The organism is Cobetia sp. 3AK (genome assembly GCF_029846335.1).
Classification (GTDB): Bacteria; Pseudomonadota; Gammaproteobacteria; order Pseudomonadales; family Halomonadaceae; genus Cobetia; species Cobetia marina.
The window spans coordinates 1-115,343 of the sequence record NZ_JARWKR010000009.1 but is presented as its reverse complement, the minus strand read 5'-3'; the positions used below and the strand labels follow the sequence as shown (position 1 = coordinate 115,343).

At 59.4% G+C, this 115,343-nt stretch carries 81 protein-coding genes and 1 pseudogene (1 of these 82 running past the window's edge); 44 read left to right on the top strand and 38 right to left on the bottom strand.

The features are described 5' to 3' along the window. Positions 1–772 carry the 3' portion of a hypothetical protein gene (locus QD228_RS13550; protein ID WP_279875864.1) on the top strand. The gene continues 326 nt to the left of window position 1, outside the view, so 772 of the gene's 1,098 nt are visible here — the last part of the coding sequence; its start codon lies off the left edge, out of view; it ends in the stop codon at positions 770–772. Positions 773–1,361: 589 nt separating this feature from the next. Continuing rightward, positions 1,362–2,258 (top strand): LysR family transcriptional regulator, encoded by an 897-nt coding sequence (locus tag QD228_RS13545; RefSeq protein ID WP_279875863.1) that lies wholly within the window; start codon positions 1,362–1,364, stop codon positions 2,256–2,258. 1 nt (position 2,259) lies between these two features. Here the strand turns inward: QD228_RS13545 and QD228_RS13540 are convergent, their stop codons facing one another. Continuing rightward, positions 2,260–3,765 (bottom strand): AbgT family transporter, encoded by a 1,506-nt coding sequence (locus QD228_RS13540; RefSeq protein WP_279875862.1) that lies wholly within the window; start codon positions 3,763–3,765, stop codon positions 2,260–2,262. Between the two features lie 37 nt (positions 3,766–3,802). Then, positions 3,803–4,957 (bottom strand): amidohydrolase, encoded by a 1,155-nt coding sequence (locus QD228_RS13535; RefSeq protein WP_279875861.1) that lies wholly within the window; start codon positions 4,955–4,957, stop codon positions 3,803–3,805. A 425-nt stretch (positions 4,958–5,382) separates the two neighbouring features. Between QD228_RS13535 and QD228_RS13530 the strand changes: the two genes are divergently transcribed. The 5 genes and pseudogenes from QD228_RS13530 to QD228_RS13510 all read left to right on the top strand — a co-directional run bounded on the left by QD228_RS13530 (position 5,383) and on the right by QD228_RS13510 (position 15,126). Beyond that, positions 5,383–6,159, top strand: a complete 777-nt coding sequence (locus tag QD228_RS13530; RefSeq protein WP_200019436.1) for a type IV toxin-antitoxin system AbiEi family antitoxin domain-containing protein — start codon at positions 5,383–5,385, stop codon at positions 6,157–6,159. Continuing rightward, on the top strand, positions 6,149–7,069 hold the full coding sequence (locus QD228_RS13525) for a nucleotidyl transferase AbiEii/AbiGii toxin family protein (RefSeq protein WP_279875860.1): 921 nt from the start codon (positions 6,149–6,151) through the stop codon (positions 7,067–7,069). Before QD228_RS13530 ends, QD228_RS13525 begins: the two co-directional genes overlap by 11 nt. Before the next feature lie 665 nt (positions 7,070–7,734). Continuing rightward, positions 7,735–12,531, top strand: coding sequence for a DUF3320 domain-containing protein (locus QD228_RS13520; RefSeq protein ID WP_279875859.1), 4,797 nt, complete (start codon positions 7,735–7,737; stop codon positions 12,529–12,531). A gap of 706 nt (positions 12,532–13,237) precedes the next feature. After that, positions 13,238–13,780: a hypothetical protein gene (locus tag QD228_RS13515; RefSeq protein ID WP_279875858.1), complete on the top strand. Its 543-nt coding sequence runs from the start codon at positions 13,238–13,240 to the stop codon at positions 13,778–13,780. A gap of 353 nt (positions 13,781–14,133) precedes the next feature. Beyond that, positions 14,134–15,126 (top strand): annotated as a pseudogene (locus QD228_RS13510) (IS481 family transposase). A 76-nt stretch (positions 15,127–15,202) separates the two neighbouring features. Here QD228_RS13510 and QD228_RS13505 read toward each other — a convergent pair. From QD228_RS13505 to QD228_RS13495, 3 genes are all read right to left on the bottom strand, one after another. Continuing rightward, the gene (locus tag QD228_RS13505) at positions 15,203–15,901 is read right to left on the bottom strand and encodes a flavin reductase family protein (RefSeq protein ID WP_279875857.1); all 699 of its coding nucleotides are present in this window, start codon (positions 15,899–15,901) and stop codon (positions 15,203–15,205) included. A 113-nt stretch (positions 15,902–16,014) separates the two neighbouring features. Further along, complete coding sequence (locus QD228_RS13500) at positions 16,015–17,049, bottom strand: methionine synthase (RefSeq protein WP_279875856.1); 1,035 nt, start codon at positions 17,047–17,049, stop codon at positions 16,015–16,017. A gap of 95 nt (positions 17,050–17,144) precedes the next feature. Beyond that, the gene (locus QD228_RS13495) at positions 17,145–18,134 is read right to left on the bottom strand and encodes a DUF1852 domain-containing protein (RefSeq protein WP_279875855.1); all 990 of its coding nucleotides are present in this window, start codon (positions 18,132–18,134) and stop codon (positions 17,145–17,147) included. A 738-nt stretch (positions 18,135–18,872) separates the two neighbouring features. Here QD228_RS13495 and QD228_RS13490 point away from each other — a divergent pair. Further along, positions 18,873–19,940, top strand: coding sequence for a hypothetical protein (locus QD228_RS13490; RefSeq protein WP_279875854.1), 1,068 nt, complete (start codon positions 18,873–18,875; stop codon positions 19,938–19,940). 59 nt (positions 19,941–19,999) lie between these two features. Next, a complete protein-coding gene (locus QD228_RS13485; RefSeq protein ID WP_279875853.1) occupies positions 20,000–21,628 on the top strand; it encodes a hypothetical protein in 1,629 nt (542 codons plus the stop codon). Between the two features lie 395 nt (positions 21,629–22,023). Here QD228_RS13485 and QD228_RS13480 read toward each other — a convergent pair whose 3' ends face one another. Together QD228_RS13480 and QD228_RS13475 are read right to left on the bottom strand one after the other, a co-directional pair. Next, positions 22,024–22,146: a putative oxygenase MesX gene (locus QD228_RS13480; RefSeq protein WP_216061527.1), complete on the bottom strand. Its 123-nt coding sequence runs from the start codon at positions 22,144–22,146 to the stop codon at positions 22,024–22,026. A gap of 343 nt (positions 22,147–22,489) precedes the next feature. After that, complete coding sequence (locus QD228_RS13475; protein ID WP_279875852.1) at positions 22,490–24,529, bottom strand: sigma-54-dependent Fis family transcriptional regulator; 2,040 nt, start codon at positions 24,527–24,529, stop codon at positions 22,490–22,492. A gap of 427 nt (positions 24,530–24,956) precedes the next feature. On the opposite strand from QD228_RS13475, the gene QD228_RS13470 reads away from it, so the two are divergent. Further along, positions 24,957–26,753, top strand: a complete 1,797-nt coding sequence (locus QD228_RS13470) for an NAD(P)/FAD-dependent oxidoreductase (protein ID WP_279875851.1) — start codon at positions 24,957–24,959, stop codon at positions 26,751–26,753. 84 nt (positions 26,754–26,837) lie between these two features. Further along, complete coding sequence (locus tag QD228_RS13465; RefSeq protein ID WP_279875850.1) at positions 26,838–27,614, top strand: SDR family NAD(P)-dependent oxidoreductase; 777 nt, start codon at positions 26,838–26,840, stop codon at positions 27,612–27,614. A 184-nt stretch (positions 27,615–27,798) separates the two neighbouring features. Here QD228_RS13465 and QD228_RS13460 read toward each other — a convergent pair whose 3' ends face one another. Then, positions 27,799–28,272 carry an META domain-containing protein gene (locus QD228_RS13460; RefSeq protein ID WP_279875849.1) on the bottom strand — a complete coding sequence of 158 codons (474 nt, stop codon included), beginning with the start codon at positions 28,270–28,272 and terminating at the stop codon, positions 27,799–27,801. 261 nt (positions 28,273–28,533) lie between these two features. Here QD228_RS13460 and QD228_RS13455 point away from each other — a divergent pair, with 261 nt between their 5' ends. From QD228_RS13455 to QD228_RS13445, 3 genes are all read left to right on the top strand, one after another. Beyond that, on the top strand, positions 28,534–29,217 hold the full coding sequence (locus tag QD228_RS13455; protein WP_144727856.1) for an RraA family protein: 684 nt from the start codon (positions 28,534–28,536) through the stop codon (positions 29,215–29,217). After that, complete coding sequence (locus tag QD228_RS13450) at positions 29,214–30,419, top strand: pyridoxal phosphate-dependent aminotransferase (protein ID WP_279875848.1); 1,206 nt, start codon at positions 29,214–29,216, stop codon at positions 30,417–30,419. Before QD228_RS13455 ends, QD228_RS13450 begins: the two co-directional genes overlap by 4 nt. 61 nt (positions 30,420–30,480) lie before the next feature. Beyond that, positions 30,481–31,761 carry a dicarboxylate/amino acid:cation symporter gene (locus QD228_RS13445; protein WP_279875847.1) on the top strand — a complete coding sequence of 427 codons (1,281 nt, stop codon included), beginning with the start codon at positions 30,481–30,483 and terminating at the stop codon, positions 31,759–31,761. Between the two features lie 183 nt (positions 31,762–31,944). On the opposite strand, the gene QD228_RS13440 is transcribed toward QD228_RS13445, so the two are convergent. Then, positions 31,945–32,862, bottom strand: coding sequence for a LysR family transcriptional regulator (locus QD228_RS13440; protein ID WP_084208955.1), 918 nt, complete (start codon positions 32,860–32,862; stop codon positions 31,945–31,947). A 410-nt stretch (positions 32,863–33,272) separates the two neighbouring features. Between QD228_RS13440 and QD228_RS13435 the strand changes: the two genes are divergently transcribed. From QD228_RS13435 to QD228_RS13415, 5 genes are all read left to right on the top strand, one after another. Next, on the top strand, positions 33,273–34,268 hold the full coding sequence (locus QD228_RS13435; protein ID WP_279875846.1) for an ion transporter: 996 nt from the start codon (positions 33,273–33,275) through the stop codon (positions 34,266–34,268). Between the two features lie 144 nt (positions 34,269–34,412). Beyond that, complete coding sequence (egtB, locus tag QD228_RS13430; protein WP_279875845.1) at positions 34,413–35,732, top strand: ergothioneine biosynthesis protein EgtB; 1,320 nt, start codon at positions 34,413–34,415, stop codon at positions 35,730–35,732. Positions 35,733–35,823: 91 nt separating this feature from the next. Continuing rightward, on the top strand, positions 35,824–36,165 hold the full coding sequence (locus QD228_RS13425; protein ID WP_279875844.1) for a DUF427 domain-containing protein: 342 nt from the start codon (positions 35,824–35,826) through the stop codon (positions 36,163–36,165). 111 nt (positions 36,166–36,276) lie between these two features. Continuing rightward, positions 36,277–36,816: a DUF4823 domain-containing protein gene (locus tag QD228_RS13420; RefSeq protein ID WP_279875843.1), complete on the top strand. Its 540-nt coding sequence runs from the start codon at positions 36,277–36,279 to the stop codon at positions 36,814–36,816. Positions 36,817–37,062: 246 nt separating this feature from the next. Then, on the top strand, positions 37,063–37,797 hold the full coding sequence (locus QD228_RS13415; RefSeq protein WP_279875842.1) for an NERD domain-containing protein: 735 nt from the start codon (positions 37,063–37,065) through the stop codon (positions 37,795–37,797). A gap of 341 nt (positions 37,798–38,138) precedes the next feature. Here the strand turns inward: QD228_RS13415 and QD228_RS13410 are convergent, their stop codons facing one another. The 4 genes from QD228_RS13410 to QD228_RS13395 form a co-directional block, all read right to left on the bottom strand. Then, a complete protein-coding gene (locus tag QD228_RS13410) occupies positions 38,139–38,498 on the bottom strand; it encodes a hypothetical protein (protein WP_084208949.1) in 360 nt (119 codons plus the stop codon). A gap of 45 nt (positions 38,499–38,543) precedes the next feature. Next, positions 38,544–47,132: a glucoamylase family protein gene (locus QD228_RS13405; RefSeq protein ID WP_279875841.1), complete on the bottom strand. Its 8,589-nt coding sequence runs from the start codon at positions 47,130–47,132 to the stop codon at positions 38,544–38,546. Between the two features lie 174 nt (positions 47,133–47,306). Continuing rightward, the gene (locus QD228_RS13400) at positions 47,307–48,065 is read right to left on the bottom strand and encodes a Crp/Fnr family transcriptional regulator (RefSeq protein WP_279875840.1); all 759 of its coding nucleotides are present in this window, start codon (positions 48,063–48,065) and stop codon (positions 47,307–47,309) included. 170 nt (positions 48,066–48,235) lie between these two features. After that, positions 48,236–49,234, bottom strand: coding sequence for a helix-turn-helix domain-containing protein (locus QD228_RS13395; protein ID WP_279875839.1), 999 nt, complete (start codon positions 49,232–49,234; stop codon positions 48,236–48,238). Positions 49,235–49,525: 291 nt separating this feature from the next. Between QD228_RS13395 and QD228_RS13390 the strand changes: the two genes are divergently transcribed. Both QD228_RS13390 and QD228_RS13385 read left to right on the top strand, forming a co-directional pair. Continuing rightward, positions 49,526–50,599, top strand: a complete 1,074-nt coding sequence (locus QD228_RS13390; protein ID WP_279875838.1) for a phosphotransferase — start codon at positions 49,526–49,528, stop codon at positions 50,597–50,599. Next, positions 50,599–51,933, top strand: coding sequence for an aspartate aminotransferase family protein (locus tag QD228_RS13385; RefSeq protein ID WP_153635487.1), 1,335 nt, complete (start codon positions 50,599–50,601; stop codon positions 51,931–51,933). The genes QD228_RS13390 and QD228_RS13385 overlap by 1 nt, the downstream gene beginning before the upstream one ends. Positions 51,934–52,333: 400 nt before the next feature. Here QD228_RS13385 and QD228_RS13380 read toward each other — a convergent pair whose 3' ends face one another. After that, entirely contained in the window at positions 52,334–54,361 is a 2,028-nt protein-coding gene (locus QD228_RS13380) for a TonB-dependent receptor (protein ID WP_279875837.1), read from the bottom strand. Between the two features lie 359 nt (positions 54,362–54,720). Between QD228_RS13380 and QD228_RS13375 the strand changes: the two genes are divergently transcribed. Then, positions 54,721–55,599 (top strand): ABC transporter substrate-binding protein, encoded by an 879-nt coding sequence (locus QD228_RS13375; RefSeq protein WP_279875836.1) that lies wholly within the window; start codon positions 54,721–54,723, stop codon positions 55,597–55,599. Between the two features lie 105 nt (positions 55,600–55,704). Here the strand turns inward: QD228_RS13375 and QD228_RS13370 are convergent, their stop codons facing one another. The 7 genes from QD228_RS13370 to QD228_RS13340 form a co-directional block, all read right to left on the bottom strand. Next, on the bottom strand, positions 55,705–56,697 hold the full coding sequence (locus QD228_RS13370; RefSeq protein ID WP_279875835.1) for a nucleoid-associated protein: 993 nt from the start codon (positions 56,695–56,697) through the stop codon (positions 55,705–55,707). 80 nt (positions 56,698–56,777) lie between these two features. After that, positions 56,778–57,833 (bottom strand): LacI family DNA-binding transcriptional regulator, encoded by a 1,056-nt coding sequence (locus tag QD228_RS13365; protein ID WP_279875834.1) that lies wholly within the window; start codon positions 57,831–57,833, stop codon positions 56,778–56,780. A gap of 306 nt (positions 57,834–58,139) precedes the next feature. Continuing rightward, entirely contained in the window at positions 58,140–59,246 is a 1,107-nt protein-coding gene (gene ugpC / locus QD228_RS13360) for a sn-glycerol-3-phosphate ABC transporter ATP-binding protein UgpC (protein ID WP_279875833.1), read from the bottom strand. A gap of 45 nt (positions 59,247–59,291) precedes the next feature. After that, a complete protein-coding gene (locus tag QD228_RS13355) occupies positions 59,292–60,932 on the bottom strand; it encodes an alpha glucosidase (protein ID WP_279875890.1) in 1,641 nt (546 codons plus the stop codon). Positions 60,933–60,958: 26 nt separating this feature from the next. Continuing rightward, the gene (locus QD228_RS13350; protein ID WP_084208934.1) at positions 60,959–61,801 is read right to left on the bottom strand and encodes a carbohydrate ABC transporter permease; all 843 of its coding nucleotides are present in this window, start codon (positions 61,799–61,801) and stop codon (positions 60,959–60,961) included. A gap of 11 nt (positions 61,802–61,812) precedes the next feature. Beyond that, the gene (locus tag QD228_RS13345; protein WP_176493092.1) at positions 61,813–62,787 is read right to left on the bottom strand and encodes a sugar ABC transporter permease; all 975 of its coding nucleotides are present in this window, start codon (positions 62,785–62,787) and stop codon (positions 61,813–61,815) included. A 15-nt stretch (positions 62,788–62,802) separates the two neighbouring features. Continuing rightward, positions 62,803–64,071, bottom strand: a complete 1,269-nt coding sequence (locus tag QD228_RS13340; protein WP_084208932.1) for an ABC transporter substrate-binding protein — start codon at positions 64,069–64,071, stop codon at positions 62,803–62,805. 373 nt (positions 64,072–64,444) lie between these two features. On the opposite strand from QD228_RS13340, the gene QD228_RS13335 reads away from it, so the two are divergent. The 13 genes from QD228_RS13335 (at position 64,445) to QD228_RS13275 (ending at position 81,495) form a co-directional block, all read left to right on the top strand. Then, the gene (locus QD228_RS13335; protein WP_255303009.1) at positions 64,445–65,986 is read left to right on the top strand and encodes a carbohydrate porin; all 1,542 of its coding nucleotides are present in this window, start codon (positions 64,445–64,447) and stop codon (positions 65,984–65,986) included. 639 nt (positions 65,987–66,625) lie between these two features. Next, a complete protein-coding gene (locus QD228_RS13330; protein ID WP_054555838.1) occupies positions 66,626–66,820 on the top strand; it encodes a CsbD family protein in 195 nt (64 codons plus the stop codon). Positions 66,821–67,496: 676 nt separating this feature from the next. Beyond that, positions 67,497–68,528 (top strand): LacI family DNA-binding transcriptional regulator, encoded by a 1,032-nt coding sequence (locus tag QD228_RS13325; protein WP_084208930.1) that lies wholly within the window; start codon positions 67,497–67,499, stop codon positions 68,526–68,528. A gap of 337 nt (positions 68,529–68,865) precedes the next feature. Continuing rightward, on the top strand, positions 68,866–70,092 hold the full coding sequence (locus QD228_RS13320; protein WP_279875832.1) for a Gfo/Idh/MocA family oxidoreductase: 1,227 nt from the start codon (positions 68,866–68,868) through the stop codon (positions 70,090–70,092). Between the two features lie 130 nt (positions 70,093–70,222). Next, on the top strand, positions 70,223–71,950 hold the full coding sequence (gene araD, locus QD228_RS13315; RefSeq protein WP_279875831.1) for an L-arabinonate dehydratase: 1,728 nt from the start codon (positions 70,223–70,225) through the stop codon (positions 71,948–71,950). Positions 71,951–72,057: 107 nt separating this feature from the next. Further along, positions 72,058–73,014: an SMP-30/gluconolactonase/LRE family protein gene (locus tag QD228_RS13310; protein ID WP_279875830.1), complete on the top strand. Its 957-nt coding sequence runs from the start codon at positions 72,058–72,060 to the stop codon at positions 73,012–73,014. A 48-nt stretch (positions 73,015–73,062) separates the two neighbouring features. Next, the gene (locus tag QD228_RS13305; RefSeq protein ID WP_279875829.1) at positions 73,063–73,845 is read left to right on the top strand and encodes an aldolase/citrate lyase family protein; all 783 of its coding nucleotides are present in this window, start codon (positions 73,063–73,065) and stop codon (positions 73,843–73,845) included. Positions 73,846–73,900: 55 nt separating this feature from the next. Next, positions 73,901–74,665 (top strand): SDR family oxidoreductase, encoded by a 765-nt coding sequence (locus tag QD228_RS13300; protein ID WP_084208925.1) that lies wholly within the window; start codon positions 73,901–73,903, stop codon positions 74,663–74,665. 352 nt (positions 74,666–75,017) lie between these two features. Then, complete coding sequence (gene iolD, locus QD228_RS13295; RefSeq protein WP_279875828.1) at positions 75,018–76,868, top strand: 3D-(3,5/4)-trihydroxycyclohexane-1,2-dione acylhydrolase (decyclizing); 1,851 nt, start codon at positions 75,018–75,020, stop codon at positions 76,866–76,868. Positions 76,869–77,024: 156 nt separating this feature from the next. Beyond that, positions 77,025–78,227, top strand: coding sequence for a Gfo/Idh/MocA family oxidoreductase (locus QD228_RS13290; protein ID WP_279875827.1), 1,203 nt, complete (start codon positions 77,025–77,027; stop codon positions 78,225–78,227). Positions 78,228–78,319: 92 nt separating this feature from the next. Continuing rightward, on the top strand, positions 78,320–79,276 hold the full coding sequence (locus tag QD228_RS13285) for a TIM barrel protein (protein WP_279875826.1): 957 nt from the start codon (positions 78,320–78,322) through the stop codon (positions 79,274–79,276). A 164-nt stretch (positions 79,277–79,440) separates the two neighbouring features. Continuing rightward, on the top strand, positions 79,441–80,940 hold the full coding sequence (locus QD228_RS13280; RefSeq protein WP_084208921.1) for a sugar porter family MFS transporter: 1,500 nt from the start codon (positions 79,441–79,443) through the stop codon (positions 80,938–80,940). 159 nt (positions 80,941–81,099) lie between these two features. Beyond that, positions 81,100–81,495: a VOC family protein gene (locus QD228_RS13275; protein WP_279875825.1), complete on the top strand. Its 396-nt coding sequence runs from the start codon at positions 81,100–81,102 to the stop codon at positions 81,493–81,495. Between the two features lie 226 nt (positions 81,496–81,721). Here the strand turns inward: QD228_RS13275 and QD228_RS13270 are convergent, their stop codons facing one another. The 9 genes from QD228_RS13270 to QD228_RS13230 all read right to left on the bottom strand — a co-directional run bounded on the left by QD228_RS13270 (position 81,722) and on the right by QD228_RS13230 (position 93,939). Then, positions 81,722–83,176: a sugar porter family MFS transporter gene (locus tag QD228_RS13270; protein ID WP_176493103.1), complete on the bottom strand. Its 1,455-nt coding sequence runs from the start codon at positions 83,174–83,176 to the stop codon at positions 81,722–81,724. A 148-nt stretch (positions 83,177–83,324) separates the two neighbouring features. After that, on the bottom strand, positions 83,325–84,167 hold the full coding sequence (locus QD228_RS13265; RefSeq protein WP_279875824.1) for a sugar phosphate isomerase/epimerase: 843 nt from the start codon (positions 84,165–84,167) through the stop codon (positions 83,325–83,327). 100 nt (positions 84,168–84,267) lie between these two features. Further along, positions 84,268–85,770, bottom strand: coding sequence for a CoA-acylating methylmalonate-semialdehyde dehydrogenase (locus QD228_RS13260; RefSeq protein ID WP_279875823.1), 1,503 nt, complete (start codon positions 85,768–85,770; stop codon positions 84,268–84,270). 55 nt (positions 85,771–85,825) lie between these two features. Beyond that, on the bottom strand, positions 85,826–86,728 hold the full coding sequence (gene iolE, locus QD228_RS13255; RefSeq protein WP_279875822.1) for a myo-inosose-2 dehydratase: 903 nt from the start codon (positions 86,726–86,728) through the stop codon (positions 85,826–85,828). Between the two features lie 128 nt (positions 86,729–86,856). After that, positions 86,857–88,734: a 3D-(3,5/4)-trihydroxycyclohexane-1,2-dione acylhydrolase (decyclizing) gene (iolD, locus tag QD228_RS13250; protein WP_279875821.1), complete on the bottom strand. Its 1,878-nt coding sequence runs from the start codon at positions 88,732–88,734 to the stop codon at positions 86,857–86,859. After that, positions 88,731–90,722, bottom strand: coding sequence for a 5-dehydro-2-deoxygluconokinase (gene iolC / locus QD228_RS13245; protein ID WP_176502606.1), 1,992 nt, complete (start codon positions 90,720–90,722; stop codon positions 88,731–88,733). Before iolC ends, iolD (QD228_RS13250) begins: the two co-directional genes overlap by 4 nt. Positions 90,723–90,840: 118 nt before the next feature. Next, positions 90,841–91,623: an ATP-binding cassette domain-containing protein gene (locus tag QD228_RS13240; protein ID WP_084209753.1), complete on the bottom strand. Its 783-nt coding sequence runs from the start codon at positions 91,621–91,623 to the stop codon at positions 90,841–90,843. A 110-nt stretch (positions 91,624–91,733) separates the two neighbouring features. Then, on the bottom strand, positions 91,734–92,852 hold the full coding sequence (locus tag QD228_RS13235; RefSeq protein WP_176426449.1) for an ABC transporter permease: 1,119 nt from the start codon (positions 92,850–92,852) through the stop codon (positions 91,734–91,736). A 73-nt stretch (positions 92,853–92,925) separates the two neighbouring features. Further along, positions 92,926–93,939: a sugar ABC transporter substrate-binding protein gene (locus QD228_RS13230; RefSeq protein WP_279875820.1), complete on the bottom strand. Its 1,014-nt coding sequence runs from the start codon at positions 93,937–93,939 to the stop codon at positions 92,926–92,928. 360 nt (positions 93,940–94,299) lie between these two features. Between QD228_RS13230 and QD228_RS13225 the strand changes: the two genes are divergently transcribed. From QD228_RS13225 to iolB, 3 genes are all read left to right on the top strand, one after another. Further along, positions 94,300–95,220, top strand: coding sequence for a MurR/RpiR family transcriptional regulator (locus QD228_RS13225; protein WP_216061566.1), 921 nt, complete (start codon positions 94,300–94,302; stop codon positions 95,218–95,220). A gap of 107 nt (positions 95,221–95,327) precedes the next feature. Next, positions 95,328–96,323: an inositol 2-dehydrogenase gene (gene iolG, locus QD228_RS13220; RefSeq protein ID WP_088743391.1), complete on the top strand. Its 996-nt coding sequence runs from the start codon at positions 95,328–95,330 to the stop codon at positions 96,321–96,323. 35 nt (positions 96,324–96,358) lie between these two features. After that, positions 96,359–97,162, top strand: coding sequence for a 5-deoxy-glucuronate isomerase (gene iolB / locus QD228_RS13215; protein WP_279875819.1), 804 nt, complete (start codon positions 96,359–96,361; stop codon positions 97,160–97,162). Between the two features lie 101 nt (positions 97,163–97,263). Here the strand turns inward: iolB and QD228_RS13210 are convergent, their stop codons facing one another. From QD228_RS13210 to QD228_RS13200, 3 genes are all read right to left on the bottom strand, one after another. Next, positions 97,264–98,886: a BCCT family transporter gene (locus QD228_RS13210; protein WP_279875818.1), complete on the bottom strand. Its 1,623-nt coding sequence runs from the start codon at positions 98,884–98,886 to the stop codon at positions 97,264–97,266. A 313-nt stretch (positions 98,887–99,199) separates the two neighbouring features. After that, positions 99,200–100,810: a BCCT family transporter gene (locus QD228_RS13205; RefSeq protein WP_279875817.1), complete on the bottom strand. Its 1,611-nt coding sequence runs from the start codon at positions 100,808–100,810 to the stop codon at positions 99,200–99,202. A 210-nt stretch (positions 100,811–101,020) separates the two neighbouring features. Next, complete coding sequence (locus QD228_RS13200; protein WP_279875816.1) at positions 101,021–101,902, bottom strand: LysR substrate-binding domain-containing protein; 882 nt, start codon at positions 101,900–101,902, stop codon at positions 101,021–101,023. Positions 101,903–102,034: 132 nt separating this feature from the next. Between QD228_RS13200 and QD228_RS13195 the strand changes: the two genes are divergently transcribed. The 5 genes from QD228_RS13195 to QD228_RS13175 all read left to right on the top strand — a co-directional run bounded on the left by QD228_RS13195 (position 102,035) and on the right by QD228_RS13175 (position 108,296). Next, entirely contained in the window at positions 102,035–102,940 is a 906-nt protein-coding gene (locus QD228_RS13195; protein ID WP_347882134.1) for a phytanoyl-CoA dioxygenase family protein, read from the top strand. 86 nt (positions 102,941–103,026) lie between these two features. After that, positions 103,027–104,283 carry a Xaa-Pro peptidase family protein gene (locus QD228_RS13190; protein WP_279875815.1) on the top strand — a complete coding sequence of 419 codons (1,257 nt, stop codon included), beginning with the start codon at positions 103,027–103,029 and terminating at the stop codon, positions 104,281–104,283. A 267-nt stretch (positions 104,284–104,550) separates the two neighbouring features. Further along, entirely contained in the window at positions 104,551–105,465 is a 915-nt protein-coding gene (locus tag QD228_RS13185; RefSeq protein ID WP_279875814.1) for a LysR substrate-binding domain-containing protein, read from the top strand. Between the two features lie 329 nt (positions 105,466–105,794). Next, positions 105,795–106,754, top strand: coding sequence for an NAD(P)-dependent oxidoreductase (locus QD228_RS13180; protein ID WP_279875813.1), 960 nt, complete (start codon positions 105,795–105,797; stop codon positions 106,752–106,754). Between the two features lie 108 nt (positions 106,755–106,862). Then, positions 106,863–108,296 (top strand): aldehyde dehydrogenase family protein, encoded by a 1,434-nt coding sequence (locus QD228_RS13175; protein ID WP_279875812.1) that lies wholly within the window; start codon positions 106,863–106,865, stop codon positions 108,294–108,296. 265 nt (positions 108,297–108,561) lie between these two features. Here the strand turns inward: QD228_RS13175 and QD228_RS13170 are convergent, their stop codons facing one another. The 5 genes from QD228_RS13170 to QD228_RS13150 form a co-directional block, all read right to left on the bottom strand. Further along, positions 108,562–109,320 carry an IclR family transcriptional regulator gene (locus QD228_RS13170; RefSeq protein WP_279875811.1) on the bottom strand — a complete coding sequence of 253 codons (759 nt, stop codon included), beginning with the start codon at positions 109,318–109,320 and terminating at the stop codon, positions 108,562–108,564. Positions 109,321–109,500: 180 nt separating this feature from the next. After that, the gene (locus QD228_RS13165) at positions 109,501–111,129 is read right to left on the bottom strand and encodes a GMC family oxidoreductase N-terminal domain-containing protein (protein ID WP_279875810.1); all 1,629 of its coding nucleotides are present in this window, start codon (positions 111,127–111,129) and stop codon (positions 109,501–109,503) included. 5 nt (positions 111,130–111,134) lie between these two features. After that, positions 111,135–112,370 (bottom strand): mandelate racemase/muconate lactonizing enzyme family protein, encoded by a 1,236-nt coding sequence (locus QD228_RS13160; protein WP_279875809.1) that lies wholly within the window; start codon positions 112,368–112,370, stop codon positions 111,135–111,137. A 173-nt stretch (positions 112,371–112,543) separates the two neighbouring features. Continuing rightward, a complete protein-coding gene (gene aldA, locus QD228_RS13155) occupies positions 112,544–113,968 on the bottom strand; it encodes an aldehyde dehydrogenase (RefSeq protein ID WP_136938011.1) in 1,425 nt (474 codons plus the stop codon). An 86-nt stretch (positions 113,969–114,054) separates the two neighbouring features. Next, positions 114,055–114,195 (bottom strand): hypothetical protein, encoded by a 141-nt coding sequence (locus QD228_RS13150; RefSeq protein WP_176502593.1) that lies wholly within the window; start codon positions 114,193–114,195, stop codon positions 114,055–114,057. Positions 114,196–114,496: 301 nt separating this feature from the next. Between QD228_RS13150 and tssI the strand changes: the two genes are divergently transcribed. Next, positions 114,497–115,343 (top strand): type VI secretion system tip protein TssI/VgrG (gene tssI, locus QD228_RS13145; RefSeq protein WP_279875808.1); only part of this gene is annotated, 847 nt, incomplete at its 3' end.

Here is a 115,343-nt window from a genome sequence, read left to right as displayed (position 1 = left end):
TCAAGACTTATGGTCTGGAGTCACCACTGGAGAATCTGTCGGAATGGCGGGATTGAGTGCTGCCCTCGTCAGTGATATGACCTCCATTGGAGATGTGCGAGATTTTGCTAGCGAAATAAAACGTTGGCCAGATCAAGATAACATAGTGCTGGCGTTATCTGGTACAGGACTTCTGTTGACGGGTGCTACAGTCATGAGTGCAGGTGCTGCAGCACCCATGAAGACAGGTATTTCTATAGTTAAATTAGCCAAAAAGACTGGAAGAATTAGTAAAGGACTGTCTGTTCAAATCAAAAATCTGAGTAAAGAGATTGTCGATAAAAAAATACTAGGCGAAATGGCGAACAAATTCAAAAATATAAGATTTTCTCAGCTTGTTAGTGCTAATTATTGGGATGATCTGACTGTTACTGCAAGTAAGCTAATTTCAATTAATAAGGCCAAACAGGTTTTAGGTATTGGAGGTAGCGTAAATAATATAAAGTCGACAGCTGGTTTTAAAGGTGCACTAGATGCTTTAAGTCGAGCTGATAGTATTAAAGACATAAAGCGGTTGGAGTATTTGTCGGGTAAGCTTAAAAGTGCATTCCGTGGTGCTTTAATGATACTGCCTGATATCGCCAAGAGTGTCTATCGAGTCTCCATGTTTTTAATAGAGATGATTGCTTTGTTGATTTCAATTATCACGGCTTTAATTTATGTTGCATGGGTAGTCGTTAAGATGTGCAAAAGTATCTTTAAGGGTAGGATAAGTGATATAGGTAGTGTTTGAAAGTTTAGGGAAATACTGCATAAATCCTAGCGTTGGTGCCTGGTCGTCACCACGGGGTGGAATCAGGCGATACCGCTACCGCCTAATGGAGCCAGCCGATCAAGCAGCTCTCATTCCCAAAGGATTGTGTCCACATCAGCGGCGGATCCATCGATATGCTGTAGAACGACTGGCGTGCCTTGAGTTAGTGGGGGGCGATAAGGGTAAGCCGCAGGAAAGCAGCTGCAGAACGGGACTGCGCGCTTGGGTGACAAGGGGGCAAGTAATGAAAAATGGCTGTCGTGAAATCCTCACGACAGCCATTTTTGTTTGCGCTGGCGCCAGTCGCTGTCACCTTGGATGGAGGGCTTATTAACATCCACTTCCTCGTCTGATTGACGACTGTGGCCTTCGAAGAGGCAGGTAATTGCGCAGGACCATGCACGAAGATGTGAAATGAGCGGAAAAGCACGCGAACAGCCATGCGCTCCGACATGAGAAGGCTTTCCGCTTGTTAACATATTCCGAGGATAGTCTGTAAGACAAGATGGCTCTCGGTCCCGGGGAAGTCATCAAATATGACGATGAAGTCTCGGAGGCGTAGTGGTATATGGATAGCTTGGATAAGCGTGCGCTTTACCTGCAAGAGGTCAGCAGTTGTGGTGGGGTTCGGGCGGCTGCGGAGCATCTGGAGGTGAATCCTTCTGTCGTGACGCGACAGATCCGGAGTCTGGAGAATGAGCTGGGTGTGGCGCTACTCGAGAGAAATGGTCGCCACGTATCGCCAACGGAGGCGGGGAGGTTAGTGCTGGAGAGTTATCTCGCACAGCGACAACTCAATTCCGAGCTTCGCGATACGCTGTCCCGCTGGAAGAACCTGCAGACGGGGCAGGTCATTGTCTCTGTCGGTGATGGTTTCGTGGACAGCTTCATCAAGTCGGTGCTGAGAACCGTCGCAAAGCGTTATCCGGATGTGATGATCGATATGCGGACCGGCATCTATGTGCCGCGCGAACCTCATGAGATGGTCTTGCATGATGAGGTGGATATCGCGGTGACTTACGGCCCGGTGGTAGACCCACGTCTGGTAGTGCATTCCTTTGCCCGCGGGCCTCTATGTGCTCTCGTGGCGAGGGACCATCCCTTGGCAGATCATGAAAGCGTCTCCGTGGCCGAGTTGGCGCGTCACAAGTTGATCTTTTTGCCGGAGGTTTCGGGGTCGCAGCGTCTGGTCAATGACATCTTCCGTACAGCGGGTCAGGTCGCGACACCTTCCTATCGCTGCAATCTGCACTCCATTTCTCGCCGGATGGCTTGTGCGGGTATCGGTGTCGCCTTCATGACGGCAGCCGCTGCACATGAAGAGGTCTCGGCGGGCCTCCTGTCTGCCATCCCCATCGAGCATCCTTTGGCAGAGGCGACCCAAGGCAATCTGGTACGCAGAGTCGGCAGACGGCTGACGCCGGCTGCCGACTATCTATGGAAGGTGATGATGGGGATGCACTGACTCAGCTCGCCATCATGTAGACCCCCGGCCCGATGGCCCAGCCCAGAGAGAGCCATAACATCAGGAAGGCCGACCAGGCGATCAGGAAGCCAAGCGCCAGCGGCAGCATGGTGGCCACGAGGGTGCCGAGACCCATTTCCGGTTGATAGCGCTGCATGTAGACCAACGCCACCGAGAAGTAGGGGCTCATCGGCGAGATGATGTTGGTACTGGAATCCCCGATACGGAACATCGCCTGCACGAAGGCAGGGTCGAAATCGATCATCATCAGCATGGGCACGAAGACCGGTGCCATCAGCGCCCATTGCGCGGAGCCGCTTGTCATGAAGATGTTGAGCACTGCCGTCATCACGATGAAGGCACCGACCAGTGGGAGGCCGGTAAAGCCTGTGCTCTGCAGGATATCGGAGCCTTCAATGGCAATGAACTGACCCAGCTCGGACCACTTGAAGTAAGCGATGAACTGCGAGATCGCGAAGAACAGCACCAGTGTCGGGGCCAGCTCGCTGGCAGATTCCGCCATCTTCTGTGGGACATCGCGACTGCTGGTGATCTTGCCGACAGTCGCGCCATAAACCAGGCCAATCAGTACGAAGTACAGGAACATCAGCGGCACGAGGGACTTGAGGAACGGAGAGGGGATCAAGCCGCCATCGGCATTGCGCAGCGGGGAAGCCTCAGGCAGTACCGCGATCATTACAAGCGCGATATAGGCAAGAGTGGCCAGACCAACACGCTTGATACCGAGCCATTCTTCTGCCTTCAGTTCAGGCTTTTCGCCCTGTGCCGTGAAGTCCTTGCCCATGGGCAGGACGCGCTGCAGACGCGGCTCCACCACCTTGTCGATGATGAGAGTCCCGACGATGGCCAGCACGAACACCGAACAGGCGACGAAGTAGTAGTTGTCGACAGGGGAAATGTAAGCCTCGGGGTCCACTAGCCTGGCAGCATCCGTGGTGATGCCGGAGAACAGTGCGTCCCCCACGGTCACGAAAAGACTGGCATCGTAGCCGGCGCCGGCAGCTGCATAGGCTGCCGCAGCGCCAGCGATGGGGTGACGGCCCACAGAGTGGTACACCATTGCCGCCAGTGGGATGAGGATCAGGTAGTTGGCATCCGAGGCGATACTACCGCAGATACCCGCCATGAAGACACAGAACGTCAGCAGGACCGGAGGCGCTTTCGCGACGCTGACCTGCATGAGCGTGGACATGAGGCCGACCTTGTCAGCCAGTCCTATCCCGAACATGACGACCAGGATGAGCCCCAAGGGCGGGAAGTTGATGAAGTTGCTGACCACGCTGGTCAACATGAACTCCAGACCCTCAGGTGATACCAGGCTACGCACATGTACTACGGCATCGCTTTGCGGATTGACGGCAGACACACCGAGTAGGTCCAGCACCGCCGAGGCGACGATGATCAACCCTGCCAGAATTGTGAATAGAATGAAGGGGTGAGGGAGCTTGTTCCCTGTACGTTCGATGGATGCGAGAACGGCTTGCATTGTTGTTGTCCTTGTTATGTTGATCTGACCGACTTGTTCAATCGCGTGCCAGCAAGTCCTTGGCCAACGACAGGAAGACACCGCCCGCGACCGGCAGGATGGCGTCATTGAAGTCGTAATGCTCGTTGTGCAGGTAGGCACTGTCGCCGTTGCCGACGAAGAAGAAGCACCCGGGGATTTCCATGAGGTAGAAGGCGAAGTCCTCAGCGCCCATGGTGGGCATGTAATCCAGCTTCTTGATGTCATCACTGACCTGGTGATGACGAGCGATCTCGAGAACCTTGTCAGACCATTCGGCGTCATTGAGGAGAGGCGGGATCTCGAGCTCATGTGTCATTCGGTAGCTGGCGCCATGCGCGCTGCACACGCCCGAAATGACCTGCTCAAGCTGGCCGGCCAGAGCATCACGTGACGAAGTGCGGTCACTGCGGATGTTGATCAGAATCTCGGCTTCGCCGGGGATGATGTTGGCCGCATCACCGGCATGGAAGGCGGCTATCGTGATCACGCCCGCTTCCAGCGGCGATTTGTGACGTGCGACCAGTCCCTGTAGTTGCTGAATGATCGAGGTGCCCACGTAGATCGCATCCACTGCCAGGTGCGGCATGGCGGCATGTCCGGTTTTCCCTTCGACTGTGACGCGGAAGGTGTCGTTACCCCCCATGGCAGGGCCAGGTTTTACGAATACCTGACCGGCTGGGAAGTTCGGACGATTGTGGTAACCGAATATCGCGGAGACTTTCGGATTCTCCAGCACACCTTCTTCGATCATCCGTGCTGCGCCGTTGCCGCCTTCCTCCGCCGGCTGGAAGATCAGTTTCAAATGCCCGGACAGGGTGCCGTGCTGCTCCATGATGGCTTCAGCCGCCAAGAGGAGTGTGGCGGTATGGCCATCATGTCCGCAGGCATGCATCAGCCCACGCTTGGTGGAACAGTGCGAAAAGGTGTTGGCCTCATCAATTGGCAGCGCATCCATGTCGGCGCGAAAGGCGATCACGGGCCCAGGACGACCAGTGTCCAGCTCTGCCAGAACCCCCGTTTCTGCGATCCCTTTGGTGACCTGGTAGCCCAGCTCGCGCAGTCTCTCGGCGACCACCTTTGCAGTCTGCGTCTCCTCGAACTTCAGCTCGGGGTGCTGATGGAAGTGGTGCCTGAGCGATCTGGCCGTCTCTAACTGACTGTTGGTAAACATTGATTGTCCTTGTTCTAGTTTAGGAACTGCTTGACTACGCTAGAACAAGGCGGGAGCACGGAGGGAGACCAGAGAGCGTCGTGTTTGTTGACCTGAGTGCAACGAATATCAGAGGACGCTCATTTTCTTGTCTCTGAATTTGCCGGTGTAGCGGGCAAGGGTGATTGCCCGTGATGCATTCTGTCTCGCACAGCTCGGCCCCTAGTGGGGTCTGCAAAAAGCAGCTGATCGACACGTGCAAGAAGCGCTGCTTCCATAGCCTATTCAAGAGGTCGGGCAGCCATGTCTACGGAGGACCGGGTCCCACCCATTCGTGGTTTAAACTTTATGCTAAAAGCGGCCTTAAATGATGATTCTAATCTTGAAGGTGAACCGATATAGTTTATTATTTGTCTGATGAACGGAATTTAAGGTCGCTTTTCTGAGTGAAAATAAACCAGTTGCTACAGAAGATCCCGCGTGGCGCTGTCGTGACGACCGCTTGGCTGGCGTCACACGGCGTCACCTCGGATCAGGCGCGCAAGCTGGCCAACAGTGGCTGGCTGCAACGCGTGGGGCACGGCGCATACTGCCAAGCGGGGGAGCCTCTTACTTGGGAGAGCGCTGTTTTCGCCCTGCAGGCGATCGACGGCTTGGGAATGCCAACATTTTGGCTGGGTGGCCAAACGGCCCTGGCACTGCATGGCTTTGCCCACTATCTACCCATGGGGGAGCGTATAACGCATCTGTATGGTAAGGAGGCTATTCGGCTGCCTCGATGGTTGAGAGACACCGAGTGGGCAGGGCCGTTGGTGCTCCACTCTGAAAAGGGTCTGCCAGCGCAGCTTCCCGGCAGTTTCACGGACTACGCACCGGATGGCAGGGCTTTCAGCTTGCAGGTATCGACCCCCGAGCGAGCCGTCCTGGAGTGGATTGCCGTGACATCGAATGAACTGCTGTTCAGCAGTGAACTGGTGGACACCTTTAGCGGGCTTAACACGCTGCGTCCACGTCGGCTGCAGGCATTGTTGGAGGGATGCCGTTCGGTGAGAACCAAGCGTGCCTTCTTGGTGTTGGCTCGCCACGCCGGACATGCTTGGTACGGTCGCCTAGAACCTCGTCGACTGGACCTCGGTAAAGGCAAGCGCCAACTCTGCCGAGGCGGCAAGCTGGACAGGGAATATCACGTGACGGTGCCGGAGGTATTCCTGCATGCCGATTGAAGCTCGCTACCACGAACAGGTACGGCTGTTGGTCTCGCTGTTGCCTTTCCTCAATGACGAGCCGTGTTTCGCTCTGAAAGGCGGCACGGCCATCAACCTTTTCGTGCAGGCATTACCCCGGCTATCGGTCGATATCGACCTGGCATACTTGCCGCTGGAGCCCCGTGACGAGGCTCTTCGACGCTGTCGCGAGGCGCTACAGCGACTGACAGAAAATTTCAGAGACCGACTGCCAGGCGTGCGAGCTGAGCTTCAGGATAATCGCCGGGACGAGCTGAGAATTCTGGTGCGCCGGGGGCGTAACCAAGTGAAGGTGGAGGTATCGCCGGTGTTGCGTGGCACTCTGCACCCGCCCCAGGAGCGCGATGTCGTGGAAGCCGTGGAGGATGAGTACGGATTCGCGGCTGTGCAGGTGGTGTCACTACCGGACCTGTATGGAGGCAAGATCTGCGCCGCGCTGGATCGCCAGCACCCCCGGGACCTTTTCGATGTGAAGTTGCTGCTGAACCAAGGCGGTCTGGATCGTAGTGTATTCGAAGGCTTTCTGATCTATCTGCTGGGGCACCCTAGGCCCTTGAGCGAATTGATCAACCCGAGGTTGAAGCCGTTGGGTGACGTCTACCGAGAGGAGTTTGTCGGGATGGCCAGGGTTGATCTTCCATTGCATGAGCTGGAGAGCGCCCGCGATGAGCTGCTATCACAGCTTGGGCACCTGATGACGGATGATGACGTTCATTTCCTGCTGTCTTTCAAGCAGGGGGCGCCAGACTGGACATTGCTACCACTGATGGGCGTCGACCGACTGCCTGCTGTGCGTTGGAAGCTCGCTAATATCCAGAAGATGGGGGCTGACAAGCATCGTCAGTCTCTGGCGCTCTTGGAACAGGCGCTGGTCCGTATTCGGAGCTAATGCCCAATAGCTCTGCGACCTACCACCTTATGTAGACTTCTCCTTATCTCCTTTAAGCGCTAGGCTGTTCCGGATAATTATGCTAAACGCAGGGTAATACATGGCAAATAGCAGGGGAGCTCGGGTCAGTGGGTGGCCTCCTAAACCATGACTGCCGGCAGCTAGGAGTATCTGAGCTGGTTGGACTTGTCTCGTTATCGCCTCATCAAGCTGGAGAAAGAGCATCTGCTCAAGGTGCTGGCTGTGGAGGCTACGGCCCTACTTCGATTATCGGTAGTTGTTCTGACTAGTCCCGCGCCCCTGAGAAATAGCGCTGTCTAAGATAAATGACGACATGCTGCACTTCTTGAATGGTATCAAGCGTAATAAAATCGAGGATGGTGAAGATCTGCTATTACGACTGGGCTCGAATCATGCACGGCCTTCTCTTATAGCAAGTCGGAGACGTGGTCATGAATCTCAGAAGTGATCGTGGGGAGCTCTCGATGCCGCCCCTAGAAGACGAAATGATTGGCGGGGTTCGCGCTGCTGATCCTGAAGCTGTTGGCGGGGTAAGGGCGCTCTTCGACTCGCAGTACCAAGGCAATAATCGGTGACTGGGTCGGCCTCCCACGATAATAAACTACGAATTTTCAAATACGTGATCCACGCAGGGAACGCGCCACATGGATAAGTCATCACTTGCGCAAAAGCTCGAGCTCGCTCGTCACGAACTCCTCGACATGGGGCTGCGCGGGAATCCGCTTCTGCATGTGCCCAGCAATAAGCGTTTCCTCGACGTCGTGGATGAGCGGTCGACCGAAGTCGCCAACATCTTGGTCGAGGAAAAGAAAGCCATGCGCTTCTTGCCTCTTCCAGAGATATACGAGAAGGACGAGTCCGACTCGGGCGACGAGCAGGGCGAGGCGCAAGATGAAGAACAGGAGCCTCTTCTGCCCCTGGAGGAGTATCTCGAGCGGGAGCATGGCGAAGAGCGCTTCAGCGACCTCTACCTGCAGACGCGCCTTCCAGCCCGCGAACTGGATACGCGCCTGATCAAGCTGGAAAACGAAGCCCATACTCTGCTTCAGGAGCAGGGCATCGAGGTACTGTACCTGGCATTGGGGTTCTTAGAGTGGTATGAGGACGAGAATGCCCGCACATCGCGTCATGCCCCCCTGATCCTGCTGCCGGTGGAGCTCCAGCGAGAGTCGGCACGTGCCGGCTTCACTCTTTCATTTACCAATGCTGAAATGGGCGGCAACCTGGCCTTGGCCGCCAGGCTGAAGCAGGACTTCCGCCTCACGCTTCCCGAGTTCGATGAAGAAACGTCTCTGATAGACTACTTCGGACAGGTCCAGCAGATGATCGTCGATCGCCCCCGGTGGAAGATACATGTCGATCAGATTCGGCTGGGCCTGTTCTCGTTCGGCAAGTTCCAGATGTACACCGATCTTGACCCGGAAAATTGGCCAGAGTCGCATGAGTTGCTGGACCATCCTCAACTAGAGAAACTCTTCGAGACTGGCTATCGCGAGGATGCCGAGCGTCTCGAATCGTCGGCTGGGCATGATTTGCTGAAGACACCTGAGGCACTTCATCTGGTCAAGGATGCTGACTCCAGCCAACTAGAGGCCATCTTGGCGGTGATGGAGGGGGCCAGCCTGGTAATACAGGGCCCCCCGGGGACTGGCAAGTCCCAGACCATTAGTAATCTCATCGGGGAGGCACTGGCTCGCGGCCAGAAGGTGCTGTTCGTTGCCCAGAAGATGGCGGCCCTGGAAGTCGTCAAATCACGTCTAGATCAGTGTCATCTTGGCGATGCCGTGCTCGAGCTGCACAGCCACAAGAGCAACAAGAAGGTTGTCTTCGATTCCCTGCGCCAGGTATTCGATAACGGGCGTCCCAAGGTGCCGGACAGGACGCACGAGTATCAACGTCTCGGCGAGGTGCGCGAGTCGCTGGATGGCTATGTTGAACAGCTCCGAGCACCCATACTCGCTTCGCAGACCGACTATGTGACGGCTTTAGGGCGCATGCTGTCGCTGCAAAGCGATGACCGCCTGCAAGCTCTGTCGCGAATCGACTTCCAGCATTTGAGCGACTGGGGGCCCCAGGAACTCTCGCGAGGGCAGCGTGCCATGGAGGCCATGGGCGACTATCTGGCCGAGTACGGGCCGCCCTCAGAGAACCCCTACTGCCACTCGCAGCGTCATGCTTTATCCCCCGGCGAAGAGCGGGAGCTTTGCAAGTTGGTTCAGCGGGCCGCCGATCAGCTGACGGAACTAACCGACAATGCCGTCGCATTGGCACAGGCCATGCAGTTGCCGATTCCGCAGAACTTCGGCGACATCGCTATCCTTCAGCGTGCCGGAAAAAGGGCGCTCAACGCGCCGCACTTAGCCGGTGTGAAGGTCAATACCGAGGAATGGCAGGCCCGTCGTGACGAGGTAAAGCAGGCCATCACAGCCGGCCAGGCCCTATCGCGCACCCGCGACGGCATGCAGACACGCTTCATTGAGGCAGTGTATGACGCCGATCTGCTGCCGATTCGCACTGGTCTCGCCGGTAGGGCGGATAAGTGGTGGCGCATTTTCTCAGGCGAGTACCGTCGGGCCGCCGCCGCCCTGAAAGGCTATGCCCGTGGCCAGCTGGATGGATCGCCGGTGGAATGGCTGAGCTGGGTGGACGAGTTGCTGGAAGCCCAGCAGCACCGGAAGACGCTGGAGCGCCTGTCGCCCACCTGCCAGACCCTATTTGGGGCACAGTGGCAGGGGGAAGAGAGCGACTGGTCGGTGTTGGCCCAGCTCGCCGAGTGGATCGTCGACCTGTATGAGGCGATCGGCAAGGGCGAGCTGCCGGCTGGCCTGGCGGCCTTCTTGGACGGCAATCCGGACCTTCGGGAACATACCAACCAAGTGGAGGCGCTTCTGACACAGTCGGAGCGCGTCCAAGGGCTACTTAGAGAGCTCTGCCACCAGATCCAGTGGCAGGATGAGGTGTCACAGGTGACTCTAGGGGCCTGGCACCAATGCCTTTCCGGCTGGCGAGACAGCGCCCAACTGTATGCAGTGGTGCGCTTCAATCAGCTCGGCGAAGACCTCGAGGCGGCAGGCCTTGGTCACTTGACGGCGACTTTGGCCAGCTGGTCTCACGCACCTCGCGCCCTGAGCGCATGGCTGGAACTAAGCTATTTCGGGGGCCTGGTAGATCATGCCTATGTTGAGCGTTCTTGCTTGGCACGTTTTGATCGGCTGACCCATGAGCGCTTAATCCAAGAGTTCAGTCAGCTGGATGAGGCCAGCTTCCGATATGCCCAAGAGACCTTAGTCGAGCGCCTCCACTCCAATCTCCCCTCCAAGCATGCTCCGGGCGAAATGGAGATCCTGCGCCGGGAATTCACCAAGAAGCGGCGCCACCTGCCTATTCGCAAGTTGCTGCGTGAGGCGGGGGCGGTGATTCAGCAGGCCAAGCCTGTGTTCATGATGAGCCCCATGTCAGTAGCGGGCTATCTCGCTCAGGGAGGCCTCGACTTCGACCTGGTGATCTTCGACGAGGCGAGTCAGATCCCGGCACCTGAGGCCTTGGGTGCGATTCTTCGGGGACGCCAGGTCGTCGTGGTCGGTGACAGCAAGCAGATGCCTCCCACTAACTTCTTCGGGCAATCCGTCGAGCTCAGCGATGAAGAGGCCGACGAGAGTGCCACGGCCGATGTGGAGAGTATCCTTGGCATGATGAAGGCTCGCGGCATGCCGGAACGCATGCTGCGCTGGCACTACCGTAGTCGCCATCATTCCCTTATTGCCGTCTCGAACGATCAGTTTTACGACAATCAGCTGCTGATCTTCCCGAGTCCCGGTGTCCATCCCGAGGCCAGAGGGCTGCGTTTCCATCACCTGCCCGAGACCCACTACGACCGTGGTGGCTCGCGGACCAACGCGGGTGAGGCCCGTGCTGTGGCCGAGGCGGTGATCCGGCACGCGCAAGACTCCCCCCAGTTATCGCTTGGGGTGGTAGCTTTCAGCACTGCCCAGCGAGAAGCCATTCTGCTGGAGGTGGAGCGTCTGCGCCGAGAGCACGAAGAGCTCGAGGGCTTCTTCCGTCATCACGACGGCGGTGATGAGTTCTTCATCAAGAATCTGGAAAACGTTCAGGGCGACGAGCGCGACGTGATCTTTATCAGCGTTGGGTATGGGCGCACGTCGGCAGGCCGGCTCGGACAGAACTTTGGCCCGATCAACAAGACTGGCGGTGAACGGCGCCTGAACGTGCTGATTTCTCGCGCGCGTTTGGCCATGGACGTCTTCGCCAATTTCCAGGCCAATGAGTTGAAGGTTACGGAGTCATCGCCGTTCGGGGTCCGTGCATTGCATGTCTTCCTCAAGTATGCCGAGACGGGAGAGTTACCGACCCACGAGATAACAGACAGGGAACCGGACTCGCCCTTCGAGTGGGAGGTGATGCGCGCCATTCAGGACCTTGGCTATGAGGTCCAGCCGCAGGTTGGCAGCCAGGGGTTCTTCATCGATCTGGCCGTTCGCGATCCAGAGGCTCCCGGCCGCTTCCTGCTGGCCGTGGAGTGCGACGGCGCCAGCTATCACAGCAGTGCTATTGCGCGTGACCGGGATCGTTTGCGTCAGTCTGTACTGGAAGGACTGGGCTGGCGCTTCCATCGCATCTGGAGCACCGAGTGGTTCCGTAATGCTGCCGCTGAGACTGAGCGCTTGAAGGAGGCCTTGGAGGCGGCCAGTCGGTACCAGAAGGACCTGGAAGCCCAGACAAGAGCGGCGTCGGAGGGCATCACTCTGAAGCGGGAGAACGAGCCTCAGGATAAAGAGGCCTCTGAGGAAAACGTTGGCAGCGGCATAGCGCGTGAAAACGTTGCAGAACCCTCGGTGGGCATACCGGCTTACGCCCCGGTCGACGCCTCTAGAATTGGTTTGTCTGCCACTGATAGCCAGTTCGATGAGATCCATGCGGATCGTTTGCAGAGAGCCATTCTGGCCGTGGTTGAGGGCGAGGGGCCGATCCACAGAAAAATGCTGCTGATTAGGCTGACCGATTCTACGGGGGTGCAGCGTGCAGGGGCTCGGATTCAGCGGCGCGTAGATACCGAATGCCGATCTATGGTGAAGAAGGGCTTACTGAATCAGGATGGAGATATTTTTGATGTCGTTAGCCGCGTCGCTCTGGCCCTGCGGGACTGGAGCGTTCTGCCAGCGAGCCAGCGCAAGTTCGATTTGGTGCCAGAGGTAGAGCTTGAGAATGCCATTCTGCAGACGATTCGCGATGGCGTCTCGGTCGGGCCAGAGGACGCCATGAGCGCGGCTATCAACCAGCTGGGCTTCAAGCGTCTGACTGGGCCGATTCGGCAGCGTCTCGAGGCGCTTATCAGTAGGTTGATGAATGAGGAGAAGGTGCTGGAACGTAACGGGCGGCTGCAATTGGTTCTAGTGGCTGTGACTAACAACCTAGATTCATAGAATAAGTGCAGCACTTTGAATCACTCGGTAGAAGCAAAAGGGCCAGCGCCGGTACCCTCTCTGCTTTACCGACCAAAGTGAAGCAGAGCATGAGCTACCAACAGCTGACCCAGACCCAACGATACCAGATTCATGCACGTCGTGACGTAGGATTGAGTCGATGACAGATCGCTAAAGCCCTTGGCGTTCATAACAGTACCGTCAGTCGCGAGTTGCGCTGAAACGCGATCGATAGCAACTACCATCCCGCGCGGGCCCAGTCATGTAGCGATCATCGACGCCGTACTGCCAAGAAGCGGACCAAGCGCTTACCCAGTATGATCGCCGCCATTGCTGGCCGCCTGCGTGAGGAATGGAGCCCAGAGCAGATCAGCCGTTTTATCGCGCCCTTGCCCGGCATTCTTATTATACTCATGATGCTTACTACGTTTTTTCGGTTGGAGCAGTGCTTGCCTTGTTTTTAGCAGGACAGTTGTGGTGATAACTGGACGATAAGGTATATGCATAAGGGGATGATATTTCGAGATATGGATAGATACTCTGGTCTCATACATATCTGACTAACCGGCAGTATTGAGGTAAGGTGCTGAATTTAAAGTTTTATTTCCTGCTGTTGACATTCTGGAGTTAAATGATTTACGCTTTGTATTTCATTAGAGGTTGTTAATAAACTGCAAGTATAGAGTTCGAGAAAAGAGAGGTTTATATGAGTGATAAAAAAGATGCTAAACCTTTTGGGTTTTCTTCAGGAACATTGCTTGAAGATATTGATTGCGATTTTAAGGAGCTTGCTAATTGTATCTATACAACATCTACTCCCCCCAATAAGCATGGGAAGTTCGAGGAATATATATTTAAGGTTGCACCTGTATCTGGATTGTATTGGGTTAAGGCTTTAGGGAAAACTATTTCTACTGACTCCACCGGTTTTTTGCTACAGCAAGAGTTAGATAGCATGCAGGCTAGGCTCAATAAAGTCTACGGGAATTCAGAAAGTATTTCGTTTTCTACTCATGGTACAATTTGGAATGAGCCGCAAGATTTTATGATGGGGCTATTGAGTAACGAAATTTTTTATGCGGCTAGTTGGAATACAGAGAATTGTAACCTTCCAAGTAATCTTAAGTCTATTTATCTAGGTTTATCTGCTATTGATAGAGATAGTGGCTATATGGTCTTAGAGTATAGCTTCACTAATGAAGACGATGCGGAAGAAGAAGTTCAAAATAGTGAAGATGGTATTTTGTGATTTCATCATCAAATGTGATTGATTTTCTAATGTATGCCTTGTTATTTTTAATAAACGAATGATGTTTTGCAAAGATTTATCGCACCGCTACGATCATGCTTGAAGCTGATGATGCTTATTGGTTGATAATGATCGTGGCGGTTTTTAATATTGGTTTATGATTTCTTGATTGCTGCTTCTGAATGCAATATTTATCTAAAAGGATAAGGTATTGCATTCAGAATCTGCGGTGAGAAGTTATTGAGTTTTCTAGTTTCCTATTTGTAGGGTCTCGGATGTTCAATTGACTAGAATAAGCTATTCTTTGCTTGCTGCCAGAGGGCTTCTTCGTCAGTTCGTTCAGGAGCATCGAGATGGACATCAAGCTTCATAAGCAAGCGACTACCACACCCAAGGTCCGTGCTGAGATCTAGGCCGCTCCTGCCCACATCCCGGACACGGTATTGGCGGAGCGATTTGGCGTGAGTGATATGACCATCCGCCGGTGGCGGCATCGAGACGACGTCTATGATCGTCCTCACACGCGTCATGACCTCCTGGCCACCCTCAACAGGGAGCAGGAAGAAGTGCTCATCGCCGCCAGAACGTTCCTTCGTCTGGGGCTGGATGATCTCCTCGTGGTGGCTCGTGAGTTTCTTCATCCGACCCTTTCCCGCGCAGCCTTGCACCGGATGTTGAAAAGACGGCAGGTGCCGACACTTGCCGAGCTGGCACGCCAGGACCAAGAGGACAACAAGCAGGCTCCCAAGGCATTTCGGGACTACGAGCCAGGCTACCTGCATATCGACATCAAGTACCTGCCACAGATGCCCGATGAGACCCAGCGGCGGTACCTGTTCGTGGCCATCGACCGCGCCACGCGCTGGGTCTATCTTGAGGTGCGCTCCAGCCAGTCAGCGAAAGACGCAGAGGGGTTCTTCCATCGCGTTATCGACAAGGCAGCGTTCAAGGTTCAGAAGGTGCTGACAGACAATGGAAAGTGCTTCACCGATCGTTTCACGTCGGGCGGTGAACGTAAGCCGACAGGAAGCCATCTTTTCGACAAGGCCTGTGCACAGCATCATGTCGAACACCGGCTCATCCGTCCGGGTCACCCCCAAACCAACGGGATGGTCGAGCGCTTCAATGGCCGTATCAGCGATGTGCTGACGACTCGACGCTACGAATCGAGAGAGGATCTGGAGCAGACACTCAAGCGTTACTGTTGGCTCTACAATCACTGCATCCAGCAGAAAGCATTACATCATCAGACGCCGATATCAGCTATGAAAGATTGGCAAAAAAGGCGGCCCGAGCTTTTCCACAAGCGGGTAATCAATCAGACGAGACCCGACACCTATTCTTAGGAGAAAGCTACTATTCTGGGCTATCGAATGATGTCCTGAGCACAGTGCTTTTTGCTTCATTGATCACTATGGTGCATCATTCAGCTACAGCCAAATCCCCATACTTTCCCTTGAAATAGAGCAGCGGCCGCGCGGCCGTAGCAACATCCAGATTCAGCCCCTTCACTTCTCCGATTACGATCAGGTGATCACCTGCGGGGTGCTCAGCGTGAATCTTGCAGTCGAGCCAGTGCAGGCTGTCATTGATCACCGGGTTGCCGAGAGGGGAAAGCTGCCAGTCGATACCTTGCCATTTGTCTGCGCCGCGCATGGCGAACTGGTTGGAGACGTGGCTTTGCTCGCTGGAGAGGATGTTGACGGCGAAGCGCTCTGCCTGGCGAATCTTCGGGTAGCTGAACGAGCTTGCCTTGACGCTGAAGGAGATCAGCGGCGGATTCATCGAGACGCTGTAGAACGACTGGCAGGTGAAGCCGATCGGTTCGTCGTCGACCTGGGTGGTGATGATGGTGATGCCGGAGGCGAAGTGGCCGAGGGCTTCACGGAAACTGGCGGGGTCGATGGTGATGTCAGCTTTGGTGTCGGTATCGGAGAGTGACATGGCAAGTCCTGGAAGATTGGGGAGATGGTAATTGTCAGCCGTGGGGGAAGGGCTGCAGCGATAGCGCGGGACTGGGTGATTGAGTGACAAGGATGTGAGTGATGAAAAAATGGCCGTCGTGAATTCTTCACGATGGCCATTTTTGTTTGCGGCGGTATCAGCCGCAGCTGCTTCCACTCTCGAGCACTATCGTCGGGCCAACTCGGTTCGGGACTAGCCTGGCGCTATCTGATCAGTGCTGTGTCTTGCCCCGCGCTGTACTTTGGCCAGTTCAGAGTTTCGCCAAGCGATCAGCGCTGCGCTTCGAGTTCCTTGCGTACGATGGCGGCGCCGGCGCTTAGTGCCTGCAGCTTGCCGCGGGCGACTTCACGGGAGAGCGGAGCCATGCCGCAGTTGGTGCAGGGGTAGAGCTTGTCGGCATCCACGAATTGCAGCGCCTTGCGCAGGGTCTCGGCGACCTCTTCCGGCGTCTCGATGGTGTTGTTGGCGACATCGATGGCACCAACCATTACCTTCTTGCCACGGATCAGCTCGATCAGCTCCATCGGCACGTGGGAGTTGTGGCATTCCAGCGAGACGATATCGATGTTGGATTGCTGAAGCTTCGGGAAGGCCTCTTCGTACTGACGCCACTCGGAGCCCAGGGTGTTCTTCCAGTCAGTGTTGGCCTTGATGCCGTAGCCGTAACAGATATGGATGGCGGTCTCGCACTTGAGGCCTTCGATCGCACGCTCCAGCGTGGCGATACCCCATTCATTGACTTCATCGAAGAACACGTTGAAGGCCGGTTCATCGAACTGGATGATGTCGACGCCTGCTGCTTCGAGCTCCCTGGCTTCCTCGTTGAGGATCTTGGCGAATTCCCAGGCCAGCTTCTCGCGGCTCTTGTAATGGCCATCGAAGAGGGTGTCGACCATGGTCATCGGGCCAGGCAGTGCCCACTTGATCGGCTGATCGGTCTGCGAGCGCAGGAACTTGGCATCTTCGACGAACACCGGCTTCTGACGAGAGACCGGGCCGACTACGGACGGCACGCTGGCTTCGTAGCGATCTCGGATCTTGACGGTTTCGCGCTTCTCGAAATCCACACCATTCAGGTGTTCGATGAAGGTGGTGACGAAGTGCTGACGCGATTGCTCGCCATCGCTGACGATGTCGATCCCTGCGTGTTGCTGCTCCTGCAGGGAGACGCGCAGGGCATCCTGCTTGCCCGCGATCAGTGCCTCACCCTCGAGCTTCCAGGGGGACCACAGGACCTCTGGTTCGGCGAGCCAGGAGGGTTTCGGCAGGCTGCCAGCGGTGGAGGTCGGGAGTAATCTCGTCATGATGAATAACCTTGTCCTTGGAATGGTTCAGATAGCGAATGTCGTTCGTCGATCAGCGCGCTGTTTGCGGATCAGTGAGCTGACCGATGATGAATTTATTGGTTGGCGGACCAGTTGGTGGACCACTGCTCGAGCAGGTTCTGGTAAGGCTTGATGAAGCTTTCTTCCACGAACTTGCCCTGCTCGATGGCGAGCTGACTGCGCTCTTCGCGGTCGTACACGATGCGCGTCAGTGAGTGGTCCTGCTGCTTCAGGCTCGCCTGATAGGATTTGCCGGCCACGGAATTGGCGTTGTAGACCTCAGGACGATAGATCTTCTGGAAGGTGTCCATGGTGCTGATGGTGCTGATCAGTTCCAGATTGCTGTAATCGTTGAGCAGGTCGCCGGTGTGGTAGAAGGCCAGCGGCGCAACGCTGCCCGGCGGCATGAAGTAGCGCACCTTCAGGCCCATCTTGCTGAAGTACGCATCGGTCAGAGAATCATCATCCTGGCGATATTCCACCCCGAGGATCGGGTGCACGTTCTCGGTCTGCTGGTAGGTCTTGGTGGTGGAGACGCTGATGCAGATGACCGGCGGCTTCTTGAAGCATTCCTTGTAGGCAGCAGAACCCACGAAGGCCTGGAACAGGTTGCCGTGCAGTACGCCGAACTGTTCCGGAACGCTGAAGGATTCCTTGCCCTTGTTGTGCTCCAGCAGGCGCACGCTGAAGTCATAATCGCGCACGTAGGACGAGAAGTTGTTGCCGGTCACGCCGTCAATGCGCTGATTCGTCTGGTGATCGACGATGGTGGTCTGCAGGATCTCGATGATCGGCAGGGCATTGTCGGAACGCGCGGCATCGAGATTCAGCTCGACGGAGATGATGTCCAGCTCGACGGAGTAACGATCGCCCTTGGGGTTGTCCCAGTTGGCCAGCGCATTGAATCGGTTGTTGATCATGTTCAGCGTGCTGCGCAGGTTCTGCTGACGGCTCTCACCACGCGCCAGATTGGCGAAGTTGGTGGTCAGACGGGTGTTTTCCGCCGGCGTGTAGTTCTCATCGAAGCGCAGACTCTTGATGCTGAAACCGAATTCGTTGCTCATGGTCGTTCACCCTGATCCTGAGAGAGATAATTCACTGTGTCGTCGACATCTTCCCGTGATCTTTCAGGCGTCTCGTGAGCGGGTTGCTCTCTGTGAGAATGCATCCATGCCGGGAGAGGCACGCTGCTCGCCATCACGTTCCGTGTGAAGGCTCTGGCGGCGGTGAAGTGCAGCGCCATGGGAAGTCTTCATCAACGATCTGATGCAGGTGAGTATCCATTCAAGAGCTCCATGAGACAAACTGGATTTTTTAATGTTCAAGTTGAGTAAAATTCATGATGAGGGCGGGCGTCATTTCGGGCGCTGTGAAAACAGGCGAATCGCGCGGGGAGGGGGGGGGGGCTCAGTACGTGCGTAACGTGAGCCGCAGAGAAGCTAAAGCGTCGCACACCGGAGTGATAATGTACGTCGTACGTCCTGCAAAGATGCTGTACGGCGAAGGGCGCCAAGCTGTGACACGGATTGTCGTATCAGTAATTCAAGCTAATTATTACGGCAAGAAATGGAGTGAGCGCCTGTATTATGGAAACATGCCTCAAGAATCATTGCTCTCGGTCGATATGTGTGGGGTAACACCTAGCTCACGGTAGCTCGCTGGGATATCTGATGTGATCCACTTGCTATATTGGCCATCATCCATATAACCCAAAGTCGTATTACAATTTAGGCAAGAAACTTCCATAGCTGATCAATAAGGACATTGTTATGCCACTTCCCTTAATCCTTGCTGGAGCAGCCTTGGCTAGCGCCGCCTACGGCGCGAAGAAAGGCTATGATGGTTATCAGAGCCATTCGGAAGCCGATGAGATCGTTAAGAGTGCTAAGCAGCGCTATGACGAAAAACGAGAAGTTTTTAACGAGGTGGAGAAGACGACAACGGGAGTACTCGAAGCGCTGGGAAAAAAAGAGCTGGGGATTGGTAAGCGTCTCGGCGAGTTCAAGGTTTTGGCTGACAAGCTTCAGCAGCAGTTGAATGAGGGACGAAATAAAAAGTTGGAAATTAATATTCCCAAGCATAAGCTCCATGAAATTGAGGAATATAGCTACACAGCTGTTGGCGTGCTGGGGACGGTCGCAGGAGCCAGCACTGCCGGTGTTGCTGCAGGGTTTGCAGTCTACGGTGGCGTCATGGCCCTGGGCGCAGCGTCAACGGGCACTGCGATCTCGTCTTTGGCAGGGGTTGCAGCCACTAATGCAACCTTGGCGGCCATTGGTGGTGGCTCTTTGGCGACTGGTGGCATGGGCATGGCCGGTGGAACGGCAATTCTTGGGGCCGCAGTAGCTGGTCCTGTATTGGCGATTGCAGGCTGGGCTTATAATAGTCATGGTAAAGAAGCTCTCAAGAATGCTCGCCAGGCCGACGAGGAAGCCAATGAATCCATCCAAAAGCTGGAGCGTGCCATTGAGCATCTTTGTCAGACTATTACTTATGTGCGTAAGATCAAAAATACACTAACATCACTTGATGATAAGTTTACTTTGTATTTTGATCAGCTTAAGGAAATTGACGGCCATCTGCAGTATGTTAAGAGTCATGACCTCGGTGTGGCACAAGAAATAAGCAAGATGAATGAAGAGATCATGCGTACCATTGAAAATGGCTATGCATTGGCAGCTATTATGGTTGATCTTATCACTACTCCGATATTTAAAGTTAAGACTGTAGATGGTGGAGTACTTCTGGATGAGAAAGGTGTGCCTGTTATGGAGGCAGATGAAGAGGGCTCTATGATACTCAATCATAGTGAATTGGATAATCAGCTTGAAGAAGCGACATCCAGTGTGGAAGGCATCAAGGAAGCTTGATGTCGCCAGTGGGGAGTGAAAGCTCCCCACTATCACCTTTTCTTTTCATGAGTCTCTCTATGCACACTTTAGCGCAGGATTTCAATTGGGTCACAGAACTCGAAAAAACCGTCGTTAATAGTTTGGCAACTAGTTTCGGTTTGGACTTTCTTCTGTTTGAGGATAAGATAGGCGGAAACGTCGACACCGTTCATAACGCTCGCCAAGGGATTTGGGCTACGGATGGCGAAAAGAAACGTTACGAGCAGCGAGGTGAATACGACTCACACCCTTATCATACGCACGAAAATTATATAAATACCGGTAAGCAAGATAAGCTACTCCATCGAGAAGGCGGTCTGCATGACCCCTACCGAAAAACTATCATGGGAGTGGATCATGAACGCCATCTTGACCATGTGATTAGTGCCAACGAAATCCATAATGACGCTGGGCGTGTCCTTGCTGAGCTCGATGGCGTGGAGCTAGCGAATCAAGATAGCAACCTTCAATCTACTCAAGGAACGATCAACAGGTCAAAGAATGCTACATCAATCGACGCCTATCTAGATAAGCTGCCCGGAACAATCAGTACCCATGAATCCACCTTAGCCAGGGACCGCCAGAAGCTTGAAAACCATCTGCGTGACACACCGCAGCAGCAGCACGAAGCGCGTACGCTGGAAGATAAGATTCGGAAAACCGAGGATAAAATCCAGCAGCTTAAATCCGTCGATCCCGATAGTATGCGGGAACGAGATGCCGAAGCCCGAAAACCCTACGAACAGCAGATCAATCGCTCTTATTACACTAGCAGCAAGTTCGTAAAGCAGACCGCTAAGGCATCGGGTATGGCGGGGGTGAAGATGGGCACCCGCCAAATGTTGGGGTTGATCATGGCTGAGGTCTGGTTCGAACTGCGCGAGCAAATTCCAGCCTTGGTAGAGAAGAATAGAGAAAACTTTGATTTTTCATCATTCATCGACAGTATCAACAAGACACTGAAAGGTATCTGGATACGAGTAAAGGCACGCTTCAATGACTTTCTTACGGCCTTCAAGGATGGCGTCTTCGGCGGCGTATTTGCCAGCCTCACAACCACGCTCTTCAATGTGTTTGCTACAACGCAGCGCATGGCAGTAAAAATCATCCGAGAGGTCTGGGGTCAGTTTGTAAAGGCCATAAAGTTGCTGATTTTTAACCCCGACCAGTTAGGCTTTGTTGATCTGTGTAAGGCTGTCGTCTCCGTGCTGTCCGTTGGGGCTGCTACGGTGGTGGGATCTGTGGCCTATACCCAACTATTGCCGATCTGTAATTTTCCGCTGGGTGCCGAGCTGGCGGCTTTCTGTAGCGCGCTGGTAACTGGCGTCGTCACTTTGGGGCTGAGCTACTTCATGCTCCATAGCGGCATAGCAAAAAAAATCTGGGCGTTTGTTGAGTCGATCACGCCGCATGCCGACATGATCGCGAAATTCCAGTCCATCAACGCTGAGCTGGATCAGTATCTTATAGAGCTGGGCAAGCTCGAGTTTAATCTTGATGCAGATGAGCTGGAAGACTTCTCGCAACAGTTAGTAGCTTGTAACAATGAACTTCAGAGGGGTTCGCTCTTACAAGACGAAGTTGATAAGAGAGGTATAGAATTGCCCTACGAGATGGGGAACTCTGAGAGCACGCGGAAATGGTTGGCATCATGCATCAAGGGATAAGCACGTTTCCATGCACCCAATGTGGCCTTTGTTGTCAGCATGTTAATTTGGCGAACGAGACTAAGCCCCTTGATCGGGGAGATGGTACTTGCAAGCATTACAATGATGCTGATAAGAGATGTAACATTTACGCCGATCGACCTGATATTTGCCGGATCGATCGGCAGTATGAGTTGCATTATACTGATCAATATAGTTGGGATGAGTTTGTAGATATTAACTTGGAAATATGTAGTATCTTATGGGAAGTATCTGAAAAAAGTTAATCATTAAGTCGGTGCTGTCTAAGGGGGGAGCACCGGCGTATGTCGTGGTTTTCGTTCAGATGTATTCCCTTTCAGCAAAGATCTGGCATCCCCCGCGACCCACCATGATGTAATCAATGACTCGAAACTCTACTGACGGCTCTCACCACGCGCCAGGTTGGCGAAGTTGGTGGTCAGGCGGGTGCTTTCCTGCGGCGTGGAGTTCTCATCGAAGTGCAGACTCTTGATGCTGAAACCGAATTCATTGCTCATAGCGTTCACCCTGATCCTGAGAAAGAAAATTGACTGTGTCGTCGATATCTTCTCGTGATCTTTCAGGCGTCTCGTGAGCGGGTTGCTCTCTGTGAGAATGCATCCATGATGTGAGAGGCACGCTGAGCGGGGATAGGCGGGCTCAGCACGTGCGTAACGTGAGCCGCAGAGACGTTGACGTGAGGAGTGGGTAAGAGGGTTAAGGGGGGAAAGAATGGAAAACACACGCTGGCCCGAACTTCCGTTCGGGCCAGCGTGTGTGGCAGGCACCTGACGCTTCAGAGCACGACATCCTCATGCACTCTTCATGCTCTTCACACTCGGCCATGAAGATGCAGCTGGTTCATGAGGCGAGCGGCTGATGATTGGGTGCCACCAGGCCATGGCGGCGCATGCGGCGGTAGATAGTGGGCCGCGAGACGCCGAGTTGGCGGGCGACCTGGCTGACGTTCCAATCCGTGTGGCGCAACAGCTCGAGCAATTCGCCTGCCTCTGTCCCAGCCTCCGCAGACGCGAACGCTGGAGAGGTAGTGCTCGAGGAAGCGCTGGATGCAATGGGGGAGGCAGCGGCAAGCGGACTGGCAGCCCCGCGAGTGCTGCCGGTGTGGGTCTGGCAGACCTCCGGCAGGTCATGCAGGGTGATTTCATCTCCCTCCGCGGTGGCCATCGCGAAGGCAATTGCATTGCGCAGTTGGCGTATGTTGCCCGGCCAGTGATGACTCAGCAGCGCACTGATGGCATCGGCGCGCAGGTGGAGTGACTGGTCGCGTTCGGCTTGTAGCTCCGCATGCAGCTGGCGAATGAGGTAGTGACGGTCGGCACGCTCACGCAGCGCAGGCAGCAGGAGTTCGGCGCCGTTGAGTCGGTAGTAGAGGTCTTCGCGGAATTGCCCGCTGGCGATCAGCTCCGTGACATCACGATGCGTGGCAGTGATGACGCGAATATCCACCTTGATGGGCGTCTCGGCCCCCAGTGGCGACACCTCCCGTTCGGCGAGTACGCGCAGTAGGCGCGACTGGAGCGGCAGCGGCATATCGCCGATCTCATCCAGGAACAGCGTGCCGCCGTCGGCTTGTTGGATCAGGCCGCGCATGCCCTTGGGCCTTCCTCCCGTGAACGCGCCCGGCAGATAGCCGAAGAGTTCACTTTCAATCAGCGATTCCGGGATGGCGGCGCAGTTCACCGCCACGAAGGGCGCCTTGGCGCGTGGCCCGCTGTCATGCAGCGCCCGCGCCAACACTTCCTTGCCAGTGCCCGTCTCACCACGAATCAGGATGCTCACATTCTCATGGCGCATGCGCCGCGCCAGCTTGAGCAGCCGGTGCATGGAAGGGTCATCTCCCGCGAGTTGGTCCAGCTCGGGCACCGGGTCATCCTGCTGACTGACGGTGGGGAGGGCCCGCACCGGATAGCCGCGTGGCTCGATCAGGGTCACGAAGACGATGGCGTCATCCGCCCGCAGACGGAAGGCGCGAATCTGATCCAAGCTGGCGTGCGGAATGCTCAGCAGCTCATTGAGCTCCCCATCAAACAGCTGCGTGACCGCGGGCAGGGTAGAGACCGTCCACGGTGGCCAGCGCGCCAGATGTGCATCGATCAGGCGTCGGCCTTCGTGATTGGCGGCGACCACCTTGCCATCTTCCTGAATGGCAAACAGGCCACGACCATTCAGGTGCACGAATTCCCGCGCCGTGTCGAAGCGCAGAATCAGGCAATCCCGATAGCGATGCAGAAAGTAGGCATCTTCGATCATGCGGGCATGCAGGGTGACCAGGGAGAGGGCAAAGGTCTGGCTTTCCTGCGGGCGTGGCGACTTCAGCGCCGAGATGTCGAGGGCGGCGATTACACGGCCCTGGGGATCGGTGATGGGGGCCGCCGTACAGGTCAGGTCGATGTGGGTAGCATCGAAGTGCTCACGCTGGTGGCAGGTGACGGCTGCGCCATCGTGCAGACAGGTGCCCGCCGCCGAGGTGCCGGCATAGCGCTCGTTCCAATCCGAGCCGAGATAGAGACCCGCGCGCCGCAGCTCACTCAATTGATCACGTTGACCCCGAAAATCTACCGCGATGCCACGTTGATCGGTGAGGATCAGCGCATAGCCATGTTCTGCGATCTGGCTATAGAGCCGCTCGACACCGGCACGCGCCACATGCAGTAGCTCATCCGCCGATTCCTGATGATCACGCAGCGCCTGCTGGGTAAGAACGCGGACCGGGCGAGGGCGGCTGGGGTCGAGCTGGTACTCCTCCAGACAGCGCTGCCACGAGCGACGGATGACATCGCGCTGAGTCTCGGGGAAGACGTCGCGGCCTTCGCCCAGTTGCATCAGGGTCTGGATATGCTGCCGCTTGTCGGACGGCATCGTTTCGAGTTGACGGATCATGGCTGCCTCGGCGCTGGCCGTCTCGAGACGGCTCTTTTGATTGTGGCTATGGCGCTTGTGAAAGTGGCGATGGCTCTTTTGATATTGGCGATGGCAATCGCGCTTGTCACGGCAGCGTCTATAGCAAAAGCGGCGTGTGCTCCTTCAAGCGTATGCGGTGTGGCGGGAGCGTCAATTACCCTGTCCTGCATCCTTGGTCGGGGCGTTACAGGTGTAACGCGACGTGTCAGGCGTACGGCGTACAGTTGTCACGAGGAAGGTGAAATGCCCCGCGAGACGAGGAGGGTGATGGTGCGGTAGTGGCGAATATTTGTCATTGATGACAAGTGGTTACGAGCTTTGTCAGTCGTGCATGACGAAGCTGGCATGCTTGATGCCTTGGATGGAAGGCGTGACTACAACATCCAACAACACGCGGAGAGACGCCATGACCGCACGCACGCCAACTCAGATCGCTCAGCAATGGCTCGATGATTTCGAGTCCTCCCTGACTCAGCGCGATATCGCCCGGGTTCTCTCGTTGTTTGGCGAGGAATGCTTCTGGCGCGATTTGATCGCCTTCACCTGGAATATCAAGACCTCAGAGGGCAAGGACGAGATCCAGTCGATGCTCGCGGCGACCCTCGAGCATGTCGCTCCCTCTCGCTGGCAACTGGATGGCGAGGCCAGTGAGGCCGGCGGCATCGTCGAAGCCTGGTTCACCTTCGAGACCGCCGATGCACGCGGCAAGGGCTTGTTGCGGCTGAAGGAAGGGCGCTGCTGGACGCTGTTGACCGCCATGCGCGAACTCAAGGAATTCCCCGAACCGCTGGGCATGCAGCGCCCCAAGGGCGCCGAGCATGGTGCCAACAAGCAACGTGAGACCTGGCTTGAGTCGCGTCAGCGCGAAGAGGCCGAGCTGGGCTACGAGCGCCAGCCGTATTGCGTGATCATCGGTGGCGGTCAGGGCGGTATCGGGCTGGCTGCAAGGCTCAGACAGATGGATGTGCCGACCATCGTGATCGACAAGAATCCGCGTGCGGGCGATGCCTGGCGCAATCGCTACAAGTCCCTGTGTCTGCATGATCCGGTGTGGTACGACCACATGCCTTACATTCCCTTCCCGGCAAACTGGCCGGTGTTCGCGCCCAAGGACAAGGTCGCGGACTGGCTGGAGATGTATACCAAGATCATGGAGCTCAATTACTGGAACTCCACGGCCTGTGAGAGTGCTCAGTTCGATGAGGCGAGCGGCGAGTGGGTGGTCGAGGTGGTGCGCGACGGCAAGCCCGTGACCTTGCGGCCCAAGCAGCTGGTACTGGCCACGGGCATGTCGGGCATGCCCAATGTGCCGCACTTCCCGGGGGCCGAGACCTTCGAAGGTGAGCAGCAGCACTCCAGTCAGCACCCGGGGCCGGATGCCTATCGTGGCAAGAAGGTGGTCGTGGTGGGCGCCAACAATTCCGCTCACGATATCTGCGCCGCGCTGTGGGAGCACGATGCAGATGTGACCATGCTGCAGCGCTCCTCCACGCATGTGGTGAAGTCCAACTCGCTGATGGAAGAGGCGCTGGGGCCGCTCTATTCCGAGCAGGCGGTGCAAAACGGCATCGATCACCACAAGGCGGACCTGATCTTTGCCTCGATCCCCTACCGGATACTGCCTGACTTCCAGCGCCCGATCTTCGAGGCGATCCGCAAGCGCGATGCCGTCTACTACCGTCGGCTGGAGGCGGCAGGCTTCCTGCTCGATTTCGGCGATGACGACTCGGGCCTGTTCCTGAAATACCTGCGTCGCGGCTCCGGCTACTACATCGATGTGGGCGCCTGTGATCTGGTCGCCAATGGTGACATCAAGTTGCGCAGTGGCGTCGGCATCGAGCGCATCAATCCGCGCTCGGTCACTCTGACCGATGGCTCGGAATTGCCCGCTGATCTGATCGTCTATGCCACCGGCTACGGCTCGATGAATGGCTGGGCGGCACGAATCATCTCGCAGGAGGTCGCCGACAAGGTCGGCAAATGCTGGGGCATGGGCTCCGATACGCTCAAGGACCCCGGGCCCTGGGAGGGCGAGCTGCGCAACATGTGGAAGCCGACCCAGCAGCAGGCGTTATGGTTCCACGGCGGCAACCTGCACCAGTCCCGCCACTACTCCCAGTATCTGGCGCTGCAGCTCAAGGCGCGTCTCGAGGGTATCCCGACGCCGGTCTACGGCCTTCAGGAAGTCCACCACCTGAGCTGAGGCCAGTGGCGCTGGACCGTGTGCCAGCGTCATGGCAGCAGCGCGGCATTTGCAGATTTCAGTGAGAGATTCAGGAGACGACTCATGCAACTGAACGACAGGATTGCACTGGTGACAGGGGGTGGGCGCGGTATTGGTCAGGGGATTGCGCTGGCATTGGCCAAGGCGGGCGCGGATGTCGTGGTGGCGGATCTGGATCTCGCCATCGCCCGCGAGACGGCGGCAAAAGTGGAGGCACTGGGTAGACGGTGTCTGGCGCTACAGGTCGATGTCGCGGATGCGGCGTCCGTGCGGCGCTTGATCGAGGAGGCCGAAGCCGGACTCGGCCCGCTCGATATCGCCGTCAACAATGCCGGCATCATCGGCATCCATTCCATCGATGCGCTGACGGTGGAGGAGTGGGACCGCGTCATGAACGTCAACGCCCGCGGTACCTTCCTGTGCACTCAGGCCGAGGTCGCCGTGATGCGCTCACGCCGCGTCGGGCGGATCATCAACGTGGCCTCGATGGCCGGCAAGGTCGGCTTTCCTGATCTGTCGCACTACTGTGCCTCGAAGTTCGCGGTCATCGGCTTTACCAACGCCGTCGCCAAGGAAGTCGCTGCGGAAGGCATCACCGTCAATGCGATCTGCCCGGGCGTGGTGGGCACCGGCATGTGGCGGGGCGAGAGCGGGCTCTCGGCACGCTGGAGTCAGGAAGGCGAAAGCGAGCCCGCTGCATGGGAGCGCCTGCAGAAGAGCCTGCTACCCCAGGGTGTCGCTCAGACACCAGAGGACATGGGGCAGCTGGTGGTCTACCTCGCCCAAGCCGAGCATGTGACAGGGCAGGCCATCGCCGTCGATGGTGGCTTCACGCTGTGAGTCAGGAATGAGCCAGCATTGAGTCAGCATAGAGAGCAAGGTTGAGCTCAGTGGCTGACGGCAAGGGGGGATCGCATGACACAACGCCGCCTTCCGGCAACGGGAGGCGGCGTTGTGGTGTCTGGTGTGTTGCACAGAGTATTCAGTCCAGCTTCACCCTGCACTGAGCGGCCAGCGATAGGAGTCAGTAAAGGTGAACGGCCTCCAAACGGGCACGCGACACACCTTGCTCATCGGTCAGCGTCAGTGTCTTGCCTTCTATCTGCCAGCCCGACACGTCATTGAGTGTCGCGAGGAAATCGCGTTCGAGTGATCCAGCCTCACCGGGGCATGCCATGCGCGTGGTGGCCAGACGATCGAAGCTGAGTTCGTGCTCGTCATGGTGGTATTCCCCCATCAGGCGATTGCAGCCGGTGGAACCGGCCACCCGCGAGTTCTGTGTCGAAGCGTCTGGGGTATGCAAGACGATGTGGGCTTCACGTTTGCCCTCCACCACGGGTGTCGGCTGGGCATCGAGTGTCACCAGCTTCCAATAGGTGTTTTCCAGTGGCTCGTCGACGCCTTGTTGACCGGGGGAGGATTGAGCGCCCGCGCAGCCGCCCAGGGTGAATACTGCGCTCATCACGGCGGCCCATGTCATCGCTTGAGTCGTTTTCATCCGGGTGTCTCCCTCCAATGTCATGGGTCAGACAGTACGCTATCACGTTGATCGTTGTGAGGTAGAGGCTCTTGGGGATGACTCGGGCGCTATCGGTGGTGACTGTCAGTGAGGGGCGAGCGCGCAGCCCTGTTCACGGGTTCCTGGAAAAGCTGACAGACAACTGATGCCTAAAAGCGATCTATCAAGATAAATATTAATCGTTTTTTTGGATTTTTTCTCGATGCATACTCGAATGGAGCCCACAGATTGGAGTAGATCATGATTGCGTCTTCGGTAGATTCCGGCATTCCCGCCCTGGCAGATCCCGCTCATATCGAGGCCCTGCGCAGCATCGTCACGCCACACCTGAGCGATAACCTGGATCGCCTGAGTGGTATTCGTGGCCTGACGCCTTATCACGACGGCACCAAATTGGTCGGCACCGCATTCACCGTCAAATGCCGCGCTGGTGACAACCTTTATATCTACCAGGCACTGACGATGTTGCGTCCGGGACATGTGCTGGTGATCGACGGCAGTGGCCATCTGGACAACGCGCTGGTGGGTGAGCTCATCAAGTGTTACGCCCAGCAGCGCGGTTGCGTGGGATTGGTGGTGGACGGCGCCATTCGCGACATCAAGGCATTCGCGGAAGATAGCTTCCCTTGCTATGGCCGCGGCAGCATTCATCGTGGCCCTTACAAGAATGGGCCGGGTGCGCTCAATGTTCCCGTCTGTGTCGGCGGGCAGGTCGTGAATCCGGGCGACATTGTGGTAGGAGACGAAGATGGACTGGTCACCTTCGCTCAGTCCGAGGCGCCCGCGTTGATCGAGGCTGCCAAGGCCAGTTTCCGGAAAGAGGCCGGCATCATGGAGGAAATCTCGAGCGGCCAGCATTATCAGCACTGGCTGGACGCGGTACTCATCTCCAAAGGCCTTGAGTACGGGGAGGCGCGCACATGACTCCGACCCTGTTGGCCGACCGTCTCAAGCGCATTCAACCTTCCCCCAGTGTCCAAGCCAATGATCGCGTGGCAGCGCTGCGTGCCGAGGGCAAGGACATCATCAACTTCACCATCGGTGAGCCTGACTTCGACACGCCGGCCCACATCATCGATGCCGCTGTCACCGCGATGAGGCAGGGCGATACGCATTACACGCCGTCAGAGGGAACCCCTGCATTGCGTCAGGCGATTGTCGAGAAGCTCGCTCGGGACAATGCATTGGAGTATCACTTCGACGAGATTGTCGTGGGGGCCGGCGGCAAGCACATCCTCTATCACGTGATGGCAGCGACGCTGAATCCAGGCGATGAGGTCATCGTGCCAGCGCCGTATTGGGTGTCCTATCCCGATATCGCATTGCTCAATGAGGGAGTGCCGCGTGTCGTCACTTGCGACGCCTCCTGTGGCTTCAAGTTGACACCTCAGGCGCTGATCGAGGCGGTCACCGACAAGACACGCTGGTTGGTGCTCAATACGCCGTCCAACCCGACCGGTGCCGTGTACTCTGAATCGGAGCTGCTCGCGCTCGCTCAGGTGCTGCGTGATTATCCTCATGTCGGCATCATCTCCGACGAGATATACGAGCATTTCGTCTACGCCCCGGCGCGCCATCTCTCGCTGATCAATGTGGCGCCAGACCTCAAGTCGCGCACCTTGATCGTCAATGGCGCCTCCAAGGGGTATGCCATGACGGGCTGGCGGATCGGCTTCGGTGCCGGTCCGCGAGACTTGATCCAGGCCATCGTGAAACTGATCTCCCAGACCACGACTTGCCCCAGCTCGATCAGTCAGGCCGGCGCAGTTGCAGCTTTCATCGGTGATCAGGCCCCTGTGCGCGCCATGGCGGAACGCTACACGCAGCGTCGACAATTGATGCTCGAGGGCCTGCAATCGATAGCAGGCGTCAATTGCACTGCCCCCGATGGCGCCTTCTATGTCTATCTCGATGTCAGCGGGCTATTGGGGAAGACGACACCAGGGGGCCAGCGTCTCATGCGTGATGGTGACGTGGTGCTGTACTGGCTCGATGCCGGTGTTGCGGCGGTCAGCGGTGAAGCCTATGGCCTGTCACCCTACGTCCGGCTGTCCTTTGCCATCGGGGATGAGGCCATCCAGGAAGGCTGTCGGCGTTTACGCGAGGCCTGCCTGGCATTGACGTGAAACTTGTCGCAACGAACAAGACTCACCTCCCGTAATTCACAATGACAATAATGAGGTTCTCATGACACTTACCTTGCGAGGTTCACGGGGGTTACCCGTGCGTATTTTCATCGGCTTCATGCTGGGTATCAGCTGCGGCTTGCTGTTTCAGGATTTCTCAATGGCGATCAAGCCACTGGGCGACGCGTTCATCAATGCCATCAAGATGCTCATCGTACCGATCATCTTCTTCTCCGTGGCGGGTGGTATCGCCAACATGGGGGACGTGCAGCAGCTGAAGCGTGTGGGCGGCAAGACATTGCTGGTGTATGTCGGCATGACCCTCATCGCGGGCATCATCGGACTGGTCGTCGCCTCCATCATCCAGCCGGGCAAAGGGCTTGATGTCCAGATGAGTGCCCCGGTAGAGGCGGTCTCGAGCGGCCTGGACATCGGTCAATTCCTGTTGCAGATGATTCCCAGCAACCCCGTGGCAGCGATGGCCAGTGGCAACGTGATCCAATTGATCGTCTTCACCATTCTGGTCGGGGTGGCCATGGTCATGCTGGGAGAGCGTGTCGCCCGACTGCGTGCCTTGTTCGATGAGGGGGCTGCGGTGTCATTTCGTATTCTGGACATGGTCATGGCGACGTCGCCTATCGGTATCTTTGCCCTGATGGCGTATGCCGTCGCCAACTACGGCATTGATATCTTTGGACAGATCGGCAAGTTCATCCTCGCGGACTATGCCGCTCTGCTGGTGATATGGGCAGTGGTCTCCATTCTGCTGGTCCTGTTCACGCGAATTTCCTATCCGCGCTTGATACGCAAGATGGTGCCTATCTGGCTCATGACGCTGTCGACCACCAGCAGCAATGCCACCTTGCCCGTGACGATGAAGGTCACCCATCGTGATCTCGGTGTGCCGGAATGGCTGTGCTCGTTCATGCTGCCGCTGGGCGCGACGATCAACCTGATGGGGGCCGCTGCGTATCTGTCCGTGCTGGTCGTGTTCGCGGCAGACTTCTATGACCTTTCGCTGAGTTTCTCGCAGATGGTCAACGTGATCTTCATCGGCACCATCCTGTCGATGGCAGCTCCGGGCATTCCCGGCGGCGGGATCGTCATGGGCACCCTGATCCTGCAATTGATGAATCTGCCGTTCGAGCTGGTCGGGCTGATCGCCGGCATTTATCGCATCGTGGATATGGGGCACACCACACTCAATGTTTCCGGTGATGTGGTGGGTGCATTGCTGGTGGCCAAGAGTGAAAACCTGCTCTCGACGGAAAAGGTCGCTTCTCCCACCACGACGCCTGCCACACCGCCCACATCATCCACACCGGCAGTGAGTGTGGATTGAGGCATGTGATGGCCAGTTCATCGCCCTGACAGCATCAGTCTCCTGACAATCCGTGTGTCCTTGTCTCTCACGCGGCTGGCTTCACTGTCATCCAGGCCCCCGACACCTCGTGTCGGGGGCTTTCTGTATCGGAAGGAATGCCGCAGCGGTTGTGCTCAGGCAGACATGGACACCGACCCCTCGTCATTCTGTCGTCGGCAGGCGATCAAAATACAGTTGATTGAAATTGCAGGTGCTTTCAGCCAGTTCCGCGATGGTCGCCGTCAATCCGGCCTGACGGTCGGCGCGATAGAATGCACTGTATTGCACCAGCGGGAGGCTTTCGGTGGTGGGCAAGATCTGCAGCATCTTGCGGTCGACCAGAAATTGCATGCAGTGACGGGGGAGGTAACTGATACCCGCTCCCGACAAGGTCAGGCCGACCTGCGCCAGCAGGTAATTGCTGACCAGCGTATTTCGCATTCGCGCCCCGTGTTGCAACAACCACCGCTCGCAGATCAACCCCGTGCCCGAGTGACTTCCTTGAGACAGCACCGTGAGTTCGGTCAGCTCCTGGAGCGTCAGCGTACGGCCCTCCGGCACAGTGCCATGCGCTGCCATCCAGACGTTTTCCACGCTTTTCAGTGGCTGAGAGATGAAGCGCGCGTCTGAAAACACATCGGGCACGATGATCATGTCCAGTTGGTCGTGTTCCAGCTTGCTGTAAAGCTCACTGCTGAGCTCGATCGAGGGCTCGATCTTGAGGCGGGGAAAGCGCTCTCGAATCCGCGCGATCAACTGTGGCAGCCAGGTGATGCCGGTCAATTCGGTCACGCCGATCCGAAACTGACTCTGGATGACGGACTCGTCACTGATGCGCTCGACGAGATGATCGCGGCGCTCCAGCAGGTCCTTGCCCAGTGCCAGCACCTCGAGTCCCTTGTCCGTCAGGCGGGCCGAGCGTCGGCTGCGATCAAATAGCGGCACACCAAAGGTTTCTTCCAGCTCCTGAATCCGCTTGGATATTGCAGACTGCGTCGTATGGAGCTTGTTGGCGGCCGCTTCAAAGCCCCCGAGTTCGCTCACCCAGTAAATTGCATCGAGTTGTTTGAAGGTGATCATTCCGCAAGGCCATTGGCAACGAAGTGTGGTTGCGATGATAGAGCGTTCTGACGCGAGGAGCATGCCTTGTCATCGCATATCTCTCGCCATTGACCGCGAGTCCTGGACACACATTCTGCTCAGCGCAGGACGCCATCTTTCGGAGAAAGTGGGACGAAAAGTGGCAAGAAGAGTGGCAAGAAGAGTGGATCGCCTGTTTCCTTAAGCCTCACGTGGTCACCACGGGACTCCATCAGTATCCTGATCACATAGGCGCTGCATCGTGAGTCGCCTCTCGGCGGCCCGGGTCGCTGGCCCGGCCCAGGCCGCTGCTCTCGGTGCACCCGCTATCAGGCGCGCCTTACCCCAGGAGCACCGCATTCAAGGTGTCGTGCTCGAAACCCCAGGACGAAAATACGTCAGGAGTTGTCATGCCAGCCACCCGCACGCCCTCGTCCGCCAGGGAGCGGATACATCTGTGGTGGGATCTGTTCATCATCGTGCTCGTGATCGCCAATCTGGCATTGCTGCTGTTCGACAGCCTCTTCCTGATTCCCCCGCTGAACACGGCCTTCGAGGCCGTGACACCCGGGTTACATGCGGCCTATGAGCAGAACATCCACGCCAACTTCCTCTTCATCGACCTGGCGTTCGTCGCCGTCTTCCTGCTGGATGTGCTGGCGGGGTGGGCGGTGGCCATCGCGGAGCGGCGCTATCACCGCTGGTTCTTCTATCCCTTCGTGCACTGGTATGACGTGCTGGGGTGTATCCCGCTGAGCGGCTTCCGCCTGTTGCGTGTGCTGCGTGTGATATCGCTTCTGTTCCGTCTGCAACGCCTCGGTTTGATCGATGTTCGTCGCTGGTACCTCTACGGCGTGGCGGCCAAGTATCTCGACATCCTGCTGGAGGAGCTGACGGACCGTATCTCCCTGCGCATGCTCGATAACGTGCAGCAGCAGTTGCGTGATAGCGATGACCTCTCATCGTCGGTGATCGAGCGTGTGGTGGAGCCTCGCAAGCAGGCCTTGATCCAGGAGATCAGCCTACGACTCGAGACCATGGCAGGGGATATCTATACCCAGAACCGCGACGATACCCTGCGCTATGTGCGGGGGCTGGTCAGTCGCACCCTGGCGGAGAGCCCGGAGCTCCAGCGTGTCTCGCGCCTGCCCATGGGCACCCAGCTGACGAAAGGGCTGGAAAGCTCGCTGTCGGATCTGGCCTGTCACCTTGTCGATGAAGCCTTGGCGGGCCTGCGCTCCAAGGAGTTCTCGGCGCTGGTGGGGCATCTGGCAGAGAGTGGTTTCGATGCCTGGGCGCGCACTGACCCGAGAACTGAGCAGATCACCGAGCAGGTGCTGATCGACATGCTGGAGCTGCTCAAGGAGCGCATCGCCGTGAAGAGCTGGCAGAAGAAATACGAGTGAAGACAGGTGTGCCTGCAGGGTCATGTTGCGCCTGGCCCGCGTGCAGGGCAACTCTCTGCACGGGGCAGCCCCTTGAAAGTCGGTCACGACCTCCCGACATCAGTATCTCGGCAATGGATCTGTAACACCCAAAAGGACGTCTCGATGTCATATGCACCGCAACCCTCAAGCGACACTCACGACCTCGAGCAGGCGAAGACGTGGCTACGTGCCTACCAGCGAGTGCGAGCTGCCACCGAGGCGATCTGTGCGCCGCTGCACAAGGAAGACTACATGGTGCAGAGCATGGCGGATGTCAGCCCGCCCAAGTGGCACATCGCCCATGTCAGCTGGTTTTTCGAGGCCTTCATCCTGAAGCCGTTTCAGCCCGGCTATCAGACGCTCGATCCCGCCTATGATCACCTCTTCAACTCCTACTACGAGACCCATGGCGTGCCGTTCCCGCGGGCTGAGCGTGGCGCAATCTCGCGCCCGACCGTCGACGATGTCTATCGCTATCGGGCGCACGTCGATCAAGCCATGCAGGCCTTGCTGGAGAATCCGCCCCAGGAACATCTGCCGGAGATTCTGCGTCGTCTGGAGTTGGGCCTACCGCATGAGCAGCAGCATCAGGAGCTGCTGTTGATGGACATCAAGCACATCCTGGCGCAGAACCCGCTGTGCCCGGCCTATCGGGATGATTTGGCGCCAGGCTTGGCACCGACGCCTGCGCGGGAGGTGCCGCCGCTGGGCTGGCTGGCCTATCCAGCCGGGATTCGCGAGATCGGCCATGATGCCTCTAGAGGCGGCTTCGCCTACGACAACGAGATGGGCCGCCACCGTCAGTTTGTCGAAGCGTTCCAGATGGCGGATCGTCCAGTGACCAACGGCGAGTTTCTTGCCTTCATGCAGGACGGTGGATACGCCACTCCCGAGCACTGGCTGGCGGATGGCTGGGCGACGGTCAAGGCGGAAGGCTGGCAGGCGCCGCTTTACTGGGTTGAGCGTGACGGCGTCTGGCATCACTACACCCTCGGCGGCCTGGTGCCGGTGGATCTGAGAGCGCCGGTCTGCCACGTCAGCTTCTTCGAGGCCGATGCCTATGCGCAGTGGGCGGGCGCGCGTCTGCCGACTGAAGCCGAGTGGGAGACAGTCGCTCAGGATGTCCCCCTGACGGGTAACTTCGTCGATCAGGATCATCTGCAACCAGTCGCGGCGGCGAAAGCCGACGGCATGCCGGGACAGATGTTCGGCGATGTCTGGGAGTGGACGGGCAGCGCCTATCGTCCGTATCCGGGCTTTCGCAAGTTGCCGGGCAGCCTGGGGGAGTACAACGGCAAGTTCATGTCCGGTCAGATGGTGTTGCGCGGAGGCTGTTGTGCCACGCCGGCAGACCACATCCGCGCGACCTATCGCAACTTCTTCCCGCCCGAGGCGCGCTGGGCATTCTCCGGCTTCCGGCTCGCCAGGGACAGTGGGGCATGATGGGCTGACGCCCTGCATGACGCGCCTCCGAGCACCTTCATCTGCTGCTTTCATCTGCCGCTTCTATCTTCCAACCCGTAAAGGAGTGTTCATGGCCGACAATCCCGAACCGCGTATTACCTTGCACCCGCTATCCTCGCGGGTGCGAATCCTGGTCGGTGAGACAGTGATCGCCGACACTGGCGACGCGCTGGAATTGCGCGAGAAGGGCTATCCGCCGAGGCTCTACTTGCCGCGCGACGATGTGGCGATGGCGAAGCTCTCGGTCTCTCACACCGTCACCCATTGCCCCTTCAAGGGCGACAGTACCTATTACTCGCTGCCGGATCTTTCCGACATCGCCTGGAGCTACGATCACCCCATCGAGGAGATGCAGGCGATCGCCGGGCGACTGGCGTTCGATGCTGACAAGGTCACGTTGCAGGTGGAGTGATACCACTCAGAGCTGAAGGCTGACAGCCTTGGCTTGACCCGCTGATCAAAATCACCGCATGTTGGACATGAGCTATAGCTTGATAACTCCAACTCGGACGGAGATGACAAGATGCGAAAAACGATAAGAGCACTGTCATTATTGTCGGCAATGTTTTTGTTGGCGGCATGTGCGGATAGTCACCAACTCATGAAGTCGAACGGCACATCCGGCTTTTCGATGGCCCCCGACGAGCCCCTGTACGTCTCGGTGCCACGTGATGGCGTCTATGGTTCGCAGCGGTATAACGGGTCTGGGATGACCACGGCTCAGATACTTCAGGGCGCCTTTCTCAAGTACGCAGATAACGTGAGTTATGGCAATTCCACTCAATCAAGAAGTGAGGCGTGGGACGCTGCCATGCAGGCAGGCGCCATATATCTGGTATTTCCTACCATTGTGCACTGGGAGGACAGGGCGACAGAATGGTCCGGCAAGCCTGATCAAATCGAGGTCAAGGTTCAGGTGATAGACGTCGCGACCAATACCGTCGAAGCCTCCGCGATAGCGAAGGGCCAGAGTGGGTTGGCGACCCTGGGTGGGGACCGGCCCCAGGATCTGCTGTCGAAGCCCGTCAATGAATTCGTGTCTTCGCTCTACGACAGGCAGTGACACGATGTCGCTAGTCCCTTGAACGGGCTTGATAGGAAGGCTGCGCCTGCTGCGAGATATCGGTCTCTCGTCGGTCATTGGCGCTACACCTCATGACCAGTTGCAAGCGCATCACATCGTCATGTCATTCCCCAGCACCCTGTCATGATGGCCAGGCGAGCCAGCATGACAGGGTGCTCGGCCACGATAATAGTATCCGGAGTTCGTGAAATGGATTTCACACCCGTCATTACGCAAGTATGGAGTATGTTTGCCTGGATATTGCCCCTTGTCCTGATTGTCGGGATCTTCAAGTCTTCATGGTTCAAGGGGATTCTGGGCGAGTGGCTGGTGCGTTGGGTGGCACGTCGCCGTCTAGATAAGCATGTCTATCGTGCCGTGCACAATGTCACCCTCAAGACGCCGGACGGCACCACTCAGATCGATCACGTCCTGCTCTCGCCGTATGGGTGTTTCGTGCTGGAAACCAAGAACATGAAGGGCTGGATCTTCGGCAGCGAGAAGCAGGCGCGTTGGACACAGAAGCTCCATCGCCGTTCTTTCAGTTTCCAGAACCCGTTGCGCCAGAACTACAAGCACCTCAAGGCGCTGGAGGCGACGCTCGGCGTGCCTTCCGAGCACCTGCATTCGGTGATCATCTTCGTGGGCAGCGCGGTCCTGAAGACCGAGATGCCGCCCAATGTGACGCGTGGCACTGGCTTCGTGTCGTATATCCGCTCTTTCGAGACGCCCGTCTTCAGCGAGGCACAGGTCGAGGCCATGCACGAGGCATTGTTGACGGGGCGCCTGGCACCGACCTTGGCGACGCATCGCGCTCATGTGAAGCATCTCAAGCAGCGCAATGAGTCCCCGGCGACACGTCAGTGCCCGAAATGCGGCAGGGCGATGGTGGTTCGCGTGGTCAAGTCAGGCCCGAAGCAGGGCCAGCAGTTTCTGGGTTGCTCGACCTTCCCCCAATGTCGTGTCACTCAGGCGTTGTGATCTCGCGATAGCACGATTGTGGCCCCCGCTTGCCGTCACCTGCCTCCGGGGCCGCCACACCATAGACTGCTGCTGCTGGCGTACCTCAATGCTAGACCGAGCGCTGATTCTCGCTTGACCGCTGACAGCTCCTTCACTTCCTTGTCGCGCTCTTTCCGGAGCATGCCGGTCAGCACACCGTGAACCGTACATCACCCATCAGGGGGAGGTCGCCAGGCGGAAGACGCCTGCCATGATCCGTGACGGATACCGTGTCACGGCGCGATCCAGTGGATGCTGGGCGTCATCCCGCTCAAGCAGATTTCGAGAGGGCCGGCTTGCGCCCGCACACTAGGGGAGACTCAGCTTGTCGCTGACAGGGGAATGGTGCCGAAGTCTTTCGAGAGTGCGGCGATTTCACGGCCATCCTTGTGCAGCAATCGGTCGACGCTGACGTGGCAGCTCACTTCGCAGACCCCACTTTCGGCATCGACGTAACTCCTTATGCTTTTCTTCATGGCACCTTCAATGATGACTTGCTTGAGTTCTCCCTCAAGCAGAAGCGAGATGGGCAGTCGGAGGGTCGCGCCATCGTGAGGGATATCCTGCGTGCTCGCGATGGGGAACCAGTGTGAGTAGGGGGGGCTGCCTTCGGGAACATACTTCATGAGGTTCTGATAGACAGTGCCGCCCGATAACAGGAAATCAAGAAAGTACTTCATGGTGTCCCTCCCGGGAGATGTGCATCGATTCGAGGTGATGAAGGCTCATGACACTGGTTCCTTTAGCATGTCGGGGGAAGGGCGGGCCGGTATCATCAGCTTCAGGTGGTAATGTCCGCCATCCAGAGGCAAGTGGACTTCGCCTGCTTCACACAGGGTGGTGTCCCCATTGAGGTGTGCCTCTGTCAGGATGAGGTCTTCCAGAGTGGAGTGCTTGATTTCCACGGTGTAATGAGTCGATAGCATGCTGATGGTGGCCGTGAATCCCGGCCAGCTGGCAGGCAGGTTCGGGGCAATGATCAGTACGTCCCCTTCGCGACGGATGCCCAGGATGCCTTCCAGTCCCGCCCGATACATCCAGCCAGCGGAACCCGTATACCAGGTCCAGCCGCCACGACCCTCATGGGGGGCGATGGAATACACATCGGCAGCCACGACGTAGGGTTCTACCTTGTAGCGTGCCGTGTCCTGTCGAGACAGCGCATGATTGATGGGGTTGAGCAGCGAGAACAACCGAACGGCGTTGTCGCCCTGTCCCAGCTGTGCGTAGGCCAGAATGGCCCACATCGAGGCGTGGCTGTACTGGCTGCCGTTTTCCCGCAGTCCAGGGGGGTATCCGCTGATGTATCCCGGATCTCGCTCGGGATGATCGAAGGGCGGCCAGAACAGCAGTGCCAACCCGGGGTCGTGGCGAATCAGCTCCTCATCCAGCGATTGCATGGCCTGCAGGGCATGGCGTGGGTCAGCGGCCCCGGACAGGACTGCCCAGGACTGGGCTATCGAGTCGATACGACACTCCTCACTCTCCCGAGTGCCAAGCCAGCTTCCGTCGTCGTAGGTCGCGCGCCGGTACCATGCTCCGTCCCAGGCATGCTGTTCGATGGCCTCACGCACCGAGACGGCATGGGCACGCCAGCGTGCCGCTCGACTCTCTTCCCCCTCACGGCGTTCCGCATGAGGGGCGAAGAGGTCCAGGGTGCGAATCAGCAACCATCCCAGCCAGACGCTTTCTCCCTTGCCGGCTTCTCCTACTCGATTCATGCCATCGTTCCAGTCCCCGCCGCCGATCAATGGCAGGCCGTGCTCTCCCGTCAGTGTCAGGCATTGATCAAGGCCACGCGCACAGTGTTCATACAACGTCGCCGCCGTATCCGCGATCATGGGCTGGAAGAAGGCGTCGTGTTCATCACTGCCCAGCAGGGGGCCTTCCAGGAAATTGACGGACTCATCCAGCACCTCGATATCCCCTGATGTCAGGACATACTGGGCGCAGGCATGCGCCAGCCAGACGCGGTCGTCGGATATGCGGGTGCGGACGCCCTGACCTGAATGCGGCAACCACCAGTGCTGCACATCACCCTGCACGAACTGGCGTGATGCGGCCCGCAGCAGGTGATGGCGTGTGGTGTCTGGACTGGCGAAGGACAGCGCCATGCCATCCTGCAGCTGATCACGGAACCCATAGGCGCCACTGGCCTGATAGAAGGCAGAGCGAGCCATGATCCGGCAGGCCAGGGTCTGATAGAGCAACCAGCCGTTGAGCATGATGTCCATGGCGCGATCCGGGGTGGAGACCTGCACGGCCTCCAGTCGATCCTGCCAATACGCGGTGACGGCGGCGAGCTCGGCATCAAGATCAGCCTGTCGATACTGATGTATGAGGTGCCTGGCGTCTTCACGTGAATGACTCTGCCCCAGCAAGGAGACGATCTCGACACTTTCTCCGGGGGCCAGTTCGATCAGGCACTGGAGTGCCGCACAGGGATCCCAGCCAGCCCCGATGGCACCGGACAGGGGAGTGTTCCCGGTGAGAGCGGCGGGAGCGGCGTGGTGCCCCCCATGCCCCAGGAACTCGCAGCGGTCTGTCGTGAATGACGTCTGCAGGCCACAGAGATCAGCGAAGGCGATGCGCCCGGCAAAGTTCATGCTCCAGGGATTGCTGGTCAGCAGTGCGCCAGTGTCATCATCCTTGCACGAGACGACGAAGGGAGCGGATGTGCCGCGGGCGAGTCCCAGTGCCCATTCGGCATAGGCGGTGACAGAGAGTCTGCGCGACCGATCAGAGCGATTCTCCAGGGTCATGCGCGAGATGCGGAGGGGGTCGTTCAGCGGGACGAAATGTATCAGGTCCACGGCAATACCCTGTGCTTCGTGTTCGAAGCGGCTATGACCAAACCCGTGGCGCGCGACGTAACGTCCGTTGTCGTTGATCGGCGAGGCCGTTGCCGTCCATACCGCCAGGCTGTCTTCATCGCGTAGATAGATGGCATCACCGCAAGGATTCATCACGGGGTCATTGGACCAGGGCGTGAGGGGGTTCTCGCGGCTGTTGTCCGCCCATGTGTAGCCCGCCCCTTCTGCCGATACCTGAAAACCGAAGCCTTCATTGGCGATGACGTTGAGCCACGGAGCGGGTGTGGTGCATCCCTGCTCCAGAATCGTCACGTATTCCTTGCCGTGCTTGTCGAAGCCGCCCAGGCCATTGAAGTACTCAAGCGCTGCGGACTCGTCCTGTCGGGTGGCGGTGTGCTGCGCGGTGGGAGGCGTGGCCACCTCGGGGGATGCCGGGACGGGCGCGGGGAGCTGTATCGGCGGTATCAAGGCCAGTTGATCGGCGAGCGGCCCACGCTGAGCCAGCAGCATCACTCTGGCCACGGACTGCAGCAACAGGCGGGAGGCAAGGTTCATCAGGTCCGCACGCAGGACGATGACGGAGCCTTGATCGTGCCCTTCATGGATGCGCGGGCGTGTCTGGCTACTGTTGACGGCCGCCTCGATCGCTTGCTGGAGATCCTGGACGTAGGAAGAGGCACGCTCATTGACGATCACCAGATCGACCCCGAGACGCTTCATTCGCCAGTACTCATGAGCGCGCAGCAGCTGACGCACCTGTGCCATGTCGTCGATGGCATCGATGCGCACCAGCACGATTGGCAGGTCTCCGGAAATGGCCAATGGCCAGAGTGCGGATTGTGGCCCTGCTCCGCGGGCCATGGTGTCTCGTGAGGCCCTGAAGCGCGCGTCGGCATACAGGATCGGCGCGGTCAGGCGCTGGAAGTCCGTCGCTTCTTCCGGCGTGATGCCCAGGTGATGGAGCTGAACCTGAGCCTGGGTCCAGGCCAGTGTCTTGGCTCGTTCATAGGCACTGCGGTCATGGTGCTTGTCGATGAGATCCAGCAAGGCCTCACGGGTGTCCGCGACCACCGTCCAGAACGCGACCCGGGTGATCTTGCCCGGCGGGACCTTCAGACAATGTCGCAGGGAGAATACCGGGTCCAGCACGGTGCCCGTGGTGTTGGTCAGGGGGTGCTCGGCCTGCAGAGCGGTCGCTGTGCGTACCGTGCGACCCCTGCCGATGAAATGCGCCCGGTCCGTCTCGTACTGGAGGTCGCTGAGGGTCTCGCCTTCCACGACCGCGAAGTGCGCCGCCCAGATTTCATCATCATCCGGACTGCGACGGCGACGTGTCGCGACCAGCGCCGCGTATTCTTCCAGGTACTCGGTGACCACGAACAACTTGGCAAACGCCGGATGGGCATTCTCGGTCGCGGGCGCCGTCAGGACCAGCTCCGCATAGGAGGTCACGTCAATCTCGCGGGCCGTTCGCCCGCTGTTGATGAGCGAGATGCGCCGGACTTCGCTGTCATCCTCACCAGAGACGAGGATATCCAGATGCGTGGTCAGGCTGTCCTGGCGATGGGTATAGCGAACGTAATCCTCGGCAAAGGTGGCTTCGTGATCTGCCGGGGCGAGCGCCTCCTCATCTGCCTTGTCCGGCAGTGAGTCACTGGCCGTCCAGAGGGCTTTCGTCTTGCGGTCGCGTAGGAAGACGAAACTGCCCAGATGATCGCAGGTGGCATCCTCCAGCCAGCGACTGATGGCGATATGCTGCCAACGGCTATAGCCCGCTCCACTGGCCGTCAGCATGATGCAATAGCGCCCGTTGGAGAGGAGGTGGGTGAGATGCGCGCCCACCAGACGTTGTGTGACATGACGGATGGCACGGCTTTCACCGAGCGTCTCGTTCGGGGCCGACGCGACCTCCTCGGCGCGAGGGTGTGTGATCGACATGTCGCGCGGGACACGTTCCTGCAGCAGCAATTCGCAGGCCTGGATGATCGGTTCTCGATGGAAGCGTTCGCGCATGTTCCCGTCGTGAAGCGCGTTGGCAATGGCGACGATCGTCATGCCTTGATGGTGGGCCATGTAACTGCGAATGATCGCGAAGCGCTCGCCTGCGGAGACGTGGGTGAGAGTGAAATCGAGCGCCTCATAGAAGCCGTGTCGTCCCTGGGCGCCCATTTCCTGCAGCGACAGGAAGTTCCGGTATGCCCCGACAGGGTCCACCATCGTGGCGAGGGCAGTGGCATAGGGCGCGATGACCAGATTGGCGGACAGACCCCGTTTCAGCCCCAGGCCCGGGACGCCGAAGTTGGTGTACTGATAGGTGAAGTGGCCATCGCGTACGTTGTACGCCGATTCGGAAATCCCCCATGGCACCTTCAATGCATTGGCATAGGCGACCTGTCTGGCGACGGCCAGACGGTTGCTCTGTTCCAGAAGGCTGCCTGCCGGCGCGCGCATCACCAGCGACGGCATCAGATATTCGAACATCGAACCCGACCAGGAGATCAGTGCCGAGCCATTTTCCAGCGGAGTGGCCGTGCGCCCGAGGCGGAACCAGTGACGTGTCGGGGCATCCCCCTTGGCGATCACGAACAGACTGGCGAGGCGGGCTTCAGACGCGAGCAGGTCGTAGCAGCTGCTGTCGAGGATGTTGCCCTCTACCGAGTATCCGATTGACAGCAACTGACGTTCCGGTGCGAGCAGGAACGTGAAATCCATCTCCAGCGCCATGTGTCTGGCAGTGGAGGCAATCTCGTGGAAACGTGCCATCAGGCGTTCACGAGGGTCGGGATGGTGGATCATTCTTGCATCATGGCAATGTTCGGCAATCGAGGTGCGCATGGCACCGATCCAGTACAGCAGGTCCTCGGCCCAGGGGGCGTGGACGTGTCGCAGCACCTCATGAGCCAGGTGGGTGGCGTGATCCGCAAGAGGATGCAAGGCGGGCAGCTGTTCCATGAATCCTTCGGAGGAGGTCGCCTGCAAGTGGGCTTCCATCGCGGCGATGCCGGGACGCAGGCGCGTCATCTGCTGAGCATGGGCCGAGGGGGCCTGTGCGAGGCATTCATGTACCAGACTCAAGTGGTCCATGATGCCCTGGTGAAGATTCTCCGATGGCAAGGTCTTCGCCCAGACGTCGCAGGCATTGGCGACGACCAGCAGATGTCCGGCCAGATTGCCGCTATCGACCGATGAGACATATTTCGGGTCCAGCGGCCTGAGATCTCGAGTGTCATACCAGTTGAAGAGGTGTCCGCGATGCTTTGCCAGCGACTGCATCACCTTCAACGAGGTGTCCAGGCATTCCGCACTCTTGTTGGCCCCCAGCCAGCCGAAATCCCGGGCGGCCAGAATGGAGATGAGATACAGGCCCATGTTGGTAGGCGAGGTGCGGTGCGCGATGACGGGCTGAGGCGTTTCCTGGAAATTGTCCGGCGGAAGCCAGTTGTCGCGCGCGGTGACGAAGGTTTCAAAGAAGCGCCAGGTCCGGCGAGCGATCAAGCGTAGCTCGCGGTTCTCCTCCGAGGACAAGGCGGCCTGCGGGGCAAGACTTCTTGAGCCGCTGACCCATTGCGCTATCGCCGGGGCGGCGAGCCACAAGGCGGCGAGCATCACCACCACCGGCCAGGTCTCTGGGGACTGGCTGAGCACACCGGCAGCGGCGCACAGCGCAAGCAATGTCCCCGGCGCCATGCTGCGATAAGCGCCACCCAGTGACAGTCGCGGCTGCCCGGAAGTCTGAGCTGCGGTGGTCCACTCGAGAAGGTGGCGGCGAGTGATCGTCAGACGCAGCAAGGTGCGCCCGATGGCATCCAGCATTCGCCAGGCCTGGTCTGGCAGGAAGGCAATCCACAGCAGTGTCTGGGAGGCGGCAAGCGTCAGGTCATTGCCCCATTGCTGGAAATAGTGCCGCAGATTGATGCCGGAGCGCATTGGCACAAGCGACAGCACGAGAGGGATCAGCGGCGGGGCGGCGATCACGATCATCACACACAGCGTGCCCAGCAGAGCGGCGGAGAGAGGCAATCCCCAACTGACGACCAGAAACGACAGCAGTAGCGGCGCCAGCAGTGAGCGCCGCAGGTTGTCCATGAGCTTCAGTCGTCCGGTCCATGGCATCTTGCGTGACACGATCCATGGCAGCAGCTGCCAGTCACCACGGGTCCAGCGGTGGGTGCGCTTGGCCGAGACCTCATAGCGGCACGGGAAGTCCTCGATGACCTCGATGTCTGACGCAAGACCGGCGCGCGCGAAGACCCCTTCGAACAGATCATGGCTGAGCACGCGGTTGTCCGGGACGCGCCCCTTGAGGGCTGCCTCGAACGCATCGATCTGATAGATACCCTTGCCGGCGAAGGACCCCTCGCCCAACAGATCCTGATAAAGATCCGAGGTGGCGGCCGCATAAGGGTCTACCCCGCCGGGTGCCGAGAACAGGCGCTGGAAGAGGGAACCTTGTCTGCCCATCGGCAGGGACGGCGTGACACGGGGCTGAAGGATGCCATACCCCTCCACGATGCATTGGCGGTGCTTGTCGAACCGGGGATGATTCAGAGGATGCGCCATCTTGGCGATCAGCTTGCTTGCGGCCCCGCGAGGGAGGCGAGTGTCCGCATCCAGCGTGATCACATAGCGTACCCCGGCCGGTATGCGTTCAGTGGGCAGGAAGGTGGTGTCGTCTGCACCGCGCAGCAGGCGATTGAGCTCATGTAGCTTGCCGCGCTTGCGCTCCCACCCCATCCAGCAGTGTTCGCTGTCATTGAAGACTCGGCGACGATGCAAGACGAGGAAGCGGGGAAATCCCTCATTGTCGCCATGGCGCAGATTCAGGTCCGCAATGGCCGCGTTGGCGAACGATAGCAGTCGAGCGTCTTCTGGCATGACGTCATGCGCCGCATCCACGCCATCGGTCAACAGGGCATAGAAGATCGAGCCTCCACCGCTGGCCAGATAGTGCACTTCCAGACGCTCTATCTGCTCCTGGAGATCTGCCTCGCGGGTCAGCAGGGTCGGCACGGCGATCAGGGTGCGCAAGTCAGGTGGTACGCCCTCGGACAGGTCGAGACTGGGCAATGGCTGCGGCCCGACACAGAAGATGATGAGACGACTGACCAGCAAGGTCGCAAGCTCAGTGGCAGGCAGCAGCCCCAGCAGGCCGAGCAGCCACATCCATCCAGCGCTGAATGCCTCCGAGGACAGTGACGCGATGCCCTGCAAGGCCATCCACAGCAGCGCCGTGGTGGTCAGGACGATCAGGCCGACATAGCCACTGATGCCTCCTGCGATGCACCAGTGGCGAAGGTGTTGGCGCCCTGTACGTCGATATCCGAGGGTGTCTTCAAATGCCTTGCGTCCCGCCGCGATCAGCACATACCCCGGGTCACCTCGTCGCGCTGACTCATTGGCATCCTCGGTGGCACTTGCCGCCTCGCGAGCCGCCACCAGCGCGCATTGCGTGATGTGAAGTTCACTGTGCTCAGAGCCACGTGCCAATTGCTCGATGGCACTTCGATAGCTGTTGCGGGTCGGGAAGTCGAGCGTGGAGAAACGCGGAGCGTCCATGAGGCGAGCATTGACCAGGCTGAGGCTTTCAAAGACATCGGCCCAGTCAATGCTCGAGACGAAGTGCATGCTGGTAATGATATTGCGGACGGTGACGTTGGCGGCGCCCTGACGCTGCTGAGCCCGTTGTACCAGCTCATCGATGGAGGAGCCCTGCAGACGGACTCGACGCTCCAGCCAGCTCATCATGGGATGAGTGCGCGTATCGATACCGCGCAAGCGCTTGGCCAGCTGGGCGACGAAAGGTGCCGTCAGCGGTGTCTTGCCTTGAGGCAGGGTGGTGGGGTCCAGGGTGTGATGCTGGCTTTCGGGAATCAACCACTGACTTGCCAGGGTGTCGGCGTCATTGCGTGCCGTCTGTTCATTGACGATCTGCTCGGCAAGCCGGCGAAGGTTCTCGATCAGTACGATGCGCAGCGTGATGGCCACCGCCCATAGCTCACCGATCGTCAGGGGTTGAACGCGCTGGTAGGCCTGGATGAAGCCATGAAGCGTGTCGAGGTCGAGATGGCTGTCAGTGTGGACCACAAAGGCCCAGGCAATCCCGAAGACACGGGGGTATCCCGTGAAAGGGCCCTCGGCCAGCTTGGGCAGCTGGCGATAATAGCCGGGTGGCAGGTCATCGCGGATCTCACGTACCTGCGCCTCGATCAGATGATAATTGTCGAGTAGCCAGGTGGCGGCAGGGACGATATCGCGGTCTTCCGCGACTTCCTTTGCACTGGCGCGATACGCTTTCAACAGTACCTTGGCGTTGTCTTCAAGGCGTCTCGACAGTGGCAGGACGCGAGAGGGGGTTTCCGTCACGTTCTGTGCCAGCGCAAGGCTTGAGGCGTGCTGTTCAAGACGCTCGATGCTGAACAGCTCGCCTCGCACCGGAGCAGTGTCATGCCAGGGGGATGTCGGGGGATAAGCGCGGAATATCCTGCCTGAGAAAAGGGTCACGAGCGCTGTCCTGGTCGATGCGCGAGTCCCGGTAGGGCGCGCGGAAATCCATCACCAGACAGTATGCGATAGCCTTGTGCTTTCGTCGGTTCGCTAGCGCACACAACCCCGGTTCCGGTCTCGGCTCCGGTCTCGGCTCCGGTCTCGGCCAGCCGTTGCATGAGAGCGCAGTGCTCACAGGGAAGGGGTGTCGTCTCCTGAAGAGTCTGTCATCGGCAGTGTCATGGAATAGGGCATCAGGCGATCACTTTCCTTCTTTACCACTGCGTAGCACTCGCAGCAGAGCTGCTCCAGCCTGGGGCGGTCGAGTACCGTGATATGCCCTCGGTGGTATTCGATGACACCTTGCCTGTGCAGTTTTCCTGCGGCTTCCGTGACCCCCTCACGGCGCACCCCGAGCATGTTGGCGATCAATTCCTGCGTCATGTCCAGCTGATCGCCTGGCAGGCGGTCCAGCGACAGCAATAACCAGCGACATAGCTGTTGATCGATCGAATGGTGTCGGTTGCAGACGGCTGTCTGGGACATCTGGGTGATGAGGGATTGCGTGTAGCGCAGCAGGAGGTGAAGCATTTCTCCATGCCGGTTGAATTCCGCCTTCAGGTGATGCACCGGCAGTCGCAGCGCCTGGCCAGCGCTTTGCACGATGGCACGGCTGGTAGTGCTTTCGCCGCCCATGAACACCGCAATTCCCACCAGGCCTTCGTTGCCGACGACTGCGATCTCGGCGGATGCGCCATTCTCGGTCACGTAAAGCAGTGACACGATGGCATCAATCGGGAAGTACACGTGGCTCAAGGCACTCCCCGCGGTATACAGCACCTGGCCAAGCGACAGATGGATCGGCTCCAGATGCGCTGCCAGGCGTTGGGTCGTCTCGGCGGACAATCCCGCTAGCAGATGATTCTGTTCATGCGACAACTGATCCGTCATGCATTTTCCTCCCCGAGGAAACCTGTCCCTGATGTGGGCAGGTGTTGGGGGATGGGCAGGGCACGTCTCCCTGTGCCACCCGCGTCTGTCACCTTTTGCAGCCTCCTTCTTCGGCTACCTTGTGCTGCTGTCTTCTGCTGCTGTCTTCTGCTGCGATCGCCCGTTGCTGCCTACCTCTTGCGTCGATGGCGCGACAGGGTGTGCGAGGGGCTCTCGCCAAACAGGCGGCGATAGTCCTGCGCGAACTGGCCCAGATGATAGAAGCCCCAGTCGCTGGCGATCTGTCCTATCGTACTCGTTGCCTGAGGTTCACACAGCCGTCGCCGCACCTGGTTGAGGCGATTCAGGCGGATGAACTGCATCGGGCTGATACCGAGAATGCTGGTGAAACTGTTGTGCAGCGTTCGCTGGCTGACATGAGCGATGCCGCAGAGCATGTCGATGCTGATCGGGGCAGGCGCTGCGCCGTTCACATGCTCTCGCACCCGCTCTACGACCTGTCGTCGGTGGTGGTAGCTGGGATAGCGGTCGGTGAGAGGGATCCTTTCTTCGAGGATGGCGGTCACGGCCAGTGACAGGATGCCCTGATGCACCTGAACTTCGAACCCCTGACGCTGCCGCTTGAGCAGTCTTTCCATCAGGAAGGTGACCGCGCGGCGAGTCTTCTGCGATACCCCGAGGCGCATCGTGTGTTGCGGGTCACTCTCCAGCAGTGTCAGCGCCGATTCCCCCACCACCGTGAGCAGCCAGTCACGCCGCAGCACGAGACAGTGGATCGCGAAAGTGTCCGGCGTGGTCAGCGCGAAATCCTGCCCACCCGGCTGACACATGATGTCGCCTGCCTCAAGCGCGTAGCCATTGATCCGGCAGGGCTGTCGCTCGGCGGGAATACCGATCCACAGCGAGTCAGGCCAGACATGACATTGCTGATCCAATGCCTGGCTGGTGTATTCCTTGAATACCTGCATTCCCGGCAGATGGAGTTCATCGATACGTCCGTAGAAGGCGCCCTGACCGTACTGATCGTAGTGTTGCGACCAGTCGGTCAGGTTATGCGCCTGTTCATTGACGTCCCATGCCTCCCGTGTGCACTTGCCTGGTGCATGCTCGAAAATCCCGTGCTGCCAGGTGGCATCACTGTCGTCCGTTCGTGATACATCTTCGTGCATTGATCAATCAACTCATTGTTCTTGTTGGTGTTTTCAGCTTTGCCGGATGCTGATAACGCATCACCTCGCGCTGTCGTTAGTCTGAGTCATGCAACTTTCGCGCACAGAGTCATGCCGTGAGCCAGATCGTGGGTCGTGAGATTGGCCACTGGCTTCTGGCCGCAGACGAAGTGTGACACCGAGACCGCAAGATCCCCGGTCTCCCCATGTCAGCGAGGTGGTGAGATGTATACGGAAACTCTGATAAATCAAACAAGACACGAGTTGGTTACTTGCCTGGAAAAATGGCACATGGCGGAAACCTCGCGGATCTCGCTGCTGACCATGTCAGAGAACGCGACCTTTCTGGCCGAGGATGACGAGGCGGGACGCAGGATCATCATTCGGGTTCACCGCCCGGACTATCACTGCCGGGAGGAGATCGAGTCCGAGCTGGCCTGGATCGATGATCTGCGCACGACGGCACGGATCAATACGCCGGCCCCGGTCATGACCACGACAGGCAGCCCTGTGTTGAGCATCTCCGCCGGCGGGCAATCCCTGTACGTGGTGGCCTTCGAGCATGTGGTCGGCAGTGAGCCGGATATCGGCGATGACTTGCCGCAGTGGTTTGAACGCCTGGGCGCGATGAATGCCACGCTGCACGAACACAGCCGTCGCTGGCAGCCCCCGGAGGGCTTCGTGCGCAAGCGTTGGGACCTGGAAAGCATGATCTCGCCCCGTGGGCTGTGGGGCGATTGGCGAAATGCGCCGGGCATGACGGTGGAAGAGGCCCAGGCCATCAATGCTGCCATCCCCTATCTCAAGTCGGAGATTGCCCTGTATGGCACGGCGCCACAGCAGTTCGGTCTGGTCCATGCCGACCTGCGCTTGACCAACCTGCTGGTGTCACAGGACAGCATGGCGATCATCGACTTCGATGACTGCGGCTTCTGCTGGTATGCCTATGACTTCGCTGCGGCGATCAGCTTCCACGAGACGGATCCGTGCGTCCCGCAGCTGCGCGATGCCTGGATCAAGGGGTACCGCTCGGTGGCCGAGTTCTCGTCGGCAGATGAGGCAATGCTGGATACCTTCATCATGCTGCGTCGCATTCTGCTGTGTGCCTGGCTGGCCACGCATCAGGAAAGCAAGGAAGGCAAGACATTGAGTGATGGTTTCAGCCGGGATACGGCCATCATGGCGCGGCGCTATGTTCAGCAACGAGGGGGCCAGTCACGAGAGGACCAGCAAGGTGTCGTGCAGACACTGGGCGTGCAAGAACACGACGATCAGGCGGATGTTGATCGGACCAGTACTGTTCGGACAAGCACTGTTCGGACAGGTACAGATCGGACAATCAATGACAAGGTGAGGATGGCGTGATGGAAAAGGTACGCGGGATTCTGGATCAGAACGCCTTCAGCATGGCGCACATCGACAAGGCAGATGCGCGAATCGGCGCACTGGTGCGCAAGCGGCTGGAAACGGTAGGGCCGACGTCCATGCTCTTCTATGAGGAGCCGCTGCACATCGTACGAGGGGAGCGGGTCTGGTTGTTCGATGATCAAGGCAAGCGCTACCTGGATGTCTACAACAATGTGCCGTCCATCGGCCACTGCCATCCTCGCGTGGTCCAGGCGGTCGCCGAACAGATGGGGACCCTCAACGTGCACAACCGCTATCTGCACGAAGGCATCCATCGCTATGCCGAGCGCCTGCTGGACACGCTGCCGCGCACGCTCAATCGACTGGTAATGATGTGTACCGGCAGTGAAAGCAACGACATGGCGCTGAGGCTGGCGCGTGGCTGGACGGGCCGGCAGGGGATCATCGTCACCGAGGCGGCCTATCACGGCAACACGGCCGCCGTGACGGAAGTCTCACCATCCTCCTACAAGCAGGGAACGCCGCCGGATCACGTGCATATCCTGCCGATCTCCCGGATGAGTGAGCAGGCAGACCCGGCCGCCTGGTTCGCCGAGCAGGTGCGGTTCGGCATCGAACAGCTGGAGGCGAGGGGCCATGGATGCGCGGCACTGCTGGTCGACTCCATCTTCTCGAGCGATGGCATCTATGCAGACCCCGCCGGTTTCCTGAAGCCCGCGGTCGAACTCCTGCAGGCCCGGGGCGGCCTATTCATCTCCGATGAGGTCCAGCCCGGCTTCGGGCGCACGGGGCAGGGGATGTGGGGCTTCTCGCGCCACGGCGTGACGCCGGATGTGGTGACCATGGGCAAACCGATGGGCAACGGCTTCCCGATGTCCGGGCTGGCGGCACGCGAGGAGTTGCTGGCGGTCCTGAATACCGATGTGGGCTACTTCAATACCTTCGGCGGCTCACCGGTCGCCGTGGCGGCGGGCACGGCGGTGCTGGACGTGATCGACGAGGAAGACCTGATGGCCAATGCCACACGTCAAGGCGAGTACTTCAAGCGACAGCTCCAAGATATTCAGGCACGTTTCGAGGAGGTGAGCGATGTACGAGGCGCCGGGCTGTTCCTGGGATTGGATCTCTGTGACCCGACGCGTGACGGAGCGCCGGACGCCCAGCGCACCACGGCGTTGATCAACGACCTCAAGCGCAATGGCGTGTTGATCGGCGGGGCCGGCAAGTCCGGCAGTACCTTGAAGATCCGCCCGCCACTGTGCATCGAGCGCTCGGAAGCCGACCTCTTCCTGGACAGGTTCGAGCAATCCTTGAGAACGACTGCCAGGTAACCCACTCGCAATACGTCATGGATCATCGGTGAATAACTCCGCTTCGGAGTGGCAGGTTGCAATTGTTAAGCAGGGTATTGCACTGGCTCGTGTGGTAATGGCTCACGATGTAATTGCTTGAAGGCGTCTGGTGAGACTTTTCGATGAGGTGATATGCGCGTGTTCCTTGGCCTATTACGTGATTCATCGGCCTGGGGGGGGCAACGCTTGCCAAGGTGCAAGCCTTTCGCGAGTGGTTGCTGGAGGAAAGTGGCAGCGAGTCTCGTGGATCTGATGGAAGCTGCTGATGAAGACACCGGCCCCCATGACTGACGTCTTGTTTTGAAACCATGAGCTGCAATGCAACAAGGGGAGCCTCGGCTCCCCTTGTTGCGTAAGCATGAGTGGATCTGGTCGAGGATCAGAAGTCCATGGTCAGCCCAAGGTTCAACCGGCGGCCATCCAGCACCACGCCGTAGGTGTCATTGGTGACTTCCTTGTCAGCGATGTTGTAGAGGCCAGCCTTGACGCGAGCGCTCTCGTTCAAGGCATAGACGACACCCACATCGAAGAAGGTATAGCTCGGCGTGCCTTCGCTCATGCTGGTACGTGACAGGTAATCACTGGTTTCGCCACGGTAGTTCCCCTGTGCCCACAGGTTGAGATCGTGAGTGGCTTGCCAGTCCACCGCCACGTTGAGCATATGTTCCGGGATCTTGTTCAAGGGCTCGCCCTTGAATTCACCACTTTTCTGCTCGGAGTCGGTGTAGGTGTAGCTGGAGCTAAGATTCACGCTTGGCGTGATGGCATAGTCCAGTGACAGCTCGATGCCCTGCATGACAGCTTCGTCGATGTTGCGGTAGGTGCTGACGAAATAGTAATCAGTGCCGGCATAGCTGCACTCGCGGAAGGCGGGATCGGAGAAACCTTCATCCGGGCCTTGGCAGAGGCGGTCTTCGGAGATCTTGTCCTTGAACTGGGTGTAGAACAGGGTGGCGCCGGCGCTGAGTGTGCCTGACTGGTTCTGGAAAACGGTGCCCAGCTCGTAGTTGGTGCTGGTTTCCGGATCCAGCTCCTCGTTGCCGATGATGACGGCACTGCCCTGGCCAGTTCGACGTCCAAAGCCCTCTGTTGCATCGGATAGACTCGGTTGGCTGTAGCCCGTGGAGACCCCGCCCTTGAGCGTCCATTGCGGATCAAGGTGATAATTGGCATAGACGCGTGGAGAGAGATGACCCCCGAACAGTTCATCGTCGTCGTAGCGCAAGCCGGTGGTGACGTTGAGGTCCTCGGTCAGACTCCATTCCATCTCGACGAATAGTGCGGCAATCCAGCGATCGACGTTATCAACAGCCCCCGGGACATTTGAGGCCAGCAAGCCATTGGTCTCATCCGTCAGCTGCTCGAATTTGTACTGACCGCCGAAGGTCAGCATATGATCGCCCCAGAAGTATGTGGTCTGGTTGTTGAACGTGGTGACTTCTTCACGCTTTTCGTCATCGGAATCCAGCACGTTCTCCGAAATGTCGTGCTGTAGATAGGTGTCCGTGAGGAAGCTGCCGTAACTCCCCTTGTGGCCGAGGGTGTAGACGTCCTTGTCATAGCGATAGCGACTGGTTTCGGAATCATCCGCAATGCTCACGCCGGCATTGTGGGTATATTCCTGCTTGGACGCGGTATAGCCGAGCGTGAACGCATTGTCCTCATCCGGCGTCAGCGTGAATTCGGCCCCCCCTTGACGAATGTCGCTGTCAGGCGTGCTTTCGGCATTGTCATCACTGCCCTGATAATCGCTTTCTTCATAACCGGTCCAGTTGCCGTGAACCTTGAGCCCGAGCAGGCCTTCGATGAGCGGCCCGCTGGTATAGAAACTCAGCTGCTGCCCGTCGTTGCTGATGTCGTTGAGCGAGTGGGTATATTCCGTCGTGACAGACCCCGACCAATCATCCGCCACCTTCTTGGTGATGATGTTGATGACGCCGCCCATGGCTTGTGAGCCGTACAGCGATGACATCGGTCCGCGAATCACTTCCACTCGCTCGATCATCGAGATCGGGGGGAGGCCAATCTGCTTGCCTTCATCATTGCCATTGGTATTGACGGAGCGGCCAGCCGAGAGCGGGCGGCCATCGATCATGTAAAGCGTGTAGCTATTGTCCATCCCTCGAATACTGATGTCCTGAGAATTCCCGCCCCCCGTAACATAGACGCCAGGCACATTATCCATGGCATCAGTGATATCCGTGTACGACTGCTTGTTGAGCTGCTCGCCGGTAATGACCGAGATACTGGCAGGGGCATCCGAGATCACCTGTTCGTAGCCGGAAGCTGTCACCACCACAGGTTCCAACTGGCTGGATTCGTCAGCCTGTACGCCAGCAGGTAGGCAAGCGGCGGCGATACCGATAGCCAAGGCCGATCGAGCAAAGGGGAGTGCGGGGACTGTCATGTTCCTGGATCCTTGAGGTCGCGATTATGTCGTTATTGAGCCACGAGGTTTTTTAGGGTTGTGGGCCACTGAGCGCTCTGTTGACGTCGACTTCGGGTAGGGAATGCGACAGGCGCTATCGCTTCAATGTCGATCTTTTTTTCGTATTTACGAAAACAAATGATAAACATTCGTATTTTTTAGTTCAGGTGTGTTTCTCTGCTGTCAGAGTTGCGTTTTTCGCAACTCTCGGTAGTGGCATGGGGTTGCTCGTAAATTGCGGGTTGTGCAACGCACAGTTGCATGATTTTGGGGAAGCAGTCGTGCTAGTATCGCAAATACAAATGATATTAATTATTATTCAATAAAAGAGAATGTCGATGAACGTCGCTGGGCTCACCCTGTCTGTTTCTACTCTGTTGTTGGCTGCTTTACCTTTTAGTGCTCAGGCACACGAAGTCGCCGGGGAAGAGCATGGCCCTTCCGTCGTGAGTTTGGACTGGGGCGCTGCCGATACGCTGGATGAGCTGGGATTAGCTGAGCACCTCGTCGGGGTTCCACATCAGTCTGCGCCCGCCTATGTGTCACATCTGGTCAAAGGTCGGGCAGATATCGGCGGGCTCAAGGAGCCTGATGTCGAGGCGATCGCGGGATTGGAGCCGGACCTGATTTTGATCACCGGTCGTCAATCTGGATCACTTGAGGCGCTAAAGGCTGTGGCGGAGACGCGTGATGTCACTCTCGAAGAAGGCAACTACTTCGAAGCACTGAGCGGCAAGGTACTGAGCTTGGCGTCCCCGTATCATGTCGAGGAAAAGGCACGTGAGAAGCTGGCAGCGCTCAAGTTGGATATTGCGACGGCGCGTGAAGGGCTGGCGGAAGATCTTGACGCGTTGGTCGTGACCCATAACGACGGTCGTTATGTTCTGCGCCAGGAGCCGATTGTCACTGAGCTGCTGCAGATCGATCAGCCGGCGCTGCTGAACTCCGTAGAGCCGGTCAGCCGTGGTGAGCGTACTTTCTACCCGCTGACGCCAGCGAATATTGTCGAGATGGCGCCGGATGTTCTGTATGTGGTTGATCGCAGTGCTGCCATTGGCCAGACCCCGATGGATGCTGACGCGCTTAAGGCCGCGCTGGCCGATGCTGGCGGTGCGGACATTGGTGTTATCGTGCTATCCCCGGGGCTTTGGTATCTCTCCGGCAATGGCTTGCAGAGTGTGCGTGCCCAGATGAATGAGATTCTCGAAGGGCTGTAAAGGCCGGGGCACACGGTTTCTTGTCAGACACACGAAGGCCAGGCAGATGCCTGGCCTTCGTGTGTCTGACGGATATGCATCAGGCGATGTTGTCTGATCAGAGGCTTAGCGCTGCTTGAGCTGATCGCGCAGGCCGGTCGGGACCTGTTTGATGATCAGACGATCGCTTGCCTCATCGTATTCCACTGAGTCGCCCAGCAGGTGCGAGTCAAAGCTGATCGAGACGCCCGCGGCGCGCCCGGTGAAACGCTTGAACTGGTTGAGCGTCTTCTTGTCCGGCGGGATTTCCGGTGACAGCCCATAGTCGCTGTTGCGAATGTGGTCGTAGAAGGCCTGCGGGCGCTCCTCATCGATCAGCTCAGACAGCTGGTCCAGCGTGATCGGCTCGCCGAGCTTGGCCTGGTCGGTGGCATAATCGACCAGGGTATCGGTCTTCTGCCGACTGGCTTCCTCGGCCATGTCTTCCTTCTCGACATAGTCGCTGAACGCCTTGAGCAGGGTACGGGTTTCCTGACCGGCATCCCGCTGCTCCTGTGCACCCAGCGTTTCGGCGAAGGCCTCGGCGAGCTTGGTGCGTCCGCGATCACGCGCCCAGGACAGATAGGGGTGAGACGTCGAGCTGCCTTGCCACTGACTGATATCCAGTCGCGCGGCCAGCGACATCTGGGTCAGGTTGAGCTGGCGGGCAGGCGTCACCGCAAGGGTCTCGTCGATCGCGAAGCCATCACGATGGTGCAGCAACGCCATGAACAGATGACGCGTCTCGCCCTGTTGGTGGTCCACCACCAGCAGATGGCCGCCTGTCGGGAGGTTGTCATCGATCAGCGGCATAAGACGACTGGCAAGCGTCTGGGTCAGGCTCGCGAAATCGCTATCACCTGCGAGGAAGGCCGCCAGTTCCGTGGGGAAGGCAGCAGGCGCGTCTTCATTGAAACGGCCCCAGTTCTTGGCCTTGCCGTGGTAGGCATCATTGAGCCCGGACACCAGATCCTCCAGTGCATCGGATGCCGCCAGGGTGGTGGTGGCAGGCACCAGCTGGGCCGGCGTCTCGCTGTTGCCCTTGTCGATACGGTGAATGATGCTGTGCAGGATCGGCATGGGAACCTCCCTCGGCTGCGATGAACGGGCTGGGGATGATACCTGCCACGCCCCATAGCGTCACTCTCCGCGAGGTCTCTTCACGGACAGGTTTCACCCTGGATCAGTCGAGTCGTGAGCAGGCGAGGCGAGGCGGGTTCCAGCCCCAGAATCATTCGTGCGGCAAGGCGGCCTTTCTCGGTACTGTCCTGCTGGACCGTGGTCAGGCGAGGCGAGCGATATTGTCCTTCCTCGATGCCATCAAAGCCGGTGATACGCAGGTCTTCAGGAATTCGGATACCACGTTGTTCCGCCAGGGTCACGGCGGTCAACGCGATGCGGTCGGACATGCACAGCAGGAGGTCTGGCCGTTCACTGGCCGGAAGATCCAGAATCTCTGACAGCACCGGCGCGCAGACCTCGTAGGTGTTTTCCTCGATGTTCCACATCGTCACAGAATCGGGGGAGATATCCCGCTCAGCCAGCGCACGATGAAAACCCGCCAGTCGCGAGCGGGTGATGGTTCGACCCGCCGGGAGCAGCGCGTGGGCCTCGGTGATGCGGCCGTTGCAGGCTGTTTCGGTCAGGCGCAGGTTGACGATGCCGATGCGACTGGCGGGTGTCTTCAGGGCATGTTGCGCGATGGCGTAGCAGGCGGGCTCATCATCCACGTGGATGGCGGGGTGATCGCCCAGATCGAAGTCGACCGCCACGATGGGCTTGTGACCCGCGCTCTGGAGTTCTTCCACCAGCGCCATGCTGGCCATCAGCCCGTAGACGATGAAGCCATCGGCAATGCTGGAAGACCCCGGCACCTGAGAGGCATCCTGGCGACCCGAGAGCAGCAGCAGGGTATGGCCGTGGGCGTCCAGCACTTCGGCGATGCCCGATAACAGCTCGCTGGCGACCGCGTCCTTGAGGCTGTAGGTCAATGTCTCTGCGAGTACCACGGCGATGATCCGTGAGCGCCCCGTACGCAGGCTTCGCGCCTTGGCGTCCGGACCACGATAGCCCAGCCGTCTGGCCTCCTCGAGAATCCGCTCGCGCAATGCAGGCGAGAGCTGGTCGGGGCGGTTGAAGGCGTTGGAGACACTGGCGGTGGAGACGCCCAGTTCTGCGGCTAGCTCCTTGAGAGTGATACGGCGAGGCGATGACACAGGCGTCGGGTTCCTGGAGTAAAGACTGATTCGATCAAGAGAAATTCAGGATATCGATCAGTCTGATGAATGCCTAGTCCAGCGTATGAGATTGAGGTCACAGCAGGGGCTGGCCTGCCGGTTACCATCGGGACGGTAGCTTGGAAGAGTGATGTGGAAGGGGGAATTGGCCAATTCCGTTAACTATTACACTATGAATTTTGTTTTGAGGCACATCTTCAAGAGAGGGCACTCAGCTCTGCGTGAGCCAATAGACATCACGCAGAGCTGTTTCTCAAGATGGCATTCCCTTTAAATGAGGGAAGTTCAGGCTGCCTGGCGTTGCCGGGTCAGGCTCAGCGCGCGATCCTGACTGTCGAACAGATGCACGTGCTCCAGGTCCGGCACCAGTGCGACGCGCTGGCCGATCTTCCACTGACTGGGAGCTTCGCTGCGGTGGATCAGCAGGCTGTCGCCGTCTTTCGGGTCGAGATAGACGTAGACTTCGTTGCCCAGGTACTCGACGTTGACGATCTCGAAGGCATTGTCGCCGCGGGCCTCTTCCAGGCAGAGGTGTTCGGGACGAATCCCCAGCGTCAGACGGCTGCCGGCACGCTCGTCGCCGGCATCGCGAGGCAGCTCCAGCTCGCCGATCCCGGCTGTCGTGATGCGACAGCCATTGCCCTCGCTCCGCAGCAGCTCTGCCGGCAGGAAGTTCATGGTCGGGGAGCCGATGAAGCCGGCCACGAAGCGGGTCGCCGGGGCCTGATAGAGCGTCTGGGGACTGCCGACCTGTTCGATGCGCCCATCACGCAGTACCACGATCTTGTCGGCCAGGGTCATGGCTTCGACCTGGTCGTGGGTGACGTAGACCATGGTGGAGCCCAGGCGGTGGTGCAGGCGGGCGATCTCATTGCGCATCTGCACCCGCAGCGAGGCATCCAGGTTGGAGAGCGGCTCATCGAACAACAGGATCTTCGGCTCACGCGCCATGGCGCGACCCATGGCAACGCGCTGTCGCTGGCCGCCGGAAAGCGCCTTGGGCTTGCGGTGCAGCAACTCCTCGAGCTGAAGGATGCGCGCCGTCTCCATCACGCGTTGTTCGACGCTTTCCTTGTCGGTCTTGGCAAGCTTGAGGCCGAAGGCCATGTTCTCGTACACCGTCATGTGCGGGTAGAGGGCATAGGACTGGAAGACCATGCCCACGCCACGCTCACGCGGGGGAAGGTCATTGACCAGATCGCCGGCGATATGCATCTCACCGTCGGTGATCGATTCCAGTGCGGCGATCAGGCGCAACAGGGTCGACTTGCCACAGCCAGACGGCCCGACGAAGACCACGAATTCGCCGCTGCCGATCTTGAGATCCAGATCCTTGATGATGTGCGTGCTGCCGAAGGTCTTGTTGATCTTGGAGAGGGTTACGCTTGTCATCTTGCGACTCCCAGCCGGTGCTCGGCACCGGCTTTCGAAAGAAGGTTAGTCGAGTGCCAGGAAGGCAGCCTGATAGGCGGGAAGCACCAGCCGCGCCGCCTGGGGCTGGGCCGTGTCCAGCTCGGCAGTAAAGCCTGCGCCTTCGAGCAGACGCGCGCTGCCGGCGTAGGCTTGCGGCAGTGCGGTGACCTGTTCAGCGCCCGTGAGATTGAAGAGGCACAGCATGCGCTTGCCGTCATGCTCGCGCAGGAAGCCCAGCAGCTCGTCACCCACGTCCACCAGCTGAATGTCCCCCTCACGCAATACCGGATGCTGACGGCGGAAATTCAGCAGGGCGCGGGTGGCATGCAAGACCGAGTTGGCGTCGTCTTCCTGATTGGCCACGGCCAGGGGGAGGTGGCGTTCATCGACCGGCAGCCAGGGCTCGACACTCGAGAAGTCCCCCTGGTCCGTCTGACGCCAGGGCATGGGGGTCCGGCAACCGTCGCGGCCCTTGAATTCCGGCCACAGCACCTTGCCGTAGGGGTCCTGAATGCGCTCGAAGGGCACGTCGGCTTCCGGCAGGCCCAGCTCCTCACCCTGGTAGAGGCAGACGCTGCCGCGCAGTGACAGCACCATGGCCAGAGCGACCTTGGGGTAGGCCACCGGGTCTTCGTCGGCACCCCAGCGTGTGGCGCTGCGCACGACGTCGTGGTTCGACAGCGCCCAGCATGGCCAGGCATCGCCGGCCAGACGCTGGAAGCGCTCGATGACTTCGCGGAGATAGCCCGCAGAGTGCGGCGCATTGAGCAGATCAAACCCGTAGGCCATGTGCAGCTTGTCGCCCCCGGCGGTGTACTCCGCCATGCGCTCCAGCGGCTTGTCATCACCGATTTCGCCCACCGTGGTGGTACCCGGGTATTCATCCATCAGGGCGCGCAGCGCTTTCAGGAAGTCGAGGTTTTCCGGGCGACTCAGGTCATAGACGTGTCGCTGCCAGGTATAGGGGTTGGAATCCGGCGCGCCCAGGGTCTTGGCCTCGCCCGCCGGCACCGGCGGGTTGTCGCGCAGGGCCTGATCATGGAAATAGAAGTTGACGGTATCCAGGCGGAAGCCATCCACACCCAACTCAAGCCAGAAGCGCATGTTGTCGAGCTGTGCCTGTCGGGCCTCCGGGTGGTGGAAGTTCACGTCGGGCTGGCTGGTCAGGAAGTTGTGCAGGTAATACTGCTGGCGACGTGAATCGAAGGTCCAGGCCGAGCCGCCGAAGATCGACAGCCAGTTGTTGGGCGGCGTGCCGTCGGGCTTGGGGTCTGCCCACACGAACCAGTCGGCCTTGTCGTTGGTGCGGTCCTGACGGCTCTGCTGGAACCAGGGGTGCTGGTCGGAGGTGTGGCTGATCACCTGGTCGATCATGACCTTCAGGCCCAGGGAATGGGCGCGCTCCAGCAGGGTCTTGAAGTCCTCCAGGGTGCCGAACATCGGGTCGACATCCCGGTAGTCGCTGATGTCATACCCGAAGTCGAGCATCGGGGAGGTGAAGAAGGGCGACAGCCAGATGCCATCCACGCCCAGGGAGGCCACGTAATCGAGTCTGGCGGTGATGCCCGGCAGATCGCCGATGCCATCGCCGTTGCTGTCCAGGAAGCTGCGCGGGTAGATCTGGTAGATGACGCCACCGCGCCACCAGCTGGAGGAGGTCTGCATTTGGGCTTCGAGCAATGACATGACGATTATCCTTTGACGGCGCCGGCGGTCAGGCCGGAGACGATGCGGCGCTGGAAGATCATCACCAGGATGACCAGCGGTATGGTGACGGTGACGGAGGCGGCCATGATCGGGCCCCAGGGGAGCTCATGCTGGCTGCCGCCGGAGATCAGGGCGATGGCGACCGGCACGGTGCGTTCGCTGTCGGTCAGCGTGAAGGTCAAGGCGAACAGGAACTCGTTCCAGGCCGCGATGAAGGCGAGCAACCCGGTGGTGGCCATGGCCGGCCACATCAGGGGCAGGAAGACCTTGGTGATGGTCTCCCACGGCGTGGCGCCGTCCATGATCGCGGCCTCTTCCAGTTCCATGGGCAGCTGACGCATGAAGGTCGTCAGTACCCAGACGGTGAAGGGCAGCGTGAAGATGGTGTAACTGAGAATCAGGCCGCCGGGGTTGTTGTAGAGATTCAGGCTGCGAATCACCTCGAACAGCCCGGAGAGCACCGCGACCTGAGGGAACATCGAGACCCCGAGAATGATCAGCATCACGGTGGAGCGGCCGCGAAAGCGCACGCGTCCCAACGCATAGGAGGCGGTGATGCCCAGCAGCAGCGCGATCAACACGACGCTCAAGGCGATCAGGATCGAGTTGCCGATCGCCTGCAGGAAGCTCTTCTGCGCAAAGATCTGGGCATAGTTGCTGAAGTCCAGCGAGGTCAGCCAGTAGTTGACCTCGAACAGCTCACTGGAGGGTTTCAGTGAGGTGATCACCGCGTAATAGAAGGGGAACACGGCGTAGACGATGATGATGGCGATCAAGGCCCATTTGCCGACATGCTTGGCGAGTCGGGTCAGCTGGTAGCGGTTCATCGGAGTCTGATTCATTTCTCCACTCCCAGTTGGCGGCGGCCAAGGTAGAGGTAGACCACGACGGCCAGCGCGATGATCAGGAACAGCATCGTGGAGGCGGCACTGCCGTAGCCCACGTCCTGGAACTCCACCAGTTGCTGGCGGGCGTAGATGGACATGGTCATGGTGCTCGACGAGTTGGAGGTCAGCACATAGATGACGTCGAAGACGCGCAGTGCATCGAGAAGGCGGAAGATCACGGCGACCAGCAGGGCCGGGGTGATCAATGGCAGGGTGACACGGAAGAACACCTTCACCGGGTGGATGCCATCGACCTCGGCGGCCTCATAGCAGTCCTTGGGCAGCATCTGCAGCGCGGCGAGTACCAGCAGTGCCACGAAGGGGATGGTCTTCCAGACATCGACCATGATCACGGCCCACATCGATAGATCGGCATCCGCCGTCCAGGCCAGGGGCGCATCGATCAGTCCCAGCCCCATCAGCAGGTGGTTGATGATTCCGAACTGGTCATTGAGCATCCAGGCCCACATCTTGGCGGAGACGATGGTCGGGATGGCCCAGGGAATCAGCACCGCGGCCCGGACCAGCATGCGTCCCTTGAATTCGGCATTCAGGAGCAGCGCCACGATGATGCCGAAGACGACTTCCAGCGACACCGAGATGACGCTGAAGTAGACGGTGTTCCAGACGGAATTCCACCACACCGGGTCAGCCAGCAGGCCGTACCAGACGCCGTCGTCCTTCACGAGATAGTTCTCGAAGCCGATGAAGGCGGCACCGGTCGTGTCCGAGAGCGAGGCATCGGTCAGGCTGAGATAGAAGGTTCTCAGCAGGGGCCAGCCGGCCACCAGCGCCAGTGCGACCAGCATCGGGGCGAGATAGGTCCAGGCCGCGCGTACCCGCTGGCGTCTGACCTTGGTGCCGCGTTTGCGAGTCCTGGCCGAGGGCGAGCCCGTCGACACTGACTCATTGAGCGTGGTTGTCATGCGAAACCTCCCGGGTTACCAGCGACGACGTTTGATGCGTGACAGTTCGCTCTTGAGCTGGGCAACCGCCTGGGCACCGCTCTGCTCGCCGCTCAGCACGCTATGGGTCGCGTTGAAGAAGGCATTGCTCACCTGGCCGTAGTTGTCTCCGGTGACGGCTGACGGACGGGCCACGGCATTGGTGAAGGTGTCGTAGAGCGTGCCGAAGAAGGGCACGGCGGTGAGCACCTCCTCGTCCTGATACAGCGCTGTGAGGGTCGGGTTGTAGGCGGCCTGGATGGCTCGGCGTTTCTGCTCGGGTTCACCGGTGAGGAAGGCCACCAGCTGAGAGGCGAGCTCGGGATTCTCGCTGTACTTCGAGACCGCCAGGTTCCAGCCGCCCAGCGCCGCGGCACTCTCGCCCTCGGCGCCATGGGGCAGCTTGACCACCCCGACCTTGCCGGCCACCTTGCTGTCATCGCTCTGGGTCAGCGACCAGGCGTAGGGCCAGTTGCGCATGAAGACGGCGTTGCCGGACTGGAAGATGCCGCGGGCTTCTTCCTCGGAATAATTGAGTGCGCCCTGCGGGGTGATCTCGCCGATCCAGCTGGCGGCCAGGTCGAGTGCCGAGGCCGTGTTGGGGTTGTCGATGGTGATCTCGCCATCGGCATCGACAATGGCGCCGCCGTCATTGCTGGCGACCCACTCCAGGGCGTTGCAGGTCAGGCCCTCATAGGCACGCCCCTGGAAGACGTAACCCCACATCTTCTCGCTGCCCGCCTCACGCTCCTTCGCCTGTATCTGCGTGGCGGTCTCTGTCAATTCCTGCCATGTCTCGGGAGGTGCGAACCCGTACTTCTCCAGCAGGTCCTTGCGGTAGTAGAGCACCCCGGCATCCGTGAACCAGGGCATGGCCACCAGGCGGCCATCCACCGTGTTGTTGTCGACGATGGTCGCGAAGTGGCCCTGCGCCGCCTTTTCGCCGAGCGTCTGGTGCAGATCAAGCAGGTGATTGGCGAGCAGCCCCGGCCAGACCACATCGATCTGCAGGACGTCGATATCCCCGGACTGGGCCGACAGAATCTGCTGGTAGAGCGAGAGGCGTTCCGTCGAGGAATTGGGCGTGGAAACGATGTCGACGTCATGGCCGGTCTTTTCCTCCCAGGCCGCGACGCCCTGTTCACAGAGTTCCAGCTCGGCCCCGACCGCGCCGCAGGAGATGGTCAGGTCCGCGGCCATGGCGGGTGCGGTGGTGGCCACTCCCAGCAGGGCGACGCTTGAGGCGATCAGTGTCTTGCGTTGCATGGCAAATCCTCGTCACTTGTTGTTGTTGGGCATTCATCGGCCATCTGGCGGGGGAAAATCCTGAGGTTATCCGATGGTGTTTCTTAAACGATTAAGGCGTGATCACAGTCAAGCGATTGGCGTCGATATCCGCAACCTGAACTTTGGTCTTGCTGTCGCTGATATGTCGCCAGAAATGGGAGTTATATGCGGTGATCGCTCCCCTTTGGTCGAATTTCGACATAGGTCGTGTGTCTGAGAGGCCAGATTGCCACTAGGGTCTTAAACGATTAAGTGAGTATGGCGCCTACGACAACGCCAATGACGAAGGCGCCACTTCGCTGATCATCGCCAAGCGAGTGATTCGTCAACAACAACAAAGGCTCTCTCCAACATGACTACTTCCCCCCAGCGCCCGCTCAAGGCCCCTCTGGCCATGGCTGTTGCCATTGCCATCATGAGTACCAGTGGTCTCGCCACTGCCGACAGCACGGGCGACATCGAGGCGCGGCTCGCAGAGCTGGAGCAGCGCATCAATGACGCTGAACAGCGGGCCAGAGCGGCTGAGCGTCGCGCCGCCGAGGCAGAGCAGGCGATGGCCGTTCAGCGCCGAACGAATGAGACTGATCAACCCGCGCGCGTGACCGCGCAGACCGAGGACCTCGAAGAGCGTCTGGCCGCCGTGGAGCGTCAGGCCAGTGGCGAGGAAGGTTTCTCCTTCAATGCCTATGCCCGCTCAGGTCTCCTGATCGGGGAGGGGGGCAAGAGCATTGACGGCGGCCCCTATCTCACCCCGGCGGGGTCGGTGGGGGGAGCGGTCGGGCGGCTGGGGAATGAGCCCGATACCTATGTCGAGACGGTGCTCAACTACAAGACGCGCTACGATAACGGGGCAAAGGCGCACTACCGCACCATGATTGCCGACGGGGTGGAGACCAGCAACGACTGGACCTCGGACGAGTCCAGCCTGAACGTACGACAGGTCTACGTGGAATTGAGCGATCTGCCGAGCTTCACTGGCGCCTTCGAGAATTCCGCCATCTGGGCCGGCAAGCGCTTCGATCGGGACAACTTCGACATCCACTGGCTCGACAGTGACTTCATCTTCCTTGCCGGCACCGGCGCGGGTATCTACGACGTCCAGCTCACCGATGACTGGAAAGCCAACTTCTCGGTCTACGGACGCAGTTACAGTGAATATCCGACCGAGGATTCCGACACTGGCGGCGATACCGACAACCTGACCTTCACGATGAACAACTACGTCGGCAACTGGCAGTGGATGGTCAGTGCATTGTCTGCCGCAGACAACGAAGAGCGCGCCATGGATACGGGCGCCACAGCCGCGGATTCCGGGTTCCATACCATGCTGGCCTATCATGGCGACAGCTTCTTTGGTCTCGCCGACGGCAGCTTCAAGGCCGCCGTGCTGCATGGCCGAGGGCTTGGCGCGGAGACGAAGGTCATCGGGGGTGACGGGAATCTGACAGATGATGCGACCTCGACTCGACTCGGTCTGTATGGCACGACCTATCTCGCGCCCAAGTGGCGTCTGGCACCGGCCGTGCTGGCGGAAGTCAGTGAAGACCGTTATGCCGAAGGCGACGAATACTCCTGGGCGACGTTCAATGCGCGTCTGGCCAATGAGCTGACGGCGAATTTCGAGATGCAATACGAACTCAGCTATCAATGGATGGATCTTGACCCCGGTGCCTCAGGCACTGCCGTGGAAGGGAGCTATCGAAAATTCACCATCGCACCGACCTTCAAGCCTGAAGTCGGTGGCTTCTGGAAACGTCCGGAAATCCGCCTGTTCGCGTCCTGGAGTGACTGGGATGAGGAGCTCAATGACTTCTCGGATGAAGATGCGCTCGGGAGTGCAGGTTTCACGGGAGGTGAATGGGCCTTCGGTGTCCAGAGCGAGGTATGGTTCTAGGAACAGGACGCCAAGCCAGTCATCGCCTGCCAGTGTTTCGATCTTGCCCGCGGTTAGCCGCGGGTTTTTTGTAACGCTAGCGCTGGATGGTTGAGACGCTGATCCCAAACTGACCAGCGAGATCTTTTCTCCGTAATGCTGGAAGGAGTTGCTTGGGAAGTCGGCATGAATTTTCGGTGTCGTTATCGCTTGCTTATACAGCTTGATAACCATGATGATTTTCCTGTATGAATTACTTGATGCGTTTACGAGAGGCTAATAAAGGATAGATTCGTTGTGAAAATAGATCATCCGGCACCCTACAGTGAGTTGTCGATGAGTTATGCTGAACGTTTTTTCCTATACATTTAATGACGGTTTTTATATTGATTGTTGGGAGTCGGTAAATGACGATATGCCACGGAAAGATGAAGGGAACTTTTTGTCGATGATGTTGTATCGGATTTGCTGGCTCGCGCTATATTTCATTTCAAGTCAATGGCAGCGCCACCAATGAGTTGAAGCGGTAGGGCTGTTGTTGACCACTAATATCTGTGCTAGCTTATATTCGTGGCCTGCCATGAGGCTCAATCACAGCATGTGACGGGTCATTGGTTGATTTTTATTTGTCGCATTATCTGTTTTATTTAGGAGGCTGCCATGAATAGCGATATCGCCGAAGGTAAGTGGAAGCAACTCAAAGGTAAGGTGCGCGAAGGTTGGGGAGAGCTTACCGATGAAGATGTCGACGAAATTGCGGGTCGCAAGGAGCACTTTGTCGGGAAGGTTCAAGAGCGTTATGGCATGAAGAAAGAAGATGCTGAAAAAGAATGGGATAAACTGTCCGATTCGTGAAGTTTTTTTAATATATATATTTTATGTTACCGATGCTTGCATTTTGCAGGCATCGGTTTTTTGTGTCTGAGCTCCAACAACAAGAGCAGCACGCATGGCATGCAGGGTTTTAAAATATTTTCTCGAGAATACCTGGGATGGCTATTCGACAGCAGAGGCGTTGTCGGGAATGGTCATTCGGTTTCTCGACGCATCTTGCGTAGCCCAGCTGTACTGACATTCTTGGAGACTGCTCCCTGGAGAAGTACTGCCGTGCCAAGCCATTGATGTGCTCATTGGCCCATTGCCAAGTGGGGCTATAGGGGCATAGCAATACATCTACTGCCAAAGCCCTTTGCAATATCTTCGTGATCGGCGACCTCCAAGTCGTATCCAAGGTCATCGTCCGGGTGTACCACGACGAGGCTTCAGTAACCGATGCATCGTCTGTTGCGTCAGTTCTACTGTGGTCCTGAGCACTCATGCTGCTAGAGATAGTCGCCAGGGTCGTGTTATCGAAAGGAGGATATTGACTCTCTGGTGGCACACGTCATAGCCAACGTGATACGGCTGTATCCTTCATCATGTGCCTGCTGCATGCTTGCGTGATCCGCGATATGGTCGGCCAATGATTATCCAATGTGGGGTGGGATGCCTTGATGAGATATTGGGCATTGAGCCTCGTTAGGGAGAGAGCATGAAAAAAACCGACAGCGCACCTGCCACCAAGCGCGTCACCATCACGGATGTGGCCAGAGAGGCCAATGTCTCGATAGCGGCGGTCTCGCGTGCCATGAATCCGGAAGGGAGCAGTTCACCCGAGATGCGCCGTCGTATTCTGGCGGTAGCAGAGCGCCTGGGATACAAGCCGAATCGGTTGGCGAGAGGCATCAAGTCACAGTCCAGCTTGATCGGCATTCTCGTGACGAATTTCGAGAATCCGGTCTATCTGGCGATTCTCAGCGAGTTTTCGGCGGCCATACAACGACACAACTGCCATACGTTGCTGATCAACGTGAACACCGAGAAAAGCATTTCGGAAGCCGTCTCGTTGGTGATGGAGTATCACGTCGATGCACTGATCGTCACGTCGGCCTCTGTCCCTCCTGAGCTGGTCGAAGCCTGTGCCAGGCAGAACACGCCGGTCGCGATCTTTGGGCGTGATGGCGAAGACTCCGGTGCAAGCGTCGTTACCTGTGACGATGTCGAGATGGGCCGAATGGCGGCGGATCATCTCATTGATCATGGCTATCGTCGCCTGGCCTATGTGGGGGCATCGACCAAGGAACAGGCCACGCTGGACAGAAAGCGTGGTTTCATCGAGCGCCTGGAGCAGCGCGGACTCACGCTGCATGGCGTGGGCGAGGGGCACCGTCACAGCTACGACGCAGGATATGAAGCGACCTGTGAGTTGCTCGCTGCCGCCGAGGTCATTCCTGACAGTATCTTCTACTTCGATGACATCATGGCCTGTGGTGGCATGGATGCGATTCGCCACGAATTCTCTCACCGGATTCCGCAGGACATCGGCATCGTCGGGGTGGATGACATCCGCTTTGCCTCAAGCAAATCCTATGATCTGACGACGATTTGCCAGCCCTTCACGGAAATGGTCAACAAGACGGTGTCGTTGTTGTTCGTGCGCATCAAGCAAGGGGATACGGCGCCAGACCGTATCATCATGCCATGTCATATCACCCAGCGCGGCACGACCCAGCACGTCGGCTGAGACCCACTCTTGACGAAACCTGCTCTGGATACGTCTCACTCTGGATGAAGCTTCAGAGGATTCTCTCTGGACTTCGCGCCTGTCTTCCAGCGCTTGCACAGCGACTACATCTTTCAGGCGCTCATCTTCCAGGTGCCATGCGCCATGCGCTGAACCCCATCGGATCACCTGGTTTTCTCCCGTCTCGTCCCTTGGTCTAAATGGCTTTGAAAACATTTTCAAAGCCGGTTTGGCTGCGCTAGGCTGCTCGGTATGCCGCGCACCGACGCCAAGAGGTTCACGACGGTGGTGCGCGAGAAAACAACAATGCCATTCATGCCTGAAGCCGGGATGCACCATGACTCAGCCGACCACAACCGCTTGCGCCGAACGCCTCCAGACCCAGTCTCATGACGAGACTCCACAGATATTGCGTCTGGGGATGATAGGGGGCGGTGTCCAGTCCTTCATCGGTCAGGTCCATCGTGCAGCGGCACAGATGGATGGGCGGTACCGCGTCGTGGCAGGGGCGCTGTCCTCAAATCCTGAGCGTGCACGCCAGCAGGCGGAGCAACTCAACATCGCACGTGGTTATGGCGATGGTGAGTCACTGCTGCGCGAGGAAGCCGCTCGTGAAGATGGGGCTGAGGTCATCGCCATTCTCACGCCCAACGACAGTCACTTCGCCCTGGCCAGATTGGCTCTGGAGCTGGGCTTTCATGTCGTCTGTGAAAAGCCGCTGGTCAATGATCCGGCTCAGGCGAAAGAGCTTGAAGCGATCGCCGAGCGGGCAGGGCTGCGCTTCTGCATGGCCTATGGCTATACCGGCTATCCGATGGTGCGTCAGGCACGCGCCATGATCGAGAACGGGGAACTGGGCGAGATTCGTCAGCTGCAATGTGACTACGTCCAGGGGCATCTGGCCAGCCTGACGGATGCCGAGAAGGCGGGGCATGACTGGCACATGGATCCGGCCATCGCGGGAGAATCGATGATTCTCAATGACATCGCGACTCACGCCTTCCATATGCTCGAGTATGTTTCCGGACTTGAGACAAGTGAGTTGAGTGCCGACGTGACCGCCAGCGTGGCCGGACGCGAAGCGCACGATAACGCCAACGTACTGTTGCGCTATGCCAATGGCGCCCGCGGGCTGATGTGGATTACCCAGGCGGCGGCCGGCGCAGAACATGGCCTGAGCTTCCGGATCTTCGGCAATCTCGGCGGTCTTGAGTGGCACCAGGAAACCCCCAATCAGCTCCTGTTCCGACGGCTCGATGGCGCACCTTTACTGCTCTCCAAGGGAGCGGCCGGCCTGCATGATGCCTCCACGCGTATCTCGCGAGTGGCCTTTGGACATCCCGAGGGGTATCGCGAAGCCTTTTCCTCGCTGTACAGCGATCTTCATGAAGACATCACGGCCAGCCAGCAGGGCATGCCTGTCGATCCGCTTGCCCTCTGGTACCCCGACATCCGTAGCGGGGTCCGCGGTGTCGAATTCGCCGCCACCGCGCTCGACTCAAGTCGGCGCAATGGTGACTGGGTGTCTCTGCCCTCGCGGCGGGACAGTCAATTGGCGCGCTGATTCGATGGTTCCATTGAGATAGCCAACGCCACTTCATTCAGGAATGACGCAATGACGGGTCGCCCTCGCGGCAGCCGGTGCGGGTTCTGCTACGCCATTGTTCGGTCAATCACGTTGCAAGGAGTACGGGATGAACAGGAAAGGGGTCGACGATCTGCGCAGTAATCGCTGGTTCAAGCAGGATGATCTGCGCTCTTTCGGGCATCGCTCCCGCGTCAAGCAGATGGGCTATTGGGGAGAGGAGTTCGTCGGCAAGCCGGTGATCGCGATCATCAATACCTGGAATGACCTCAATACCTGCCATTCCCACTTCCCTGAGCGGGTCAAGGATATCAAGCGTGGCATCACGGCGGCGGGGGGCTTTGCTGTCGAATTGCCTGCCATGTCACTGGGTGAGCAATTGATGAAGCCCAGCGCCATGATGTATCGCAACATGCTGGCCATGGAAGTCGAGGAACTGCTGCGCAGCTACCCCGTGGATGGGGCAGTGGTGATGGGTGGCTGTGACAAGACCACACCGGGCGTGCTGATGGGGGCCATTTCGATGAACTTGCCCACTATCTATGTACCTGCCGGTGCCATGCTGCGTGGCAACTATCGTGGCCAGGTATTGGGCAGCGGCACGGATGTCTGGAAGTACTGGGACGAGCGTCGTATCGGCAATGTCAGTCAGAGTGACTGGAACGAGATCGAGAACGGTATTGCCCGCTCTCCGGGCACCTGCATGACCATGGGCACGGCCGCGACACTGATGTCGATCGGGGAATCGCTGGGCATGAGCCTGCCGGGGGCCTCGAGCATTCCCGCGGTGGACGCCAATCACAACCGGATGTGCTACGCCAGCGGCAAGCGAGCGGTGGAAATGGTCTGGGAAGATCTCAAGCCGACCGATGTCATGAGCGAGGCATCCTTTGATAACGCGATTGCCGTCGACATGGCGATCGGTGGCTCGACCAACGCCATCATCCACATCGTGGCCATGGCGCGGCGTCTCGGAATCACGCTGCCGATGGAGCGCTTCAACGAGATATCGCGTCGTGTGCCGCTGGTGCTGAACCTCAAGCCTTCCGGCGAATATCTGATGGAAGACTTCTTCTATGCCGGAGGGCTTCCGGCCTTGATGACGAGCATCGGCAGTGAGCTGAAGCTCTCCGCCATGACCGTGACCGGCCGTACCCTGGGCGACAACATCGAGGGTGCCAAGGTCTGGCGCCCGGAAGTCATTCTCCCGCTGGACAATCCGGTCAATGCCTCGGGCGGGACTGCCGTGCTGACCGGCAGCCTGGCGCCGAAGGGCGCCATCATCAAGCCGACCGCGGCGGACCCTCGCCTGCATGTCCATCAAGGGCCTGCCTATGTGTTCGAGAACATCGCCGACCTCAAGGCACGTATCGATGATGAGGACCTCCCGGTCACGGCCGACAGCATCATCGTGCTCAAGAATGGCGGGCCGGTGGGCGGCCCCGGCATGCCGGAATGGGGCATGATGCCGATTCCGGCCAAGCTGCTGAAACAAGGCGTGCGCGACATGCTGCGGATCTCCGACTCGCGCATGAGCGGCACCAGCTATGGCAGCTGCATTCTGCATGTGGCGCCGGAAGCCGCCGTCGGCGGGCCGCTGGCCATCGTTCAGACCGGTGACATCATCGCGGTCGATGTCCCCAATCGTCGGCTGGACCTGATGGTCGACGAAGAGGAGATCCAGCGCCGACTGGCGGATTGGCAGCCGCCCAGGGATCGGCACCCTCACGGCTATGCCTCTCTCTACAAGGCACATGTCACCCAGGCGGATGAAGGCTGTGACTTCGACTTTGCCAATGGCGCGCCTGGCAGTACCCCTGAACCCGATATCTATTGAGCGTCGCTGCGTGAAGCAGGGAGATGAGGTCGAGGGTATCGGAGCAAAGGTCTGGAAGGCGTGCGCCCACGCAGGCGCCATGGCCATCGTCGACGGGAGTCCAGGAAATGGCGGAAATTGAACTGCTGATAGAGGCCCGGGCGGAACTGGGGGAATCCCCGGTCTGGGATGCCAGTGGCAATAGCCTGTTCTGGGCAGACCTTTATGCCCCGGCGATCGAGCGCTACTGCCTGAGTGATGGCAAGCGAGAGCGTCGCGTGCTGCCAGAGACCTTGGGTGCCTTCGGGCGCTGTGCCGATGGGCGTCTGATCGTTGCCATGCGCTCGGGAATCCATCTGCTCGATTTCGCGTCTGGTGCACTGGAGTTCCTGGCCTGCCCACCCGGAGAGCCGTTGGCTGGCACGCGCTTCAATGATGGCAAGGTCGCGCCGAATGGACACTTCGTGATCGGCACCATGGATGAGGCGAGTCGTTCACGGCCGCTGGGGCATTTTTATGATGTCGCTCCCACTGGACAGACCCAACGGCTGCAGTCAGGTCTCATCGTCGCCAATGGCCTGGCCTGGAGCGCTGATGGACGGCGCATGCTTTTTGCGGATACGCGACGCGACACCATCCATGTTGCGGACTACTGCCCGGAAAGTGGTGTCATGGGCACACCGCGGGTATTCGCCGAGACCCAGCCTGCACTGCACGGCCGCCCCGATGGCGGAGCGATGGATATGGCGGGAGGCTACTGGAGTGCAGGCGTCTTTGGCGGAGTGCTCAATTATTGGGATGCCGAGGGACGTCTGGCGCGCCAGGTCCACCTGCCATGTCCCGGCCCGACCATGCCGTGCTTCGGCGGGGCCGACATGACAACGCTTTACGTGACGACCTTGCGCAAGGGCATGAGCCCTGAGGCGCTGGCCGCGGCCCCCTTGTCCGGCAGCGTGTTCGCCCTGGAGGTTGAGGTGCCGGGCGTCCCCGTCGCCGCCTTTGCCTCTCGCTCTCCAGCATCCCCCGACATGCCGAGTGGGGAACGCTCACCCTCCCGGGTCACGATTCGTGAGCCTCACGAGTGACCTGTCCCTTGTGACTTCCACCATTGATGAACTCCAGAGGGAGACCCCATGCGCCTCAATCGCCTCAAGCAACGCATTGCCCGAAAGGAGGGCGTCGTGAATGGCTGGCTCTCCATGCCGTGTGCCTTTTCGGCAGAGATCATGGCCCATCAGGGCTGGGACAGCCTGACCATCGACCTGCAGCACGGGGTGATCGATTACAGCGATCTGCTGCCGATGCTGACGGCCATCTCCACCACTGACACCGTTCCGCTGGTGCGAGTGCCGAGCCTGGAACCCGGTTTGATCATGAAGGTGCTGGATGCCGGTGCCTATGGGGTGATTGCTCCCTTGATCAACAACGCGGAAGACGCCCGGGCACTGGTGGCTGCCTGCCGCTATCCCCCGCTGGGGATGCGCAGCTTCGGCCCTCATCGCGCCATGCTGTATGGCGGGGCAGATTATGCGAAGCATGCCAATGACGAGATGCTGGTGCTGGGCATGATCGAGACCCGCGAAGGTGTGGCGAACCTGGAAGAGATTCTTGCCGTGGAGGGGCTGGATGGCCTCTATATCGGTCCCGCGGATCTGGCGCTCTCTCATGGCCATGCTCCGGGGTTCGATCACGGAGATGGCCCGATGGATACCTTGATCGGTCAGCTCATCGAGCGGGCTCGTCTGCATGACAAGATCGTCGGTATCCACAATGGGGGGGCTGCGCATGCGAAGCGAATGCTGGCACGTGGCTGTGACCTCGTCACCGTCGGGTCAGATACTCGTCTGCTGATGGCAGGGGCCCGCGAGTTGTTGAGTGCCATGGAGCGCGAGACGGATCACCGCGAAGGGTATTGATCGAGGCGTGCGTTACCTGCAAGTCACGAACCCGCGATAGGAGAGGAGAGGCAACATGAGTCAATTTGCACGTTATCCGAGTCTTGAGGGGCGACATGTCTTCATCAGTGGGGGCGCGAGTGGCATTGGCGCCACGCTGGTCGAGCATTTCTGCAAGCAACAGGCCTGTGTGAGCTTCGTCGATATCGATGATGCGGCAGGCGAAGCGCTGGCGGAGCAGCTCTCAGGCACAGGTGGGAAGGTACGCTATCAGCATTGTGACGTGACCGATATTACACAGCTTCGTGCTGTGATCTGTACTGCCGCTGATGAGTTCGGGACGATTGAAGTACTGATCAACAATGCGGCTCGGGATACGCGTGTGCCTTTGTCGGAGTTGGATGTCGAGACATGGGACAACCTGCAGGCCACCAACCTGCGACATGTGGTCTTCGCAAGCCAGGCGGTGTTTGCTGGCATGCAGGCAGCGGGCGGCGGGTCGATCATCAACTTCAGCTCTCCCAGTTTCTTGCGGCGTTCGCGTGATATCACAGGCTACTCGAGCGCCAAGGCCGCTACCATCGGCCTGACGCGGACGCTGTCGCGTGACATGGGAGACGCCGGAATTCGCGTCAATACGGTCTTGCCGGGATGGGTCATCACCGAGCGCCAGAAAGCCTTGTGGTGGGACCCGGAGCTTGAGCGCCAGGTGCTGGAAAATCAGAGTCTGCATCAACGTGTGCAGCCGGAGGACGTCGCACGGATGGTGCTGTTCCTGGCCGCGGATGATAGCCGGATGATCACCGCGCAGACCTATATCGTGGATGGTGGGCTGGTCTAGATGGACGGGTCTAGAGGGACGGGTCTGTATGGGCTGTGTCGTGGGGAAGAGGGCCGGGGCAAGGCGACGTTGCTGATACGCCTCTCGATAGGTGAAACGTGTCTTTTCTGCCTGTCGGATAGGCCACTTCAATCATGCATGATTGACCTTATTGAACTTTGATCCAAGGCGAGGCCTTTTTTTTGAAATTTGGATGAAAACGTTTTCAGGCACTGCTAGTGTCTTTTCAAACGGTGAAGAATTCAGCGCTGACCATCATTTTCCTGCGTCATGATCACTGAGCTTCAGGTGCCGATTTTTCGACCTGAATGCACACAATAAAACAACGCCATATGCTCGTCGGGAGAGAGGAATGAAAACGATAGAATTGACCGTCTCCGAAGCCATCGCCAGATATCTGGCGGCGCAGAAGATCGATATCGACGGTAAGGTCGAGACCTTGTTCGGTTGCGGGTTCGCCATCTTCGGTCACGGCAATGTGACGTGCCTGGGGCAACAACTTCACAACATCCAGGACACCATCCCGATCTGGCGCGGCCAGAATGAGCAATCCATGGCGGTTGCTGCCGTTGCCTACGCCAAGGCCAACAAGCGTCAGCGGATCGGGATCGCGAGCACCTCCATCGGGCCGGGTGCCACCAACATGATCACGGCGGCGGGTATCGCGCATACCAACCGACTGCCGTTGCTGATGTTTGCCGGCGATGCGCATGTCTCGCGCCTGCCGGACCCGGTGCTGCAGCAGGTCGAGCATGCCCATCAGCCCAGCCTGAGCGTCAATGATGCCTTCAAGCCCGTCACTCGTTTTTGGGATCGCATCACTCACCCCGCACAGCTCATGCAGTCCTTGCCGACTGCGATCGCGACCCTGACGGATCCCGCCAATTGCGGCCCGGTCATGATTTCATTGCCTCAGGATATCCAGGGCGTGGCTTATGACTATCCAGAGGCGCTCTTCGAAGAATGCATTCACCATATTCGTCGCCCGGAAGCTGACACACGCTCGATTGAAGCGGCTATTTCTCTGCTGGAAAAGGCCGAGAAGCCACTGATCATCGCTGGCGGTGGTGTGCATTATTCCGAAGCCAATCAGTTGCTGGCGGAGTTTGCTCAGCGTCGCAATATCCCGGTGGTCGAGACCATCGCAGGGCGTTCTTCCCTGCTGCAATCTCACCCTTGCAATATGGGCCCCATCGGCGTGACTGGCTCGAATTCCGCCAATGCCATGGCAGCACAATGTGATGTGCTGGTGGCCATCGGCACACGTCTGCAGGACTTCACCACCGGGTCCTGGTCGGTATTTCGCAATCCGGCGGTGAAGATCGTATCCGTCAACGTGGCGCATATGGATGCCATCAAGCATCGCGCCATGGCGGTCATCGGCGATGCTCGTCACACGCTGGTGCGTCTTGATTCAGGGTTGGGTGAATGGCAGGCCGATCAGCGCTGGCTGGAAAAGGGCCAGGCTGAAGTCGCCGAGTGGAAATCCCTGTGCGCCAACCGCGGGGAGATCGTCGCGGGGCAGATGGCGTCCTACGCCCAGGTCATTGCCAGCGTCAATGCGGTGCAGGAGCCCGGTGATACCGTGCTGACGGCCGCCGGTGGCCTGCCGGCAGAACTGAACATGAACTGGCAGAGCAAGCAGCTCGGCAAGTTCGACATCGAGTTCGGCTTCTCCTGCATGGGCTATGAAGTGGCCGGTGGCTGGGGTGCCAAGATCGCCAACCCCGACAACGAGGTCGTGGTCCTGGTCGGCGACGGCTCCTACATGATGATGAATTCCGATATCTACAGCTCGGTACTGACTGGCCACAAGATGATCGTTGTCGTCTGTGACAACGCCGGGTTTGCGGTCATCAACAAGCTGCAGAACAACAGCGGCAACCCCTCCTTCAACAACATGCTGGCCGATTGTCGTAGCCAGGCCGACGAGCTGGTACGCGTCGACTTCCTCCAGCATGCCCAGTCGCAAGGTGCCTACGGTGAGCACCTGAGTGACATCAGTGATTTCCGGGCCGCTTACCAGCGCGCCAAGGAGAGCCCACGCACCTACGTCATCGTGGTGGATATCGATTCCACCAAGTGGTCTTCCTGTGACTGCTGGTGGGATGTGGGGCTACCGGAAGTCGTCCGCGAGGACGTGCATGAAGCGCAGGTGGCCGCCATGAATGCCGGCCGTGTCCATCAGCGTCGCGGGCTCTGATTCTGCGGGACTTTTTTTCTACGGGACTTTGTTTCTACGGGGCTTTGATTCTGCGTGAGTCGTGAGGCCTGGCGCACGCAGCAACGGGCCTCATGAACCCCTCTGCAATGACAACGCCAATTATCAGCACCCATGCATTTGCCAGGAGAATCTCTGATGTTCAATGAAGAACACAATCTCGCGCCGCTGCGCTGGGCCATGGTCGGTGGTGGCCGTGGCAGTGAAATCGGCCACGCCCATCGTGCTGCTGCCCATCGTGACAACTTGTTCCAGCTGGTCGCCGGTGCCTTCGATCTCGACGCGGAACGCGGTCGTGAATTCGGCACCAACCTGGGGCTCGATCCAGAGCGTTGCTACCCGGATTACGCCAGCCTGTTCGAGGGCGAAGCTGCCCGCGACGATGGCATTCAGGCCGTCAGCATCGCCACACCCAACAGTACTCACCATGCCATCAGCCTGGCGGCGCTCAAGGCTGGCCTGCATGTGATCTGTGAAAAGCCGGTGACCTTCACGGTTGCCGAGGCTGAGGAGCTCAAGGCTGAAGCACAGGCGCGCGGTCTGGTCTTCGGTGTCATGTATGGCTACAGCGGCTATCAGATGCTGCATCAGGCACGTGCCATGGTGCAGTCGGGTGAGCTGGGGTCGGTGCGCATGGTCAACATGCAATTCGCTCATGGCTTCCATAGCCAGCCGGTCGAACAGGTCAGCAGCGGCGCCAAGTGGCGTACCAGTCCTGCCGTTTCCGGGCCGACCTATGTGCTGGGGGATCTCGGGACGCACATCTTCTATGCCGGCCAGTTCATCACCGGACTCAAGGTCGAACGCCTGATGTGCCACCGCCAGAGCTTCGTGGCCTCGCGGGCGCCGCTGGAAGACAACGCCCAGGTGTTGCTCCAGTACCAGAACGGCGCGGTGGGGTCACTGTGGGCCAGTGCGGTGAATGCGGGATCCATGCATCAGCAGAAGATTCGTGTGGTGGGAGAGAAGGCCAGTATCGAATGGTGGGATGAATATCCCAACCAGCTGCGCTACGAGGTCCAGGGCGAACCGGTACGGATTCTGGAACGTGGCATGGGCTATCTGGCCGAGGGCGACAACGCCGTGAACAGCAATCGCATCGGCGGCGGCCACGCGGAAGGCTTCTTCGAATCCTGGGCCAATGTCTATCACCGTTATGCCCTCGCCATGCAGGGCGCTGAAGCACGCCGGAATGGCACAGGTACTCAACACCTTGGCCTGTCGGAGCAGGAGCTGGAGTCTCTCTGGTTCCCCAATATCGATGCAGGCATCGAAGGCGTGCGGTTGCTGGAGTGCTGTGTGGAATCCTCTGACAACGAGAATCGCTGGGTCGCGTTCTGATCTGACTGCGACATCAGGAGCGCCTCATGTCGGCTCCATCGATGCCACTCGTTCGGCACCCGATGTGAGGCCTCATTTCCACGTCACTGACGATGGTCATCCCGAAAGACAACGACAACGCCAAGAAGAAGGACATCATCATGCACATCAAGCTTTCCAACGCACCGTGTTCCTGGGGTATCGAGTTCGCCGACAACCCCGCCAATCCCAGCTGGCAGACCGTGCTCGACGAAATCGCCGGCGCCGGTTTCAAGGCGACGGAGCTTGGCCCGCTCAATTACCTGCCGACCGAGCAGGCCGCGCTGGCGTCCGCGTTGGACAGTCGAGGGCTCGAGCTGATCGCCGGTACCATCTTCAAGCATCTCCACGATGCGTCACGCCGTCAGGAAATCCTGGATTACACCCGCGCGACCTGTGAAGTGCTCAAGCCTCAGCAGGGCAACTACATGGTCATCATCGACCATGTCAGCTCGCCACGTACCGATGAAGCCGGCCAGCAGGAAACCGCGACCCGTCTCGATGATGCGCAGTGGCGCGAGATGATGGTCACTATCCGTCAGGTGGCGGAAATCTGTCAGGAATATGCGGTCACACCGGTGCTGCATCCGCATGCCGGCACCTACATCGAGTATCGCGATGAAGTGGACCGTGCGATGGCTGAGCTGGATGCTGATCTGGTCAAGCTGTGCATCGATACCGGGCACTGCACCTATGCAGGCATCGATCCGGCGGAACTGATTCGCACCTACGGCGAGCGCGTCGCCTATATCCACTTCAAGGATATTCAGGCGCCGGTGCTGGAAAACGTCGTCAAGGATGGCATCGACTTCTATACCGCCATCGGCCAGGGCGTGTTCTGCCCGCTGGGACAGGGCTGTGTGGACTTTGACGCGGTCCGCGAGAGTCTGGATTCCATCGGCTATCAAGGCTGGATCACCGTCGAGCAGGACGTTGACCCGACCAAGGACAACAGCGCGCTGGAAAACGCCCGCGAAAGCCGCGAATTCATCGAACGCAGCATACTGGAGAAAGGGCTGGCCGAAGCTTGATCCGCAAGAAGCCCTGCCGTCATCACGCCAGAAGACGGCAGGGCATGGAAGGTACCGCAATGACTTGTCTCGCCAGCGTGGTCCGTCACGGGCCATGAATGTACGAGCCACATCTGCTTCAGCAGTTCTCGTAATACTATAACAATCGATCACGAGAGGTCGTCATGCCCACTTCACACCCTGGCCGCGAAACCGCTGCCTCTTCAGCCAACTCACCCACATCACTTGCACAAGAGCGTCTCACGCCAACCCAGCTCGTCTTTCTGATCAAGATCATTCTGGTGGCTGCCCTGGGCGGCCTGTTGTTCGGTTATGACACGGGGGTCATCTCCGGGGCCATCGGGCCGATCGCAGAATATTTCGACCTGTCCGCCGCAGAGAAGGGTTGGGCGGTCTCCTCGGTGGTCATCGGTTGCATCGGTGGCGCCCTCATCGCCGGTCGCCTGTCCATCGCCTATGGCCGCAAGGCCGTGTTCATGCTGTCAGCCGTGATGTTCACGGCTTCCGCGTTGGGCTCTGGCCTGGCGGGCTCCTTCGATGCCTATATCTGGTGGCGGATTCTGGGGGGACTGGCGGTCGGGATGGCCAGCGTCATGGCACCGATGTACATCTCCGAGATGTCACCGGGCTACATGCGTGGGCGCACCGTCAGCCTGTTCCAGCAATCCGTGGTGTTTGGCCAGATGGTGGTGTTCTTCGTGAACTACTTCATCGCCAAGGGCATGGCCGAGACCTGGATCCTGAATCATGGCTGGCGCTGGATGCTGGGATCGGAAGCCATCATCTCGATCCTGTTCGCGGTACTGATTCCCTTCGTACCGGAATCCCCGCGCTGGCTGGTGTTGAAAGGACGTCTGGATGATGCGCGGCGGGTACTGGCGCGCTTCTATCACGCCGATGCCATCGAGCGCACCCTGGGCGAGATCCAGAAATCCTTCCAGCACAACGAGAGCAAACGCCACGCGTCTCTGCGCACCAAGGGAATGTTGGGGCTGGTGGCCATCGGGGTCTTCATCGCCGCCGCCCAACAGCTGACTGGCATCAATGTGGTGATGTATTACGCGCCTGATGTCCTGTCGACGGTGACATCCAGCAATGAAGACGCCTTGCTGCAGACTTCCATCATGGGCGTCACCTTCGTCGCCGGTAACCTGCTGGGCATGCTGCTGATCGACAAGGTCGGGCGCCGTCCGCTGCTGATCGCCGGCAGCCTGGGCAGCATCGTCGGCATGACCTTCCTGGGTGTCGTGATCGGCAATGGCGAACCGGGCATCAGCGCCTTGATCGCCCTGATCGTCTATGTGGTGTCGTTTGCCATCTCCTGGGGCTGTGTCTGCTGGACACTGGTCTCCGAGATATTCCCCAATGCCATCCGCGCACGCGCCATGTCGCTGGCCGTCGCCGCACAGTGGCTGCTCGGCTTCATCGTCACCCAGACCTTCCCGATGATGCGCCAGAGCGACTTCCTCAATGAGTTGGTCGGTGGCGGTTTCAGCTTCTGGCTCTATGCGGTGCTGACCTTCCTCAGTCTGCTGATCGTGCTGCGGTACGTGCCGGAAACCAAGGGCAAGACCCTGGAAGAGCTGGAAGGCATCACCGGGACTCGTCTCAGCAAGCGTCGTCGCCGGTTGGCGCGTCAAGGCTTGCCGCTGACAACCGAGTAGATCAGCAGCGCTCAAGGCTTGCCATCACTCTGTTGCGCGACGCTCCCGCTGGCAATCTTCATGCGCCGGCGGGAGCGTATTCTTGTGAAAGCGACATCGTCCTGCCTTGTCATCGGTGGCATGCTCAAGAAACCACGAGCTGCTTCCAGGGGAACAGGGATGAAGCATAACGTCGCACGGTATGGCCTGATATTGAATACAGAGCGGTTCGATGAGTGTGTCGCGTTCTACCAGGGCCTTTTTGAACTGCCGCTTCTTTTCAGCAAGGAAGATGGCGGTTTCAGGCTGACCTGCCTGGCCTATGGAGACGGATATTTGATGATCGAGCAGGGCGGAAGGGCGATTGAGGGAGGCAAGAGTCCCGAGCAAGGTAGCGCCAAGCTGCGCTTCAATGTCAGCGACATCGAACAGGCCTTGGCGGAGGTCAGGGCATGGGGGATCGAGGCCGAGATCGAAGAGACGCCCTGGGGGAGGACGATCCATCTGCATGACCCGGATGGTAATCGAGTAGGGATTCGAGATGAGGCCGGTTTCGTGGGGCAGATGGCGTATTGAGCGCATGTGCAATGCCAGGAGGGTGCCCTGTGCTGTGCTTCTGAATTTTCCCCACCCGGGATCCCTACAGGAAAGCTCCTTGCCAAGGCCACGTGATCAGGTGGTCGGCAAGGAGCTCATGTGGCATGCAACTCATGTGGCATGCAACTCATGTGGCATGCAACTCATGTGTCATTGGGCACATGGGTCATGATGCCCAGACGACGCTGGGCGTCACCAATGGCCGTCAGCTGCTCAAGCTCGTGCTGGCGAGCGCCCGCCGACGTTTGCTGAGGCGAGTGCCGGTGATGTTCTCAAGCTCTTCCAGGGTCTTGCCCTTGGTTTCCGGCACATAGCGCAATACCACCAGCAGGCTCATCAGCGTCAGCACGGCATAGAGCCAGAAGCTGAAACCGCTGCCAAACAGGTGGTTGAGCCAGTCACTCTCGCGCAGCATCGGGAAGGTCTGCGTGACCATGAAACCCGCGAACCATTGGCCAGCCACGGCCAGCGCCATGGCGCGTCCACGAATCGCGTTGGGAAAGATTTCCGACAACAGTGTCCAGCAGACACAGCCCCAGGAAATGGCGAAGGACACCACGTAGACGATCAGCGCGAACAGCGCGCCATAGCCCACCGCATCTCGCCCGATGATGATGCCCAATGCACACATGCCGATCATGCTGCCGATACTGCCGGCAATCAGCAGTGGGCGACGCCCGACCTTGTCGATCAACAACATCCCCAGCAGGTTGCCGCCCACGAAGGTGACACCCATGATCGAGGTCTGCAGCAGGGCATCCTCGCTGCTGGCGGTCACCGAGGACAATACGTCCGGCGCGTAATACATGACGACATTGATGCCGGTCAGTTGCTGGGCACTGGCGATGAAGACACCGAGTATCACCAGCCCCAGCAGGCCGCGCTCACGCAGACTGATGAGATTGTCCCGCGAGGAGTCACGATAGGAGGTGATGATGCTATTGAGTGTCTGGTCCAGGTCTTCGGCAGGAGTGAAGCGGCTCAGTATGCTGCGGGCTTGCTCGGGACGACCTCTCAGCACCAGCCAGCGTGGCGATTCCGGAATGAAGAACAGCAATGCGCCGAACAGCAAGGCGGGCAAGGCCTCGGACCCGAGCATCCAGCGCCAGCCATGGTCGATCATCCAGTGTTCGGCCATGCCCTTGGCGATGAAGTAGTTCACGAAGAACACCACCATCTGTCCGAAGACGATCGACTGCTGGAACAGGCTGACGGTGCGACCTCGCAGATGCCCGGGGGACATTTCAGAGATGTACATCGGCGCGACCACACTGGCCAGCCCCACCGCCATCCCGCCGATGATGCGCCACAGGGTGTAATAGTGGAAATCAGTCGCTGTGGCCGAGCCGATGGCGGAGAGCAGGAACAAGATGGCGGCAATCAGGAAGGCCTTGCGTCGGCCGAATCTGATGGAGATCCAGCCGGCGCTGATGGCCCCTGCGATACAGCCGATGACGACGGAGGACACCGCCCAGCCTTTTTCGGCGGGTGTCAGTTGGAAATATTCAGCGATGGGGCCGATGGCTCCGGAGATGACGCCGGTGTCATAACCGAAGAGCAACCCGCCTAGAGTGGCGATCAGCGTGATACGTATCAGATAGCCGAGTTGCTGACGTGACAGGGAATGTCCGGCCCTGTCGGGCGAGAGCTTGGCAGTCATGTGAAATCTCCAGCGTTGGGACGTGAAGGCGTCCCGCGCAGATGGCAACAGGCAGACGAGTGGGTTGGCGTGACTCGCTGCCCGCGATGTTGTTATGCCCATGCAGGTGATGAGGTATCACTCCATGGGAGGTAAGGCGCCTGAAGGCTCAGGCAGGTACGTCAAGCGCGAAATGCTGGCGAAGCGCCGAGACACTGCGTGACAACTGATCTTCCAGTGTTGTCAGATAATCGCCCGTCTTGACCGGCGTGAAGGGGTCAGGGCCCATGGCAGGTGCCTCGACGATGATCGGGCCGGCGTATTGCATGGCCCGCAGCTGGGTGAATTGATCCGCCAGCTGACTATGCCCCTGACCGATACCGCCGCGATTGGAGTCGGCGACGTGATAAAGCCCTAGGTGATCGCCAGTCTCGGCCAGCGCTCGCACGGGATCAGCTTCCTCGATATTCATGTGGTAGGCATCCAGCAATACCTTGAGCTGGGGAGAACCGATGTCCTGGATGAGCCTGCGACACTGGGCTGCAGTGTTGATGAGGTGGGATTCGTAGCGATTGAGGACTTCATAGACCAAGGGCACACTGCGTTCGGCGGCGTACTCACAGAGTGGTTTCAGTGCCTCGACCAAGTGGCGATATTCGCTGTCTTGATCGCTGCCATCCGCGGGACGGATTCGCCCCACGAGTCCGTGCAGTGAGACTCGCGCGCCGCCGAGCGCCTGGGCAAAGTCGATCAGCTGTCGATAGTAGGTCTCGGCAGCCTCGCGATCCGACGCGTCGGGGGAGGCGGGATCGCAATCTCCCGGCGTGAGTGAGAACACTTCCAGCCCATGCGTCTGGCAAAGGGCGCGGATCATGTCTGGTGTGAAGGCGTCGAGATCGCCATGCAGTTCCACCCCGTCAAACCCCAGGCGTGCGGTCCGCGCGAAGATATCCTCGATCGGCAGCGGGCCGAAGGTCCAGGTACAGACACCCACTTTCATGTTGTGCGTCATGACGTGCCTCCATGGCGGTCATGTGCCTTGCCGGTCTGGCAAGGCGCGATGAAAAGCGGTCGGGCATGACGCTGTCATGCCCGACCCTGAGAGTGGTGGATCAGAGTGTCGGCATGGTGAAGTGGCTGGCTTCACTGCGCAGACCGTCAGGCCAGCGGGTGGTGACGGCTTTCATGCGGGTATAGAAGCGCACGCCATCCGGGCCATGCATGTGAAGCGGGCCAAAGAGAGAGCGCTTCCAGCCGCCAAAGCTGTGGAATGCCATCGGTACAGGGATCGGCACGTTCACGCCGACCATGCCGACCTGAATGCGAGTGGTGTATTGGCGGGCAGCATCACCGTCGCGAGTGAAGATGGCCGTGCCATTGCCATACTCGTGGGCATTGATGAGCGCGATCGCCTCATCGAGCGACTCCTGACGAACCAGACACAGGACCGGTCCGAAGATTTCCTCGGCATAGATGCGCATGTCTGGGCGGACATGATCAAACAGGGTAGCGCCCACGAAATAGCCGTTCTCGTGTCCGGGCACCGTGATGTCACGGCCATCCACGACCAGCTCCGCACCTTGCTCAACACCGCTGTCGATGAACTCGATGACCTTGTCAGCATGTACGCGGGAGATCAGCGGTCCCATGTCATTTTCCTGACCCTCGACTTCGCCGGGGCCGACTCGCAGGGTGGCCATGCGCTCGAGGATCTTGTCGCGCAGTCGCTCTGCGGTCTGCTCGCCGATCGGGACTGCGACGGAGATCGCCATGCAGCGCTCACCAGCACTGCCGTACGCCGCGCCCATCAGAGCATCCGCCGCCTGATCCAGATCGGCATCTGGCATCACGACCATGTGATTCTTCGCCCCGCCCAGGGCCTGGACTCGCTTGCCATGTGCCGAGGCAGTGGAATAGATGTACTCGGCGATCGGGGTGGAGCCGACAAAGGACACGGCCTCGATACGCTCATCGGTCAGCAGGACATCGACGGCTTCCTTGTCACCGTTGACGACGTTGAACACGCCCGGCGGCAGACCGGCCTCCGTCAGCAGTTCCGCCATGCGCAGCGGGGCAGAGGGATCTTTCTCGGACGGCTTCATGATGAAGGTATTCCCGGTGGCCAGGGCGATGGGGAACATCCACATCGGCACCATGGCCGGGAAATTGAAGGGAGCGATGCCCGCGCACACCCCCAGCGGTTGCATCAGAGAGTGGCTGTCCACCCCGGTACCCACGTTCAGCGAGTGCTCGCCTTTCTGCAGGTGAGGCATGCCGCAGGCAAATTCGACGACTTCCATGCCGCGAGTCACCTCGCCAAGCGCATCCGAATGCACCTTGCCGTGCTCGCGGGAGATCAGCGTGGCGAGTTCGTCGCTGTGCTTTTCCAGCAGTGCCTTGAAACGGAACAGGATGCGTGAGCGCTTGAGCGCCGAGGTATTCGACCAGCCAGGGAAGGCGGCGCTGGCGGCCGCGATGGCACTGCGAGTTTCCTCGGCGCTGGCCAGCGCGACACTGGCGGACTGCTCACCGGTCGCAGGATTGAAGACCGCCGCATTGCGACCACTGTCGCCGGGTTGGATCTGACCGTTGATGAAGTGATGTAACTGTTGCATGAGGCATCCTTTGCTTCTTGTTCAGGAGGAGTGGCGATGTCTGAAAAGGGTGAAATCAGTTGATGAGGCCTGCGTCCCGGGCAAGCCGGGAGAGGTTTTGGTAGCCCAGAGTGGCGTAGGTCAGCGGGTCGGCAACGGAGGGATCCTGCTCGGCCTCCACGACCAGCCAGCGCTCTGTATCCTTGCCGTAGCCTTTGCGTGCCAGTACGGCGAACAACGCGGCGAAGTCGATTCCGCCATCCCCCGGCACGGTGAACACGCCATCGAGTACGGCATCCAGAAAGGATTTGTCACGGTTGATGGCGTTATCCATGACGGCGAGACGAATGTCCTTGCAGTGCACATGGGTGATGCGGTCCGCGTGGCGCTCGGCGATGGTGACGGGGTCTCCACCGGCATAGGTCAGGTGGCCGGCGTCCAGCAGCAGTCGTACCTGTGTGGTGGACGCCATCAACCGTTCAATGTCGGCCTGGCTCTCGATGACGGTACCCATATGGTGGTGATAGGCCATCTCCACGCCCTGGTCTGCCATGTGGCGTGCCACGGCATCCAGCCCGGTGGTCAGTCGTTGCCAATCGGCGTCGTTCATGACCGGGCGCCGCGAGACAGGCATGTCCTGGTCACCGTGCACGCAACGACTGACCTCGCAGTACACCATGACTGTCGCGCCGCAGGCTTTCAGTAGCTGAAGGTGGTCATCCAGCGCGGCAATTTCCTCGTCAATGCTGCGTTCCAGCAGGCGGCTGGAATACCAGCCGGAAACGAGAGCCAGATCGTGCGCGCCGAGTGCGCGAGACAGGGCCTGCGCCTCGCGCGGGAACTTGTTGCCCAGCTCGAAGCCTGCGAAACCGGCCTGACGCCCCTCGGCAAGACAGACCTCCAGCGGGGTATCCGCGCCGAGGCTTGGCAGGTCGTCGTTGGTCCAGGTCAGCGGGTTGATGCCCAGGCGAATGCTCATGGCGGTATCCTTCTTCGAGATATTGAGATATCGAGAGTGCAGGGAGGCACGGTGGCCTCCGAGAGATGGCGTATCGTCCAGGCCGGCCAACGGATGCCGCAATGGCGGTTGGCCGGCCCTGAAATGCGTCAGCGAGCTTGCTGGCGTTTGTGCGACAGATAGCCCTGATAGGCGTCACGGACCTCAGTACGTTCGCTGACCTCGGGAATGGCAACCTCCCACCAGTGCCCGCCTTCCTGGGTGGAGGGCAATGGGTCCGTGTCGAGTGCGATGACGTAGGTCGTCGATGAGGTTCGAGCACGCTCGAGCGCGGCGTCCAGTTCGCCAATCCCCGTGACCTGTTCGGCCTGACAGCCCAGTGCACGAGCGTGCGCCGCAAAGTCCACCTTGGGAGCGCCTTCCGGAACGGTGCGACAGTCCTTGAGCAGGTTGTTGAAGCCGGCGCCGCCTGTCGCGTGTTGCAGGCGGTTGATGCAACCGAAGCCACGGTTGTCGAGGACTACCACGGTCAGCTTGTGGCCGAGCATCACGGAGGTGGCAAGCTCAGAGTTGAGCATCAGGTAGCTGCCATCGCCGACCACAACCACGACGTCCCGCTCCGGGCGTGCCATCTTGACGCCCATCCCGCCGGCCAGTTCATAGCCCATGCATGAGAAGCCATATTCCACGTGATAACTGCCGGGGACAGTGGCTGCCCATAGCTTGTGAAGCTCACCTGGCAAGCCGCCGGCAGCACAGACCACCGTGGTGTCATCTGTCGCTTGACGATTCACGGCCCCGAGCACCTGGGCATCGGTTGGCAGCGAGAGCCCCTGATTAGCCATCACGCTCTCGCGGACCGCTTCCCATTCCTGCTTGAGCCCGGATTGGCGTTGCACCCAGCTGTCTGGCGCGCTCCAGTCACCCAGCCCTGCCGTCAAGGCCTCAAGCCCCCGCAGGGCATCGCACTGCAGTTGCCGTGCGCCATGCTTGACGGCGTCGAAGCGACCGACATTGAGGTTGATGAGTGTCTGGCCGGCGGCTTCAAAGAGCGTGCGAGAGCCGCTGGTGAAATCCTGAAGCCGTGATCCGATGGCCATGATGACGTCGGCTTCACGTGCCAGCTGGTTGGCGCTGGCCGCGCCGGTGACACCGATTGCGCCCATGTTGCGAGCGTGGTCCCAGGGCAGGGCGCCCTTGCCTGCCTGTGTCTCGACCACTGGAATGCCGTGTTGCTGGGCAAAGGCGGCGAGGGCCTCGCACGCCTCGCTGTAATGCACGCCACCCCCGGCAATCAGCAGTGGCCGCTTGGCTGTGCGCAGTGTGTCCAGGGCTGCCACCAGCTCTTCCTGGGCGACGGGAGCGCGACGGATGTGATGCACCCGACGGGTGAAGAAGTCTTCCGGCCATTCGAACGCAAGCGTCTGGACATCCTGTGGCAGACACAGGGTGGCAGGGCCACAATCCACGGGGTCCAGCAGCGTGGCCAGCGCCTGGGGCAGGCTGGTCAGCAATTGTTCCGGTCGCGTGATGCGGTCAAAGAAGCGTGACACGGGGCGGAAGCAGTCATTGACGCTCACGCCCGGGTCATTGAAGTGCTCGACCTGTTGGAGCACCGGGTCCGGTGCGCGGCTGGCGAAGGTATCGCCGGGCAGGAACAGCACCGGTAACCGATTGACATGAGCAAGCCCGGCAGACGTCACCATGTTGGTGGCACCAGGCCCGATGGACGAGGTACACGCCATGATGCGACGGCGATTGTTGGCCTTGGCGTAGGCAATGGCCGCATTGGCCATGCCTTGTTCGTTGTGGGCGCGATAGGTGGGGAAATCATCGCCCGCGGCGTGCAAGGCCTCGCCAAGACCCGCCACGTTGCCGTGGCCGAAGATGGCGAAGCAGCCACCGAACAAGGGGACTTCCTGTCCACATTGTTCGATGTATTGCCGGCTCAGGTAGCGCACCAGTGCCTGGGCGACGGTCAGGCGCACGGTATCCGGCGCCGCCGCCGAGTGGAAAACGGGGCTCATTGCAGGACTCCTTCTGCGAGCGGTGTGGCAGGACTGACATCCGCTGCGCCGCAATGGGCATCACGCAGCTGCTGCCAATGGGTGATCAAGTCGAGATAGTTGTCAGCGGCCTGACGAATCAGGGTCGCATCGTCAATGCTGCCTGACAGCCAGGCCTGGCTGGGGGCAGTGAACAGGGTGCGCCCGACGGTGAACCCCTTGCAGATCGGGAAACGCGCTGCCTGCTCGAAACCGCGTTTGACCTCTTCGATCGGCGCATCAAGCCCCAGCAGCACGACACCATGACACCAGGCGTCGCGAGCGCTGATGATTCGGCTGACGCGTTCCCAACCTTGCGTCGTCAGAGCGGGCAGTTTCCACCAGTCCGGGCGAATGCCGAGGTTGTAGAGACGCTCCAGGCTACGTGGGACGGTGGTCTCATCGCAGGCGGGTGCGTCTGCCTGACGTGGCGGGATGACTTCGATGAGCAACTCATGCCCCGACATGCAGCAGGCGTCATACAGCTGGCGCAGGCGGGCTTCCTGATCGAGGCGCAGCGTGGCCTCATCGTCCGGGTGATAGAACACGAGGCACTTCACGATGTGGTGGCGCGGCCAGCGTCGCAACTGGCTACCGATGTCATCTCCATGCTGGAAGCGCAAAGGCCGCGAGCTGGGGAGCTCGACCGGACGGCCTACCCACCAGTCCAGTGCTGCCGTGTCATTGAGCGCATCCTGTCCCAGGACATCATCACAGAGAATGGCAGGGCGCTGGATACCGGCCTGTTGCGCCGCGCTGCGGGTGGCCTCTACCAGTAGCTGCTTGAGGCGTGGCAGGCGCTCGGGGTCGCCTTCGACATCGCGTGCCATGTCCAGGAATTGACGACGGTGATCGAATGCCAGCCCCAGCACGCTCTCCCAGTGCGCTACCCGACGAGTGGTGACGCGATGCAGATGGGTCAGATGATCATCAAGGTCCGGGCGTGGCACGGACTCGCGGCGGCTCAGGTAATCGAACAGTTCCGCTTCCGTGGGCATGGCAGGTGCACATCCATGGCGAGACACGACCAATGCGCCACACGCGTTGGCATAATGACCGCAAGTGTCCCAGCTTTCATCGCGAAGATAGCCACGCAGGAAGCCACTCATGAAGGCATCACCGGCGCCAAGCACGTTCATGACCTCGACCTTGACACCCTCGACCAGAATGCCGTCTTCCAGATGTCGTGGGATGTCGCCCTCGAAGATGACGCAGCCGCGTGCCCCTATCTTGCACACGAGCACGGCATCGCTGTGACGGCGAACCTCGCGCAGCGCGTCCAGCGTGTCGGTACTGTTGCCCGCGATATGAAACTCTTCTTCCGTGCCGACGATCAGGTCGAAGTCACCCAGCCAACGGGCCATGTGCTGACTGACACTCTCGTCCGCGACAAAGCGCGTCTCGCCATCCCCGATGCTGGTCAGCCCCCAGAGTACGGGGCGGTAGTCGATATCCAGCACGCGCTTCACGCCAGCCTCGCGTGCGGCATCCAGTGCCTTGCGGGCGGCACGTTGGGTGCGGGGAGTGGAAAGGTGGGTGCCGGTGATCGCCAGGGCGCGGGCTCGAGCGATGAACGCCGGGTCCACATCATCTTCATCAATGGCCATGTCGGCACAGTCGTTGCGTACGAAGAGCAGCGGGAACTGGTCCTTGTCCTTGATGCCCAGAAGCACCAGTCCGGTCAGACGTTCGGGGTCACGTTTGAGATGGCTGACATCGCAGCCGACCGAGGCGAGTTCCTCGCGCAGGAATTCGCCCATCTGCTCATTGCCGACGCGACCCAGCATCGAGGAGTTGAGTCCGAGGCGTGCCGTGCCATACGCCATGTTGCCGGAGCTGCCGCCCAGATATTTCTTGAAGCTGGTGGCGTCTTCGAGGCGCGCACCGATCTGTTCGGCATAGAGGTCGACGGCGACGCGGCCGAGGCAGATGACATCCAGGTCAGGTGAGTGAGGTGAGTGGCGCGTCATTGGCATGTCCCTTGATATAGGCCGGTGATGACCGGCATTGACAGTAATCGGTGCACGTCGAGGCGTTGGAGCAGCCTCCACGTCTCTGCTGCAGCGTGACCGGCGCGATGATGCCGTGTCAGGCCACCGTGGCGGCGTCCATCCGCTGGAATTCCGCCAGTTCCGCATCCAGGCTGGCCATTTCCTCGCCGCCGGCCATCATGTTGAGCACTTCCTCACGCGTGATGTCTTCCTTGCGCCAGCTACCCAGAGAGGTACCGCGCTTGAGCAGGGTGAACGCATCGCCGATGGGATAGGCATGATGAACGTTGTGCGTGATGAAGATGACCCCGAGCCCTCGATTGCGAGCCTGTGCGATATAGCGCAGCACCTTGGACGCCTGCTTGACCCCCAGTGCCGAGGTCGGCTCGTCAAGAATGAGCACCTTGGCACCGAAGTAGACGGCCCTTGCGATCGCCACGCACTGACGCTCACCACCGGACAGGGTACCCACCGGCTGGGACGGATCGCGGACATCGATCCCGATCTTGGCCATTTCCTCCCGCGCGACACGGTCAGCGAATGCCCAGTCGACACGTTTGAAGAGGCCGACCCCCTTGGTGGGCTCACGTCCCATGAAGAAGTTGCGGGTGATCGACATCAGGGGAATCATCGCCAGATCCTGAAAGACCGTCGCTATGCCGGCATCAAGCGCCTGACCTGGTGTCGTGAAGTTGGCAGGGGTGCCCTCGAGCAGCAGCTCACCGTGGGTCGGGGCATGTACCCCTGACAGGGTCTTGATGAGGGTGGACTTGCCGGCGCCATTGTCGCCCAGCAGGCACATGACTTCGCCTGCGTACACTTTCAGCGAAATGTCGGAGAGAGCGACCACATTGCCGAAGTGCTTGTCGACGGCCTGCATCTCGATCAATGGCGTGCGAGTGTCAGCGGCTTTCGGGGTGTTACCTCTGGCGCGATCGGCGGCGGTCGTGGTCTGTTCCGGCGCCTGTTGCAGGTTGGCATTGGCAGTCATCACTTGGCCTCCAGGGCTTTCTTGCGCACGTAGTTGTTGAACAGCACCGCGATCAGGAGCATGGCGCCGAGAAAGACCTTGAACCAGTCAGTGTTGACCCCGGTGTAGAAGATGCCCATCTGGACCGTGCCGAAGATAAGCGCACCGAAGACGGCCCCTACGGCAGACCCATAGCCTCCGGTAAGGAGAGCGCCGCCGATGACCACGGCAATGATGGCTTCCAGTTCCTTGAGCAGTCCGCGCGTCGTGTCAGCCGACCCCGTATCCATCACCTGCAGGCAGGCAAAGATGGTGGCGGCGACAGCCGTGAAGATGAACAGCACGATCTTGACCTTCATGACCGGGACGCCGACGTTGCGAGCGGCATTCACGTCGCCGCCACACGCGAAGATCCAGTTGCCGAATCGCGTGTAGAGCAGCAGCCAGGTCGCGGCGATGGCCAGCACGATCCACCAGACGATGGAGATCGGTACACCCGTGACGCTAGGGTTGCCCGCGAAGTTGGTCGCGATCCAGCCCTGCGCCGCCATCCAGCTGAAGAGGCCGGTGAATACCTCGCCGGAGAAGAGCGGGGCCAGCCAATCGTGATCCGCCAGTTCCTGAATGCCCCCGACTTGAGTGCGGCCGGTCGTCCAGCGCGTCAGGCCAATGGCCAGGCCACGAAGAATGAACAGGAACCCCAGGGTCACGATGAAGGAGGGCAGGCCGGTGCGCATCACCAGATAGCCGTTGATCCAGCCGATCAGCACGGCGCTGGCAAAGGCGAAGGTGATGGCCAACCAGAGTGGCCAACCGTATTGCACGGCAGGGATGGCGATCAGGATGCCGGCAAAGCCGATCATGGAGCCAAGGGAAAGATCGAACTCCCCTCCGATCATCAGCAATGACGCCGCGATGGCCAGGATCCCCAGCTGAGCGGAGACCTCCAGAAAGTTGAGTATGCCTGCCAGGCTGAACATCCCGGTCCCTGAGGCCGCGGCAGAGAAGAAGGCAAATACCAGGATAGTGCCGGCAATGGCACCGAATTCGGGGCGTTTCAGTGCGGCTTTCAAGGGGTGAACGCGGCGGAGGCGCTCGTCATCCGTCTCTGAAACAGCGCTCATGGCGTGATCGGTCATGATGTTCTCTCCTGGCGCCTCCTCGAGGAAGGCGCCATCTCACGGAAATGAAAGTGTTGCCAGATGGGAGAGCTCAGCGAATGCCTTGCTCTGACAGCTCGATGACCTGACCGGCATTCTCGGCGGTCACAAATCCCGGCCCTGTGGCGACATCGCCAGCCGGCATCAGACCGTGAAGGTGGTACTGATGCATGAAGACCACCGGCAGATAGCCCTGCAGGTACTGTTGCTGATCAATGGCAAAGTTCATTTCCCCGGCCTGGACGGCAGCGAGAATGTCGGGAGAGAGATCGAAGGTGCCCAGCTGGAATTTCTGGGTGGCACCGGCTTCCTGCATGGCCTTGAGCATGGGTTCAGAGCTGAGGGGCCCCAGAGCCAGAATCGAGTCGATCTCGCTGTGTTGATTGAGATATGCCACCAGGGAATTCTTGATCTCGGTCGGATCGGTACTGGTCGCCAGCTCGTCTGCACTGCCGTCAAACCCCTCGATGAAGCCTGCACAGCGGGCATCCAGACCCACGTTGCCCTGTTCCTGGTTGATGCACAGGCCGTGCTTGGCACCACTGTCCATCATGCGCTCAGCCGCAGCACGCCCAGCCTCATACTCGCTCTGACCGATATGCAGGCGAGCACCGACGTCCTTGGATTTGTCGCCACCGGAATTGATGGTGATGACGGGAATCTTCTGGTCCACCGCATTCTTGATGCCCTCGCCCAGTGCATCGGCATCGGTCAATGAAATGATCAGGCCATCGGGCTGAGAGGCCACTGCGGCATCCAGCAATTGCGCCATCTTGGCCATGTCAAAGGTGGAGGGAGCGCGATACTCGACCTTGACCCCAAGCGCCTGGGCAGCATCATCCGCACCGCGTTTGACGATGGACCAGAAAGGGTCGGAGTTCTGTCCATGGGTGATCATGACATAGCGCTCGGAGTCCGCTGCCCACACGGCATTGGCGGCTGAGGCTGCCAGCAGAGCCGTGACGATGCCGGCGGTGATGCGACGAAAGCGGGACGTTTCGTGGCGGGGCTTTCCGGTACGGGGATGGACTGGAACTGGATGAGCGTGTGAATTGGCGTGGTTCATCGATGACTCCTGACGTCTCTGATTATTGTCGTTGTCAGTACGGGCTGCCGGATTGGCGTCTCGGCATCCCGTTTCAGTGCCTCTATGGGCGCAAGCAGGATCATTTCATTGTGTGAGGTGGTGTGCCGTCACGGTGGTGCCTGTCACTCAGCGGGCGCCCTGACACAAGGCAGGAACATGGCGTTCCGTTTTGATCCGCTTATGGAATGTAGATTCCAGAATTGGGGAATGCAACAGGAATATTCGATTTATTTTTGTATTGGAATTTTCATTCCATATGCCTACACTGCCAATCATCGCTCACTCGAGGTACGGCCGCTCCGACGCCGCATTGGCAGGTGAGCCGCGACAGGAGTTCCCATGGCTGAGATAACCCCCTTGCAGACGACTGCACGCCAATTGCAGTCATTTGAATCTCTCGAAGCGCATATCACGCAGCAGTATCCGCATCTGTCGCGCCGCCTTCAGCAAAGCGCGCGCTTTTTGCTGGATCACCCCCAGGAAGTGGCTTTCGGCACGGTGGCGGGGCTTGCCGAGAAGGCTGATGTCACTCCCTCGACGCTTATTCGATTCGCGAACGCGCTGGGGTTTTCGGGCTTTTCAGAGATGCAGAAGCTGTTTCGGGCTCGCCTGGTCGAAGCGGAGCCCAGTTATAGTGAGCGCATCAGGGTCGCCCGCGAGGTGACCGGCGAGAGTCCTGGCGCTCACGAGCTGTTGAGAAGTTTCTCGGCTGCCAATCAGCAGGCACTTGGCGAACTGCCAGGACGTATCGCACCCAAGGATATCGAGCGAGCTCTCGATCTGCTGGAAGCCGCGGAGGCTGTTCACCTTCTGGGAGCACGGCGAAGTTTCGTCGTCTCAAGCTACCTGGCCTACTCATTGCGGCATATCGCCAAACGCGCCTTCCTGATGGATGGCATGGGGGCGATGTATCGCGAGCAGGCAGAAGCGATCTCCCGCCAGGACTGTCTGCTGGTCACCAGCTTCGCGCCCTACGCAGAAGAGGTGCAGTCTGCCGTCCATGTGGCGCGTGAGCGCGGTACCCCCACGATACTCATTACCGACTCTTCCCTGAGCCCACTGACTCACCATGCAGATGTCGTGTTGGTGGTGAACGAAGCGGAAGTTCAAGGCTTCCGAGGCCTGACGTCCACGCTATGCCTGGCCCAGGCACTTGCCATCGGACTGGGCGTCCGCCAGCAGGGCAGCGGGGAAGTGCAGGGCACCACACCGCACGACATCTCATTGCAGGAAGAGGGCGCTGCCAACCTTCGAGGCTGAAGTACGGCAAAGGCGAGCACTACAGGAGGTAGTGCTTGCCGACAATCTCTCTCAATTCGTTCGAGACGCAACAACAACAAACGCCATAGATATGGAGGACGCTTCACATGAAAATCGCTCTGCTGGGCGCCGGTCGCATCGGCCGTGTTCACGCTCGCGCCATCTCTGATCACCCCCTGGCGCAACTGGCATGTGTCAGTGATGCCTTCCCGGAGGCTGCCAATTCACTCGCTGCGGAATATGGTGTGCCGGTGATGACGGCGGAGGACATCTTCGCGTCAGCGGAGATTGATGGCGTTCTGATCGCCTCCTCCACTCCGACTCACTGTGACTTCCTTGAGCGTGCGGCCCGTGCGGGCAAGGCGGTACTTTGCGAGAAGCCGATCGATCTGGATCTTGCGCGAACGCGTCACTGTCTTGGTGTGCTGGCGGAGCACCCCGTGACCTGTGCTCTGGGGTTCAATCGTCGCCATGACCCTCAGTTCTCGGCGCTCAAGCAGGCGCTGGAAGCGGGACGAATCGGCGAACTCGAGATGATCACCATCACCAGCCGTGATCCAGAGCCGCCGCCCGCAGAATATGTGGCAGCCTCGGGAGGACTCTTCCGTGACATGAGCATTCATGATCTGGACATGGCGGTCTGGCTGCTGGGCGAGCCGGTCACGGAGGTGACGGTCAGTGGCAGCTGCCTCGTGGATCCAGCCATCGGTGAAGCGGGAGATCTGGATAGCGCACTCATCAATCTGAAGAGTGCTTCCGGCAAGTTGGTCTCCATCAGCAACTCGCGTCGTGCCTGTTACGGGTATGACCAGCGGATCGAGGTCTTTGGCAGCCAGGGCATGCTGGAGGCGCGCAACGAGACGGATACGCGCCTGCGCTTCACCGGCGTGGAAGGTGTGGTGGAAGAGCGTCCACAGTGGTTCTTCCTCGAGCGTTACGCGCAGGCCTATGTGCGTGAAGTGGGAGATTTCGTCACTGCCTGGCAAGAAGGTCGTGCCCCGCTGGCCGGCGCGCAGGATGGACTCGCCGCGCTTGAACTGGCCGAAGCGGCGTTGATTTCCTATCGCGAAGGGCGCCGGGTACTGCTCAGTGAGATTCGTTGAGCCCACTTCTCCCTGCTGCTGAAAAGGACAAGAACATGACACTTCTCGTGAGACCGCATGCCCCTGGTGAAGATGGAACGCTACTGGAAGTCACTCCGGAATCTGCAGGCTGGACACACGTAGGCTTTCGCGTACATCGCCTGAAACAAGGTGAGCGTTTCGAGCGCCACACCGGGAGTCGCGAACAGTGCCTCGTGCTGCTCTCGGGACGCGCAACCGTGCGTACTGGTGACCAGACGTTCGAGAACATCGGTGAACGCATGAGCGTGTTTGAGCACCTGCCGCCGTACTCGGTGTATCTTCCGGACGGGATAGCCTATTCAGTGGAAGCACTGACGGAGCTGGAGATAGCCGTCTGCAGTGCTCCGGGGCATGGCAATCATGCCGCTCGCCTGATTCGCCCCGAGCAGGTGGCCTGTTCGACACGTGGCGAGGGGACCAACACACGTCACGTGCAGGACATTCTTCCCCAGACGGAGCCCGCCGATAGTCTGTTGGTGGTGGAGGTCTATACGCCCCCTGGCAACTGGTCCAGCTACCCTCCGCACAAGCACTGTGCCGACAATCTGCCGGAAGAGTCTTTCCTGGAGGAGACGTACTACCATAAGCTCAATCCGTCACAAGGGTTTGCGTTCCAGCGCGTCTATACCGATGACCGATCCCTGGATGAAACCATGGCGGTGGAAGATGGCTGCTGTGTGATGGTACCGGAGGGGTATCATCCCGCCGCCGCTCCACACGGCTATGAGCTTTATTATCTCAATGTCATGGCTGGCCCCAAGCGGGTCTGGAAATTCAAGAATGACCCCGCGCATGAGTGGATCGTCGACATGAAATGATGCCCGAGCCGCATGATGAGAGCTGCCTCACTGTCGACACTCTCATGAAAACGCCCTGCACAATGTGCAGGGCGTTTTCGTTGTGACGCATCAATCACAGTCTACTGCGAGGTTGCCGACGATTTGCGTGTGCTCTCCCAGCGTTGGTGGGCCTCCGGGGAGTAACTGCGGGAAGGCGTGTGCTCGAGACCGATCTTGGCGGTACCGATCGACACCAGGCGCAGCAGGGAGGCTGTCGCGACAATCACGATGAACAGCGCCGGGACACCGCCGAGGTTGGAGAGCATCTTGATGCCATCGATCCCGACGAATGCGGTCATGATCCAGGCGACGGCACCGATGGTGCAGCCCCAGATGATCTTCATGAGCAGGCGGTCATTGGTATTTTCATCGCTGTCTCCGGCCATGGCAGCCTGACTGTCGGTGCTGCACAGCTGACTGATCGCTTCGGTATTGGAGTCAGCCGCCGTCACGAAGGACAGGAAGGCGATGATCAGGAAGACGATGCCGACCAGGCCGCTCATCGGAAGCTCATCGAACAGGGCATAGATGACGGAACCGGCACCTGAATCATTCAGCAATTGATACAGCGCGCCGCCGCTCTGCATATCGAATTCGATGGTGGAGCTTGCGAAGACACTGACATAGGTAATCGAGAACAGGGCCGGTGCGACCAGGTTGATCAGCATGAACTGACGCACGGTATAGCCACGGGAGATCTTGCCGAGGAACAGGGCGGAAATCGGTGCCCATGCCATCCAGTTGGCCCAGTAGAAGATGCTCCAGCTCTTCGGCCACGGATCACCATCAAAGGCACCGGTGAACAGGCTTTTCTGCATGAAATTGTTGAAATACTCGCCAGCCGCTTCCGTGCCGTAGCCGAGAATGGTCTGGGTCGGGCCACACAGGAAGACAAAGGCCATGAAGACGAAGAAGGCCTTGGCATTGATGGCGGACAGGCGCGCGATGCCTTTCTGCAGACCGCTGGCCGCGGAGGCGGTAAAGCAGGCCACGATGGCCAGAGTCACCAGACCCAGCATCATGGTGCCGGTACCGGTGCCCAGGAAGCGGTCCAGGCCGCCGGCAAGCGTCATGGCACCGGTTCCCAGCGAAGATGCCATGCCGCAGACCAGCGCAAACAACGCCAATGCATCCAGCGCACGCCCCTTGCGACCGATCAGCCTGTCACCGATCAATGGCACGAAAAGCGTCCCCAGAGAGAAGGGTTTTCCCAGGTTGTAATGCATCAGGGCAAACAGCAAGGCGGGGACGGTATAGATGGCATATGGCGTGAATGACCAGTGAAGGAACATGGTCGATAGTGCGAATCTGGCAGCCTCAGGCGTATTGGCAGCCACATCCAGTGAACCTGGCGGAGTATGCAGATGATAGAGCGGTTCTGCGGTTGACCAGAACATGATGCCAACGGCCAGGGTGGTACACAGCGTGATGGAGAACCAGCGCCATGGTGTCAGAATCCGACTGGCATTTTCTCCACCGATTCGCGTGCGTCCCAATGGTGAAAGGTATGTCACCAGGCACGTTATCACCATGGCAAGCGCCGTGATCGAGAACAGCCAACCGAACTTGTCGAGCACCCAGTCATTCAGGGTGGTGGTGGTCGCGAGGAATCCTTCAAGATTGATGAGGCTCGCGGCCACCGCAACCATCAGCAGGATGAACGGTGGCCAGAAGACGAGTGGGCGGACGGATGAACCAAACATGCGCATTCCTATAATTTCTTATGAGGATGCGGATGCTAACTCATAAATTTCTGTTTTGTCAGCGTTGAGATTCGCTCATCAACGGCGTATATACGCGCGCGTTCATGTAATGCGCTGGCAGGATTTGCGGAAAGTTCTGTCAAAAATTACTCCAGAGGTGCGCGCGTTCTGACCGCCACGCGGGCCGCAGGGTCTACGCCACCGTGCGGGCCATGGCGCTCAAGAGAAACCCACGACACCCCCGTCGCCTCTCGGCCCGGGGGTGTCGTGGTTTCTCCTTGAGGACTGCAGTATCACGCCATCTCGAGTTGGCTCAGCTGGACTGGGAAGATTGCCAACGCTGATGGGCTTCTGCCGAATAACTGCGTGACGGCGTGTGCTCGAGGCCGATCTTGGCGGTACCGATGGAGACCAGTCGAATCAACGAGGCAGTCGCGCCGATGACGATGAACAGCGCCGGTACCCCGCCGAGGTTGGAGAGCATCTTGATGCCGTCGATGCCGACGAAGGAGGTCATGATCCAGGCGACGGCGCCGATGGTCGAGCCCCAGATGATCTTCATCATCAGTCGCCCCTTGCTGCGGTCTTCGCTTTCGTTGCCTGCCAGAGCCTCCTGGCTATCCGAGCTGCAGAGTTGGCTGATGGCGTCGGTATTGGAGTCGGCCGCTGTCACGAAGGACAGGAAGGCGATGACCAGGAAGATCCCCCCCACCAGAGAGCTCATCGGTAGCTCATCGAAGAGTGCGTAGATCACCGAGCCCGCGCCGGAATCCGAGAGGATGCCATACAGGGCGCCGCCACTTTCCATATCCAGCTTGATCGTGGTGCTGCTGAACACCGCGACATAGATGATCGAGAAGAGCGAGGGCGCCACCATGTTGATCAGCATGAACTGCCGCACGGTATAGCCCCGCGAGATCTTGCCCAGGAACAGGGCGGAAATCGGTGCCCATGCCATCCAGTTGGCCCAGTAGAAGATGGTCCAGCTCTGTGGCCAGGGATCATTGTCGAAGGCCCCGGTGAACAGATTCTTGCTCATGAAGTTGGTGAAGTAGTCGCCAGCCGCTTCCGTGCCGTAGCCGAGGATGGTCAGCGTCGGACCGAAGGCGAACACGAAGATGAGAAAGGCGAAGAAGGCCTTGGCGTTGATGGCGGACAGGCGTGCGATGCCCTTCTGCAGACCACTGGCCGCTGAAGCGGTGAAACACAGCACGATCGCGAGGGTGACGATGCCCAGCATCAGCGGACCCGAGCCAGTGCCGAGGAAGCGGTCAATGCCGCCTGCCAGGGTCATGGCCCCTGTGCCGAGGGACGACGCCATGCCACAGACCAGGGCGAAGAGCGCGAGTGCATCGAGCACACGTCCCTTGCGACCGATCAGTCGGTCTCCCAGCAGCGGCACGAACAGGGTGCCGAGCGAGAAGGGCTTGCCGAGGTTGTAATGCATCAGGGCAAAGATCAGCGCAGGGACGGTGTAGATCGCATAGGGCGTGAACGACCAGTGCAGGAACATGGTCGAGAGCGCGAACCGCGCGGCTTCCGGGCTATTGGCGGCAATGTCCAGCGAAGTGGGCGGCGAGTGAAGATGATAAAGCGGCTCTGCGGTCGACCAGAACATGATGCCTACGGCCAACGTGGTGCATAACGTGATGGAGAACCAACGCCATGGGGACAACAGTCGCGTCGCGTTCTCGCCGCCGATACGGGTACGGCCCAGTGGCGAAAGATAGGCGATGAGGCAGGCCACCACCATGCTGAGCGCCGTGATGGAAAACAACCAGCCTAACTTGCTGAGTACCTGGTTGTTGAGATTGGTGGTGACAGCCAGAAAGCTGTCCAGATCGATCAAGCTCGCCAATACGGAGGCGAACAGCAGAATGAAAGGTGGCCAGAAGACCAGTGGACGCACGGATGCTCCGAACATGTGAGTTTCCTCGTTCTTGTTGTCGTGTCTTGCGATGTTGCCGGGGAGGGCGCCAGTCGATCAGGGGCATGCAGTGAACTGCCGTGCAGCGTAGGGCAGTGGTAAGAGAAAAATCTTCTCGGTTGTCGTCAATGGATGCGTGGAGGGCGTATTCGGGATAGTGAAAATTCGTGCATAAGCAGCAAGACCGCATGGGCGGCACCTTCCGCCTCAGGTCTGAGCCTCGTCTCGCAACAATTCGCGAATCATCTCCGCACAGGTATCGAATATCGGGTGCGTCAGGCTGGGGGAGCGATGAAGTTCGATCTCCGCGGTAGGCAGCGTTGGCAGACCCATGTCCTCACCCAGTTCATACCAGTCTTCAGGCAACGAACGTCGATCTGCCACCGTGATGGCATGGCCCTGATTGACGATGACTCTCAAGCCGCTGGGGCTCTGACTGGTGGAATCGATACGCCAGCTGCGTTCGGCCTGCGTCAGGGCGGACAAGGCCCGTTCGCGATAGATGCATTGCTCAGGGAACAGTGCCAATGGCAGCGGAGCGCAGGGATCCAGCACGAAGCGTTGATGCGCCGCCCACACCACAGGCTCGCGAGACAGCAACTCCCCCTGGCGTTGTTGGTTGTGACTGACCGCGATGACCAGATCCAGCTGACCGGCATCGAGCTGTTCCAGCAGTTCCGTGGACATCCGGCAGTGGATGTGTGGCCGGATCTGGGGATGACGCTCACTGATCTGTGCCAATAGCTGCGGCAGCCAGGTGGTGGCGTAGTCCTCCGGCAAGCCGAGGCGCAACGTGATCGGTTGATCGTTTTCACCGAGGGCAGCCACGGCTTCACGTTGCAATTGCAGGATGCGGCGTGCGTAGCGAAGAAACGTTCGGCCGGCATCGGTCAATTCCATATGACGACTGGTGCGTATCAGCAGTCGGTAGCCGAGTCGTTCCTCGAGAGTACTGATGCGCAGACTGACGGTGGACTGGGTACGGTGCAGATGGCGTGACGCCTGAGTGAAGCTCCCGCTGTCGGCCACCGTCACGAATGCCAGCAGCAGATCCGTATCCAGCGAGGGCAAGGGGCGAGGCGCGTTCACGCTTGTTGTATCGGGTCTGCCGATGGATTTCATTGGAATGACTCGTTTCTCAAATGCATGGATTCTGGCCAGCATAGTGCCTGACCCACGAGCTGTCTTGTCCCCCCAGACCCATGACGTGAGGATACCTCCGTGAATGACCTGACTTCCGCGATGCCCCCGCCATTGGCCGATGCCGAGACCGTCGATCTCTCCGCGTTGGTCGATACCGAGCGTTACCCCCTGCATGACCCCCGATCTCCAGCGCTTGAGGCCACGATCGCCAAGGCGCGTGAAGATCTTGAACGTGAGGGTTGCGCCGTATTGAGAGGATTTCTGCGTCCAGAGCGCCTTGCGCAGATGCAAGCGGAAACGGCTCGCCTCGCCGAGTGCGCGTTCTTCAACACTCGCGAGGTGAATGCCTATTTCACGGCCGATGACGACCGCTTGCCCCACCAGGATCCGCGTCGCCTGTTCATGACCCGCACCAGTGGCTTCGTGACGCGCGACATGATTCCTGCCGATAGCCTGATGCAGCGGCTGTACGTCTCGCAGGCCATGAAGCAACTGGTGTCGGCCTGCCTTGGGCGCGAGCGGGTGTACGAGTATGCCGACCCCTTTGCCGGGCTCGTGCTCAACGTGCTGCCAGAGGGCACCGAGCAACCCTGGCACTACGACACCAACGAATTCATCGTCACCATGATGACCCAACAGCCCGAGAGCGGTGGTCAGTTTGAGTATTGTTCCGGCATCCGCACCCCCAACGATGAGCATTACGCTGCCGTGGGCGAAGTGATCCGGGGAGAGTCGCGTGAAGCGGTGAAGACCCTGAGTCTCAACCCGGGGGATCTGCAGTTGTTCAAGGGGCGGTTCAGTCTGCACCGCGTCACGCAGGTGTCGGGTGAGGTGCCCCGACTGACGGCGATCTTCGCCTATTCCGAAACGCCGGGAGTGGTGGGGCGACTGGAACGCACGCGCCAGCTGTATGGGCGCGTCTCGGAGCAGCACATTCTGGCGGAAGCCCGATACGTCCAGCGCGCCGACGGTCTGCTCGACTGATCGATGTCCGGTATTCCCGTGACGCCTTCTCAACTTGCATGCGCCTTTTGGGCGCTTGATCGAACACTTCCCACAGGGCATCCCACATGAAAATGGACCTGACGGCGATGGGCATCCTCGCTCCGACCCATGCACTGGAAGACTGCGAACCGACGTCGGAAGAGATTGCGCAGATCCAATGTGACCGACTCGCGCGTGTTCGCCAGGAGTTGGCCCGACGCGATATCACGGCGGCAGTCCTGTTCGACCCGGCACACGTCCGCTATGCCACCGGGTCCCGCAACATGCAGGTGTACAGTTCGCGCAATCCCGCTCGTTACGTATTCGTCCCCGCCGCAGGGCCGGTCGTGTTGTTCGAGTTCTCGGGGTGCGAACACCTGGCCAGCCATCTACCGACCGTGGACGAGATTCGCCCAGCCAAGGCGATTTCCTATTACTTCAACGAGAAGAATACACAAGCCGTCACCAGAGCCTGGGCGGATGAAATCATCGATCTGGTGCGTCAGTGCGGCGGAGGTGAGCGGATCGCCATCGAAAGCGCAACCGCGGAAGCCGCTTTCATGCTCGAGCAGCGTGGTTATCAGGTGCTGGATGCTCAGGAGCCTCTGGAGCAGGCGCGAGCCTTCAAGGTACCCAACGAGATAAAGATGATTCGCTCCTCGCTGAGAGCGGTCGAGGAGGGAGTGCGCAAACTGGAGGCCTCCATACGGCCTGGGGTCACCGAGAATCACGTCTGGTCCCGACTGCATCAGCACATCATCGAGACAGACGCCGACTTCATCGAGACCCGCCTCATGAATTCCGGGCCGCGCACCAATCCCTGGTTCCAGGAATGTTCCGACCGGATCATCCAGGCGGGAGAACTGGTCGCGCTGGATACCGATGTGGTCGGGCGTTACGGGTACTACGCGGATTTCTCGAGAACCTTCCTGTGTGGCGCGGGTGAGGCCAGCGCCGAGCAGAAATCGCTCTATCGCATGGCGTATGACCAGATCCAGACCAACATGGAAAATCTCAAGCCGGGGGTCAGCTTCAAGGAATACGCCGAACGTGCCTGGCGCATCCCTCCCGGCTATCGCGCGCGTCGCTACTTTGCCCTGGCGCATGGTGTCGGGATGAACGGTGAGTATCCCTACATCGTTCATCGCGAGGATATCGAGGACAAGGGTTACGACGGCATTCTCGAGCCTGGGATGACGCTATGCGTGGAGAGCTATATCGGACATGAGTCCGGCGGCGAAGGCGTCAAGCTCGAAGAGCAGCTGTACATTCGTGACGATGGTCAGGTGGAGCTGTTGTCGGACTATCCCTTCGATGAGCGTCTGCTGAGCCAGGCCGTCTGAGTCAGGCCGGTTGAGTCAGGCCGGCGGAGCCGGACCCAGGTAGCTTGCCGACGCGCATCGGCATTACGCGGCATGGCGGCTTTGGTAACATGAGGTCAATTGTGCGGGTGGCTGTCAGCGACGGTCACCCGCTTTGCCATTGTCTCATGGCGAAAGAGGGTCAGAGGGCGGCCGTGTGCCGTGAACGGGAGAGAGCGTCGAGAAGGTCTATCGTTCATGGGTACCGGTTGCTTCCTGCTCGCCTTTCGCCTTTCGTGAGTGTCGTCTATGCCAACCCCTCTGCCACTGCAGAAACTGCCGCCCTTGAGTTCGCTGAAAGGGTTTGAAGCGGCTGCGCGTCTGCTGAGTCTCCGCGCGGCTGCCGAGGAGCTGAACCTGACGCATCCGGCCATCGCCAACCAGATTCAGCGTCTCGAAGAGAGTCTGGAGGTGAAACTGTTTGCCCGTGAAGGCCGTCATGTGGTGCTGACGGCGGCTGGCGAGCGTTTCTATCCGGTGGTGCGTGAAGCGCTGGCGGGTCTGGTGCAAGGCGCCGAGTCCCTGCGCCAGATGCAGCATGCCCAGCCGCTGACGATTCAGGTCTATGTGACGACCTCGATTCGCTGGTTGGCACCTCGCTTGTCGCATTTCCAGGCCATGCATCCTGAAGTCGAGCTCAAGCTGATGACGTGCAGTCTCGGCTGGGAGTTCGATGAGGCCAATGCCGATGTCGGTATCGTGTTCCGCGATGCGCCGCTGGCGGATCACCTCCACTGGCAGCCGTTGTTCGAGTCACGCCTCTTTCCGGTCTGCAGCCCCCAGCTGCTGGGCGACGATGCACGCCCGGTCCCCGCGGATGCCTTGAAGACGCTGCCGTTGATCGGGGTCTACACCGAGGGCTGGAATTGGGAGAGTTACTTCGAGGCATTGTCGCTAGGCCCTTGTCCTACCCGCAATTGCATCGTGGTCGACACCCTGGCCGTCGCCCTGGAGATGGCGGCGCGGGGGGAGGGCGTGGCATTGGTCAACGGGCCCTTTGCCGACGATGACCTGGCGAACGGTCGACTCATCAACCCGACCGGGCAGGTGACGACCGGGCGCGGTGAATGGGGTGCTGTCTGTCACCGCGAGCTGGAGCGGAATCCGCGCGTCGCGACCCTCCTTGGCTGGCTGGCGTCGCAGAGTTGCAGCGTGCCTACCTGATCCGCCAGAGCGAGAGCGGTTACGTGACAACGCCACCTTCGGGTGGCGTTCTTGTTTCCGACATCTGGTTCTGGGGTCTGGCGCATGAGGCTATGACGTTTGTGGGCGGATCGCGGATCGCGGAGTGCTGTGCGGAGGCGCGGGGTCTAGGCAGGCTCACAAAAATTGTTACCAATCGCCAAATTCTTATGAATTGTTGGCAGGCAGGTCGGCCAGTAGGGTGAGCCTCAAGATGACATGGGCCACACCGGACAGGATTCCCCTCCGTCCCGAGCGGTCCTGTGCAGTACACCGGTCAGCCAGCAGGCAGACAGCAGAGAGGACAGCACATGAAAGTCGGATTCATCGGTCTCGGTAACGTGGGTGGCAAGCTGGCAGGTAGCCTGCTGCGCAATGGGCATGACGTCACCGTGCGTGACCTTGACCCGGAAGCCGCCAAGCCTTTCCTCGCGCAGGGTGCCAAATGGGCGGATTCTTCCAGGGAACTCGCCGAAGCCAACGACATGGTCATCACCTGCCTGCCGTCTCCGGCTGCCTGCAGCGCCGTGATGGAAAGCGATGACGGCATCATTGCCGGTCTGTGCGAAGGCAAGATCTGGCTCGAGATGAGTACCACCGATGACGGCGAACTGCGTCGCATCGCCGACAAGGTGCTGGCCACCGGTGCCAAGGCACTGGAAGCCCCGGTCTCTGGCGGCTGCCACCGCGCCGCCACTGGCAACATCTCCATCTTTGTCGGCGGTGACCGCGAATCCTTCGAGCAGGTGCTGCCGGTGCTGACCAACCTGGGTCGCCGTGTCCTGCACACCGGTGAACTGGGCACCGCCTCGGTGCTCAAGGTGATGACCAACTACCTGGCCACCGCCAACCTGTGCGCCGTGGCCGAAGCCCTGACCGTCTGCAAGAAGGCCGGCATGGACATGAACACCACCTATGAGGCGATCAAGATTTCCTCAGGCAACTCCTTCGTCCACGAGACCGAGTCCCAGGTCATCCTGAACGGGAGCCGCAACATCAGCTTCACCATGGATCTGGTGCTCAAGGATGTCGGCCTGTTCGACACCCTGGCCAGGAACCTGGACGTGCCGCTGGAAATCTCCCCGATGCTGATGGACATCTTCCGCGATGGTCAGGAACGCTTCGGCCCGCGTGAGTGGTCATCCAACATCATCCGTCGTCTCGAGGAAGCCGCCGATGTCCGTGTGCTCGGCACCGGCTTCCCGGCAGAGCTGACCGATGACGAGCCGGAAGAAGTCGGCTACGAGGTCGGCGTTACCGGCCGCAGCTGAGCCGTGAAGACTGCCCCGGGGTGCCGTGCGAATGGCCTCCGGGGCATTTGCGTTTGAGACTCACCCTCAGGGAGAGTGTTATCTCCCACCAGCAACGAGAGGTCTGGCATGCAACATCACGACAACTTCTACATCAATGGCCACTGGCAGACACCCTTCGGGCGCGAGCGCATGGAGGTCATCAATCCGGCCACCGGCGAGCTGTGCGCTAGTGTGCCGCGCGCCGGTGAGCAGGATGTGGAGGCTGCCATCATGGCAGCACGTCAGGCGCTGCCTGCCTGGTCCACGACATCCGCGCAGGAACGCCACGACATCCTGATGGCGGCAGCGGATGAGATGCAGCGTCGCTTCGATGAGCTGCGCGACGTCCAGGTGCTCACCATGGGTTGCCCGGTGCAACTGGCCGGCGCGCTGCACGTGGAAGGCCCCATCGAGGGAATGCGTTACTACGCCGAACGCGCCTTCCAGATGGAAGAGGACGAGCGCAAGGGCGATGTGACCCTGATGCGCGAGCCCATCGGCGTCTGCTCGCTGATCAATCCGTGGAACTATCCGCTGCATCAGTTGATCGGCAAGCTGGCCCCGGCGCTGGCGGCAGGCTGCACCGTGATCGCCAAGCCGGCGGAGCAGACCCCACTGCAGGACTTCATCATGGCCGAGATCTTCGAGAAGGTCGGTCTGCCTGCAGGTGTCTTCAATGTGGTGACGGGCGAGGGCAGCGAGATCGGTCCGGTGATGTCCGGCCATCCGCAAGTGGATATGGTGTCCTTCACTGGCTCCACCATTGCCGGTAGCAAGGTCGCCGAGAGTGCCGCGCCCACCGTCAAGCGGGTCTGTCAGGAACTGGGTGGCAAGTCGCCGCTGCTGGTGACCGAAGATGCCGACCTGGCCGCGGCCGTGCGCTTGAACGTCGAGAACGTGATGGCCAACACCGGCCAGACCTGCGACGCCTTCACTCGCTTGCTGGTGCCGCGTTCGCGACTGGAAGAGGCGACCCGCCTGGCGGTCGAGATCGCCAATGAGCAGGTGGTGGGTGACCCGAACGACCCGGCGACCACCATGGGGCCGCTGGTCTCCGAGCGTCAGCGCGAACGTGTCCTGCATCTGGTGCAGCGTGCCATCGATGATGGTGTCGAGCTGGCGCTCGGTGGCGTCGAGCCGCCCGAAGGGCTCGAGAAGGGCTGCTATGTGCGTCCGACAATCTTCACCAATGTCAGCAATGAAATGGAGATCGCCCGCGAGGAGATCTTCGGCCCGGTGCTGTGCATCCTTCCCTACGACGACGTGAAGCAGGGGATCGCCATCGCCAATGACAGCGTCTATGGCCTGTCATCTGCGGTCTATGCGCGTGACGCCGAGGCAGCATTGCCCATCGCCCGCTGCATGCAGGCAGGACAATGCTATCTGCAAGGGGCAGAGTTCTCCTTCGATGCCCCCTTCGGTGGTTACAAGCGTTCCGGCAATGGCCGCGAATGGGGTGACGAAGGCCTGGCGGAATATGTCGAGGTCAAGGCACTGCTCGGGGCGCCGGCCATCGCCTGACAGAAGGCGGGCCGCGCCGCCGTGATGCCACGCAAGATACCCGTGATTCGTGAGGCCAGAGTGGCCCGTGAATCACGGGTATCTTGCATTCGCGCCATCGACAAAAGGCGCCCTCAAGGTACTTGTCGGCTGTCGCAGCCGCGTTTCGCTATCAGAGCAACGCCCATCGCGTCTGTCAGATCGCTGGGTGCTGAAAATACCTATATATAGTGGCAAGACTTTGTGCGGTGCAGCATGACGGGCTCGCCAGGCAACGTTTTCGGCCTCAGATGATGCGCGAGGACAGCTGGCGCGCCGCCTGGACCAGATGCTTGGAGTAGGCGCGTGCCTGCTGCGGATTCAGCCAGTCCTGGCTGATGACGGCGCTGATGGCAGCGATGGGCTCATTGCGCATGTTCAGTACAGGCGCGGCGATACAGCTCAATTGTCCCTCGGCATCGCCACTGGATACGGCATACCCGAGGCGTTGCGCACGCTCAAGCTCGGCATCCATCTCGTCACGGCGTTCGGCCAGTTCGGGCGTGATACGCGTCGCAGCCTCCAGGTACAGCTGACGCGAGCTCTCGGGGCGCATGGCGAGAATCGCCTTGCCGGCGGCGCAGGCGTGCTGAGCCATGGTCTTGCCGATATAGAGGTTGTAGCTGCCACTGCCGGAGGCATCGACCTTCGAGATCACCACCACCTGGTCGCCGATGGGGATGCACAGGAAGATCGAGCGATGAATCTCGTTCTTGAGAATCTCCGCGATGGGGTAGAAGACCGGGATCAGGCTCTGCTTGTTGTAGATCGTCGAGGAGATCTGGAAGATGCGCGAGCCGATGCAATAGGACTTCTTGCGACCGGGATCGTGAGCGACCAGCTGATGGTGCAGCAGGGAATTGATCACGCGGTGACCGGTAGCGGGCGAGATGCCGGTGGACTCACAGATTTCCGAGAGCGTCAGCGGGTAGGAAGCTGCCGCAAGCAGATCCAGAATCATGACACTGTGGTCGACGGCAGGGGCTTTGGTCTTCTCGTGATTCATGAACGCGGGGTCACTCCGAAACGCGAATCTCGGTCACAGGCGGCTTCTGACCGAAGGCTGTGACACTGTGACGACGGAAGGGCGATGCCTCGGGCTGCATCGCCCATCCGTGGAAAGGGGAACGGCCCATAGGGTACCAGACCCATGGGCCGTTCGTGGGGTTGGCGGCTATCCGCCGGGTCAGTCTGCGTGGTCGGCCAGCACCAGATCCGCGCCTTTTTCCGCCACCATCATCACCGGCGCATTCAGGTTGCCGGAGGTGATGTTGGGGAAGATGGCAGCGTCGATCACGCGCAGTCCTGACACGCCATGCACCTTCAACTGACTGTCGACCACGGCGGTGGCCTTGTCCGGCCCCATCGTGCAGGAACCGCACAGGTGATAGATGGAGCCACCCTGGGAGCGGAAATACGCAAGCATGCTGTCCTCATCCTGGACCGTCTCGGCCGGGGCGACCTCGCACTCGGTGATGGCCTGGAGTGCCGGTGCGCCCATCAGCTTGCGCACCAGGCGACTGCCCTGGATCACCTCATCGATGTCCTTCTGGGTACTGAGGTAGTTGGGGCAGATCGTCGCCGGGTCTGCCGGGTCTGCCGAGGACAGTGAAATGCTGCCACGGCTGGTCGGTCGGCAGGAATTGAAGGCCAGCAGGAAGCCGGAATATGGCTCCGGTGTCAGCTTGGCTCTCGGGTCGTTGGGAATCTGGTAGGACATCGGATTGAAGTAGAGCTGGATGTTCGGCTCTGGCTCCGCCTCGCTGCCCCGGAAGAATCCTCCGGCCTGATTCACGCTCATGCCCAGCGGCCCGCTGCGGTTGATCAGATACTGCAGTCCCGCCTTGGCCTGGCCCCAGAAGGACGCGAAGTCATCATTCAGTGTGGTGCGATTGGCGCGGTAGTAGTAGCTGGCGCACAGGTGGTCCTGCAGATTCTGACCGACGGCCGGCAGGTCTACCTGTGTCTCGATACCATGCGTGGCCAGCGCCTCACGCTCGCCGATCCCCGAAAGCTGCAGCAGCTTCGGGGAGTCCACCGCGCCAGCGCAGAGAATGACTTCGCGACGCGCCGTCACCTCGATGACTTCGTCATCACGCCGGTAGGCAACACCCGTGGCACGCTTGCCGCCATCGGGCGTCTCTTCCAGCGTCACGCGCTCCACCCGACAGATATGCTTGAGCGTGAGGTTGTCGCGTGACAGCGCCGGCTTCAGGTAGGCGGTATTGCTGGAATCCCGCTGTCCCTTGCGGATGTTGGCCTCATAGATGCCAGCCCCCTCGAAGTGTTCGCCATTGAAATCATCATTGAGCGTGTAACCCAGCTCGCGGGCCCCTTCCAGCCACGATTGGCAGATCGGGTGCGCGCCATGTTTCAGCGGCGTGATGCCGATCAGGCCCTGGCCGGAGCGATACTCGGTATCGCCATCCGGGTGGCATTCAAGACGCTTGAAGTAGGGCAGTACCTCGCGATAGGACCAGCCCTCGTTGCCGGCGCGCGCCCAGTCATCGAAGTCCGAGGCCTGGCCCCGGACGTAGATCATCGCATTGATGGAGCCTGAGCCACCCTGCACCTTGCCGCGTGGGGTATAGATCTTGCGGCCCCCCATCGCGGCTTCTTCCTTGCTGTAATACATGTAGTTGTAGGTCGGGTTGTAGTAGGTCTTGGCGAACCCGACCGGCACCTTGATCCAGGGCGAGGTGTCCTTGCCGCCGGCTTCCAGCAGCAACACCTTGTGGCGACCGTTGGCGCTCAGCCGGTTGGCGAGGATGCACCCCGCCGACCCGGCACCGACAATGATGAAATCGTATTGCATCGGCGTTACGCCTCCGGCTTGCGCTTCCAGTCGGTGCTGGACTGTTCCTTCACGTCATAGGGACGCGGGTCCATGCTCAGGTGCAGGGTCCGGCCGGTGTAAGGCGAATTGGTCTTGACCACGTCCATGTCCAGCTCGACCCCCAGGCCCGGCTTGGTGGAGGGGATGATGTAGCCATCACGCCACTCGATCTTCTCCTTGAGCACATCGGCGTGGAAGCCATCCCAGGTGCCGATGCTTTCCTGAATCAGGAAGTTGGGCGTGGCGGTCGCCAGCTGGATGCTGGCCGCGGCGCCGACCGGGCCGTTGTAGAGATGCGGGGCGATCTGGGCGTAATAGACTTCTGCCAGCGCCGCGATCTTCTTGCCTTCCAGAATGCCGCCGACGCGCCCCAGGTTCATCTGCAGGATGGAGGCCGCGTTATTCTTGAGCACATCGTGGAATTCGTACTTGGTGGTCAGGCGCTCACCGGTCGCGACCGGAATGGAGGTGTGGTCTGCCACGCGCGCCATGGCTTCGCTCTGTCCCGGTGGTACCGGCTCTTCCAGCCACAGCGGGTCATAGGGCTCGAGATACTTGGCGAGACGAATGGCAGATGCCGGTGTCATCTGGCCGTGGGTGCCGAACAGCAGATCACAGCTGTTGCCGACCGCTTCGCGGATGCGGCGGCAGAAGGTGGCGCTCTTGTCCATGCCTTCCAGAGACAGCATCTGGCCGGAGTAGGCGGTGTAGGGGCCGGCCGGATCGAACTTCAATGCGGTGAAGCCCTTTTCCTTGTTCTCCAGTGCGCACTCGACGGCCAGCTCGACGTTGTCATAGTCGTAGTTGCCGCGTGCATCTTTGGGGTACAGGTAGGTGTAGGAACGCAGCTTGTCGTGGACCTTGCCACCGATCAGTTCATAGACCGGCAGGCCAGCCGCCTTGCCGACGATGTCCCAGCAGGCCATCTCGAGACCACTCAGCACGCCCATCATGGTGAGATCAGGGCGTTGGGTGAAGCCACTGGAAAAGGCTTCGCGGTACAGGCGTTCAATATGATGCGGGTTCTTGCCTTCCAGATAACGCGAGAAGACATCGGCGATCGCCTTGCTCATGACTTCCGGATGGAAGGTGGCGGCATAGACTTCTCCGACCCCTTCAATGCCGCAAGCGGTACGGAGCTGGACGAAGATCCAGTACATGCCGCCGACGTGGGGCGGCGGAGTGGCGACGATGTGAGTCTCGCAACTGACAACTTTCATGGTGGCAGGCCTTTCAGTGGTCACTGGCTAGCAGGATGGTGTGGGAGCGCACTGCCTGGCATGCCGTCATTCGACGCCAACAGCGCGCTTCCGGTAAAGAAATGGGGTAGGGCGTCAGCGCCTCCGGGGAGAGGGCCCCCCGGAGGCGTGACAGGCAAGACGGAATGGCGTGATCAGTAGTTCATCACGACCAGACGGGTCTGGGTGTAGTCGAGCATGCCGTGCTTGCCATCATCACCGCCTAGGCCAGAGCGCTTCCAGCCGGCGTGGTAGCCCTGGTAGGGGTCCGCCGGGGTGCGGTTGATGTAGAGCTCGCCGGCTTCGATGTTGTTGGCGACCTTCATGGCAGTGCGATAGTTCTCGGTGAAGACCACGGAGGCCAGGCCGAACTGGTGATCGTTGGCCAGCTCCAGGGCTTCATCGATATCGCGGTAGGTCAGCACTGGCAGCACCGGACCGAAGATCTCTTCCTGCACGATCTCCATGTCCTGACGGCAACCGGTCAGCAGGGTCGGCGGGTAGAAGTGACCCTTGCCCTCGGGGATATAGCCGCCGATTTCCAGAGTGGCGCCGTCATCGATAGCGCGTTCCACCATCTGATGGATGTTGAGGCGCGAATTCTCGTTGATCAGCGGCCCCATCAGGCTGGCATCGTCCAGACGGTTGCCGAACTTGACGCCTTCCATCTGCTGCTTCAGCTGGGCGACGAAATCGTCATAGACGGATTCGTGCACATAGACACGCTCGATGGCGGTGCACAGCTGGCCACAGTTGGTGAGGGTAGAGGCCGCGATCTGTGCCGCTGCCTTGGCCAGATCGGCATCCGGCTCGACGATGGCCGGTGACTTGCCGCCCAGCTCCAACGAGGACTTGGCGATGTTGACCTGGGAATATTCCAGTACCTTGCGACCGGCACCGACGCTGCCGGTCAGGGTGATCATGCCCACCTTGGGATGAGTGCAGACGGCTTCCGCGGTGCCGTGGTCCATCGCCAGGATGTTGACGATGCCTGCCGGAATGCCGGCATCCTGGATCGCCTTGGCGATCTCGAAGGCGGAGGTCGGGGTGTTGTTGCTCGGACGCACGACCACGGCATTGCCGGTGATCAGCGCCGGGGCAATCTTGCGCAGCAGGGTGAACACCGGGTAGTTGAACGGAATCAGGCAGGCCACGACGCCGATGGGCTCACGCTGCAGCAGCAGGCTTTCATTGGGGGTGTCGCTGGGGACGATCTCGCCCTCGATACGACGTGCCCACTCAGCGTGGTAGCGCGTGATGTCGGCGGCGTAGACGGCTTCATTGGTGGCGTCTTCCAGGCTCTTGCCCGACTCATCTGCCAATGCCTGGCCGATGGCATCCTTGCGCGCCATCAGGGCCTCGGCAAGCTTGTGCATGTAGCCGGCACGCTCGGTGCTGGTCTTGGCACGCCAGTCCTTTTGAGCCTTGGCCGCAATGCTCACCGCTTCAAGCGCTTCGTCAGTGGTTGCTGCCTGCACCTGACCTACCAGTGCTTCGGTGGCCGGGTTGTAGACCGAAATCATCTCGCCCTGGGATGAGGCGACGAATTCGTTGTTGATGAAGTTCTTGTCAGTGCGCATGCATCACTCCTCCTGAATTTGGCTTACAGGCTATGAAGCGGTGCCAAGACTGTCAAACTGTTTTTCACATACGGAAGTTAAATTCCTTATATGGAATTTTTGATCGGGACTACCTTGATCGTCATGTCTTCCATGGCTGTCATGCCTGCCTGTGGCGGCGGCCATGCCATCGAGAGATTTCCGCTGGCATCCTGGGGCATGTCCTGTTCAGCGATGTCATCTGCCATGGCAGTGCTTCACGCTACATGCTGCCGGCGAAAAGAGAGTGGGAAAGCCGTTGGTTCTGACACGATGTCATGACGCGCGTGCAGGAATGTCAGGCGAGAATTCCCACATTTGAGTTGCCTCTTTCTGGCCCTTCATGGCGCATCTTTCGCTGGAATTAACGCGCTTTCAGCGTAAGTGTTCACTCTGTTCAGTCATTAACTAAATGAGAGCATTCCTATATGCTGTGCCACCTGATCGAGAGCCAGGGACGGGCCAGTGACCTCAGGCCATCGTCTACGTCAATTGCCAGGGATGCAGAACATGTCAGATTCATGGGTACTCGACGCCTTGCTGTCGTCGTTTGATGTCTCACTGAGCCAGAACGAGCGCCTGCTCACGCTTGAGATGAGTGGCGCGGACTTCATCCCGCATCGATTGGTGGGGGAAGAGCGTATGTCGCGTCCCTTCGCTTATACCCTCGACTGCATCTCCCAGAACGGCGATATCGAGCTCAAGACCCTGATGGCGCAGCCGGCGGCGCTCTCGGTGCGTCAGGCCGATGGCAGCTACCGCGAGCTTTCGGGGCTGGTCGAGTCCGCCGCGCTGCTCGGTGAGGACGGTGGCGTCTTCTATTACCAGCTGACGCTGGTGCCGTGGATGGCGATGCTCAAGCTCGGCCGCGACAGCCGCATCTTCCAGGACCTCACCGCGGTCGAGGTCATCGAGTCGGTGTTCTCGAATCACGCCATCGCGCAAGGTGAAGCCCAGGGCGGCTGGCGGCTGGATCTGCGCCGCGAGTATCCGGCGCGCAGCTACTGCGTGCAGTATCGCGAGAGCGACTTCCAGTTTGTCAATCGCCTGATGGAGCAGGAAGGGCTGTTCTACTACTTCGAACACGCCTCTGACGACAGCGACTTCAATGGCCACCGCCTCGTCATCACCGACGATGTCGCGACCTGCGCACCGGTCGAGCCACAAGTCATCCGCTTCCATCGCCAGGACGCCACCGAACTGGAAGATTCCATCACCCAGTGGAGCGGCCGCCGTCAGCAGCAACCGACGCGCGTCAGCCTCGGCACCTTCGATTACAAGCAGCCGGGCCTGGAAAAACGTTCCGGCCAGGACACGCGCAGCGATCAAGGCAACCTCAGCGAGCAGGAAGTCTACG

Coding starts and splice junctions, on each gene's coding strand:
- QD228_RS13545 (WP_279875863.1), top strand. CDS start 1,362: ATGGATAGCTTGGATAAGCGTGCGCTTTACCTGCAAGAGGTCAGCAGT.
- QD228_RS13540 (WP_279875862.1), bottom strand. CDS start 3,765: ATGCAAGCCGTTCTCGCATCCATCGAACGTACAGGGAACAAGCTCCCT.
- QD228_RS13535 (WP_279875861.1), bottom strand. CDS start 4,957: ATGTTTACCAACAGTCAGTTAGAGACGGCCAGATCGCTCAGGCACCAC.
- QD228_RS13525 (WP_279875860.1), top strand. CDS start 6,149: ATGCCGATTGAAGCTCGCTACCACGAACAGGTACGGCTGTTGGTCTCG.
- QD228_RS13520 (WP_279875859.1), top strand. CDS start 7,735: ATGGATAAGTCATCACTTGCGCAAAAGCTCGAGCTCGCTCGTCACGAA.
- QD228_RS13515 (WP_279875858.1), top strand. CDS start 13,238: ATGAGTGATAAAAAAGATGCTAAACCTTTTGGGTTTTCTTCAGGAACA.
- QD228_RS13500 (WP_279875856.1), bottom strand. CDS start 17,049: ATGACGAGATTACTCCCGACCTCCACCGCTGGCAGCCTGCCGAAACCC.
- QD228_RS13495 (WP_279875855.1), bottom strand. CDS start 18,134: ATGAGCAACGAATTCGGTTTCAGCATCAAGAGTCTGCGCTTCGATGAG.
- QD228_RS13485 (WP_279875853.1), top strand. CDS start 20,000: ATGCACACTTTAGCGCAGGATTTCAATTGGGTCACAGAACTCGAAAAA.
- QD228_RS13480 (WP_216061527.1), bottom strand. CDS start 22,146: ATGAGCAATGAATTCGGTTTCAGCATCAAGAGTCTGCACTTCGATGAG.
- QD228_RS13475 (WP_279875852.1), bottom strand. CDS start 24,529: ATGATCCGTCAACTCGAAACGATGCCGTCCGACAAGCGGCAGCATATC.
- QD228_RS13470 (WP_279875851.1), top strand. CDS start 24,957: ATGACCGCACGCACGCCAACTCAGATCGCTCAGCAATGGCTCGATGAT.
- QD228_RS13465 (WP_279875850.1), top strand. CDS start 26,838: ATGCAACTGAACGACAGGATTGCACTGGTGACAGGGGGTGGGCGCGGT.
- QD228_RS13460 (WP_279875849.1), bottom strand. CDS start 28,272: ATGAAAACGACTCAAGCGATGACATGGGCCGCCGTGATGAGCGCAGTA.
- QD228_RS13455 (WP_144727856.1), top strand. CDS start 28,534: ATGATTGCGTCTTCGGTAGATTCCGGCATTCCCGCCCTGGCAGATCCC.
- QD228_RS13450 (WP_279875848.1), top strand. CDS start 29,214: ATGACTCCGACCCTGTTGGCCGACCGTCTCAAGCGCATTCAACCTTCC.
- QD228_RS13445 (WP_279875847.1), top strand. CDS start 30,481: ATGACACTTACCTTGCGAGGTTCACGGGGGTTACCCGTGCGTATTTTC.
- QD228_RS13440 (WP_084208955.1), bottom strand. CDS start 32,862: ATGATCACCTTCAAACAACTCGATGCAATTTACTGGGTGAGCGAACTC.
- QD228_RS13435 (WP_279875846.1), top strand. CDS start 33,273: ATGCCAGCCACCCGCACGCCCTCGTCCGCCAGGGAGCGGATACATCTG.
- egtB (WP_279875845.1), top strand. CDS start 34,413: ATGTCATATGCACCGCAACCCTCAAGCGACACTCACGACCTCGAGCAG.
- QD228_RS13425 (WP_279875844.1), top strand. CDS start 35,824: ATGGCCGACAATCCCGAACCGCGTATTACCTTGCACCCGCTATCCTCG.
- QD228_RS13420 (WP_279875843.1), top strand. CDS start 36,277: ATGCGAAAAACGATAAGAGCACTGTCATTATTGTCGGCAATGTTTTTG.
- QD228_RS13415 (WP_279875842.1), top strand. CDS start 37,063: ATGTTTGCCTGGATATTGCCCCTTGTCCTGATTGTCGGGATCTTCAAG.
- QD228_RS13410 (WP_084208949.1), bottom strand. CDS start 38,498: ATGAAGTACTTTCTTGATTTCCTGTTATCGGGCGGCACTGTCTATCAG.
- QD228_RS13400 (WP_279875840.1), bottom strand. CDS start 48,065: ATGACGGATCAGTTGTCGCATGAACAGAATCATCTGCTAGCGGGATTG.
- QD228_RS13395 (WP_279875839.1), bottom strand. CDS start 49,234: ATGCACGAAGATGTATCACGAACGGACGACAGTGATGCCACCTGGCAG.
- QD228_RS13390 (WP_279875838.1), top strand. CDS start 49,526: ATGGCGGAAACCTCGCGGATCTCGCTGCTGACCATGTCAGAGAACGCG.
- QD228_RS13385 (WP_153635487.1), top strand. CDS start 50,599: ATGGAAAAGGTACGCGGGATTCTGGATCAGAACGCCTTCAGCATGGCG.
- QD228_RS13380 (WP_279875837.1), bottom strand. CDS start 54,361: ATGACAGTCCCCGCACTCCCCTTTGCTCGATCGGCCTTGGCTATCGGT.
- QD228_RS13375 (WP_279875836.1), top strand. CDS start 54,721: ATGAACGTCGCTGGGCTCACCCTGTCTGTTTCTACTCTGTTGTTGGCT.
- QD228_RS13370 (WP_279875835.1), bottom strand. CDS start 56,697: ATGCCGATCCTGCACAGCATCATTCACCGTATCGACAAGGGCAACAGC.
- ugpC (WP_279875833.1), bottom strand. CDS start 59,246: ATGACAAGCGTAACCCTCTCCAAGATCAACAAGACCTTCGGCAGCACG.
- QD228_RS13355 (WP_279875890.1), bottom strand. CDS start 60,932: ATGCAGACCTCCTCCAGCTGGTGGCGCGGTGGCGTCATCTACCAGATC.
- QD228_RS13350 (WP_084208934.1), bottom strand. CDS start 61,801: ATGAACCGCTACCAGCTGACCCGACTCGCCAAGCATGTCGGCAAATGG.
- QD228_RS13345 (WP_176493092.1), bottom strand. CDS start 62,787: ATGACAACCACGCTCAATGAGTCAGTGTCGACGGGCTCGCCCTCGGCC.
- QD228_RS13340 (WP_084208932.1), bottom strand. CDS start 64,071: ATGCAACGCAAGACACTGATCGCCTCAAGCGTCGCCCTGCTGGGAGTG.
- QD228_RS13335 (WP_255303009.1), top strand. CDS start 64,445: ATGACTACTTCCCCCCAGCGCCCGCTCAAGGCCCCTCTGGCCATGGCT.
- QD228_RS13330 (WP_054555838.1), top strand. CDS start 66,626: ATGAATAGCGATATCGCCGAAGGTAAGTGGAAGCAACTCAAAGGTAAG.
- QD228_RS13325 (WP_084208930.1), top strand. CDS start 67,497: ATGAAAAAAACCGACAGCGCACCTGCCACCAAGCGCGTCACCATCACG.
- QD228_RS13320 (WP_279875832.1), top strand. CDS start 68,866: ATGACTCAGCCGACCACAACCGCTTGCGCCGAACGCCTCCAGACCCAG.
- araD (WP_279875831.1), top strand. CDS start 70,223: ATGAACAGGAAAGGGGTCGACGATCTGCGCAGTAATCGCTGGTTCAAG.
- QD228_RS13310 (WP_279875830.1), top strand. CDS start 72,058: ATGGCGGAAATTGAACTGCTGATAGAGGCCCGGGCGGAACTGGGGGAA.
- QD228_RS13305 (WP_279875829.1), top strand. CDS start 73,063: ATGCGCCTCAATCGCCTCAAGCAACGCATTGCCCGAAAGGAGGGCGTC.
- QD228_RS13300 (WP_084208925.1), top strand. CDS start 73,901: ATGAGTCAATTTGCACGTTATCCGAGTCTTGAGGGGCGACATGTCTTC.
- iolD (WP_279875828.1), top strand. CDS start 75,018: ATGAAAACGATAGAATTGACCGTCTCCGAAGCCATCGCCAGATATCTG.
- QD228_RS13290 (WP_279875827.1), top strand. CDS start 77,025: ATGTTCAATGAAGAACACAATCTCGCGCCGCTGCGCTGGGCCATGGTC.
- QD228_RS13285 (WP_279875826.1), top strand. CDS start 78,320: ATGGTCATCCCGAAAGACAACGACAACGCCAAGAAGAAGGACATCATC.
- QD228_RS13280 (WP_084208921.1), top strand. CDS start 79,441: ATGCCCACTTCACACCCTGGCCGCGAAACCGCTGCCTCTTCAGCCAAC.
- QD228_RS13275 (WP_279875825.1), top strand. CDS start 81,100: ATGAAGCATAACGTCGCACGGTATGGCCTGATATTGAATACAGAGCGG.
- QD228_RS13270 (WP_176493103.1), bottom strand. CDS start 83,176: ATGACTGCCAAGCTCTCGCCCGACAGGGCCGGACATTCCCTGTCACGT.
- QD228_RS13265 (WP_279875824.1), bottom strand. CDS start 84,167: ATGACGCACAACATGAAAGTGGGTGTCTGTACCTGGACCTTCGGCCCG.
- QD228_RS13260 (WP_279875823.1), bottom strand. CDS start 85,770: ATGCAACAGTTACATCACTTCATCAACGGTCAGATCCAACCCGGCGAC.
- iolE (WP_279875822.1), bottom strand. CDS start 86,728: ATGAGCATTCGCCTGGGCATCAACCCGCTGACCTGGACCAACGACGAC.
- iolD (WP_279875821.1), bottom strand. CDS start 88,734: ATGAGCCCCGTTTTCCACTCGGCGGCGGCGCCGGATACCGTGCGCCTG.
- iolC (WP_176502606.1), bottom strand. CDS start 90,722: ATGACGCGCCACTCACCTCACTCACCTGACCTGGATGTCATCTGCCTC.
- QD228_RS13240 (WP_084209753.1), bottom strand. CDS start 91,623: ATGCAGGCCGTCGACAAGCACTTCGGCAATGTGGTCGCTCTCTCCGAC.
- QD228_RS13235 (WP_176426449.1), bottom strand. CDS start 92,852: ATGACCGATCACGCCATGAGCGCTGTTTCAGAGACGGATGACGAGCGC.
- QD228_RS13230 (WP_279875820.1), bottom strand. CDS start 93,939: ATGAACCACGCCAATTCACACGCTCATCCAGTTCCAGTCCATCCCCGT.
- QD228_RS13225 (WP_216061566.1), top strand. CDS start 94,300: ATGGCTGAGATAACCCCCTTGCAGACGACTGCACGCCAATTGCAGTCA.
- iolG (WP_088743391.1), top strand. CDS start 95,328: ATGAAAATCGCTCTGCTGGGCGCCGGTCGCATCGGCCGTGTTCACGCT.
- iolB (WP_279875819.1), top strand. CDS start 96,359: ATGACACTTCTCGTGAGACCGCATGCCCCTGGTGAAGATGGAACGCTA.
- QD228_RS13210 (WP_279875818.1), bottom strand. CDS start 98,886: ATGTTTGGTTCATCCGTCCGCCCACTCGTCTTCTGGCCACCGTTCATC.
- QD228_RS13205 (WP_279875817.1), bottom strand. CDS start 100,810: ATGTTCGGAGCATCCGTGCGTCCACTGGTCTTCTGGCCACCTTTCATT.
- QD228_RS13190 (WP_279875815.1), top strand. CDS start 103,027: ATGAAAATGGACCTGACGGCGATGGGCATCCTCGCTCCGACCCATGCA.
- QD228_RS13185 (WP_279875814.1), top strand. CDS start 104,551: ATGCCAACCCCTCTGCCACTGCAGAAACTGCCGCCCTTGAGTTCGCTG.
- QD228_RS13180 (WP_279875813.1), top strand. CDS start 105,795: ATGAAAGTCGGATTCATCGGTCTCGGTAACGTGGGTGGCAAGCTGGCA.
- QD228_RS13175 (WP_279875812.1), top strand. CDS start 106,863: ATGCAACATCACGACAACTTCTACATCAATGGCCACTGGCAGACACCC.
- QD228_RS13170 (WP_279875811.1), bottom strand. CDS start 109,320: ATGAATCACGAGAAGACCAAAGCCCCTGCCGTCGACCACAGTGTCATG.
- QD228_RS13165 (WP_279875810.1), bottom strand. CDS start 111,129: ATGCAATACGATTTCATCATTGTCGGTGCCGGGTCGGCGGGGTGCATC.
- QD228_RS13160 (WP_279875809.1), bottom strand. CDS start 112,370: ATGAAAGTTGTCAGTTGCGAGACTCACATCGTCGCCACTCCGCCGCCC.
- aldA (WP_136938011.1), bottom strand. CDS start 113,968: ATGCGCACTGACAAGAACTTCATCAACAACGAATTCGTCGCCTCATCC.
- QD228_RS13150 (WP_176502593.1), bottom strand. CDS start 114,195: ATGGCAGATGACATCGCTGAACAGGACATGCCCCAGGATGCCAGCGGA.